The sequence below is a fragment of the Streptomyces sp. TAA040 genome, from assembly GCF_000424845.1.
On sequence record NZ_AUKR01000016.1, the window covers coordinates 1 to 111,321 of the forward strand.

Consider the following 111,321-nt stretch of genomic DNA (forward strand, 5'->3'; position numbering starts at 1 on the left):
CACGGCCGGGAGGTGAATCTCCTGGTCAGTGGGTCTTTCTCGTGTCTCGATCCACTGCTAGCGGACGACTCGGAGAGGCCGTGGGCGAGGCGGCTCTGGGACCAGTTTGGGACCAGGGGCGGTCTTGGACGACTTGAGGTGCTCGCTGAGCGCCGCGCCGGCACGAGCGATCGAACGAGGATCCGGGCGCAGGTAGCGTTGTGTCGTGCTGAGCGAGCCGTGACCGGCGATCTTCCGCAGCACATGCAACGGCACGCCGGCGTCAGCCATCCACGTCAGTCCCGTGTGCCTCAGGTCGTGCCGCCGCAGATGCTCGAACCCCAGCCGGACGACGACCTCGTCCCAGTGCGTGGCATCGCGCAGCACCGCGGTCGATATCCGCCCGCCGCGGGGCCCGGCAAAGAGGCGGGCCATGGGGTCGCCTCCCACGGCAGCAATGCGTTCGGCGACCAACGGTCGAATCTCCGGGATGATCGGGACAAACCGACGGCGCTTACCCTTCGTACCCTTGTCCACCAGACCGCCCGGCGAGGGAGTTGAGCTTGTTCCGCTTTGACGGACACCACCGGTGTGGTGGTCAGGCTGCGAGTGCGGTCTCGTATTCGGCGGGACTGCGATAGCCGAGGCTGCTGTGCAGACGGTGCAAGTTGTACCAGCCCTCGATGAAATCGAAGATCGCGGTGCGGGCAGCGGCCCGGCTGGGCCAGGAGATGGCGTCGAGCAACTCCCGCTTGATGGTGGCGAAGAACGACTCGGCGAGTGCGTTGTCCCAGCACTGTCCGGTGCGACCGACCGACAGACGCACCCCCAAGTGGTCTGCCAGCGCGGCGAACTGCTGGCTGGTGTACTGGCAGCCACGATCCGAGTGAAAGATCACCGGCCGGGTGGGACGGCGCTTCCGACAGGCGGCCGTGAGGGCATCGGCGACCAGATCGGTCCGCAGGTGGTCGGCCGTCGCCCAGCCGACCACGCGACGGGAGGCGATGTCGTTGACGGTGGCCAGATAGAGCCATCCCTCCTCCGTGGCGATGTAGGTGATGTCGCCGCACCAGCGGGCATCCAGGCCGGCGGGGTCAGGCTGGAAGTCCCGGACGACGAGATCGGGCCGCAGGGCAGCTCGTGGATCGGGGATCGTCGTCAGGTGCCGTCGTCTGCGGTGTCGGCCCTGCAGGCCGGCAGCCCGCATCAGCCGCGCGACACGTCGGCGGCCACATCCGGCGCCTGCCCGCTTGAGCACGGCATGGACGCGCGGGGCACCGCAGGTTCCCCGCGATCTCGCGTGGACGTCGGCGATCTGTTCCGTCAGCTGGGCATCACGGACCGTGCGGGGGCCAGGCTTGGCAGCGCGGCGGGCATAGAAGGCAGTCCGGGAGACCTTCAGCAGCTCACACGCTCGTTTGACGCTGTGACCTGCACGCTTCTCCGCCTCGATGAACGGGTGCACCGTCACCGGGTCTCCTTCGCGAAGAAAGCCGTGGCCCGCTTGAGGATGTCGACGTCCTCACGCAAACGGCGGTTCTCCCGCCGCAGTGCGGCCAGTTCCTCGCGTTCGCTGCTGGTCAGGCCGTCCCGCTCGCCCGCATCGACCTCGGTCTGCTTCACCCAGTCACGCACCGCGGTCTCGGTCAGATCGAAGTCCTTGGCGATCTGACCGACCGAGCGGTCACCGCGTCGGCACAGCTCGACGATCTCCGCCTTGAACTCCGGCGCGAACGAGCGACGAGGGCGAGGCTTCTTCTTCCCCATGCTCTCCATGATGAACATCCTCCCGGGGCCGAACCCCTGATCTCGGATGTCCGTCAGAGCGGATCAAGCCCACCCCGGCCTTCCCACCCGCTGCCGGTCAGTGGCGTGTCGGGACTCGCTCGGCGATCACAGTGGCGGGACCGCGCCGGATTCACACCGGCTTCCTCGTTCCGCCGTCGCCTTGTCGCCAGCCATCATCCCCGCTCCGGGACGCCGTGTCGGCCGTCAGTCCGTCTCCTGGGTGTGCGGGGCCGTAGCAGGCGGATGGGTCGGACGGTCCCGCCCGCCGTCGCGGCCGGACACCACCACGACGACCAGCCCGACAACAAGGGCTGCTGCGACGACACGTCCGCTCGCGCGCGCCCACCAGGCCGGACGGGCCGCATTCGCCCCTCCCCTCGGCGGGCCCAGCCGTTCGGCCCGCCGTGCCGGTCTCAGCAGACGGAGCAACAACAGCGCGGCAACGGGTATCTGCAACAGCCAGAGAACGGTGCGCGGCCACTCACCGAACCAGACGTTGGTTCCGTACAGCAGTGTGTGCCACACGCTCAGCACGTAGACGACGATCACGAACCGGTGCAGACGCCGCCAGGTGTTCGCGCCGATGCGATGCCGGACGTAGAACAGCAGGCCGAGCGGAACTGCCAGGTACAGGGCCCCCTGGCCCAGGGGGATGGCGATCTGGCCGGTACCGGAGTCGTACCAGCCGGGCACGAAGCTGTCGGCGAAACCCACCCACAGGCGCCTGGCCCAGCCCACCTCCGACTCGTAGCGCACCAGCTCCGCAGCGAACATCAGCGCGTGGGCGAACATCAGCGCCGTGGTCGTCAGGCTCGTGGTGCGGTGCCAACGTTCCAACGTCTGCCGAGAGACAGGCGGCCGGGCGGTGCGCGGCCCCGACAGCAGCAGACCGAGTACGACCGTGCCCCAGGCCCACAGCAGACCGGACCAGCCGAACGCCTGGCTGAGCAGGTACATCCAGTAAGTGCGGGCGTCGTCCATGAACGGCATGACCGCGACGGTGTCCGAAGTGCCCGACTCCATGCGCACCCACAGCAACACGAACACGAGCGCCGTGACCACCACCGCAGCGGTGGCGTCGGGCAGGGCGGACCGCAGGTCGCCGCGCAGCGCGACGCGGTCCCCGGGAGGCCGCCCGCCTCCGGGCGGGGCTACTGACCCGCCGTCCAACGTGGCGTCTGGTGTCATCAGGGGCCTTTCGGGCATGGGCCACCGCGGCAACGGTGTGCATGTGTCGTGAGGGAACGAGTCTGGCTGATGGGGCGGCTATCCCCAGAGGCGTTATCCGGCCAAAGCTCCACCACACGCGTACAGGGGTCGCCCACGTACACGCTCCCCTCCGGATTCAGGACAACCGCCGAAGCCCCACTGTCTCAGGAGTACGAGCGCCCGTACGCTGAGGCACGCAGTCGGTTCGCGCCTCCCGTCCGCCCGGACACCGGGGGCGCGACGCAAGAGGGAACCCGGTGCGAATCCGGGGCTGTCCCGCAGCGGTGAGTGGGAACGAACGCCGTCGATGTCACTGGGCCCGCGCCAGGGCCCGGGAAGAGACGGCCGATAGGTGTCCGCCCCTTCGGCTGACGCGCCCGCGAGTCCGAAGACCTGCCGCTGCGTCCGCGTCCCGCGCGGGCTGTGCACGTGACCTCGTGGACTGGGTCGGCGGTACGGGCGGACGTACGTCGTGCGTGTGACCGCGCCTCCTTCCCTGTCGGTGTTCAAGGGCCGGTACGGAGGAGGATGGTGTGCGGGACCCAGCCGCTGCGCGTCGGCCTTTCCGACCCCGGGTCGACGTGGCGTCCGACGGACCGGAACGGGCGATTCTCGCACCGGTCGCGGGCGGGCTCCAGGAATGGGAGAGGTCACGCGGCACGGTGTCCGGCGTCTGCCACGGAACTCTGGGCGAGCTGTACCAGGGCCCGTTGCAAGCAGGCAGCACTCCGGAGATCGCGGTGGTGTCCTTCCCTGTGGACCGTCACTCCTGGGTGTACTTCACACCGAGGTCGACGGCCGGACCGCGGCGCTCGCCGGCGCTGGGTGAGAAGTCGTCAACAGCCGCGCGGATCTTTCTGGACCACTACGGTCTCACCCTGCCCCCGGGTGACTGGCGGACCCACTCCGAACTGCCGGTGGGCGTGGGGATGGCCAGTTCGACGGCGGATGTCGTGGCGACGCTGCGCTGTCTGTTCCGTGCATTCTCCCTGCCGTACGAGGAGGGCGTGGTCCTCTGCATCCTGGCGGAGATCGAGCGCGCGGACAGCGTCTTCCTCGACGAGTTCGCCCTGTATCTCAGTGGGCGGCACCGGGTGGTGCGGCGGCTGGGACCGGACATCGGCTTCCACACCGCCTTCGTCACGGAACCCGGCACGGTGGACACCGCCGCCGTCACCCCCCTGCTGCTGGACCACTACCGACACCGCGGCGAGGAGTACCAGCGGTGCCTGACCGAACTGGTGAAGGGCTTCGGCTCGCGCGACGCCGTCGCCGTGGCCCGTGCTGCGACGATCAGCGCCGCGTTGTCCCAGGAGGTGCTGCCCAAGGCGAGCTTCGGCAGTCTGCAAGCACATCGTGAGCGGTTCGGAGCAGACGGGATCTTCGTCGCCCACACCGGGTGCCTGGCCGGCTATCTCTTCGCCTCACGCCCATGCGCCCACGTCAAGGCCGAGCTCTCCGCGTTCTTCCACTCGCTCGGCCACCAGTGCACCTTCGCCCAAGGAGGCTACGGGTGATCCACCCCCACATCGCCGATGCCCTGAAGGTCCCGGACCTCGTCCGGCTCACCGATGGACTGGTCCTGCTGCGGTTCGAGTCGATGAAGATCTACTCGGCCCTGGCCGCCGTCCGCCACCTGCTGGAGCGGGGCGCGGTCCGTCCGGGCCAGACCCTGATCGACAGCTCCAGTGGGATCTACGCCTACGCCCTCGCACTGGCCTGCCACCGGTACGGCATGCGGTGCCACATCGTCGCTTCCACCACCGTCGACGCCACCACCCTGGCCCAACTGGAGGTGCTCGGCTGCACCATGGAACAGGTGAGGCCGTCGCGGAACCTCGGGCTCGACCAGGAGCTCCGCGTGCGACGCGTGCGCGAGATACTCGACGAACGCCCTGACCACCACTGGATGCGCCAATACCACGACGGCATCCACTACCTCGGATACCAGGAGGTCGCCGACCGGATCGCCGCGCAGTTCCCCGCCGCGCCGCTGACGGTCGTCGGAGGGGTGGGTTCCGGAGCCTCGACCGGCGGCATCGTGCAACGTCTGCGCACCCGGGACTCCACCGTCCGTCTGGTCGGCGTCCAGCCTTTCGGCAGCGTCACCTTCGGCAGCCAGGAGCACCACGACCCGGATGCGATCATCGCCGGCATCGGCTCGTCGATCATCTTCGACAACGTCCGCCACCATCTCTACGACACCGTGCACTGGCTGGACTTCACCCATGCCATGTCCGGTGCCGTCGCCCTGCTGCGCCGACACGCGGTGTTCGCCGGACTGTCCACCGGCGCCGGCTACCTGACGGCGTCGTTCGAGGCCAGCCGCCACCCCGACCGACTGCACCTGGTGATAGGCGCGGACACCGGACACCGCTACGTGGAACGCGTGTTCGCCCGGCATGCCGAGGCCCTGGATCCGGCCACGCTCACCCCCCGCGAGGTCCGCAGTCCGGAGGAGATGACCATGCCCTGGTCGAGGATGCTGTGGCAGCGCACGCCCTGCCCGGCAGGCTGGAAGGAGAGTGCCGCATGACCGTGGCCTGCCTGGAGTCTCTGACCTTCGGCCTCGGCCACCTGGTCCGCGCGGCCGACCAGTTCGGCGAGCGTGTACTGCTCCTCACCCGGGACCCCGCCCACTACGCCTACGAGCTGAACCGGCTGCCCACCGACGCCCTTGATGTCGTCGTGACCGACACCTTCGACGTGGAGCGCGTGGCCGCTCTGCTGAGGCGCACCCCGGAGTTGCGGGGGCTGGTCAGTTCCACCGACACCTGGACCCTGGCCGGCGCCGCCCTCGCCGAACGCCTCGGACTGCCAGGCCTCGATCCAGCCGTCCAGCGGCTGACCCGGGACAAGGCCGCCGTACGCAACACGCTGCACGACGCGGGTCTCACTCGCGCAAGGGCCGTCGAGAGCACCGAACCGAACCACGGGGCACGCGACCTGTCGCTCGAGGAGGCAGGGCTGCCGCTCGTGCTCAAGGACACCGCGGGTACCGGGAGCCGTCACGTGTGGCTGGTCCGTGACGCGGGCGAACTGGAAGCGGCTCTGGCGGAGGCGTCCGGTCGGGACCTGAACGGACGGTTGTTCGCCGAGCCCTATTTCAGCGGCCCGGTGTACAGCGCCGAGACGCTCACCTGGAACGGCCGCACCAGGCTGCTGGGAGTTTCCAGCCGGCTCATGTCACCGGAGCCGTACTTCCGGGAGGAGGTCACCGCCTTCCCGGTGGCGTTCCCGAGTGCACAGCGAGCATCGCTCGCGTCGTGGCTCGACCGGGTACTCGCCTGTCTCGGCTACACCGACCGGTTCGCACATGTGGAGTTCGTGCTGACCGCCGACGGCCCGGAAGTGGTGGAGGTCAATCCCCGCATCGGAGGCGCACTGGTCGGAGAGGGCCTGTGTCGGGCGCTCGGCGTCAACGTGTACGAGGCGATGATCGAGGCAGCGCTCGGCCGCCGCCCCGGCCTCATGGACGCGGACCTCGCCGGCGGCCCGGCGGTGGCCTTCGTTCTCGGCTACCCGGCCGCAGCCGGCGTGTTCACCGGCGTCACCGGGCTCGACCGGCTCACCGACATGCCGGGCGTCCCCGCCTGGTATCCGACCAAACAGGTCGGCGAACTCATCGAGCACCTGGGCGACAGCCGTGGATACGCGGGCATCGTGTACGCGGAGGCGGAGACCGCCGAACTCGCCACCCATCGCGCGGTGTCCGCAGCCGGGTCCCTGCGGGTGCTCACCGACCCGTCCCCCGGCGCGGTCGGCCGGGAGACGCCCGGTGGCTGAGCCCACCCCCCGGGGGCCGGACCTGCGAGCGTCGCTCCTTCCGCTCACCGGTCCTCTGCGGTTCCTCCTGCTCAGCTCGTTCCTCATTCCGCTCGGCAGCTTCATGGTCCTGCCGTTCATGTCGGTGTTCCTCCACGAACGGCTCGGGATGGGACTCGGCACGGTCGGCGTCGTCCTGGCCGTGGCGTCACTCGTGCAGTTCTCCGGCGGCATCGTCGGCGGAGCCCTCGCGGACCGGGTCGGACTGCGCCGCACTATGCTGTGGGCACTCGTCGTCCGCACTGCCGGTTTCGCCGGGCTCCTGCTCGCCCTGCGCTGGCCGACCCTCGCGATCTGGGCGCTGGTCCTGACATGTTGCGGTGCCGCGCTCTACCTGCCCGCGAACAAGGCCTACCTGGTGCACGGCATCGAGGACGAGCGCCGTCCGGCGTTCCTCTCGGCAGGCAACGCGGCGCTCAACGCCGGTATGGCTGTCGGCCCGCTCGTCGCGGGACCGTTCGTCCTGTCGTCGCCCGGCTGGCTGTTCGCAGCCGCGACGGCGCTGTTCCTGGCAGTCACAGCGGGACACGCGCGGCTGCCCGGGACCGACGGGGGACACGCCACCGAATCGAGGGAAGCGGCTCCTGCACGTCTCCTGACCGGCGTGGCGCTCCTGCCGTTCGCCGCCAACGCACTGGCCTTCTACCTGTACTTCCACTTCCAGCACTTCCTGGCGGTGTACGCAGTCGAGCGTGCCTCCGGCTCGTTCTACAGCATGGTGTTGCTGCTCTGCTTCACGCTTGTCATCGTCGTGCAACCGCTCGCGTCCGGCCTGATCCGGCGCATGCCGTACGCTCTGGCCCTCGCGATCGGCTTCGCGGGCCTGGCCGCGGGCCTGGCCGCACTGGCGGCCGGTACCCGAGTGGCACTGCTGACGGGCGGCGCGCTGATCACTCTCGGGGACATCGTGCTGTTCCTCAAGAACGATCTGGAGGCGCTGCGTCGCAGCCCGCGCTCCGACGCCGTGGTCTTCGGCCAGCAGCGGCTGGCGGCGGGCCTGGGTGCCTGCGCGAGCGGCGTGCTGGGCGGGCAGTTGTACAGCATCGGCGAACGAGCCGGACACACCGGCTGGTTCTGGTCGCTGGCGGCCGCACAGTGTCTGCTGCTTCCTCCTCTCCTGCTCACGCTGCGTCGTCGCACGGCGCGGCCTCCTGTCCCGACGGCGACCATGAAGGAGCACTGACGCGCGATGACACGTACGGGCGGATTCCAGGACGATGACTTCTGGACCGAGTTCCATGACTTCCTCTTCTCCGAGCAGCGCTACGAGCAGGCGGAGCAACTGCTGGACAGCTCTCCCCTGCTGGCCTTCCCCCAGGGGGCGCGTGTGCTGGACCTGTGCTGCGGGCCTGGGGTGTTCACCGTGCCGCTCGCCCGCCGCGGTCACCACGTGACCGGAGTCGACCTGAGCCCGGCCATGCTGGACCGGGCACGCGAGCGGTCGGCGGACCTCGATGCCGACACGACGTACGTACGAGCCGACGCGCGTGCGTACGAGGATCCGGGCGGCTTCGACGTCGTCCTCAATGTGTTCACCTCCTTCGGATACTTCGAGGACCCCGCCGACAACGCGCGCGTGCTGCGCAGCATGCACACCTGCCTGGCGCCCGGCGGCACGCTCCTCCTTGATCTCGCCGGAAAGGAACTGCTGGCCCGCAGGGTGACCCCGCCCAAGGTGGTGCGGCGGGGCGACGACCTGATGGTGCAGAGCGACACCGTGCTGGACGGGTGGGCGCGGCTGCGCAGCGAGTGGGTACTGGTCCGGGGCGAACGGGTGACACGAGCAACCCTGACGTGGTTCGTGTACAGCGCCGTGGAGCTGCGGAGGATGGTCGAGGAGGCGGGCTTCACTCGCGTGGAGGTCTTCGGCGGGTTCGACGGGCGCCCTTACGACGAGAGCGCCGAGAGGCTCGTCCTTCGGGCTGTCCGCGAAGGGTGAGAGGAGCCAGGCTGCGGGTCGTCCGACGAGAACGGCGCGAGTGATGTGGTGAAAGAGCGGACAATCGGGTACCCACCCGGGCACCGAGTTGCCGGTCAGCGGAGGTAGCGGGATGTCGAGCAGTGTGGGTGCGGAGCGTCAGGGCGCGAGGGCGGGTGAGCGGCCCCGTAGTCTCCAGCTGCCGGGTATCACCCTCGGTGTGGGGCTGGGCGGCTTCGTGGACGGAATCCTGCTGCATCAGCTGTTGCAGTGGCATCACATGCTGACCAGCACCAATGACGACCGGATCGGGGTGAAGTACTACCCGGCGAACACGGTGTCCGGTATGGAGATGAACACGGTGTGGGACGGCATCTTCCACACGGTCTGCTGGGTGGCGGTCCTCGCCGGTCTGGGCGTCCTGTACGCCCGCGCGACGCATCACCGGCGCCGGGTGTGGACGTCTGCGGCGCTGTGGGGCTGGATCCTGGTCGGCTGGGGCCTGTTCAACCTGGTCGAGGGCGTCCTCGATCACCACATCCTGGGGATCCACCACGTGTACGCCGGTGACCAGCAGATCTGGTGGGACCTGGGCTTCCTGCTGCTGGGCGCCCTCCTGGTCGCGGCGGGCTGGCTGATCCAGCGCCGGGCCACGCCCTTCGATCCGGAGGCTGACGGGACGGTGCGGGAGGCCCGACGCGCATGAGCGGGCATGCCGTGGATCACCACCAGGACACCGGCGACCTGCCTCTGGAGGTTCTGCTGCCGGCCGTGGGCGTCCTGCTGCTGGCCGGCGGCTACGTGCTGCTGGCGGGCCGCGCTCGGCGGCGCAACCCACAGGCCGGGTGGAGCCGGTGGCGCAGCGGATGGTTCCTCGCCGGGTGCGCACTGCTGGCGGGCGGGCTCCTGCCCCCGATCGCACCGTGGGCCCACGGCGACTTCCGCGGCCACATGCTCCAGCACCTGCTGGTCGGCATGTACGCGCCGCTGGGCCTGGTGCTGGGCGCTCCCGTCACGCTGCTGCTGCGCAACCTTCCCGTCGGACAAGGGCGCCGCCTGACCGCTCTGGTCCAGAGCAGGCCGCTGCACGCCCTGGCCAACCCGGTCACCGCTCTGCTGCTCAGCGTCGGCACGCTGGGGCTGCTGTACTTCACGCCGCTCTCCACCATGATGTCGGCGCACACGGGGCTGCACTGGCTGCTGCACGCCCACTTCCTCTTCGCCGGGTGCCTGTTCGCCTACGTCATCGCCGGACCCGACCCGGCCCCCGCCCGCCCCGGTGTTCCGGTACGGATGGTGGTGCTGGGCGTCGCGATCGCCGCGCACGCGCTGATCTCACAGCTCATGTACGGCGGTTTCGGCATCGACATCCACGCCCCCGTCGACCAGGTACAGGGCGGCGCCCAGATCATGTACTACGGCGGCGACATCGCCGAGCTGCTCCTGGCCGTCGCACTGGTGGCGACCTGGCGCCCGGGGCCCGGCGCCCGCCGGGCCCCGCAGCCGACGCGCCGACCCGGGGCACGGCCCGCGGTGCCGTAAGCCGCTCACTCCTGAGCGATGGCTCCACGTGCCGGGTGCTCTCCCTTGCCGCCGGCGAGCGCGGTCAGGGCGTCGTCCAGGCGGCGGGTGGCTTCCTCGGCGACGGGCTTGAGGGCGTCCTGTCCGGTCAGGGTGACCATGGTGCCGGGGTCGAGGGCCTGGACGGCGATGCGCTCACCGTCGGTACGGACGACGACGTTGCAGGGCAGCAGCAGGCCGATGGAGCGATCGACTTCGATCGCCTGGTGGGCCAGGGGCGGGTTGCAGGCGCCGAGGATCAGGTAGTTCTCCATCTCGTGGCCCAGCTTCTCCTTCAGCGTGGTCCGCACATCGATCTCGGTGAGGATCCCGAAGCCCTGTTCGGCCAGTGCTTCGCGTACGGCGGTCACCGTCTGTGCGAAGTCGCCGTTCACATGCACGGTGCGGCTGTAGGTCATGGCCGTTCTCCTTGCTCGTCCGGTGCGCTGATGCGTCCGACCTGCGACGGGTACCCGGTCGCGAAGCCGCTGATCTCAAATATACCCCCAGGGGTAATGGTGTTACGGTGGAAACAGATACCCCCCCGGGTAATTTTCGATCGTGAGGAGTACCTCGTGTTCTTCGTTGACACCATTGAGCTGGAAGGTCTCGGCAACCGCAGCTACCTGGCCGGGGGCGAGAGCGCCGCCGTGGCGGTGGACCCGCCGCGTGACATCGACCAGGTCCTGGCGTCAGCCGCCCGGCGCGGTGTGCGGATCTCCCACGTGGTGGAGACCCACATCCACAACGACTACGTCACCGGCGGACTCGAACTCGCCCGGATCACCGGCGCCCGCTACCTCGTCCCGGCCGGCGCGCATGTCTCCTTCTCCCGTGTCCCCGTCGCCGACGGCGACAGCGTGGACATCGACCCCGGTAGCGGGGTGCGCCTGACCGCGCTCTCGACACCGGGCCACACCCCGCACCACACCTCCTACGCACTGCAGGAGGCGGGACGTGCGGTGGCCGTCTTCACCGGCGGGTCGCTGCTGATCGGCACGGTGGGCCGGCCGGACCTGGTCGAACCGCGGCTGACCGAGGAGCTGGCCCGTGCCCAGCACGCCTCCGCCCACCGCCTGGCCTCCGATCTGCCCGACGAGACGGCGGTGCTGCCCACTCACGGCTTCGGCAGCTTCTGCTCCTCGGCCCAGGCGGAGGGGGAGGGAACCACCATTGGCGAGGAGAAGAGCAGGAACAGCGCGCTGACCGTGGACGTGGAGATCTTCGTAGCGGACCTGCTGGCCGGGCTGGAGGACGTGCCCGCCTACTACACGCACATGGGCCCGGCCAACGCCGAAGGCCCCGCTCCGGTCGACCTGACACCACCCGCCCTCGCGGACGCCCAGCAGATCGCTGCCCGCCTCGCGGCCGGTGAGTGGGTCGTCGACCTGCGCCACCGCGTCGCGTTCGCCGAGAGGCACGTCTCCGGGTCGTTCAACTTCGAGGCCGACGGCAAGCTCGCCACCTACCTGGCCTGGCTGATCCCCTGGGGCAAACCGGTCACCCTGCTCGCCGAGTCCGCCGGGCAGCTCGCCGACGCCCAGCGCGAACTGGTACGGGTGGGCATCGACCGCCCGGCCGCCGCCGCCACCGGCTCCCCGGCCGACTGGCTGCCCACGGGACAGGCCCCGACGTCCTTCCCCCGCTCCACGTTCGCCGGGCTCGCCGCACACAACCATGCTGACCTGGTGGTGCTGGACGTGCGCCGTGACTCCGAGCGGTCCCAGGGGTGGATCACCGGGTCGGTGCACATCCCCCTCCACGAGCTCCACGGCCGCCTGGCGGAGGTGCCTTCGGGGACGGTGTGGGTGCACTGCGCCGGCGGCATGCGGGCCGCGATCGCCGCGTCCCTGCTGGACGCCTTCGGCCGCGATGTCGTCGCCGTCGACGACGGCTTCGACGCCGCCACCGACGCCGACCTGCCCCTGACCGCAGGCTGACACCCAGCTCCCATCACCACACGAGAAGGAGAGGGGAGAACTCTGATGTTCGTCTTCCGCCACAGCCGGCCCCGCGTCAGCGAAGACCAGGCCCACAGCCGCACCAGCAGCGCCACCCCGGACGCGATCCTGCTCGACGTCCGTGAAAAGCCGGAATGGCATGCGGGCCACGCCCCCGGCGCCGTCCACGCCCCCCTGTCGAGACACGGCGCCGGAGCCGGACTTCCGGTCGAGGCCCCAGGCCGGCCGCAGGTGGTGGTCTGCCGCGGCGGACACCGCTCCCGGCAGCCGGCAACACTCCTCACCCGGTGCGGAGCGCAGGCGGTCGACGTCAAGGGCGGCATGAACGCGTGGACCGGCACCGGCCCCCTGTCGCTCGACAAACGCGGGGACCAAGGCCGGACAGCGTGACCGCACTCGTTCTCGCCCTCATCGCCGGGGCCGTCGTCGGGATCGCCCTCGGCGCCCTGGGCGGCGGCGGCAGCGTCCTGGCCGTGCCCGCCCTGATCTACCTGCTCGGCTTCAGCCCGTCCGCGGCCACCACCGCCAGCCTGATCATCGTGGCCGCCACCTCCGCCGCCGCCCTGCACGTCCACGCCCGCGACGGCCACGTCACCTGGAAGGTCGGATCGCTCTTCGCCGCGGCGGGCATCATCCCCGCCTATCTCGCGGGAGCCGCCGCCGGCCGTGTGCCCGAAGTGGTGCTGACCCTCGCGTTCTCGGTGATCGCCGGACTTGCGGCTGTGCGGATGTTCCGCCCGTCCTCGTCCCGCCGACCGGAGCGGATTCGGGCCGGCAGGGCAGCCGGGGCCGGCGCTGGACTCGGTGCGGTGACCGGCTTCCTCGGCGTCGGCGGCGGCTTCCTGGCCGTCCCGGTCCTGGCGGGCGTCCTCGGCCTGCCCATGCGGCGGGCGGCGGGCACCAGCCTGCTCGTGATCACGGTCAACTCGCTCGCCGCCCTGGTCGCCCGTACCGGGACCGGCGGCAGTCTCGACTGGGCGCTGATCGGGCTGTTCACCGGAGCGGCCGTCCTCGGCGCCTGGGGCGGCAGACGTCTCAGTGTCGAAGTCTCCGGCGACAGTCTCCGGAGAGCCTTCGCCGGGGTGCTCCTGGCGGTGGCCTTGTTCATGCTGATCGACGTGATCGCATGAACCCTCCGGCCACCGCGCCCGTCAGGCCAGGGAGAGGAACAGCTTCTCCAGCCGGGCCCGCATCTGATCGCGGTCGCCGACCTCCTGACCGCCCTCGGCCATGCAGTGCTGCAGCCCGGTCGCGATGATCGCGAACCCGGCCCGGTCCAGCGCGCGGGAGACCGCCGCGAGCTGCGTGATCACGTCCTCGCAGTCCCGGCCCTCCTCAATCATCCTGATGATCCCCGCGATCTGGCCCTGAGCCCGCCGCAGCCGGTTCAGAACCGACTTCAGCTCGTCGGCCGCCATCTCCAGCTCCACCGTGCACCTCCATTGACTACATACCCCTAGGGGTATTATACCCGGGTGCGGACACTCCGCCCCCGGAACATTACGGAAGGACCACCCCGCACATGACCACCCCCACCGCTCCCCCCCCCGCCCAGGCAGCCGCCAGCCTCGACGACTACGCCGTCGTCGACGTGCGCACCCCCGGCGAATACGCCGCAGGCCACCTCCCCGGGTCCCACAACATCCCCCTCGACCACCTCCACACCGCCCTCCCCGCACTCAAGGCGGCAGCCGCCCGCAGCCCCCTCCTCATGGTCTGCGCCTCCGGCAACCGCTCCACCAGCGCCTGCACCGAGCTCGCCGCGGCCGATGTCCCCGCTTCCAGTCTCACCGGCGGCACCACCGCCTGGGTGGGCGAAGGCCGCCCTCTCCACCGGCCCGAGAACACCGAAGCCGTCTGGCCCATGGAGCGCCAGGTTCGCCTCGCCGCCGGATCCCTCGTCGTCCTCGGCCTCGCCGCCGGAACCCGCTGGCGCCCCGCCCGCTGGCTGTCCGCAGCCGTCGGTAGCGGCCTGATCTTCTCCGCCGCCACCAACACCTGCGGCATGGCCGCCGCTCTCGCCAAACTCCCCCACAATCAGCCCCGCACTACAGACCTCCACGCCACCCTGCAAGCCCTGCAGGGCTGATACGGACCGCGGACGAAGCGAGACGACTGATTCGCGGCGAGGGGTTGCACACCCACGAGCTGCGGCCAGTCGTCCTTCGAAGGCACCCTCGAAGGCACCGAGGGTGCCTTCCCGCGCATCATCCAGCGGCGGCCCTTGCCTGCATACAGGCTTGAGCCGCTTGGTGCTCTTGCCCCCGTCCGCTCGGGCCGCGTGCCGGAAGCCGTTCCCCCGCAGGTGGATGATGCGGGTCCGGACGAGCGTGCACGGCCACATGGTCTCGACCGGATCAGGCGGCCTCCTCGGCCCGTCGCAGATGAGCATCAGGACGTCCTCGACTCTGCGGTTCCTCAGCCCGGCGAAGAACCGCAGTCGGCACTCGGCACCCTCAGCGCTCAGGTGCAGCCCTTCCGTCGGAACCGGTCGACCAGCCGGTCGTCAGCCTCGCGCTCTCCCACGCCCGTCTCCGGCTCGGGCGTCGACTCGGTGGCAGCGGCCTCCCACTCGTTCGCGACGTCAGTCATCAGGTGTCACTCCAACATCGGTGCGTCTCGTGCATCCGGCGCCCGGATGACGACCGGCGCGACAGTCCGGAACCCGGGATGGAACACGGCCGGCGATCCCGAGGTGAGGCCGCCGGCGGACCCCTCCCGCCCCGAGGCGAGTGCGGCCCCACCACGGCAGCTCTGCCATCGGTTCCTGGCGGTGGTCCAGCACGACACCGGTCAGGTCCTGGCCACCGGCAGCGGAGCGGGCGTGATCAACTTCCCGGCCACCTCGGTGCGCAAGCTCAGCTTCGAGGTCACCAGTTCCCACGGCACCCCGCGGGTGGCGGAGTACGAGACCTTCGCGTAGCCCCTCGCGCGCGGTCGTCCACGGGCAGTCACCTCCGGGTGGCTGCCCGAGAGTGGCCCCACTCCGCGCGACACGCCCCGGCGTCGGGCCGACGGCTTTCCGTGCCACCGGCCCGGCGTTCCGCTGTGTGCGGCCGCGCCGGGGCGGGGTCGGAAGGCGAGGGCCACCCGATAGGCCGCACCGGGAGCGGACAGGGACGACGGACACCGCCGGCACGGACGTGGCGGAGGCAGTGACGCCCCGGCTCCCCCGGCCGCCACGACGTCAGCAGTGCCTGCCAGGACGCCTGCGTCGTTCCGCGTCGCCTCAGCCTTGGGCGTGGCTGCGACCGGTTCGCAGGATCTCGTCGGAGAGCTCGGGCTCGACGTGTCGTACGGCTCGGGCGAGCATCAGCGCACCGACCATTTCACTGAGCAGGCGCACGGCACGGTGGCGGGCCTCGCCCGGGTCGGACTCGCGCCCTTCCTCCTCGGCTTCACGCAGGAACTCGGCGGCGAAGCCGTTGAGATAGCCCTCGACCCCTTCGGCGTACGCGTGCTGTACGGGGTCGCCGTGCCGTCCGGCGTCGGCGACCAGCGAGGCGGAAGGGCAGCCGCCGTCCCGGGCGTCACGGTGTGCGGCGGACAGATACCCGGCCACAAGGCGCTCCAGCGGAGAGCCGCCCTGGTCCGGACCGTCCTCGATCATCCGAGCCAGACTCCCGTGCGAGGCGGCGAAGGAAGCCCCGCACACCTCCACGACCAGTTCGCTCTTGGAGGCGAGGTGCCGAACCGAGGGACGACCCCGCAAGCCCCGGCTCGGCGCGGACCACGGAACCGTCGCACGGGTACGGCCCGACCGGCCCCACCGGGCCGGCCTGCGGGGCAACCCGGAGTTCCGGGCGTTCGTGGAGCTCCACCAGGAGCGGTACCACGACTACGCCCGGGCGAGGCTGGCCGACGAGGCCTCGGCCACAGCCGCCGTACGGGCCACCCTCGACACGGTCGCGGACCGGTGGGAGGTACTGCTCAGGAGCCCGCGTCCGGCCGCCGGGGCCTGGTGCCACCTGCGCGACCGGGTCACGCCCCCCGGGGGCGCGGCAGGAACAACGGGGACCCGGTCGTCCGGCGGCTGCACGCCGCACTCCCGCCCGCGGCCGCAGACGCGGCACTGCTCAGGTTCCGGCTGCGGATGACGGTGCCGGATCTCGCGGCCCTGATGGGAGCGGACCCATCGGCGGCCACGGTGTGGCTGCTGACGGCCGGACGGCGACTCCCGGCCGGCGACATCGCCCAACTTGAGCATGGCCTGAGGCACTTGGTGGCAGAGTCCGCTCGGAGAGACTGAACTCTGCACCGACTCCCCCCCTGTGCAAAGCCCTTGGAGCACGATCTCCGCAGGTGGTGGTGCGGGCCGTCGCACCCTCCTACGATGGGGCCTTGGTCCCTGGGGAGATGCGGGACCCGAAGCGGGAGGGGTCCGTCCTTGACGAACAACAGACGTGTCGACTTAACGGTTCCGAGCGCGGCCAGGATGTACGACTGGCTGCTGGACGGGGACTACAACTACGAGGCCGACCAGAAGGCCTGCACGCAGTTGCTGGAGGCGGCTCCGACCACCAAGGAGCTGGCTCGGAACAACCGCTGGTTCCTCCAGCGCGTCGTGGAGGTCATGGCGGCCGAGCATGGGATCCGCCAGTTCATCGACTTCGGATCCGGCCTGCCGACGCAGAACAACGTGCACCAGATCGCGCAGGCGGTCGCCCCCGAGACCCGCGTGGTGTACCTGGACAACGACCCCGTCGTCCTGGCTCACGGCCGCTCGATCCTCGACGAGAACGACCGCACCGCCATCATCTCGGCGGACATGGCGGACACGGACCACATCCTCAAGCACCCCGAAGTGACCGCACTCGTCGACTTCACGGAACCGGTGGGCGTCCTGTTCAACTCGGTCCTGCACTGCGTGCCGGACGAGGCGGGGCCCAAGGAGCTGGTGCACCGGGTCGTGGACCGGCTCGTGCCGGGCAGTCTCGTCGTGGTCTGCCAACTCGTCAGCGACGACGAGGCACTCCGGCGCGAGGTCACCGAGATGATGCTGGAGCAGACCCACGGGTACTGGGGACGGGTGCGGGAACGCTCCGACGTCGACGGCTACTTCGAGAGGCTGGAAATCCAGCCGCCCGGCCTCGTGGACGTCACGGACTGGCGTCCGCAGTCCGAGCTCCAGCAGCGGCAGCGGAGCGTGGAGTGGACCGAGTACGGCGGATTGGCGAAGGTGCCGCAGCGCGACTAGGGCGCGTGTTCGAAGTTCTGGTCGCAGCCACTCGTTGATGGCTGCGACCAGCACCGTTGCCTTGTAGCGGACCGCGAGTCTGTCGTACCTCGTCGCCACGGCCCGGTGGCGTTTGAGGCGATTGATCCCGCGCTCCACCGCGTGACGCGCCTTGCCTTTGTCTCTCAGCCGGAGCAGGGCCGCCAGGGCGAGTGTGGCTCCCGCGAAGCTCCCGCCGCTCGCAAGTCGGGATGTTCCGAAGCGGGCATCGGCTTCTTCAGCGAGCCAGAGCGCCGCTGCTTCACAGTCTTCGGGTGCCGCGGGCCAGGGGCGCTCAGGGGCCAGCCGGTAGTCGACGCTGACAACAGCGAGGGGCAGGGCGTCTGCGAGCTCGCGGTTGCGTTTGCCTCCTCGCGCTGCGGAGTCCACGGAGAAGCCGCCGCCGTGTACGTCCAGGTAGACGCCCCGCGACGGACCGTCGACAGAAGTGAAGATCCTGACGGGGACGCGCGCTTCTGCGGCTTCGATCGTCTCTTCGACGGCAGACGGATCGGCGGCAGGAGGAGCAGGCCTCTTCGCTCGGGCCTCCTTCAGCTCCTTCAGCTCCTTCAGCGGGCTGGGGCCACGTCCTGCCGCCCTCGACTTGCAGAAGTCACGAGCTTCATCGACCTGCTCCGCGCGACATCAGCGAACAGTGCGTCCAGGGCGAACCGCACGCGCCCCCTTTTTCATCACTTGGTCTCAACCGGATGCCCAGGGGCCCGAACTCGTCGAACGCACCTACACGATCCGGAAAGCGCTCCAGCACCTCCTCGATGCGGCCCAGCTTGGCGTCGCGCTCGGGGTCAGGCGGCTCCTTCCTTGTCTCGGTCCGCTGAAAGGTGACACCGCGGCGGGCGAACAGGCACCGTAACGCCTCGTGGCCGATCCGGATGACGTGGCCGTGCACTCTCCGCGGCAGGCGGCGAGCTTGCGGAGGGACCAGGGGGTGAAGGGCACGCGGGGGCGGCACCGGAGCCGCCCCCGCGTGCCCTTCGATGCACGCAGGCCTCAGTCGGTGTACCGGTCGAGGGCGTCCAGCAGCATCGCCCTGCTGTCCCTCCACGAGGCGGCCGCCTCGTGGCTGAGCCGCAGCATCAGTTCGACGTGGCGTTCCACGTCGTCCGGCTTCGCGTAGTAGGTGGCGTCGTCGTTCCCCTCGACGTACACCATCGGGGGCGGTCCGCCCGGTCCGAAGACGAGATGCGTCATCGACCCGTGGTTGGAGACCACGGAACTGTCCAGAGGGACGAAGCGGAGCGTGACACCGGGGGTGCTGACGAGCCCGAGCAGCTTGCCGAGTTGCTCCCGCATCGTCTGCGGAGTGCCGACCCGGCGGAGCAGGACGGACTGGTCGAGCAGGAACGTCGCGCGCGACGGAGCCGCCTGCTCGAAGAAGCGCCGCTGACGCGCCTGGCGCAACGCGAGGCGCTGTTCCACCTCGCTGCCTTCGCGCACCCGGAGACCGTCGCTGATGATCCGCCGGGCGTACCCTTCGGACTGGAGCAGCCCGGGTACAATCTTCATCTCGTAGGTGGTGAGGCGGGCGCACTCCGACTCGAGCCCGATCAGCCGGTGCATCCACGCGGCCGTGAAGTCCGCGTGGGGCTGGAACCACTCCGGCTCCAGCGTGCGGCGGGCCAGTTGCTCCAGGTGGGCGCGCACCTCACTGGAGACCTGGTAGTGGGTTGCCAGCTCCGCCACGTCGCGCAGGTCCGGCGGGCTCTCCGCGCGTTCCAGCCGGCTCAGCTTGGAGACGGAGGCGTTGACCGCCTTGGCCGCGGCTGTGACCGTCGAGCCGTGGCGCTCCCGCAAGCGGCGGAGCTCCGTACCGAGCACGAGCCCTGCCGCGGTCGGGTTGAGTTCACGCTGCCGGGTGGGGGCGAAGAGCAGTGGTGAATCATCGGGTCGGGCGGACACACGGACTCCATTCACACAGGAGGACGACCCATCATGACATGACGGAAGCCCGAATGTCCGGCCGAAGTTACTTAATGCTGGGTTGAGTTGACCTAGAGTGCGTCGAACTCGCCTTGCTTGGCCCCATCCAGGAAGGCGTCGATCTCCGCCGCTTCGAAGACCAGGGCCGGCCCGCCGGGGTCGGTCGAGTTGCGCAGGGCGATTCGTCCCTCCGGCAGCGCGGCGAGCTCCACGCACTGCCCGTTCGCCGTGCTCCTGCGGCTCTTGACCCAGGTCGCTTCGATCGATCCCGCCGGAACTCCGTTGCGGTAGCTCCCCATACGCCACTCCCTGACTCGCTCTGCGGTTTTCCGGCTTCCCACCGCCTCCTCGACCCGTCGAGCGGGGGCACAAGCAGGCGCGAACCCCGTGCAATCCCGTGATGCAATTGCATGGACCCGGAACCCGCATACTAGCGCCGTTCGGGTGAACCGCACCGCCCCGGGGGCAGAGAGCCCCAAAATGTGACGGCACATCAGCCGATCACCCGCGCCTCCCGTCCCCGCCACGCACAGGGAGAGCGGGAGGCGCAGGTTCCGGGGACTGCGGAGTCGCCCACCGCGCAGTCGTGTCGCTCTACCCGGGCTGTCCGGGCGGAGCGACACGACTGTTCTGGCTCCGGGGCCACCGGAAGGACAGACGGGTCACCGGAGCACGTGCGTCTCCCGGCCGACGCCGGAGGCGCGGCGGGCACGGGCGTCCGGAGCCGCCGCGCCCACGTCATCCCTCCTGCTGCTCGTACTGCGCCAGCGCGAGACCGATACCGAGGAAGGTCGGCGCCCACTCCCCCACATAGATCCCCCAGCGGTCTGCCCGCGCCAGGTCTCCCGCGGACTCCCCCTTGAACGACCCCGCCCAGGCCGCCATCGACAGGCCCACCGATACGAGCGCCGCCGTGTACGCGTGTTCGCTGCGCAAACCCTTGTCGTGGAGCATCTTCATGATCATTTTTCCTCCTGGTGGTCTCCCGAGCGCCGCGCGGCAGCGTTCCGCCGCACGTCCTCCTCCACCATGAGCGCGGTCGCGGGGGCTCGCATCCTGTCGTCCGGGCTCCCCACGCGGACCGACCGCTCCGGCGCAGAGGTCCGGACGGGGCTGGCGACGGGCGCGGGCGGCGCTCCGCCGGCGGAGCGCAGGGGGAGCGGTCCTATACCCTGCGATGTCGGTCCGAACAGCTCGGACGGGGCGAACAGGCGGTTCGGAGGGCGACGGATACGGGTGAGGGACATGATCGAGCGGGCGAGGGGTACTTCAGACGTCATGAGAGTCGGTGTACTGGATGTCGGGTCCCAGGCCGCTTCTCTTCTGGTGGCGGATTCCTGCGGCGTCATGCTCGAACCGGTCGAGTCCACCCGCCGGAGGCTGCGGCTGGGGCAGCTCGCCGACGCGGACGGGCGGCTGGGCGTGAAGGCCGCGGACCGGATCGCGGGGGCGGTCGCCGAGTGCCGCGAGGTCGCGCGCGGGGCCGGTGCCGAGGAACTGCTCGTCTACGCGACCGCGGTGGTCCGCGAGGCGCCCGACCGGGCCCAGTTGCAGCGCTTCGTGCACGAGCAGACCGGCGTGCGGCTGCCGGCGCTCCCGCCCGGACGCAAGGCGGCCCTCGCCTTCCACGCCGCCCGCCAGTGGGCCGGCGACAGCCGGGGCCCGCTGGCGCTGCTGGACCTCGGAGGCGGCCGGCTGGAGATCGCGGTCGGCGACCGCAGCCCGGACTTCGTCACCAGTCTTCCGCTGGGCGCCCGTCGACTCACCCGCCAGTGGTTCGCCGACGACGATCCGCCCGACGCGGAACTGCTGGAGGAGATGCGGGCCCACATCAGGGCCGAGCTCGCCGGCACCGCGGAGCGCGTCCGGGAGGCCGGGGCCACCCTGACCGTGGCCACCTCCCGCACGTTCCAGCAGCTCGCCCGCCTCTGCGGAGCACCACCGCTGCGGGAGGGCCCGGAGGCGGAACGCCGGCTGGCCCGGGCGGACCTCAAAGGCGCGGTCACCACCCTGGCCGCCCTGCCCCCGGCCGAGCGGGCCTCGCTGCCGGGAATCTCCGCCGCGCGGGCCGGGCAGTCGCTCGCCGGGGCGGTCGTGGCGCAGCAGATCCTGCGGCAGCTGGGTCTGGACGAGGTCATGATCTGCCCGTGGGCGGTACGCGAAGGCGTGATCCTGCACCGCCTGGCGGCCGGTGCGACGGTCGACCCCGGCTGGCAGCGCCTCTCGGCAGCACCGGAGCGGGAGCGGACGCAACTGTCGAAGAAGCCTCCCGGGGCCGGGCCGCTGAGCGCCGGCTGGTCGCCGGTCGGGAACCGGGCATCCGCCCGGCGGGGTGGGCCGGGGTCGGCCGGACCCGGCGCGGCGCGGTCGACATGACCCGCACGGGCGTGGGGACCCGGGTCGGGCCCTCCACATTCGGACCGGAAGACCTGGGAGGACGGCCATGCCGTCTCGTTTCACCACCGCGCACGAAGCCCGGCAGTCGCAGGAGCTCGCCGTCTACCTCAACGACCATCTCGGCGGAGCGACCGCCGGGGTGGAGCTGGCCCACCGACTGTCCGAGGCGCAGGCGGGCACCGCGAGGGCGGGCGGTCTGGAGCAGGTTGCCGCCGAGGTCGGCGAGGACCGCGCCTCACTGCTGCGGATTATCCGGGTCCTGGAGGTGCCGGTCACCCGGTACAAGGTCGTGGGCGCCTGGGCGGGCGAGAAGCTCGGACGCTTCAAGCCGAACGGCCGGCTGCTGGGTGGTTCCCGTCTGCGGACGGTCGTCGAACTGGAGGCGATGTTGCTGGGGGCCCGGGGCAAGGCCCTGCTGTGGGACTCCCTGCTGATCCGGGCCGAGGACGACGACCGCTTGGACCCGGAGGCGTTGCGCTCCCTGATCGCGCGGGCCGACCGGCAGATCGAAGTACTGCGGGACCACCACGACCACGCGGTCCGCGAAGCGCTCGGCGGGGGCCGCCTCCAGGGGGACTGACGTCGGGCCGCGGGCGGGCCGCACGGTCGGGCGCCCCCGATCCGGGCGCGTCGCCCCGGAGTCCCCGGAGGGTGCGCCGGAGCGGCAGGAGCCCGACGCGCGCTCGGCCCGGGCCGGAGCGCACGCAGCACGGCGGCCCCGCGGGCCGGGCAACGGGGCCGCCGTGCTGCCAAAGGCGCGGCTCAGAGGTGGTCGCGCGGCACGCTGATGTTCCAGGTGCGGGAGAAGACGCGCTGTTCCCCCTCGAACCCGTCCAGTGTGGCGTCCACCAGGAACTCCTCCTCGGTGCAGCGCAGCACCGTGCGGGTCTCGGTCCTGACCTTCCAGTCCCCGCGGGTGAAGGTCATCGTCCAGGCGGACTCGCCGCGTGCCGAGTCGAACCGGTCGGCTACCCAGTCGTAGCGTTCGCAGGCCCGGCGGCCGACCTCCAGGTCGATCGCGTCGAAGCGGACGACGCCGCTGTCCTTGACGATGTCGAGCCGGGATCCGTAGTCGACCAGGTCCCGGGAGACCTGCCACTTCTGCTCGGGCATGGTGACCCGGGTGGCGGGCGGCGGCTCCGCGCCCTCCGGTTCGTCGAACCCCGGCGCCGGCGACTCGGAGGCGTCGATCGGCCGGATCGGCAGGCCGAGGCTGCTCGATCCGGTGCGGATGCCGAGGAGTACCGGCTTGGGCGGCGGCCAGGCGAGTGGCCAGTAGGACGTCGAGAGCGAGAGCCTGATCCGGTGCCCGGGCGGGAACGCCTGGGCGATCCCGTTGAGGCGCACGGTGGCCCGGTAGCGCTCCCCCGGCACGAGCGCCTCCGGTTCGGCGGCCTGCGGGTCGCGGCGGTTGAGGTTCAGCAACCCGTAGGTGACCCGGGTCGCGCTGCCGTCGGGCGCCACGTCGGACAGCCGTGCGGCGATCATGGCGACCGGCTCGCTCACCGTGAACTCGATCTCCACCGTGGGCTCGCCCAGCACCTCGACGCGCGTCTCCAGGGCCTCGGTGTCGAACACCATCGAGCCGCCGTCCTCCTCACGCTGGTCGTAAGGGAGGTCGGGCGGGGCGTTGTAGGAGGCCCACTTGCCGGCGAACTGACCGACGGAGAGTGGGGACTGGAGGGTCAGCTCCTCCGATGCGATCTGCTCCTCCGGCCGGGCGATGCGGTGCCGGTCGAGTGGGAAGGCGGTGCGGTCGATGCCGGGCGAGGGCCAGGCGTCCTCACCGACCCAGCGGCCCGGCCGGTCCTCGTAGGAGGTGGACGGCGGCACGCTCTCCTGCATCCACGCCTGGAGTGCGGGACCGTCCATCACGCCGTTGTCCCGGTCCTTCAGCCAGTGGTCCCACCAGCGCACCACTTCCTGGAGGTAGCCGATCGCGGGGCCGGGCTCGCCGAGGTGCGGGAACTTGTGCGACCAGGGGCCGATCAAGCCCTTGACCGGGGCCTTGACGTTCTCCAGCAGCCGGGTGACCGCGTTGGAGTACCCGTCGGCCCAGCCGCTGGAGGCGAGCACCGGTACCTGGAGCGCGTCGTAGTCCTCGCAGACCGAGGCGTGCCGCCAGTACGCGTCGCGGCGCTGGTGGCGCAGCCACTGCGCCACCCAGGGGCCGCTCCCCTCCAGCCGCTCGTGCCACATCTCCCGCCAGCGCTCGCCGACCAGGGCCGGGTCGGGCGGGCAGGTGGCGTAGGCGAACATCGTGCCGGCCTCGGCGAGGTTGTCCGACAGCAGGCAGCCGCCCATGTAGTGCATGTCATCGGCGTACCGGTCGTCGGTGAAGGACGCGGCGACGACGGCGCGCAGGCTCGGCGGCCTGCGCGCGGCGACCTGCAGCGCGCTGAAGGCGCCCCAGGAGATGCCCATCATCCCGGTGCGGCCGTCGCACCAGGGCTGCTCGCTGAGCCATGCCAGGACGTCCTCGGCGTCCTGCTGCTCGATCTCCAGGTACTCGTCCCGCAGCACTCCCTCGGAGTCCCCGGTGCCGCGGAGGTCCACCCGCACGCAGGCGTAGCCGTGCCCGGCGATGTAGGGGTGGTGAATAGCGTCCCGGCCGGAGGTGAGGTCCCGCTTGCGGTACGGGATGTACTCCAGCACGGCCGGCACCGGCTCGTCGTCGGAGCAGGTGGGACGCCAGATCCTGGCCGCGAGCCTGGTCCCGTCGGAAACTGGGATCCAGAGGTGTTCCTCTTCCTGCACGGAGTAGGGGAAATTGCTCACCACGCGCATCTGCTGCCACTCTCCCTGTGCTGACTGTGCTGTGCCGGGCCGTGCCCGACCCCGGCGGGCGGCCCGCACCCCTGGGGTGCGGGCCGCCCGCCGGGTACCCGGCTGCGTCGCTTCGATCGCGCGGAGCGCCCACGGGATCGGACGCGATCGCCCGGTCCTCCGCCGGGCCGCCGCTCAGGCCGTGTCCTGGTCCGACTCGTCGAACTCGAAGTGCAGGGCGCGGGTGCAGCGCTCGTACGTGGCGCACATCTCGTCCTCGGAGGCCGCGCCGATGTGCAGGAGGGCGAGTTCGAAGCTGTAGCTGTCCTGCCCGGGCATCGCGGAGAGCCGCTGCCCCTCCTCGGGCACGATGTCGATCTTCACTCCGGGCTCCTGCTCCAGCAGGGCGACGACCTCCTCCTCGGTGGGCACGCGGCGCACGACCGCGTCGCCGTACCGCCGGAAGTACCACTTGCCGGCCACCTCGTAGGGGCCCTCGCCCTGCGGCATCTTCGGGTCCCGGCCCAGCGCCAGGCTGATCATGCAGTGGTGGTTCGGCACTCCGTCGACGTACTCGAACATCTCGGCGTGCGACTGCGAGTGCCTCGGGTTGATCTCCAGGAGCGTGATCCTGCCCGTGCTCGGCTCGTGGAAGTACTCGATGCTGAAGGTCGCCGAGTTCATCCCGGTCTGCTCGATCACCCGGCGCGAGACGTCCCGCAGCCGTTCGGTGACCTCGTCGGGGAGGGTGGACGGGTACTGGTGCCGGAGGAAACAGGAGCTGTCCGGGTAGGTGTGCGAGTCGAGCACCCCGTACACGACGACCTCACCGTCGTGGACGTATCCCTCCACCGCGACCTGCTCGCCGGAGATGGCCTCTTCGGCGAGGCATGCCTCGCCACCCGCCTCGCTGACCTCCGGCGGCAGCTCCACCCGGTCCAGGACGTACTGGAACGGCCGACCGATCCGGCTGACGCCGTCCCGGATCTCGTCAACGGCCTGCTGGAACTCCTCCTCGTTCCTGACGCCGAAGGCCAGCTCCGAGGAGAAGGACTTGACCGGCTTCAGCCACATCGGGAAGTCCACGCCCTCCGGCGGCTTGGCCTCACCGACGAGGTCCACCAGCCCGAAGCGCGGTATCTCCTCGACCACCTTCCGCTGCTCCAGGCGGCTCCAGTACTTGTGCTCGCACCTGAGCACCGCCTCCAGGCTCGTGCTGGGCAGGCCGTAGCGCTCGCACAGCATGGGCACAAGGGTGCTGACCGGGAAGTCCCAGTAGCCGACGACGGCGTCCACGCTGCCGTCGAAGGCGTCGAGCTTCTTCGTCGCCTTCTCCCAGAGCTGCTCCAGGTCGATCTCACCGTGCTGGAGCTCCTCGATGCCCAGCAGGGAGTGGAAGCGGCATTCCCCGGCCTCGGGCACGTCGTGCAGTGACTCCACGTTCGCCTCGTCCAGGCCGATCACGAAAACGTTCGACTGGCGCATGTGTTCCTTCTCCTTGTTCCTCGCGAGCCCCCGAACAGGAACGCGCTAAGTGGTGGGTGAGCGGCCGCGCGACGGACGCTCCGGGAAAGACCGTGTGGCGCTTGCCGCGCAGCCGTGGGAGGGGAGAGGCGTCCATCGGGGTCCGGGCCCGTGCGACCGGCCCTGCCCCGGCCCGTCCACGGGCCGGGAGGCCGGAGCGCCTGCTCCGCGCCCCCGGGAGCGCCGCTCCCCCACGTGCCTGCCTCCCGAAGCACGAAGGCCTGGTATCCGCCACACCCGATACCAAACCGTTATCCCGGAGTGGGCTGGAACACCGCCGAGCCGAGCCGGCACGCGACCGGTCCGTCACGGACGCCGCGCCGTCACGCGCCGACCCACCACCCCCGAAACGGTGCATCCCCCACATTCGTCGGCATATCGGAGGGAGACCGTCGTGGGACCGTCACACACCGCACCCCCACCGGGAGACGCCATGACGCACACCCCTGCGCGCACCACCCGCCGCGCACCGCTCTCCGGGCGGTGGTTGGCCCGGACGGCCACGGGTACTCCGGGCGGCATGAACGAGACACCTTTGACGGCAATCGCCCTGGTCTGCACCCTGAGCCCCTCCCCCTCCGAGTCGAGCACCCAGGTCCTGACCGACCAGGTGCTGGCCGAGTTCTCGAGACTCGGCGTGCGCACCGAGACGGTCCGGGTGGTGGACCACGACGTCAAGCCCGGTATCGCGCAGGACATGGGCGACGGCGACGAGTGGCCGCGACTGCGGCAGAAAGTGCTGGACAGCGACATCCTGGTGCTGGCCTCGCCGGTCTGGCTGGGCCACCCGTCCAGCGTCATGCAGCGGGTGCTGGAGCGGCTCAACGCCGACATCTCCGAGACCGACGACCAGGGCCGCCCGCTGCTGGCCGGCCGGGTCGCCACCGTCGCCGCGGTCGGCAACGAGGACGGCGCCCACCACATCGCCGCGGAGGCCCTGCAGGGGCTCAGCGACCTGGGCTTCTCGACGGCCCCGAAAGCCTCGACCTACTGGGTCGGCGAGGCGATGACCGGCACGGACTACAAGGACCTGGACGAAACGCCGGAGGCCGTGGCCTCCACGACGGCGTCGCTGGCGCGGACGGCGACCCATCTCGCGGGTCTGCTGCGCGAGCGCCCCTACCCCGCTGCCGGCTGACCGGCGACCCGGCGGGGCGGCCCCCGACGACGGCCGCCCCGCCGGGTCGGCATCCGAGATGTGCAGAAGGAGAACGGTGAGCGGTACGGCACTGATCGTGATCGACATGATCAACACCTACGATCACCCGGACGCCGAGGCGCTGCGCCCGTCCGTCGCGCGGGCGCTGCCCGGCGTGCGCCGGCTGATTCGCGAGGCGCGGGAGGCCGGGGCCGAGATCATCTGGGTCAACGACAACTTCGGCCGCTGGCGTTCGCAGCACGACGAGCTCGTCGACACCGCCCTCGCCGGGCCGCATGCCGAGCTGGTCGAACCGGTACGCCCGACCGACGACGCGCTGTTCGTCATCAAGGCACGGCACTCCATCTTCTACCAGACGCCGCTGGAGCACCTGCTCGGCGAGCTGGGGGCCGGCCACCTCGTACTGTGCGGGCAGGTCACCGAGCAGTGCGTGCTGTACTCGGCGCTGGACGCGCACATCCGCCACCTCGCGGTGACCGTCGCGCGGGACGCGGTGGCCCACATCCACACCGACCTGGCCGAGGCCGCGCTGACCATGATGGAGCGCAACATGGGCGCGACGGTGTGCCCGGCGGAGGACGTCTCCTTCGGCGAGTGACCCGTCCGGAGCGCCCCTCTTGCCGGGCCCGGCGAAGATGACCCGGCCGTTGACCAGCACGGAGGCGCGCGGAGTGATCGCCGGCACGGGTTTCACCGCGGCCGTTGCGGCTACTCGCCGCGCGTGATGCTCCTCAGACCTCCCGGTGTCTATCGCGCTCAGGACGACACCGACCTGCTGCTCACCGCGCTGCGGAACGAGCCTGTCGACCCGCACCGCCGGGTCCTGGACGTGGGAACCGGCACCGGCGCAGTGGCGATGGCCGCGGCTCGGCACGGCGGGCGGGTGACGGCGGTCGACGCCGCGCTGCGGGCGGTGCTCACCACCCGCTGCAACGCCCGGCTCCATCACTTGCCGATCCGGGTGCTCCACGGCGACCTGCTGGGGGCGGTCGACGGCGACCGGTTCGACCTGGTGCTGGCCAACCCGCCGTACGTCCCGGCCCCGTCCGAACACCTGCCGCGCCGCGGCGCGGCACGGGCCTGGGACGCGGGGCCGGACGGACGGGCCGTCGTGGACCGGATCTGCCGGGACGCCCCCTCGGCCCTGGCGCCGCGCGGAACCCTGCTGATGGTGCACTCCGCGCTGTGCGGAACGGCCCGCACCCTGGAACTGCTCGGCGCAGCCGGCCTGACGGCCTCCGTGGCCGAACGGCGCTGGGTTCCGTTCGGGCCGGTGATGCGGGCCCGGGCGGCCTGGTTGGAGGCGGTCGGACTGATCGGTCCGGGCGAGGAGAAGGAGGAACTGGTGGTGTTCCGTGCGATCGCGCGAAACTGACACGTCGCCGGAGAGCGGCGGTGAACGTGCCCCGGCACCGCATCCGGAAGGCACCGGTGCCGCTGCCGTGCGGGAGCCGGAGCTGCGCGAGGGCCCGGTCGAGATCGAGTTGGCGGACGGGACCGTCGCCCGCTCGGACCGGTTCGTGGTGGCGGTGTGCACCTGCCGGCGCAGCCGCTGCTATCCGTGGTGCGACACCAGCCACCGACGCCGCTCCCGCAGCAGTCCACCGGCGCCCGGTGGGAGCGGGCGCCCGGCGGGCGGGCAGCGGGACGAGGAGCGGGACCGGCCGCAGCGGGGCGGCGACGACGGCCCACGGGACCGGGAGCGGACGTCAGGCGTCGAGCGGGACGCGGACTGAGGAGCGACCCGCCCGCCAGTCGGCCAGCAACCGGTCGGCGAAGCGGTCCTCGACGAACACCGTGGCGTCGGCGCCGAAGGCGAGGTCGGCGGCGAGACGGGGTTCCTGGGCCAGGAGGTCGGCGACCACGTCCCGGCGGACGACCTGCTCGTGCACGGCGTCGGCCTCCACGTGCTCGCGGTAGAAGTGCTCGGCCGCGGAGCCGGCGCCCAGCCTCCTCATCGCCTCCGCCAGCCGCCGCGAGGACGGCGAGGAGGTGATCTCGACTGCGGCGAAGTGCCCGACGAGCGAGCCGCGCCGGGCGCGGTGCAGACCGAACAGCGACATCAGGTTCACCGTCGCGAGCATCTCGGCCGACCCCGCGTCCAGGTACCGCCCGGGGGCGGGGTCCAGCCCGAGGTCGACCATGAGCTTCGCGAAGAGTTCCGCGTGCACCCGGTCGCCGTGACCCGCGCCGAACTCGTCGTACGCGACGGCGACCATGCCGGCCTTCGCGCGGCCCCGCAGCCGCGGTATCACCCAGACGTGCGGGTCGGCCTCCTTCAGGTGGTAGAGCGAGCGGTGCGCGGCGTACTCGCGCATCTGCCGCAGCTCGCCCTCCCTCCGCAGGAAGTGCGAGACGCCATCCCCGTCGACCGGCTCCACCAGCAACTCGTCCAGGGCCTCGTCGGCGTCCGAGCGGGGCGGGACGTCCGCCCGCAGGGCGGTCAGGAAGCACTGCTCCAGGGCGACGCGCAGCCGCAGCAGGTCAGGGTTCCACTCCCAACCGTCGTCCACCCCGGGAAAACCGGCGTAGTGCAGTTCGTAACACGTGTTGAGCGCCAGTTGCAGGTCCTCGCCGTAGGGGTCGGCCCGCCCGGTCTCCGATTCCCCTGGCAGCGGCAGGGACCGCACGGGGGCGCTCAGCGCGTCCAGTACGGCGGCGGAGAGTTCTCCCCTGGCCTGCGGCAGCGGCATGTCCGGCTCCTTCTGCTTCGCGTGCGCGTCCCCGCCCGCCGGCGCCAGGAGTGCGGAGGGGCGGAAGACGAGCGGCACCCGTGACGGGGCCGCGACCGGCGGCGGGTGCCCGCCTCACGTACGGGCAAACCTCCCGGTGGAGCCGGTGCGGAAAGGTGCCCTCGGTTGCCGGGGCGGCGGAAGCGGCACGGCGCGCGCCCGCTCCCGGATGCCGGACCGGCGTCCCGGTACGCGTGCCGGGGCGGCCCCCGCGAAGCTGCTCTTTCGCACTCCGCACTCCGCGCCCCGAGGCTCACTGCCGAACCTTCCCTCCGTGCTTCGGACCGCACGCACCCGTGGATGCCCCGGAGCGCCCGCCTCACCCGGTCGGGTGCGTCCCCGCGGTCGGCCCTCCCGCTCGCCCGATCCGGCCCGGCAGCCCCCGGGGCCCGGGCCCGGACCCGAGCCCGGACGCCGACGATCACCCGCTCCCGTGAAGCATGAGGTCGCCGAGCCGGGGCACCCGGGCGAACCTGGCCCAACGGTCCCTGCCGGCAGCACCCCCAACGGAGCGGGGCGACGGCCACGGGCGCGAGCCCGTGCCCGCGCGCCACACCTGCGGCCCGTACGGACCGCGGACCGCAGCCCCCTACCGCCGCAGGAGTGACGTGCTGATCCTCATCGCCGCTCACGCAGCCGCCGCGGCCCTGCTTCCCGGCCTGCACGGGCGGCTCGGCCGGTGGGTCTGGGCCCTCGCCGTGCTGCCCCCGCTGGCGACTCTGGTCTGGGCCCTGGCGGGTGCGGCGTCGGTGCTCGACGGCGAGGCTCTCGGCGAGCGGGTCTCCTGGGTCCCGGCGCTCGGGCTGGGAGTGGACCTGCGGCTGGACGCGCTGGCGCTGCTGATGACGGTGGTGGTCAGCGGTGTCGGGGTACTCGTACTGACGTACAGCACGGGCTACTTCGCCGAGGACGCCGGCCGGCAGGCGGCACTGCTGGTGGCCTTCGCCGGCAGCATGCTGGGCCTGGTCACCGCGGACAACCTGCTGCTGCTCTACGTCTTCTGGGAACTGACCACCGTGGTCTCCTTCCTGCTGATCGCGGGGCGCGGACGCAGCGGGGAGCACCGGCGCGCCGCCCAGCAGGCGCTGCTCACCACGACCGGCGGCGGACTGACGATGCTGCTCGGCTTCGTGCTGCTCGGCGAGGCGGGCGGCACCTACCGGATCTCCGAACTGCTGGCCGACCCCCCGCGCGGCGGTTACGTGACGGCCGCCGTGGTCCTGGTACTCGTCGGCGCGTTCGCCAAGGCCGCGATGATGCCGCTGCACGGATGGCTGCCGGCCGCGATGGTGGCGCCGACACCGGTGAGCGCGTACCTGCACGCGGCCGCGATGGTGAAGGCCGGTGTCTACCTGATCGCCCGGCTGGCGCCCGGCTTCGCCGACGTGCCGCCCTGGCGGGCGACGGTGCTGGCGGTGGGCGCGTTCTCGCTGGTGGTCGGCGCGTGGCGGGGGTTGTTCGAGCACGATCTCAAGCGGATCCTGGCGTACGGGACGATCAGCGAGCTGGGTCTGCTGGTGATGCTGCTGGGGTACGGCACCAGGACGGCGGCGCTGGCCGGCGCGGTGATGCTGCTCGCGCACGCGACGTTCAAGTCCGCGCTGTTCCTGTTCAGCGGCACCGTCGAGAAGGCCACCGGGACCCGGGACATCAGAAAGCTCGCGGGACTCGGGCGGCGGCACCGGTGGCTGTGGGCCACCGTCCTGGCCGCCGCCTCCATGGCCGGACTGCCGCCGCTGATCGGATTCCTCGGGCACGAGGCGGCGTTCAAGGCCTTCATGCTGCCCGCGGGCCCGGTGCCGGCCCTGGGCGGCGAGGCGCGGTTCGCGCCCTGGGCCCTCGGGGCACTGGTGCTGGGCGCCGTGCTGACCGTGGCCTACAGCGCCCGGCTGGTGCACGGCGTGTTCGCCGGCCCGCCGAGCGATCCCGTCCGCAGGTCGAGGCCGCCCGGCCTCTGGCTGACCGCTCCCGGCGTCGTGCTGTCCGTGACGTGCCTGGCGCTGGGACTGGCCTACCCCCTCACCTCGGCGGTGACCGCACCGTACGCGGACGGCCTGCCCTCGGTCGACAAGCCGTACCACCTGGCGCTGTGGCACGGGTTCACCCCGGTACTGGGGATCTCCGCGCTGTCGGTGGCGGTCGGGCTGGTCCTGCTGCCGGTGGCCGGCGACCGGTTGCGGCGGCTGCGGGCCGCGGTGCCCGGGCCGCCCGAGGCGCAGAAGTCCTATCTGCGGACCATCGCCGGCCTCAACTCGGCCGCCGTACGGATCACCCGCCGCACCCAGGTCGGCTCACTCCCCGCGTACCTGACGGTGGTGCTGGGCGTGGTGCTGGTGCTCCCCGGTGGCGCGGCACTCCTGCACGCCGGTGCGCTGCCGCTGCCGGACGACTTCCGGCTCTGGCGGGAAGGGCTGCAACTACCCCTCGCGGCTGTCGTGCTCACCGCCGCCGCGGGCCTGGTGAGCGCCCGCCACCGGTTGACGGCCGTGCTGCTGGCCGGTGCCGTCGGTTACGGAGTGGCCGGCGTCTTCCTGCTGCACGGCGCCCCCGACGTGGCGCTGGCGCAGTTCCTGATCGAGTCCCTGACACTGGTCATCTTCGTACTGGCGCTGCGCGGTCTGCCGTCCGACATGGGACCGCGCCGGGTGCCCGCCCGGGTTCTGGCCGTCCGGGCCGCCGTGTCGGTGGCGGCCGGCCTCTTCGTGGCCCTGTTCGCCGTGGTCGTCAGTGCGATCCGGCGGGACCCGGAGGTCGCGGCGGAGCTGATCGGACGGGTGAAGGAGGCCGGCTCGCACAACGTCGTCAACGCGATCCTGATCGACTTCCGTGCCCTGGACACGCTCGGGGAGATCTCGGTGCTGCTGGTGGCGGCCATCGGCGCGACCGCGCTGTTCGGCCACCACGGGCCGGGCCCGTACCGCGAGTCCGCCAGGCCGAAAGTGTCGCTGCCCGAGCACGAGCGCTCGGTGGCGCTGGAGATCGTGGTCCGTCTGCTCTTCCCGTCGATCCTGGTGCTCTCCGTGTACCTGCTTTTCTCCGGCCACCTGCGTCCCGGCGGCGGATTCGCCGGCGGACTGGTGGCCGTCCAGGCCTTCGCCCTGCGCTATCTGGTGGGCGGCCGTTCCGACCTGGGCTTCTCGGGTCCGCTGGACTCGCGGGTGCTCGCGGGCGGCGGGCTTGCCCTCGCCGGTCTCAGCGGACTCGTCCCGTTCCTGTTCGGGGGGCCGCCGCTCGCCACGCACGTGGTGGAGGCCGACGTCCCCGTGCTGGGCCACCTGGAGTTCGCCACCAGCATCGTCTTCGACGTGGGGGTGTTCGCCGTGGTGCTCGGCGTCGGTCTGCTGCTGCTGTCCGCCGTGGGCCCGTCCCAGGAGCCCGTCCCCTCGGGCCGGGGCCATCCGGCCGGTGGCGGCACGGCGGCCGAGGGGACGGCCGGCGCCCCCGGGGACACCGAACCGGCCGGGCCGGCCGGAACAGCCGCCGGAGCGGACGCCGGGGGAACGGGCGAACGGACGGCGGCAGCCGACGGGAGGGCCGGCCGATGAGAGAGCTGGACCTCACCACCGCTCTGGTACTGGCCGGGCTGTTCGCCTCGGGCTTCTTCCTGGTGCTCCAGCGCACCCTGATGCGGTTGCTGTTCGGCTTCCTGATGCTGGGCCACGCCACGAACCTGCTGCTGCTCGCCACCGGGCCCGCCGGAGCACCGCCCATCACCGGGGAGGTCCGCGCCGGTCAGGAGACGGACTCGGATCCGCTCCCCCAGGCGATGGCGCTGACGGCCATCGTCATCACCTTCGCGCTGACCGTCTTCCTGCTCGCACTGGTGCACCGCGCCTGGCGGCTCAACGGCCACGACGAGGTCCGCGACGACGCCGAGGACCGGCGGCTGGAGAAGGCCGGTGACGGCCAGCACGGGACGTCCCCCGAACCGGCGACCACCCAGCCGGGACCGGGAGCCGGCCCGCCCGAGCGCGAGGAGGGGAACGACCGGTGAACGCACTGCTCGTCTCCGCTCCCGTCCTGCTGCCGCTGTTCGCGGCCGGCCTGTCGCTGGCCGTCCGCCGCAGCGCCCTGCTGCAACGGGTGCTGGGACTCGTGGTGCTCCTCGCGACCCTGGTGGACGCCGTCGCACTGCTCGTCATGACCGACCGCGAGGGGCCGATGGTGGTCGCGGTCGGCGGCTGGTCGGCGCCGGTGGGGATTTCGCTCGTCGCCGACCGCACCTCGGCGCTGCTGCTGACCATCGCGCTGGCGGTCGCACTGGCCATCCTGGTGTTCGCCGTGGGCCAGGGCTCTGCGGAGTCCTGGGCGTCCCGGCCCGCCTTCCATCCGGCCTACCTGGTACTGCTCGCGGGCGTCGGGCTCGCGTTCCTCACCGGAGACCTGTTCAACCTGTTCGTCGCGTTCGAGGCGATGCTCGCCGCTTCCTACGTGCTGATCAACCTCGGTGCCGACGAGAGGCGCATCCACGCCGGGATGACGTACACGGTCACCAGCCTGCTCTCCTCGATGCTCTTCCTGACCGCGGTGGCACTGGTCTACTCCGCCACCGGCACCGTCAACCTCGCCGACCTCAGCCAACGGGTGCCGGAGCTCCCCGACGGCGTGCAGAGCGTGCTCGGACTGCTCCTCCTGGTCGTCTTCGGCATCAAGGCGGCGATGGTGCCGCTGCACTTCTGGCTGCCGGACAGCTATCCGACCGCGCCGGCCCCCATCACCGCGGTGCTCGCCGCGCTGCTGACGAAGGTGGGCCTCTACGCGATGGTGCGCACCCAGACCCTGCTCTTCCCGCGCACCGAGACCTGGACGCTGCTGCTCTGGCTGGCCGCCGCGACCCTGCTCCTGGGCGTGCTGGGCGCGGTCGCGCAGCAGGACCTCAACCGGATGCTGTCCTTCGTCCTGGTCGCCCACATCGGCTACCTGCTCTTCGGCCTCGCCCTGTCCACCGCGGACGGCCTGAGCGGCACCCTGCTGTACGCCGTGCACCACATCGCGGTGCAGGCGGCCCTGTTCCTGATCGCCGGCATGATCGCGTCCTGGAGCGGGACGGCGGCACTGAGCCGGCTCAACCGCGCGCCCGCTCCCCCCACACTGCTGGCCGGGCTCTTCCTGGTCTCCGCGATGAGCCTCGCCGGGCTGCCGCCGTTCTCCGGGTTCGTGGCGAAACTGGCCCTGCTGCGGGCGGGTGCCGCCACCGGTGGCCCGCTGGTGATCGCCGTGATGGCCGCGGCGCTGCTCACCAGCCTGCTCACGCTGTACGCGATGGCCCGCGTCTGGCGGGCCGCGTTCGCCCAGGGGGAACCCGACCCCGACGCCGGCGAGTCCCGCCGCGCCCCCGCCGACCCGGCGCATCCGGCCGAGGGGCACGGCCGCGTACGCGGCATCCGCGCGATGGCCGCCTCGACGACCGGCATCGTGCTGGTGGGAGTGGCGCTCGCCGCCGGGGCCGGACCGCTCGCGGCCGTGACCGAGCGCGCGGGCGAGGACCTGCGGCAGCCGGAGGTCTACCGGCAGGCGGTCCTCCCCGGCGACGGCGCGGGAAGCGCGGACGGCAAGGGTGCGGGGCCTGCGCAGGGCTCTGCGTCCGGCCACAGGCGGGACCGGGACCGGGAGGTGGCGCGATGAGCGGCGGAACGCGGACGGACGGGGCCGGGAACGGGAACGGGACGCAGGCCGGGCGGGTGCCCTCCCACCCGCGGGTGGGAAGGGTCGGCTCGATGGGGCAGCGGCGCCGGCTCATGGCGGTCTGCGGGCTGTGGGCCCTGTGGGTGCTGCTCTGGGGGTCGGTCAGCGCGATCGTGCTGCTGTCCGGGGGGCTGGTGGCCCTCGCCGTCACCCTGATCTACCCGGCACCGACCAGCGCGGCACGGCTCAGGGTTCGTCCCTGGCCCCTGCTCGTGCTGCTCGCCCACACCGGGGCGGACCTGGTGGTCTCCGGGGCCACCGTCGCCTGGGCCGCCCTCCGGCAGGGCCCGGCCGTCCGGTCCGCGGTGGTGGAGGTTCCGCTGCGGACGGACGTCGACCTGCTGGTGGACGGAGTCGTCCAACTGACCAGCCTGACGCCCGGGTCGCTCGTGCTGGAGATCGACCGCGAGACCCGGCGGGTGTACGTCCACGTACTGCCGGTCACCGGCCCCGAGGACGCCGACCGCCGCCGCGAGAAGGTGACGGCCACCGAGCGCCGGGTGCTGCGGGCGTTCGACTCTGTGCCCGCCGTGCCGCACGACGCGGACGCGGGCGGACGCGGGGACGAGGACCCCGGGACGGGCGGAATCCCCGGCGGGAGCGGGAAGACTCCCGGAGACGGGAGACAGGAAGCGGCGGGCAGCGACGCACTGCGTCGCGACCGCCGGGACGGCGGTGCCGCACCGCACCGCGGAGAGGACCCCTCATGAACGTCGTCGCCGTCGTCGCGCTGAGCGTGCTCGCGGTCGCCGCACTGCTGGTGCTCGCCCGGCTGCTCCGCGGGCCGCACGCACTGGACCGGATCAACGCCGTGGACGTACTGGTGACCCAGGTCGTCGCAGGGGCGGCCGTCGCCGCGGCGGTGTGGGAGTACACCACCGTCCTGCCGGTACTCATCGCGCTCGCGCTGCTCGGCTTCACAGGATCGGTGGTCGCCGCGCGCCTGGTGGAGGAACGGGAGGACATGCGGTGAACCTCGTCGTCGACGCCCTGACCGCTCTGCTGCTGGTGTCCGGAGCGCTGTTCTCTCTCTCCGCCTCGATCGGCCTGCTGCGGTTCCCCGACTCGCTCGCACGTCTGCAGGCCTCGTCGAAGGCGCAGTCGCTGGGCCTGGTGCTGATCCTGGTGGGGGCCGCGGTGCGCACCCCGGCCCCCTACACGGGCCCGCTGCTGCTCATCGCGGTGTTCCACCTGATCACCTCGCCAGTGACCGCGCAGATCATCGGGCGGGTCGCCTACCGGACCGACGCGATCGACGGCGAGCGACTCGCCGTCGACCAGTTGGCCGGTACCCCCGCGGCCGGACGCCGACGGGACCGGGCGCGCCGCGACGGCTGATCCTGGCAGGGAACGGCTCCCGGACGGCACACGTGGCGCGCCGTGCGGGAGCGGAAAGGGGACGCTTCGGCAGGAGGGCGCGTCAGCTTTCGCCAGTGCCCCACTGCGGGGTACCGGCGGGCGTGCCGCCGGAGGCGACGGTGGTGGACAGCCCAGCAAGCGTCGAGGACAGCCAGGTCCGCGCGACGGTCAGCGCCTCGGCCACCTCCCGGGTGCCGGTGGTCACGCAGAGCGTGTAGCAGACGTCGTCGAAAGCGCGCTGCACGGTCGCCGTCCCGCCTGTGCCGTGGCTCTGGGCCCGGTACCTCTCGTAGCGTTCCAGCAACTCGGACAGCACTGCCGGGTGAGCCACCAACATGGTCCCTCCTGGGGCGGGAGAAAGAGCGGTATTCAGGGACGGCCGGGGAGAGGAACACTTCGCGTTCCGCCGTGCGGACAGCCGCGGGCACGGCACCCTCAGGTTTCCGGAAATACCGGGGCCGAAACCCCGGGCCGGAAGTTTCCACCCCGCCGGCGCAGACCGGCTCAGGGGCGCGCGGCTCCCCCTTGCGCCTGCGCGGGCCCGAACGGCGCGGGGGCGGACGGTGAAATCGGCGATCGCCCGGTTTGGAACGGACCTCGTGGTGTTACGCGTGTGCTGGGCGTCGGCCGACGGCGCCCGTGCGACCCCGTCCCCCGCTGCTGCGGGCACCACCCGCCCCGCGCGGGGCGGCGGTCCCGAGGGGCGAGAGGAGCCGAGGACAGTGGGCTCGACGAAACACGCGGTGCACGGCGCTCCGTGCTGGGTCAACCTCGCCACCCGGCGGTTGGACCGGGCGGCGGACTTCTACGGCACGGTGCTGGGCTGGGAGTACACCCGCGAGCGCGGGGCTCCGGGCAGCGACCTGGTCGCTCTCCAGGACGGGATCCCGGTCGCCGGGATCCGGCAGGTCACCCCTGCCACGGCATTCGCCACCGCCTGGGTCCCCTACTTCGCGGTGGACGACGCGGACGAGGCGGCCGAGCGGGTGCGGGAGCGGGGAGCGACGGTCGGCGTGGGTCCAATGAAGTTCCGCTCCGGACGCGCGGCCTGGGCGGGCGATCCGGCGGAGGCGGTGTTCGCCCTGTGGGAGGGCGAGGTCTCGGCCGACTGGCAGGTCTCGCACGGCCGGACCGCCGGCTGGCTGGAGCTGCGCACCCGCGACCCGTTCGCCTCCGCGATGTTCTACGGCGGCGTCTTCGACTGGAACCGGTCGGCACGGGACGGTTTGCAGGTCGGCTACGAGGACGCCGGGATCGTGCTGCGGATCGCCGGCCGGCAGGTCGCGCTGCTCTCCGCGGTCGGCGGGGCCTCCCAGGAGGACGCGGACCCCGAACGCACACGGGCGTCCGACACGCCCGCGCAGTGGCGGGTGCACTTCCACGTGGTCGACATCGACGCGGTCGTCGGGGCTGTGGCCGCGGCGGGCGGAGAGGTCGTCGAGCCACCGCACCCGGCGGTCGACGAGTGGGCGGCGACGCTGCGCGACCCCGAGGGCGCCTCGTTCCACGTCGCGCAGACCCACGAGGGGCTGACCGGCTCCGGCACCCCCGAGCGGGCCTCCCTGCGATAGCCCGTCCCGCAGAGCCCGGAGGGCGGGCCCGTCGGGGACCGGGCGGGAGGAGCGGCAGCGGTCTCGGCGAAGACGGCTGTTTGGCCGGGCACCGCCCGGGAACCCGGCGATTCTCGCTTACCGGGCGAACCGAGCACATCCGTTGAAACAATTCCTCATGGAGGGGTTTTGCCTCCCACCGATGACGAGATCCAGGACCCCGCGGAGCGCCACCCGAAGCCGCCCTTCCCCCAGCAGGACGAGGAGCCTCCCGGCAACACGGGGGACATGGAACCGCGACCGGACCACGGCGAGGACTCCTACCGCGGCAGCGGCCGCCTGCAGGACCGGAAGACGCTGGTGACCGGGGGCGACTCCGGGATCGGCCGGGCAGTCGCGCTCGCCTTCGCTCGCGAAGGAGCCGACGTGGCGCTGACGTACCTCCCCGAGGAGGAGGACGAGGCACGCGAGACGGCGGCCCTGGTGGAAGCGGCAGGCCGGAAGGCACTGCCCGTCCCGTGCGACATCCGGGAGGAGGGCGAGTGCCGGCGGCTGATCGACGTCACGGCCGGCGAGTTCGGCCGGATCGACGTGCTGGTGAACAACGCCGCCTACCAGATGTCGCAGCCCGAGGGCATCGAGGACATCACCACCGAGCAGTTCGACCGGGTCGTGCGCACCAACCTCTACGGAATGTTCTGGCTGAGCAAGATGGCGCTCCCGCACATCCCGCGGGGCGGCAGCATCATCAACACCACTTCGGTGCAGGCCTACAAGCCGAGCGGTCACCTGCTCGACTACGCGATGACGAAGGGCGGGATCGCGACCTTCACCCAGGGGCTGGCCGGGTTGCTCGTCGAGCGCGGTGTCCGGGTGAACGCGGTCGCCCCGGGACCCGTGTGGACGCCGCTGATCCCCTCCACCCTCCCCGACACCTCGAAGTTCGGTGAACAGAGCCCGATCGGGCGGGCGGCCCAGCCCGCCGAGATGGCCCCGGCCTACGTCTTCCTCGCCTCGCCGGAGGCGAGCTACATCACCGCCGAGATCGTCAACGCCACGGGCGGCACGCCGCTGCCCTGACGGTCCGGGCCGGCACCGCACACCCCTCGGGCCCCGGGCCCGGTGAGAAGGAGAAAGACGCCATGGGACACGGCGGAACAGTCGTCGACGAACTCACCACAGACCACCGCGAGGTCGGGGAGATCTTCAGCCGCATCGAGAGCCTGCCGCCCGGCGACGCCCGCCGCGGGGAGGCCGTCGACGAGGTGACGATCGAACTCGTCCGCCACTCGGTCGCCGAGGAGGCCCACCTCTACCCGGCGGTCCGCAGGTACCTGCCCGACGGCGACGCGGTCGCCGACCGGGAGATCGAGGACCACGCCACAGCCGAGAAGCTGATGAAGGACCTCGAGGGCATGGACGCGGACGGACCCGAGTTCGACCGGACCGTCGGCGCCCTGATGGAGGACGTCCGCGCGCACCTGGCGGAGGAGGAACAGGACCTGTTCCCCCGCTTGCGGGCGGTGGTCGGCGAGGACAGGCTGATGGAGCTGGGCGACCAGGTGCGCAAGGCCAAGCGCACCGCGCCGACCCGTCCGCACCCCGGCGCGCCGGACACCCCGCCCGCCAACAGACTGCTCGCCCCGGGCCTCGGCCTCGTGGATCGCGTCCGTGACGCGGTCTCCGGCCGGGGCTCCCCGGACTGACGAGCGGCAGGGCGGGGACCGACTCCGGACCCCGCCCGAGGCACCGCCCCCGCATCCCCCGTGCACCCGTCCGGACACCCGGAGCAGGCGCCTGCCGGGGGCCCCGACCCCGTCGCACCAGCAGAAGGAGCCCGTCATGGCCGAGGACCGCAAGCAGGCCCAGCGCGAACGGCACCGCGCCGAGGACCCGGAGTCCGGACCGCTCACCACCGATCAGGGGGTGACGGTCGACCACACCGACGACTCGCTCACCGCGGGCGAGCGCGGGCCCACCCTGATGGAGGACTTCCACTTCAGGGAGAAGCTCACCCACTTCGACCACGAGCGCATCCCGGAACGGGTGGTGCACGCGCGCGGCGCTGGCGCCTACGGCTGGTTCGAGCCGTACGAGTCGTGCGCCGAGTTCACCCGCGCGGCCTTCCTCTCCGACCCCTCCGTCCGTACCCCTGTCTTCGTCCGGTTCTCCACCGTCCAGGGACCGCGCGGTTCCGCCGACACGGTCCGGGACGTGCGCGGGTTCGCGACGAAGTTCTACACCTCCGAGGGCAACTTCGACCTGGTCGGCAACAACATGCCGGTGTTCTTCATCCAGGACGGGATCAAGTTCCCGGACTTCGTGCACGCGGTGAAGCCGGAGCCGCACCACGACATGCCGACCGGCGCGTCTGCGCACGACACGCTGTGGGACTTCGTGTCGCTCCAGCCCGAGACGATGCACATGATGATGTGGCTGATGTCGGACCGGGCGATCCCCCGCAGCTACCGGATGATGCAGGGCTTCGGCGTGCACACCTTCCGGTTCGTCGACGCCGAGGGCCGGGGCACGTTCGTCAAGTTCCACTGGACCCCGAAGCTGGGCGCCCACTCGCTGGTCTGGGACGAGGCCCAGGAGTGCATGGGCCGCGACCCCGACTTCAACCGGCGCGACCTGTGGCAGGCGATCGAGGCCGGCGAGTTCCCCGAGTGGGAACTCGGAGTCCAGCTGGTCTCCGAAGAGGACGAGTTCGCCTTCGACTTCGACCTGCTCGACGCGACCAAGATCATTCCGGAGGAGCAGGTGCCGGTCCGGCCCATCGGGCGGCTGGTGCTGGACCGGAACCCGGACAACTTCTTCGCCGAGACCGAACAGGTCGCCTTCCACACCGCCAACGTGGTTCCCGGCATCGACTTCACCAACGACCCGCTGCTCCAGGCCCGGCTCTTCTCCTACCTGGACACCCAGCTGATCCGGCTCGGAGGTCCCAACTTCGCCCAGTTGCCGGTGAACCGGCCGGTCGCGCCGGTGCGCACCAACCAGCGGGACGGATACCATCAGTCGGCGATCCACCGGGGCACGAACTACTCCCCCAACTCGCTGGGCGGCGGCTGCCCCGTCGTCGCCGGCGCCGGGGGCTCCGCGTTCAGCCACTACACCGAGCGCGTCGACGGGCAGAAGATCCGCAAGCGCAGCGCGAGCTTCGAGGACCACTACAGCCAGGCCGCGTTGTTCTGGCACAGCATGAGCGGCTGGGAGCAGCAGCACATCATCGAGGCGTTCCGGTTCGAGCTCGGCAAGGTGGAGGCGATGCCGGTGCGCGAGCGCACCGTGCGCGAACTCACCCGCGTCGACGGGCGGCTGGCCGCCGAGGTCGCCAAGGGCATCGGCGTGGCCCCGCCCGCCGAGCAGGAGGGTGCGCCGCCGCACCCGACCGCGTCCCCCGCTCTGAGCCTGGAGTCGCTGCCGGGGGACGGTTCCATCCGCACCCGGCAGATCGCGGTGCTGGTCACGGACGGGGTGGACGCCGCGCAGGTGCGGGCACTCCGGGCCGCACTGGAACCGCAGGGCGCCGTCGTCGAGGCGCTGGCCCCGCAGGACGGCGCCGTCCAGGGGGCCGGTGGCGAGACGCTCCCGGTGGACCGCGCGCTGCCCACGGTGGCCTCGGTGCTCTACGACGCGGTGCTCCTGCCGGACGGGCCCGCCCAGGCCCTGGCCTCCGCCGCCGGTGGAGCGGTGACGCGTTTCGTCGGGGACGCCTTCCGGCACGGCAAGGCCGTGGGGGCGCTCGGTGCGGCGGTGGAGGTGCTGGACGGGCTGCCGCCGGTCCGCGACCACACCGCTCCGGTGGGCGCCGGCGGGCTCGTGGAGAACGCCGGAGTCGTCACCGACCGCTCCGGCGACCCGGCGCTGGAGGACTTCCTCCGGATGTTCACCACCTGCGTGGCCGCCCACCGCAACCGCAGCCGGCCGGCGGCCTGACCCGCCACCCGGCCGAGTACCGAGGAGGACGACCATGAGCAGCGAGAACGCACTTCCGCTCGCCGACTGGGACGAGCTGCCGGTGAACGCCGTGGAGCACCGGATCCGCAGCCTGGAGGAGGCGGAGCTGGAGGAACTGCTCGCCCATGAGCGGGCCCACGCCGACCGGGCCGGGGTGAAGCTGCTGCTGGAGAGCCGTGTCCGGCAGTTGCGGGAGGGCGGAACGCCCTCCCCTGGCGGCTCGTCCGAGGGCACCGGAGCGCCGGCAGGGCGCCGTACGGGGTCACCGGTGACACCGGCCACCTCGCCCGAGCCCGGTCACGGTCCGCCGCACGGTTCGCCCCACCAGATGGGCAAGGGCGACCGCCAGGGGCCCTGAGCGGGCCGGCCCCGTGCGGCCCCGGCCCCGCCGGGGCCGCACGGCGCAGGCGGGCCCGACGGGAGCCGCATGCGCGGGAAGGCGCGGGGTAACTCCGCACGAGTCGGGCGCCCGCACAGCCGGCGGCCGGGAAAAGGGGACGGACATGGCGCACGCATCGAAACGGCCGGGCACCGGGGTCCGGGTGGTGGTGACCGGAGCCAGCGGCAACGTCGGCACCGGGGTGCTGCGGGCCCTCGCCGCGGACCCGGAGGTCGCCTCCGTGACCGCTGTCGCGCGCAGGCCGCCGCGGTGGCAGCCGGAGGGAACGCACTGGCTGAGCACCGACATCGGCAGGGAGCGTGCCTCGGAGGCGCTCACCGAGGCCTTTCGCGGCGCGGACGCGGTCATCCACCTGGCCTGGCTGATGCAGCCGAGTCACGCGCCCGCGATCACCTGGCGCACCAACGTGCTGGGCACCGAGCGGGTGCTCCGCGCCGTCGCGGCGGCGGGGGTGCCGGCCGTGGCCGTCGCGTCGTCGGTCGCCGCGTACTCCCCCAGGGACGCCGCCGACCCGGACCGGCCGGTGGACGAGTCGTGGCCGACGCACGGCTGGCCGACCGCCGCCTACTCCCGGGAGAAGGCCTACGTGGAGCGGCTCCTCGACATCTTCGAGGAGGCGCACCCGGCAGTTCGGGTGGTACGGATGCGGTCGGCCTTCGTCTTCCAGCAGCAGGCCGCGATGGAGCAGCGCCGGCTGTTCGCGGGACCGCTGCTGCCCAACCGGCTGCTCCGTCCGGGAGTGGTCCCCTTCGTGCCCGACGTGCCGGGGCTGCGCTTCCAGGCCGTCCACACCGACGACGTCGCCGACGCCTTCGCCCGGGCGGTGCACCGTCCGGTGCGCGGTGCCTTCAACCTCGCGGGCGAGCAGCCGCTCGACGCAGCGGAGCTGGCGAAGCTCCTGGAGGCCCGCACGGTGCGGGTGCCCGAACTGCCGGTGCGGTCGCTGCTCGCGGCCGCGTGGCGGCTGCGGATGGTCCCCGCCTCCCCGCAACTCTTCGACACGCTGCTGCGGCTGCCGCTGCTGGCGACCGGCCGGGCCCGCGAGGAACTCGACTGGCAGCCCCACCGCACCGGCCCGCAAGCAGTGGCCGCGCTGCTGTGCGGCCTGCGGCACGGCTCCGGCGGGCCCACCCCCACGCTCCGCAGCGGCAGCGCCGCCGACCGGCTGGACGAGGCCGCCACCGGAGTGGGCGGCCGGCCCTGACGGGCGCGGGTTCGACAGACCGCGGCCTGTGGCGAACCCGCGCCACCACCCGCCCACGCCCCACCGAGAAGGAGAATCAATCATGCCCAGTGGTTCCTCCCCCAAGCGGGAACGGCAGTACGAGCACGTCAAGGAAGGCGCCGAGGAGCGCGGCACCAGCACCTCACGGGCCAAGGAGATCGCCGCCCGCACGGTCAACAAGGAACGTGCCCAGTCGGGTGAGAGCGCGACCGCCAGCCGCACCTCGACCAAGGACAAGCCGGCGCCGGTGCGCGGCGGCGAGCGCTCCCACAAGGGCTCCGGCGGGCCCACGTACGACCAGCTCTATGCCGAGGCGCAGCGCCGCAACGTCAGGGGCCGGTCGCAGATGAGGAAGGCCGACCTGGAGCGGGCACTCGACAAGTAACCCAACCCTCCCGTGCTACCCGGCCGCTCCGTCCGTCCCACCCGTCCCGGCTTCCGCGGCATCTCGTCGATCGGGAGCCGGGACGGATCGTTCCGGAGGAGCAGGGCCGGGGCGCGGGATCGACGGGCGCGGCCGGGACAGAGATCGGAGTGCTGCCGCGACATTCGTGCCGCCCGCGGGCGGACTGTACGGGGCGGGGGCAGCGGACTGTACGGGGCGGGGGCCCAGCGCCCGGGCGGGGCTTCAGCCGGAGCGGCCCCGAGTACCCATGCGTCCCCCGCAGCGCTGGGAGAGGCCTTCGGCGAGGAGCTGAGCCAGCCGGGGGTCGATGCTGCCGCTTCTGGCCCAGTCGGTGACCTGGCGGGCGACGAGGCGCAGTTTGGTGTTGCTGCGCTGTGAGGCGTCGCGCAGCACCAGGAAGGCCCGCTCCTGTTCGCAGCCCGCCACGGTCATCACCACGCCGATGGCCTGGTCGATCACGGCGTGCGACTCCACCGCCTGCTCCAGTTGGGCGATCCGCTCGGCCAGTTCCGCCGGGTCCCGGAGATCGGCGCAGGGCTCCCGAAGGTCGGTGCGGTCAGCTTTCCGCATGAACGGCACCCTTTCTGGTCCTGTGGATGTCCGACGCCCTCGGGCAAGGAACGGGGCGGACCCCGGCATGCCGCGGGACTGCGGTGCCGGGAACACCCGCCGCCTGCCGGCGGCCACCAAGCACTTTCCCGACCACCGTAGCGGCGATCGGGAGGCCCCGCGCGCCGTGCGCCCGGCGTGCCCCGGGCGCAGCGTCCGGCAGGCCGGGCAGCCCTCCGGAGCACGCACGTCGGAGCCCGGGAGGGCCACCCACCCAACCGTCCGCCGGCTGTTCACGGGCACTCCGGAGGCGGCCACCGGAACGGGGCAGGGCCGCGCCCGGCGGCGCTCCGACGTGGTGCCCCTTCACCCGATGGCCGCGCAGAGGGACGGGCCGGGGCCGCCGCTCCTCGCGGGCGGCGGCCCCGGCCCACGGCGGCCCGGTCCTGCACCGGCCTCAGCGGCCCGGCGGTTCCGTCCCGTCCTCCGCCTCCGACCCGGACGGCGCGGGGGACGCCGCCGCGGCTTCCCGCTCGGCGCGGCGCGCCCGCTGCGGGCCGACGGTGTAGCGGGGGTCCTCCGCGGAGGCGATGCCCGCGGCGAAGACGCCGAAGCGGGTGCAGGCGGAACCGGCGAGCAGCGCGGCACCGCCCAGGCCCGCGGCGACCCGGTGCTGCCCGGCGAGCGCCGCGACGCCTGCGCCGGCCGCGTTGAGCACCCGGGCCGCGCGCATCAGCCGCCCGGCCCGCCCGGTGCGGAGGGTCTCGGCGACCTCGCCCAGCCGCCGCTCCACGGCCCGGTCGGCCGCCGCGTCGGCGGCCGCCGCGATCACCGCCGCGGCGCGAGCCGGTCCGGCCTCCCGGCTCGGGCCCACCAGCAGGGCCATGCCGGAGGCGGCCGCGGTGGCCGAGGCGGCGAACAGGTAGGGCAGCTCACGGTGCGCGTCGTGCCACGCCGGGACGGCCGTGTCGGCCGCCAGTACGGCGGTGTAGGTGGCGACGGCGGGGCCGAGCGCGGCGGCCGCCGCGGTGGCGCCCGCGCCGATCCGCGGCAGGCGGCCGGTGGCGGCCGTGACCGCCGCCGCCCCGGCGGCCGGGCCGTAGGCCGCGAGAAGCCAGGACCCGACGCTCATCGGCGAGGTGGGCTTGAACACCCGGAGCATATTGGCGAACCGCGCCGGGCGCCCGAGGTCGTGGATGAGGGCCGCGGTGGCAAGCGAGACCGCGCCGAGCGAGGAGACTTTCAGGCCGGTGGCGGTACGGGTGCGGCCGGTGCGGTGGGCCCCCGCCGCGAGGACCGATCCGGCTCCGGCGAGGCCGCCGAGGAAGAAGTACCCGGCGATGTCGCGCGCCTCCCAGGCGGGTGCCTTGATCACCGGCTTTCCGTAGTAGCTGCGGAACTCGGCCCGCGGCACCATGGCCTGTTCGCCCCGCCTGCCCCCGCGACGCCTGCGCCGGCCGCCCGAGGACTCCGGGGCCGGTCCGCCCTCCGCGGTGGCCGCGGCTGCCGGGCCGGAGCCCCCGCACAGCGACTCGGGCGCGGCTTCCCGGCCCGACACGTCACGGTGCGCGGGCAGGTGGCCCTCCGCGTGGGAGGGCGACTGCTCGTGGGAGGAGAGCCGTTCGTGGCGGTCGTCGGTCATCGTCCCGTCCCCCTCCGCAGCGCTCCGGCCGCGCCGAAGGCGGCCAGCAGACCGCCCACCAGCGACAGGCCGGCGAGTCCGGCGTGCTTCCACATCGCGGGCAGGTCCCGGGTGGTGACCACCGGGTCCGGCGGAAGGCCGTAGACCTCGGGTTCGTCCAGCAGGAGGAAGAACGCGCCGTCGCCGCCGACGCCGTCCCCGGGGTCGTGGCCGTAGAGCCGGGCGTCGGACACCCCGGCCTCCTGCAACTGGTCGACCCGGGCCGCGGCCCGCTCCCGCAGTTCGTCCAGTGGCCCGAACTGGATGGACTCGGTGGGGCAGGCCTTGGCGCAGGCGGGCTCCTGTCCGGCACCGAGCCGGTCGTAGCACATGGTGCACTTGAACGCCCGGCCGTCGTGGGGCCGCTGCTCGATCACGCCGTAGGGGCAGGCGGGTACGCAGTAGCCGCAGCCGTTGCAGATGTCCTCCTGCACGACCACGGTGCCGAACTCGGTGCGGAACAGCGAACCGGTGGGGCACACGTCCAGGCAGGCGGCGTGCGTGCAGTGCTTGCAGACGTCGGAGGACATCAGCCACCGCATGTCGCCCGAGCCGGGGTCCGCGACGGCGCCGGAAGCGCTCGCCCCGTCTGACGAGCAGGCGCAGCCGGCGCCCTCGGCGGAGGAACCGCAGCCGCCCCCGCCCGCCGGCTCCTCGGCCGTCAGCGGCAGCCGGGTGCGGCCCTCGGGGGCGGGCGGCTCGGGCGAGGCGGTCGCCGGCTGCTCGATGAACGCGACGTGACGCCAGGTCGAGGCGCCCAGTTCCTGGGTGTTGTCGTAGGACATGCCGCTGAGCGAGAGGCCGTCCTCGGGAATCGCGTTCCACTCCTTGCAGGCCACCTCGCAGGCCTTGCAGCCGATGCAGACCGAGGTGTCGGTGAAGAAGCCCACCCGGGGCGGGGCGTCGGGGTACCCGGAGTCGCCGGCGGGGTCGGACTCGGGGCCGCTGAAGAGGTGGTCGCTCACGTCGTGCCTTCCTTGCCGCTGGCAGCTGGGCCGTCGGGCGCGTCGGGACGGCCGGGAACGTCCGGGTCCCGGCCGGTCGTCGTGGTGACGCCCGCGCGGCGTCGGTGCTCCGCGACGAAGTCACGCAGGGCGGGGCCGCGCGGGCGGCGGCCGGGCCGGATGTCCGCAGTCAGCGCCTTGTCCTCCTGGATGTGGGCGTTGGGGTCGAGGGAGATGGCGACGAGCTCGTTCGCCGCGTCCCCGGTGACGAGGCCGTTCGCGCCCCAGTGGAAGGGCAGGCCGATCTGGTGCACGGCCCGGCCGTGCACCGTCAGCGGCCTGATCCGCCGGGTGACCATCACCCGGGCCTCCACGGCGCTGCGCGCGGTGATGATCGTCGCCCAGCCGTTGTGCTCCAGCCCCCGTTCCTCGGCGAGTTCCGGCGACAGCTCGCAGAAGAACTCCGGCTGGAGCTCGCTGAGGAACGGCGTCCACCGGCTCATCCCGCCGGCAGTGAAGTGCTCGGTCAGCCGGTGGGTGGTCACGACGTACGGGTAGACGCCCGCACCCGGCTCGTCGCCGCTGGGGTGGTACTCGTTGCCCTCCCGGGAGTAGAGCTGCCGCACCGGTGACCGCGCGTGCCGTGGGTACAGCGCGTTGGGGAACGGCGAGTCCTGGGGCTCGTAGTGGGTGGGCATCGGCCCGTCGACGAGCCCGGCGGGCGTGTACAGCCAGCCCTTGCCGTCGGCCTGCATGACGAACGGGTCGTCGCCGCGCAGGGCCGCGGAGCCCTGGGCGCCTTCCGGGGGCACGTAGTCGGGCGGTCGGCCCGGAACGAAGTCGGCGTTGTCGTGGCCGGTCCACTCACCCGCCTCCGCGTCCCACCAGACGTAGGCCTTCCGTTCGCTCCACGGCGTGCCGTCCGGGGCGGCGGACGCTCGGTTGTACAGGACACGGCGGTTGGCGGGCCAGGCCCACGCCCACTCCCGGGCGGTCCACTCCTGCTCGGTGTGCGGCTTGCGGCGCGCGGCCTGGTTGACCCCGTCGGCGTACACCCCGCAGTAGATCCAGCAGCCGCAGCGGGTGGAGCCGTCGTCCTTCAGCTCGGTGTAGGCGCTGAGCGGTGCGCCGTCCGGCCCGTAGCCGTTGATCTCGGCCAGCACCGCCGCGGCGTCCGGCTCCTCCAGCGGTCCCTCCACCGGGTAGTCCCAGGTGAGGTCCTGCACCGGGCGGTCCATCGGATCGTCCGAGTCGGCCAGCTTCGCCTTGATGCGGCGGCCGAGGTGGTACATGAACCACAGGTCGCTGCGGGCGTCGCCCTGCGGCTCGACGGCCGCGTCGTGCCACTGGAGCCAGCGGTTGGTGTTGGTGAAGGTGCCGGACTTCTCGGTGTGCGAGGCGGCGGGGAAGAAGAACACCTCGGTGCCCACATCCTCGGTCCGCAGCTCGCCGGTGTCGATCTCCGGCCCGTCCTGCCACCAGGTCGCCGACTCGATGAGGGAGAAGTCCCGCACCACCAGCCAGTCCAGTTCGGCCATGCCCAGGCGCTGCAGCCGCGCGTTGGCGGATCCCACGGCCGGGTTCTCCCCCATCAGGAAGTAGCCCTTGCAGGTGCCGTCGAGCTGGGCGAGCACGGTGGAGTAGTGGTTGTGGTCACCGGTGAGCCGGGGCAGGTGGTCGAAGCAGAAGTCGTTCTCCGCGGTGGCCGCGTCCCCGTAGTAGGACTTGAGCAGGCTGACGAAGTACGCCCGCATCTCGCCCCAGTAGCCCTTGCCGGTGCGGCTGGAGGTGACGAAGGCCTCCAGGTCCTGGTGGGCGTGCGCGTGGGGCATCGGCAGGTAGCCCGGCAGCAGGTTGTACAGCGTCGGGATGTCGCTGGAGCCCTGGATGGAGGCGTGGCCGCGCAGCGCCTGGATGCCGCCGCCCGGGCGCCCGATGTTGCCGAGCAGCAGTTGGAGGACGCTCGCGGCCCTGATGTACTGCGCGCCGACGGTGTGCTGCGTCCAGCCCACCGCGTAGACGAAGGCGCTGGTGCGGTCGGGCCCGGAGTTCTCCGTGAGGGCCTCGCAGACCGACAGGAACGCGTCCTGCGGCACGCCGCACACCTGCTCCACCATCTCGGGGGTGTAGCGGGCGTAGTGCCGCTTGAGCAGTTGGTAGACGCAGCGCGGGTCGGTCAGCGTGTCGTCCCGCTCGGGATCGGCGGCGGCGACCGCTCCGCCGGAGCCGTGACTCTCCGCGCCTCCCGCCGCGTGCTCCTCCTTCTGGTCCGCGTCGTTCTCGATCCGCTCCTGGAAGAGGCTGTCCCGGTCGCCCGCCGAGGCCTGCACGGTGGAGCCGGCGTACTGCCAGGACCGCTGGTCGTAGTCGTGCTTCTCCGGGTCGTAACCGGAGAAGACGCCGTCCAGGTCCTCGGTGTCCAGGAATTCCTCGCTCACGAGGTGGGAGGCGTTCGTGTACGCCTTCACGTACTCCCGGAAGTCCTTCTCACGGCTCAGCACGTAGTGGATGACGCCGCCGAGGAAGGCGATGTCCGTGCCCGCCCGGATCGGCACGTGCCGGTCGGCGAGAGCACTCGTGCGGGTGAAGCGCGGATCGACGTGGATGACGCGGGCTCCGCGCGCCTTGGCCTCCATCACCCACTGGAAGCCGACGGGGTGCGCTTCGGCGTAGTTCGAGCCCTGGATGACGATGCAGTCCGAGTTCTGGAGGTCCTGCATGAACGTCGTCGCGCCGCCGCGGCCGAAGGAGGTGCCGAGGCCTGCGACGGTGGAGCTGTGGCAGACCCGCGCCTGGTTCTCCACCTGCACCACGCCGAGTCCCGTCAGCAGCTTCTTGATGAGGTAGTTCTCCTCGTTGTCCAGGGTGGCCCCGCCCAGGCTCGCCACTCCCATCGTGCGGGCCACCCGGGTCCCGTCCTGCTCCCACTCCCAGCCCTCCCGTCGGGACGCGATCACCCGGTCGGCCACCATGTCCATCGCGGTGTCCAGGTCGAGCGGCTCCCACCCGGTGCCGTGCGGCCGCCGGTAGAGCACCTGGTGCCGCCGGGAGGAGCCGGTGGTCAGCTGGAGGGTCGCGGAGCCCTTGGGACAGAGCCGGCCCCGGCTCACCGGCGAGTCGGGATCGCCCTCGATCTGCACCACCTTCTCGTCCTTGACGTAGACCTGCTGGCCGCAGCCGACGGCGCAGTACGGGCAGATCGACTTCACGACCCGGTCGGCGGTCCCGGTCCGGGGGCGGAGCGACTCGGTGTACTCGGAGGTCACCGCGCTCCCCCGGCCGAGGAAGTCCGTCCCGGTGAGCTGCCGGTACGCCGGCCATTTACGGAGGAGCCTGCGAACGCCCACGACTCGACCTCCTGCTGTGACGTGGTTCCGTGCAAAGGTCCGGTTCCCAGTGCCCGGAATGCGGCCGTCCAATCCGCCGCCCTCCCCCGATGCGTTCCGCCGAGGCGGGCGACTGCGCCGGCTCAGCCCGGGGCGGGCTGCGGTTCGGGGCCCGGCCCGGGCCCGGGCCCCGGGGGCGCGGGCGGGACCGGTCCCGGGCCCGGCTGCGGTCCCGGAGAGGGGCCCGGTTCGGGCGCCGGCGGCCCCGGGGACGGGCCCGGGTCCGGGGGCACGGGGTCGGGGTCAGTGGGGCCGGGGCCTCCCGGCGGTCGCGGACTGGTCACGCTGCACCTCCTCTTCCGCCGCGCGGGGCGGCTCGGAAATCCGTCGCGGCCGGTACGGCCGGCGGGCCGGGTAGCCCGGTGCGGGTGTCTCGAAACCGGCGGCGTGGCTCCGGCTGCCGGGCGGCCGCCCGCACGGGTCGGCGGCGAGGCGGGAGGGCGGTACGGGAGGGGCCCTCGCGGGCGGCGGACGACCGAAAAGCACCGTTCTACGGCGTATGCCAGGCGGGAGAACGTCACAGCATGATCACTTTCCGTGTCCCGGCGGTCCGGCTGCGCCACCCTGACCGCCATGAACCGCCGCCACGCTCTCACCGCCGCTGCCCTCCTCGCCTGTCTCACCGCTTGCGGAACCGCCCAGCCCGACGACTCGCCGCCTCCGGAGGAGGAGCGGTCCGCGACGCAGGAGCCCGCGGCCACCCGCGAGGTGACGGCGGAGGAGGTCGACCCGTGGCCCTTCACCGTGGAGAAGGGCACTCTGGGGTGCCGGGGCGGCAAGGTCACGTTCGCCACTGACGGGGCCGAGTACGGCCTCACGGGCGACGCGCAGACGGACCACCCCGCCCCGGACCCGGTCTGGGCCACCGATCCGGAGTCCGACGGCACCCGGCTCAGCCTCGGGGCAGCCATCGAGGCCGGGATGGCGCTCTGCGAGTGAGCGGCCCGTCCCCGTCTCCGGCGGCACTTCCGACTGCCAGAGGCGCGGACGACCGTCGGACCCGCACCCTCGTACGGTTCCGGCAACCCGCCGCTTCGGGGCGGGGTTACGGTCCGGCCGGTGCCGCCTCCCGGGCGAACCAGCGGCCGTCACGCTGCTGGATCAGCCGGTGGCCGACGAGTTGGTCGATGTGCTTGGCGATGGTGGGCGGCTGGTACCCGACCGCCGCGCTGAGGTCGGCCACCGTGGCACCGGCCTCCCCGCATTCCCGGAGCTGCCGCCAGGTGCGGGACGCGGTGCGGCTCAGCGGCACGGCGGTCGCCTCCGGACGGGGCTCCTCCGCCGGCTCCGGCACCGCCGGCACGTCGGCGACAGAGACGGGGACGGCGGGGACGGCGGGGACGGCGGGGACGGCGGGGACGGCGGGGACGGCGGGGACGGCGGGGACGGCGACGGGGGTGCCGGCCGGGTCCGGCGACCCGGCGGCGGCCGGGGCACCGGTCGGCGACCGGAGTTCCTCGGCGCCCGCCGCCTGCGACGGCCGGGCGCGGGTCACGGGGCGCGGTGTGCGGTTGACCCGGCGGTGCCGGCGCCCCTTCTGCGTGCGGTTTCTACTCATCAGCTCACGGGCTCCGTACAGAGTCGACTGTGGTGATCATCTCTGCGCGGTGCAACGGAGCCCGGGGGTGATGGTTACGTTCGGCTACTCCGAACGGCCCCGACGGCGCTCACGGGCCTGCCACGGGACGCGGGAGAGCCCTTAGGGTGAGCGCGCCCGCAGTGCGAGGAGGTCCCTTTGACGCCGTCCACCGCCCGCACCGACGATTTGGAGGGGCCGGAGGCGGCGCCCGGTTCGTACCGCGCGCTGCTCGACGGCGTCTACCGGCGGTTCGGCGCGGCGTCCCCGCTGGTACGCCTCGCGGTCGGCCCACCGCCCGCGGAGGCCACGCTCACCGGGGGCGGGCTCGCCGCGGACCCGGCGCTCCTCGACGCGCTGGTGCGCCTCCAGACCGCGCGGATGGCGGCCGCCTTCGGCAGGGTGCCGCGACGCGACGTGGCTGCCACCGAACTCCTCCACCAGTACGCCTTCGTGGCCGTCCCCGCCATGAGCGGTCCGTGGTATCTGGAGCACGGGGTCCCGTGGCCGGCCCCGGAGGAGAGCGCGTACGACGAGCTGGGCGGCACACTCTCCGTGCTGCCCGCGCGGATGAGCTGCCTGGCCGGCGATCCGGCCACGAGGCTTCCCGGCGTGCGGGCCGTGCCGGACGAGGAGGCCCTGCGGGCCGAACTCCGCGCCGCGGTCGCCGCACATCTGGGCCCGGTGCTTGCGGGGTTCGCGCCGCTGGTGCGCCGCCGCGGGCACGGGTTGTGGGCTCCCGCCACCGACGAACCGGCCGAGGGACTGGCCTTCCTCGGCGGTCTGCTGGGTGACCGGGACGCCGCCGCACGGGAGGCCGGGCTCCTGCTGCCGGGCGGCACGCCCCCCTTCCCCGGCCGGGCCGGCTACCGGATTCCGCCGCGCCCGCCGGCACCTGGGCCGGTGGGCGGTGGGCGGCGGGCGGCGACGGACCGGACGGCCCGCCGCCGGTTCGCCGGCGGACCGGGTGCTGCTTCCGCTACACGCTGGGGGCGGAGCACCTGTGCGCCGAGTGCCCCCGCACGGCCCGGCCCGTGTCCGGCGGTCAGGAGCGGGCGGCGTCCACCCCGTAGGTGTCGGCCACGTCGTCGAGAACCTCGTGGGCGCCGTAGAGCCCGACGGCGATCATCCAGGTGATGTCGTCGACCTCGTGCACCTCGCCCTTCAGCTGCTTCCAGAGCGGGTTGGAGGTGTACTTGTCCCGGCTTTTCTCGGAGGCGCCCTGCGGGTCCGGGTAGGCGGTGACGAAGATGTCGTCTGCGTCGACCTTCTTGATCTGCTCCTCGGAGACGTCCGCGTTGAAGCCGGTGCCCTGCGCGTCCGCCGGCTTGTCGAAACCGAGGTCATTGACGAGGACACCGATGTAGGTGTCCTCCTTGTAGAGCCGCGTCGGCCCGTCGACGAACCGGACCACGGAGACCTCCGGGTTGCCGCCGTCCTTCTCACGGACCGCGTCACCGATCGCCTGCGCGCGCTCCTCGAAGGCTCCGACCTTCTCCTCGGCGAGTTCCTCCTGGCCGAGGGCCTCGCCCACCAGGCCGAGGTTCTCCTTCCAGGTGGCGCCGGTGTCCTCGGTGAAGAGAGTGGGGGCGATGGCGCTCAACTGGTCGTAGAGCTTCTCGTGCCGCACCTTGGCGGAGAGGATGAGGTCGGGCTCCAGGGCCGTGATCTTCTCCAGGTCCGGCTCCGCCAGCATGCCGACCGGTGTCGCCTCCTTGCCGTACTCCTCCGCGTCCTCGCCGAAGTAGGCGGGCAGCTCCTCGTCCGGGGAGGCGAAGGTGGTGTAGCCCACCACGGGCGTCTCCAGGGCCAGGGTGGCGTCGACGAAGGTCATGTCGAGAGCGACGACCCGCTGCGGCCGTTCCTTGATCTCCGCCTCGCCCATGGCGTGTTCGACCGTGCGTGGGAACGCGGAGTCGGAGGCGGCGGAGGAGGAGCCGGTGTCGTCCGTATCCTTGTCCGAGCCGCCTCCACAGGCGGCGGTGGCGAGCAGTCCAGCGGTTACGGCAGCGGCTCCGGCGGTGCGGCCGAATCGAGTGAGCCAGCGGGCTCTCATCGAGGGTCCCTTCTCTCATGAGTGAGTGCGCTGTAAGGATAGGCTCACCTAATCAGCCATGCGGTACCGCGGAGGGGATCGTGACAGAAGCGCTACCTGCGCCGACCCGGGTCCGGGTCCGGCGACAGAGCGCGTCGCCGCGCGCGGGCAGGCGCTGGACGGGACTTCTGTTCCTGCTCGGCCTGCTCGCGCTGACCGTGCTGCTCAGCCTCGCCTTCGGGTCCCGGCAGTTGGGATGGGGCGAGGTCTGGCACGGCCTCTGGTCGCCGTCCGGAACCGAGGGCGACATCATCGTCCGCTCACTGCGGGCCCCGCGCACCGCACTCGCCGCGGTGGCCGGCATCGCCCTGGGCGTGGCGGGCGCGCTGATGCAGGGTCACACCCGGAACCCGATCGCCGACCCCGTCGTACTGGGCATCAGCGCGGGCGCCGGGATGTGCGTGGTCGCGGCGATCTTCCTGCTGGGGGTGAACGGTCTCTACGGCTACGTCTGGTTCGCCTTCCTCGGCGCGCTGCTCGCCACCGCGCTCGTCCACCTGGTCGGGACGATGGCACGCGACGGGGCCACCCCGGTGACACTGGCTCTTGCCGGGGCCGCGGCGCACGCCCTGTTCACCGCCCTGACCGCGGGCATGGTCATCCTCGACCGGCAGGCGCTGGACACCTACCGCTTCTGGACCGTCGGCTCGGTCAGCGGCAGGCCACTGGACCTCACGCTCCAGATCCTGCCGTTCGTCGTGCTCGGCCTGCTGCTGGCCGCAGCGAACACGCCCGGGCTCAACGCCCTCTCGCTCGGGGAGGACGTCGCCAAGGCGCTCGGCGTGCGGCTGGGCTCGACCAGGGTCCTGGGCATGGCCGCCATCACCCTGCTCACCGGCGCCGCGGTCGCCGTCTGCGGTCCGATCGGCTTCGTCGGGCTGATCGCCACGCACCTCTCACGCCACTTCACCGGGCCCGACTACCGGTGGGTGCTGGCCTACGCGGGGCTGCTGGGCGGAGCGCTGATGCTGGCCGCCGACACGCTCGGCCGCCTGGTGGCCAGGCCCGGGGAACTCCAGGTCGGAATCATGCTCGCGCTGATCGGTGGTCCGGTGTTCGTGTACCTCGTCCGTCGCCGTCGGCCGGTGCGGCTGTGAGCGCCGCGGGGCCCGGTGCGGCACGCGCCCGGGCGAAGGAGCGGGCCGCCCGCGGCGGCACGGACCCGGGCGGGTCCGGACCGCGCGGGCGGCGGCACGGGCCGGCGGTCCCGGGGCGGGTGCCGGTGCGACTCGGCGCGGTCTCCGGTGTCTGGCGTCCGCGCACCCTCGCCGTGCCGCTGCTCATCGCCCTCGTGCTGTTCGCCGGCGTCGTGGTGAACAGCGGGCGGGGCAGCTACGGGCTGTCGGTGGCCGAGGTGGTCGAGGTGCTGTTCGGCGGCGGCGAGCAGGCCGCGCGCCTCGTGGTGCTGGAGCTGCGGTTGCCGCGCTCCGTCGTGGGGGCACTCGTCGGTGCCTCCCTGGGGCTGGCCGGGGCACTCATCCAGGGCATCGCCCGCAATCCGCTGGCCAGCCCCGACATCCTGGGCATCACCACGGGCGCGGGCGTCGGCGCGGTGGCCGTGATCGTGCTGGGCGGGGCGAACGGCAGCGTCAGCGGCCCCGCCGCCGATCTCGGCGTGCCGGCCGCGGCGATCGGCGGCGGTCTGGCGACCGCGGTGGTCATCTACTTGCTCGCCGTCCGGCAGGGCATCACCGGCTACCGGGTGCTGCTGATCGGTGTCGGGGTCAACGCCGTGCTCTCCAGCATGCTCTCCTGGTTCCTGGTGAAGGCGGACATCGTTGACGCCGGGCGGGCCTTCGTCTGGCTCAACGGCAGTCTCAACGCCACCGGTTGGGACACCGTCCGGCCCACCGCGTGGGCGCTGGCGGTTCTGCTGCCCGCGGCGCTGCTGCTCTCCCTCCAGTTCGGGGCGATGGCGTTCGACGAGGACACCGCCCGCGGCCTGGGGGTACGGATGACCTCCGCCCGGACCGCACTGCTGCTCACGGCCGTACTGCTCACCGCGACGGCCACCGCCGCCGCCGGGCCGGTGGCCTTCGTGGCGCTGGCGGTTCCGCAACTGGCCCTGCGGCTGCTGCGTACCGGGACTCCCCCGCTGCTGGCCTCGGCGCTCCTCGGCGCCGCCGTGACGGTCTGGGCGGACGTGCTCGGACGGACGGCGTTCGGCAGCACCGAACTCCCGGTGGGCATCCTCACCGCCGCGCTCGGGGCTCCCTACCTGCTGTACTTGCTCGTCCGGAGCGGAAAGGCCCGCAGCTCGTGACCGACACCACCCGGAACCGCCCCGCCCCGTCCCGCGACCACCCGGCGCCGGGAGCCGTCCAGCCCTCCGCATCCACCGGGTCCGTACGGCTGCGCGCCGAGCGGCTGACCCTCTCGTACGGCGGCGAGCCGGTCGTGCACGCGCTCGACATGGACGTCCCGGACAACTCGGTGACCGCGGTGATCGGGCCGAACGGCTGCGGCAAGTCCACCCTGCTCCGGGCGTTCGGCCGTCTGATGACGCCGGTGAGCGGGCAGGTGCTGCTGGACGGCGAGCCGGTGCACCGGATGCCCACCCGCCGGGTGGCCTCGCTGGTGGGCCTGCTCCCGCAGTCGCCGGCGGCACCCGAGGGGCTGACCGTGGCAGACCTCGTCGCCCGCGGCAGGCACCCGCACCAGACCTGGTACCGGCGCTGGTCGAGCACCGACGAGGCGGTGGTCGAGAGGGCGTTGCGGGCCACCGGTACCCACGATCTGGCCGAGCGGACACTGGACGAGCTCTCCGGCGGCCAGCGGCAGCGGGCCTGGATCGCCATGGCGCTGGCGCAGGAGACGGAACTGCTGCTGCTGGACGAACCGACGAACCACCTCGACCTGGCGCACCAGGTCGAGGTGCTCGACCTGGTGCGCCGTCTGCACCGGGACACCGGGCGGACAGTGGTGCTCGTCCTGCACGACCTGGCACTGGCCGCCCGGTACGCGGACCGGCTGATCGCGATGAAGGACGGCCACATCGTGGCCTCGGGCGCCCCGGAGGAGGTGCTCACCGAGACGTTGCTCCGGGAGGTGTTCGGGCTGCGGGCCCGCGTGCGGCACGACGAGGAGACCGGCAACCTGCTGGTGATCCCCCTCAGCAGGGAGTGACCCGGCGCGGGTTCCCGCGCTGGGCACCGGCGTGTGCGTGCCCGGCGCGCAGTCGTGCCCGGATTTCGCGCGCCCCGGTGTCGCCCTGCGCCCGCCGTGCGCCGATGCGCCCCACACTTCGACGGACGAGAGCGGAGTATAAGGTTAGGCTTACCTAACGTTGTTGTGGGTGCGTCGGGTGTTCTCCGAGGGGTTCACCCGGCGCACCCGTGTGCTGGATCTGCGCCCCCGACCGTCACCGAAGGAAACCGCGCATGCTGCGTGCCCCCCGCCCCCACGCCGCACCGCGGTACGGGCGGCCCGTGATCGGCGCTTCCGCCGGAGGCCCGGATGCCCGGAGGGAGCCGGCCGGCCGCACCGCGCGCCTCTGCTGCCGCCGTCGCTCCGCCGCGACGTCCGTCCGGTCCGGTCCGCGGGCGCACACCGCCCCGCACCGCCCCGACGCCCCGACCGATGTGGAGCGTGCCGCATGACCGAACCCCAGGACACCGCCGCCGCGATGGACGACGTGCGGGCCCTGCGCGCACTGACCGCCGTCACGCTGAACGCCCTCGCCGACGGTGCCGCGGCACGCGGCGGTCCGCTCCCCGCGGGCGGCCCCGACACGGTCGCCGCACGCACCCGGGAGCTGTGCGCACCGGTACTGCCGGAGGTAGGCATCGGGGGCCGGGACGCGCTGTACGACATGGTGCGCGCGGCCGCCCAGGGGGCGGCGGACCCTTCGGACCCGCACTGCGTCGCCCATCTGCACTGCCCGCCGCTGGCGCTGGCCGCCGCGGCGGACCTGGCCGCCTCCGCGCTGAACCCGTCGATGGACTCCTGGGACCAGGCCCCGGCCTCCGCCGTGATCGAGGAGGAGGTCACCCGCGCGCTGTCCGCCCTCACCTATCCGGGGCACCCGGCACCGGACGCGCTGATCACCAGCGGCGGCACCGAGTCCAACCTGGTCGCCCTGCTGCTCGCCAGGGAGCGCGCCCAGGCACGTGGGGCGGGACCGCTGCGGGTACTGGCAGGAACGAACGCGCACCACAGCGTGGGCCGCGCCTGCTGGCTGCTCGGCCTGCCCGCTCCCCTGCCGGTCGCCTGCACCGGCGGCCGCATCGACCCCGGCGCCGTCGACCGACGGCTCGCCGCCCTCGACGGCGCACCCGCCCTCCTCGTCGCCACCGCCGGCACGACGGACGAGGGCCTGATCGACCCGCTGCCCGAACTGGCCGCGGTGGTCGAGCGGTACGGTGCCGAACTGCACGTGGACGCCGCCTACGGCGGGCCGTTGCTGTTCAGCGAGACGCTCGCCCCGCAACTGCGCGGTATCGAGCGGGCCGTGTCGATCACCTGGGATCTGCACAAGCTGGGCTGGCAGCCGGTAGCAGCCGGCCTGATCGCCGTCGCCGACGGCCGGACGCTGGAGGCTCTCTCGCTGCGCGCGGAGTACCTGAACGCCGACGACGACACCGAGGCCGGACTGCCCGACCTGCTCGGCCGCTCGCTGCGCACCTCCCGCCGCCCGGACGTCCTGAAGATCGCCACCACTCTGCGAGCACTGGGGCGTTCGGGCGTGGCCGGGCTCGTCGAACACTGCGTGGACACCGCGCGGCGGTTCGCCGACCTGGTCGACGCCCACCCCGCGCTGCGGCGCCCCCCGGGCGGGGTGGGGATCAGCACCGTACTCTTCCGTCCGACGGCGGCCGACGGGATGCCGGACGAGGAGGGGGACGCGCTGGTGGCCGAGATCCGGCGGCGGCTGCTCACCGACGGCCGCGCGGTGCTCGGCCGGGCCCGGACGACGGACGGCGACGGAGTGCCGCGGCTGTGGCTGAAGGCGACCCTGCTCCATCCGCGCACCACCGCCGAGGACCTGTGCCCGCTGCTCAAACTCGTGACCGAGCAGGCGGCGCGGATCGTGGAGGACTCGGCGGAGCGCGTCCCCGCCTCCCGTCGCCCTGCGGACACCCCGCCGGCGCACCCGGAGGGTCCGGCAGCCGGAGCGGCCCCTCCGGCCTCCTGCCGGCCGGCCGGCGCACACGCCGGACACGCCGACCCGGGCGGCGCGGCCCCCTCCTCCCCGTGACCCCGGCCCCCCGGACCGCACCCCGTCCTCGCACGACACGCCCGAAGCCGCACCCGCACCGCACCCGCACGCCGACGCAGCCACGAGGAGAACCGTGACCACCAGATCCACCGGATCCGCCGTGCAGGCCCCGACGAGCCTGCGCACCGAGCACCACGACGGCGCCTCGGTGGCACGCGATCCCGAACGCTGGGCCCGCGCCTACGTACAGGTGCACGCCGAGGACCTCGGGCTGCCCGACCACTGCGACCCGCCGATAGCCGACCGGCTGGCCCGGCACGCGGCCCGTCCCGGTTTCCTGCTGGTCGCCGCACTGGACGGACAGGAGGTCGCCGGCTATCTCTACGGCTACACCCTGCCCCCGGACACCCTGTGGTGGGAGGGCCTGGCGCCGGCCCCCGACCCGGAGTTCGTCCGGGAGCACCCCGGACGGACGGTCGCCCTCTGCGAGCTACTCGTACGGGGGTCCTGGCAGCGCCTGGGGACCGGCGTCCTCCTCGTCCAGGAGTTCCTCTCCCCACGGACCGAGCAGCGGGCCGCCGCCCTCGTCGCCGAGGGCAACCGCGTCGTGCTCGACCGGTACGACCGCTACGGCTTCACACGGGTCGGCACCACCGAGCCGTACCCCGGCTGGCGTCCGCACCACATGGTGGTGCGCGAGCTGCGCCCCTGACCCGCCGCAGCACTCCGCGACGGCGACCGCGGGCACATTCCGCCCGCACGCCGGCCCCGACCGAGTCCGTGCGGCCGCACGGCCCCCACCCCCGAACGAGGCAGCTTCCGTGTCCATCCAGCTCCCGCCCTCCGCCGCACCGCGCGTCGCACACCCCACCGCCTCCCTGCCGCAACACCTGAGGGACCGGCTGACCGAACTGAGCCGCGGCCCCGAGCCGGTGTCCGCCTACCTCTACGACGCGGACACCGCCGCGGGGCGGGCCAGGAGCCTGCGGGAGGCGCTCCCCGACTGGGCATCCGTGTTCTACGCGGTCAAGGCGAACTCCTTCCCCGGCGTGTTGCGCGGCCTCGCGAGCGACGTCGACGGCTTCGAGGTCGCCTCGCAGGCCGAACTCGCCCTCGCCCTGGAGGTACTGCCGCAGGGCACGGGCCCCCTGCCGGTGGTGGCCGCCGGGCCGGCGAAGTCGGTGCCGGTGCTGACCGACCTGGTGCGGGCGGAAGTGGCGGCGATCAACGCCGAGAGCCTGCTGGAACTGCACCGGATCAGCCGGATCGCCGTCGACGAGGACACCACGGCCCGGGTGGCGCTGCGGGTGAACCCGGAACGAATCCCGGTCATCGGCTCCCTCCAGATGGGCGGGGAGCCCTCCCAGTTCGGCGTGGCCGAGCCCGAGGTGCCCGAGGTACTGGAAGCGGTGCGCAAGCTTCCGGGACTCGACCTCGTGGGCTTCCACATCCACGCCGCCTCGAACAACCTCGACGCCGTGTCCCAGGCCGCCTACCTGCGCTGGTGCGTGGAGTGGAGCGCTGCCACCGCCACGGCCCACGGGGTGGACCTGCGGCACATCGACGTCGGTGGCGGCATCGGGGTCGCCTTCGAGGGAGAGGAGCCGTTCGACGTGGCGGCGTTCGGCGCGGCCGTCGCCGAGGTCACCCCGCCGGAGGGGGTCACGGTCGTGCTGGAGCCGGGACGCTACCTGGTGGCCGACTGCGGCTGGTACGCGGCCGAGGTCACCGACCTGAAGTCCTCCTACGGGCACTGGTTCGCGATGCTGCGCGGCGGCATCAACCACTTCCAGCTCCCGACGTCGTGGGAGATCGTGCACAACATCGCGGTCCTGCCGGTCGACCACTGGGCCGAGGAGTGCCCGCGGCCGAGCGCCGAGGACGTCCGGGTGACGGTGGTCGGCGAGCTGTGCACGCCCGAGGACACCCTGCTGCGGGACGTGCGGGTGGACCGCATCCGGGCCGGCGACCTGGTGGTGTTCCCCTACGCGGGCTCCTACGGCTGGGAGTTCGCCATGCACGCCTTCCTCGGCCACCCGGTCGCCCAGCGGCTGATGCTCTGAAGGCAGCCCCCGAGACCACCGGAGAGACCGTTGACCGAGACACCCGAAACCGCCCTCGGCGCTGTGCCGCCGAGGCCCGTCGGGCCGCCCTCGCCCGGCGCGGGGCCCGCGCCCGGCGGGCCCGACCCGCTGGACCTGCCCGACCCGCTGCGGGCGGCCGACGCCGCCGCGGCGGAGGCCCTGCTGCGTGCCTTCGTGCGCGAGACCGGCACCGACGTGCCGGCGGCCGGTGCCGACCTGCTGCTCGACCTCCCGCACAGCGGTCTGCGCGTCCGCGTACCCGTGCGGCACCGGTCGGCCACCGGCTGGCACCGGTTCGGGCCCGCCGTGCTGGACGGCGGGCCCGCCGCGGACGGCGCCGCAGCCGCCGCGGACATCGCGCTGCTGGCCGCCGCGGCCGTGCGGGAGACCACCGCGGGGCGCGGCCGTCCCCCGCACACGGGCGCCGACGCGGTCGGCCGGGTACTCGGCTCCGCCCAGCGCACGGCGGTCCACCTCACCGCGCGGCGCACCGAGTCGGCCGCTCCCGAGGACGCCTGGCGACAGCCGTTTCGCCAGGGCGAGCAGGCACTCCTGCTCGGCCACCCCTTTCATCCGGCCCCCAAGAGCCGCGAAGAGGCCTCGGAGGCCGAACTCCGCGCCTACTCCCCCGAGCTGGGCGGTTCGTTCGCACTGCACTGGTTCGCCGTGCACCCGGACTCCGCGGTCGGCGAGTCCGCCGACGGCAGGAGCACCGCCGAGCTGCTCCACGCGATCGCGACGGACGCCGAGCTGCCCGCGCTCCCCGCGGGTATGCTGCCGATGCCGGCACACCCCTGGCAGGCCCGCGACATCCTGGAGCGGCCCGCCGCCGCAGAGCTGCTGGCACGCGGACTGCTCAGACCGCTGGGGCCCGCGGGCCCGGCCTGGTGGCCCACCTCCTCGCTGCGCACCGTGCACCGGCCGGACGCGCCCGCGATGCTCAAGCTCTCGCTCGGGATGCGGATCACCAACTCCCGGCGCAACAACCTGCGCGGCGAGATGCGCCTCGGAGTGCGGGCCGCCCGGCTGCTGGCCACCGGCCCGTCGGGCTGGCTCGCCGCCGAGCACCCGGAGTTCGGCATCCTGCGGGACCACTCCTGGGTCTCGGCCGGTCCCGGTGCGGCCGAGACCGGGCTGGAGACCGCGCTGCGGGACAATCCCTTCACCGGCGGGGCGCGGGACGCGGTGTGCGTGGCCGGGCTGGTCGCCGAGCGCACCGGCCCCGGGGACGGCAGCCCTCCGCCGTACCGCGCCCTGCTCGCCGAGGCGGTGGCGCGCACCGCCGCGGCGCACGGGCTGGACGGCCGGGAGGCCGCCGCCCTCTGGCTGACCCGCTACCTGCGCGTGCTCGCCGTCCCGCTCGTCCGGCTCCGGGCGCGGTACGGGATCGCGCTCGAACCCCACCACCAGAACACTCTGGTGGCGCTCGGCACGGACGGACTCCCCCGGGTCGGCTGGTACCGCGACAGCCAGGGCTACTACCTCGCCGCCTCCCGGGCGGAGGAGCTGGAGCGCCTGCTCCCGGGCGCGACCGAGGGCGTGGACCTGGTCTTCGAGGACGCCTTCGTCGACGAACGCGTCGGCTACTACCTCGGCATCAACAACCTCCTCGGCCTGGTCGGCGCCTTCGGCGCGCTGGGACTGGCCGACGAGCGGGAGCTGCTGCGGGTCCTGCGGACCGAACTCGCCGCACTGCGGGCCGCCGAGCCGGGCGCCCGCGGGCTCCTCGACCTGCTGCTCGACGCGCCGACCCTGCGCTGCAAGGCCAACCACCTCACCTGCGTGGACGGCCTGGACGAGCTGCTCGGTGACGTGCACACCCAGTCCGTCTACATCGACCTCCCCAACCCCCTAGCGCAGGAGGAGCGTTGACCGCACCGACCGCACCAAGGCCGTACGACCTGCTCGGCGTCGGCATCGGGCCGTTCAACCTCTCCCTTGCGGCGCTCGCCGACCGGGCGGACGGCCTGCGCACCCTCTTCCTCGACGCCAGACCCGCGTTCAGCTGGCACCCGGGACTGCTCGTGGAGGGCACCGTGCTCCAAGTGCCCTTCCTGGCGGACCTTGTGACCATGGCCGACCCGACGAGCCCCTGGTCGTACCTGAACTACCTGCGGGAGCACGACCGGATGTTCCCGTTCTTCTTCTCCGAGCGGTTCCACATCCCCCGTCGCGAGTACGACCACTACTGCCGCTGGGTCGCCGAGCGGCTGCCCTCCTGCCGTTTCGACGCCGAGGTGGTCGCCCTCGACTGGGACGAGACGGAGCGGGCCTTCGCCGTCACCCATCGCGCCACGGACGGTAGGGCGTCCCGGGTGCTGGCGCGCCAGGTGGTGCTGGGTGTCGGGACCCGGCCGCAGGTGCCCGCGCCCCTGCGCGCGCTGCTCGGGGAGCACGGCGCCCACCCGGGCGGCGCGGTGCTGCACAGCGCCGACTACCGCGCCCACCGGGCCCTGCTCGCCGATGCGGAGGACGTCACGGTGATCGGTGCCGGGCAGTCGGGCGCCGAGGTGGCACTCGACCTGATCCGGCAGCAGGACGGCACAGGAGCGGGAGGACCGTACGTCCGCTGGCTGGCCCGCACCCAGGCGTTCGCGCCGATGGAGTACTCGAAGATCGGCCTGGAGCAGTTCACCCCGGACTACGTCCGCTACTTCCGCACGCTGCGCGCGAAGGACCGCGCGGACCTCGTACGGGAGCAGTGGCAGCTCTACAAGGGGGTCAGCGAGGAGACGCTGGGCGACATCCACGACGAGCTGTACGAACGCACCATCGGCGGCGGACCGCCCCGTGCGGCGCTGCACCCGGGGGTGGAGGTCACGGCAGCCGAACGCGCCCCGGACGGCTACCTGCTGACCTGCCGGCACCGACGGCAGGGCCGCGAGTTCACCGTCCGCACCTCGGCCGTCGTCGCCGCCACCGGCTACGCGCCGGAGCGCCCGGCATTCCTCGACGGCGCGCACCGACTCGTCGACTGGGACGAGCACGGCCGCTACCGGGTGGACGGCGCGTACCGGGTCGCCCTCGACCCGAGGGTGGGCGGCACCCTCTTCGTGCAGAACGCGGAGATGCACACGCACGGCGTCGGCGCGCCGGACCTCACGCTGGGTGCCTGGCGGGCCGCGACGATCCTGAACGCCGCCGCGGGCCGCACCGTGCTCCGCGTGCCGTCCCGCGCGGCCTGGACGACCTTCGGCGCGCCCGATCCGGCGGCCGGGCCCGGCGCCGGGCCCGCGGGCGGGACGCGGTGGTGACGGCCGGGACGGCGGCCGCCGGAGGCCCTGCAGCCGGGACGGTGCGGTCGCGCGGTGTGCTGATCGCCGTCATCGGGCTGTACCTGGTGTCGGAGACCGCGCTGACCCCCTTCCTCCCCCAGCTCTTCGACACGCTGTACGGCGTCACGAGCCCGGAGGCGACCGGCGTCTACCTGTGGATCTGCCGCCTGGTGGGGCTGGCGGCCCTGCCGCTGTGGGGGCTGGCCGCCGGCCGCTGGCCGCTGCACCGGCTGGTGCTGACCGGACTGTGCGCCGGTGCGCTGCTCGACCTCGCCCTGGGACTGGCCCCGGGGTACGCGGCCTTCACCGCGCTCTCGGCCGCCTCCGTCGCGACCAACGCGGCTCTGCTGCTCTCCTACCCGGCCTTCATCGCCGAGCACTCCCGAGCGGCCGCGACGGCCGGGACCGACCCGGACCACGCCCGGCTGGCCGGCATCTGCTCCATCGTCGTCGTCTTCCACCTGGCGACGGTCGCGGCCACCGTCACCGGCGCGGGCGTCCTGGCGCTGCCCGAGCCGCGGCTGGGCATCTCCGCCTTCGCCCTGCTCGACCTCGCGCTGGCCTGGCTGGTCTGGCGGGCCTTGGACGGCCTGGCCGCTCCGCCGCCCACCGCGGGCGACCACGAGGACTCCCCCGTCCCCGAGGCGGCGGGCCGGCCGGCCGGGCGCGGTGCCCTCCGCCGCCTGCTCCCGCTGCTCGCCGGAGCGGCGCTTCTCGGGATGGCCTTCGACTTCGCCAGCAGCGTCGTGCGGCCCTTCTTCACCGCGTACGCCGACCCCCTGGGAGGCGGAGCGACCGGCGCCGCGGTGCTGTTCTTCCTGCCCAGCGTCTCGGCGCTGGCGGTGCTCCCCCTCGTCCGCCGCGGCCACGACCGGCTGGGCCGGTGGCTGCTGCCGCTCGCCCTGGCGGTCTCCGCCGCCGGACTGCTCTGGCAGGCCGCCGTCGATACCGTGGCGGAGCTGGCCGCCGCGCGGGTGCTGTTCGGCGTGGGCCTCGGTTTCGGCCAGGCCGCTGTGGAACTGCGGATGTTCCGGGCCACCGGCACGCGCGGCCCGGCCTTCACCGTGGTGGAGACCGTGCGCTCCGCCTCCATGCTCGTCGCGCCGCTGGCAGCCGCCGCCGCCGTCGCCCGCGACCCGGCGCTGCCCCTGGCACTGGCCGGGGCGGTGCTGCTGGCCGCGGCCCTGCTCTCGCTGCCCCGTCCGTCCCGCCCCCGGGACCCGGCCCGGACCACCGGCGGCCCGGTCGGCGTTCCCGCGCCCGCGGCCGGCGGCTTCGCCGCCGCGGGCGCCCCGGCCGCCGCGCCCGATCCCGTACCGGCCCACGTGACCCGCGAACACCCCGTCGAGGAGACCCGATGACCCGCCCCACCCGTGCCGCCTGGCAGACCGCAGGGCGTCGCCTGCTCATCAAGGCGATCGAGGAGTTCGCCTACGAGGAGCTGCTCGTCCCGCTTGCGGAGCCCCGTCCCGGCGGCACCGTCGGGGGCGGCGGCGACGCGGGCTCCTACCGGCTGGAGTTCGACGGCGGGGTCCGCTGGACCTTCCGGGCCGTGCGCGGCACCTTCGGCAGTTGGCGGCTGGACCCGGACACCCTGCGCCGCACACCGGAGCCCGCGGCGGGAGAGGGGGAGGCGGGCCCGGAGCGGCTGCTGCTGGACGCACGGCCCGGCCTCGGCTGGGACGGCCCCACCACCGCCGAGGTGCTGCGCGAGCTGACGGCCACCCGCCGGGCCGACGCCCTCGCGCTCGACCGGCCGGTCACGGCCGCCGCGCTGGCCGACCTCGACCACCTCGCGCTGGAGGCGCACCAGAACGGCCATCCGTGCATGCTGCTCAACAAGGGCCGGCTCGGTTTCGCCGCCTCGGACGCCGCGGCGTACGCCCCGGAGGCCGCCGGCGACGTACGGCTGGTGTGGGCCGCGGTCCACCACGATCTGGCCCGGTGGTCCGGCGTGCCCGGCCTGGACGAGGCCGTGCTGCTGGACGAGGAGCTGGACCCCGGGACCCGTGCCGGGTTCGGCGCCGCGCTGGCTGCGTCCTGCGCGGGCAGCGGGCACGCGCCCGAGGACTACCACTGGCTGCCGGTCCACCCCTTCCACTGGGACGAGGCCGTCGAGACGCTGTTCCCGGCCGATCTGGCCGACGGGCGGCTCGTCCGGCTCGGGGAGAGCGCGGACCGGTACCGCCCCCTGCAGTCGATACGCACCCTGGCGAACGTGGACCGGCCCGACCGGCGCAACGTCAAGGTGCCGCTGTGGATACGCAACACCCTGGTGTGGCGCGGCCTCTCGACCGATCCCACGCACGCGGCGCCGGACATCAGTGCCTGGCTGCACCGGCTCCGTGCCGAGGACCCCTACCTCGGCGCGGAGTTGCGCTTCCACCCCCTGGGCGAGGTGGCCGCCGTCGCGGTACGGCATCCGCTCTACGAGTCCGTCGGGGACGCCCCCTACCGCTACCACGAGCTGCTCGGCGCCGTGTGGCGGGAGACGGTCGCGGCACTGCTCGCCGAGGGCGAGCGGGCGCGCACCATGGCGGCGCTGCTGAAGGTCGGCTCCGACGGGCGGGCGCTGGCCGCCGAGCTGGTGGCACGGTCGGGACTGAGCGCGCGGGAGTGGCTGGAGCGCTTCCTGCACGCGCTGCTGCCGGGGCTGCTGCACCATCTCTACCGCTACGGAGTCGCGTTCTGCCCGCACGGGGAGAACACCGTGGTCCTCTACGACGCCCGGGAGACACCCGTCGGCATCGCGGTGAAGGACTTCGCGGAGGACGTGAACCTGCTGCCCGGCGAGCGGCCGGAGTACGCCTCGCTCAGCGAGCGGGCCGAGCGGGTGCTGCTGCGCTGGCCTGCCGGGGAGCTGGCCCACTCGCTGCTGAGCGCGGTGTTCGCAGGCCACTTCCGCTTCTTCGCACCCATGGTGGCCGAACACCTCGCGGTCCCGGAGGGCGAGTTCTGGACGATGGTGCGGGAGGAGATCCTCTCCTATCACCGCCGCTTCCCGGAACTCGCTGATCGGGCGGAGGACTTCGGGCTCTTCGCGGAGGAGTTCGACCGGGTGGCGCTCAACCGCGAGCAGTTGCTCGGCGGCGCCTTCCACGACCGGTCCGAGCGGGACGAGGGATTCGACCTGGTCCACGGCACGGTCCGCAATCCGCTCGCCGCGGCCGGGGAGCGGCGGTCGTGACCGCCGCGGACCGCTACGCGAAGCTACGGGCCGACGCCGAGACCGGCCTGGTGGAGGAGGTGCTGGTGGCGGTGCCCGACCTCCAGGGCCGTCTCCAGGGCAGCCGGCTGTCCGTGGCGCACTTCCTGGACGAGGCGGCCGAACAGGGTTTCGGCGCCTGCGTCTACCTGCTGGCCACCGACGTGGAGATGGAGACCGGTCCGGGGTACTCCATCGACGCGTGGAACACCGGCTTCGGCGACTTCGTGCTGCACGCCGACCCGCAGACCCTGCGCACGCTGCCCTGGGACCCGGGCACCGCACTGGTGCTCGCGGACACCCGCTGGCCCGGCGGGGAATCCGTCGCGGTGGCGCCGCGCCAGGTGCTGCGCGGCCAGCTCGACAGACTGGCCGAGCGGGGGCTGGCCGCGTTCACCGGCACCGAACTGGAGTTCCTGGTGTTCCGGGAGGACTACCGGCAGGCCTGGGACGCCCGCTACCAGGGCCTGCGCACCGGAACCCGGTACAACGTCGACTACGCCCTCCAGGGCATGTCCGAGATCGAGCCGCTGACCCGCCGGATCCGCCGGGAGATGGTCCGCGCGGGACTGCGGATGGAGACCGCCAGGGGCGAGGTGCACCCGGGCCAGTACGAAATCGTCTTCCGCTACGACGAGGCCCTGCGGACCTGCGACAACCACGTGGTGTTCAAGAACGGCGCGAAGGAGATCGCGGCGCAGGAGGGCCGGGCGCTGACCTTCATGCCCAAGTTCGACGACGGGGAGGGCAACTCCTGCCATCTGCACCTGTCGCTGCGGGGGGCGGACGGCTCGGCCGTCTTCGCCGAGCCGTCCGCGCCGGAGCGGATGTCCGGGCTCATGCGGCACTTCGTGGCGGGCCAGCTCGCCTGCATGCCCGACTTCGCCCTGCTGATGGCCCCCAACGTGAACTCCTGGAAGCGGCTGCGCCCCGGCGCCTTCGCCCCCACGGGGATCGGATGGGGCCGGGACAACCGGACCTGCCCGGTGCGGGTGGTCGGTGCCGGTCACTCGCTGCGTATCGAGCACCGGGTCCCGGGCGGGGACGCCAACCCGTACCTGGCGGTGGCCGCGGCGCTGGCCGCCGGGCTGCACGGCATCGACCGGCAACTGCCGCTGCCGGAACCGCACACCGCCAACGCCCTCGCCGACCCGTCGGTGCCTCGGCTGCCCACCACTCTCACCGAGGCCCTGCACCGGTGGGAGAGCAGCGCGACGGCCGCGGAGGTGTTCGGCAGTGAGGTGGTGCGGCACTACGCCCAGGCCGCACGTGCGGAGTTGGAGTCCTTCGAGTCCACGACCACCGATTGGGAGCGGATGCGCGGCTTCGAGCGGATGTGACGGGCCCGGCGTCCGCCGCGTCCCGCCCGGCCCCGGCCCACGGACGAGAGGAGGCGGTCCGGCGCACCCCTTGATGTGCCTCCCCGACTGTGCCATATATGTCTAGACCAATCCGGTCGCACACCGTCGGACGGAAGGCCCCACCGTGGTACGGACCCGCCCACGCACCGCGCTGTTCACCGCAGGACTCCTGCTGCTCACCGCCTGCGGCGCCGGTGGCCCGGAGGCCGCCCCTCCCGAACCGCCGGCCGGTCTCACGGTGCACGCGAGCAGCTCCACCGCGGTGCACGTCATGTGGAACCGCGTCGACGAGGAGGCGGAGATAGCCGGGTACGAGGTGTACCGGCAGGGCGAGAAGGTCGAGGAGGTCGAGGGCGGCCGCTACATGGTGGACGTCACCGGCCTCGAACCGGAGACGGAGTACACCTTCGCCGTCAAGGCCCGGGGCAAGGACGGCAGCCTCTCCCGCGGCAGCCGGGCCGCCTCCGTCACCACCCTGGACGCCGCGAGTGAGGACGCCGAAGCGCCCACCCGCCCGACCGGGCTCCGGGGCGAGGCAGCCGGGGCACGAGCGGCCCGGCTGACCTGGCAGGCGGCGGGCGACAACCACGAGGTGACGTCCTACGACGTCTACCAGGGCGACGCCCGCGTGCACAGCGTCGGCGGCGGGGAGACGTCCACCCTGGTGACGGGCCTGCGCCCGGGAACCGACTACGCCTTCACGGTGAAGGCCAGGGACGGCGCCGACAACTCCTCCGAGGCGAGCGGGACCGTGCACCTCACCACCTCGGACGGCGCCTCGGACGACGCCGCCACCGCACCCGCGGACTTCGCGGTGCGCAGCGAGAAGGGGGACCGGGGGCACTACCTGGAGCTCTCGTGGACCCCGCCCGACACCGGCGGAACGGTGCCCGAGTACCAGATCCACCTGGACGGCGAGTTCGCCACCACCCTGGCCTGGGGCGCGGACGCCCCGGAGGGGAAGGCCGAGTACCGCTTCTTCGTCACCGAGGAGACGGGCACCCGCTACCGGGTGAAGCTCAGGGCCCGGCTCCCCGACGGAACCTGGGGCAGCTTCTCCACCGAACGCAGCGTCACCACTGGCGGCTGGGAGGACTGAGCGGGCGCGAGGAGGCCGGACGTCCGGGCCGCGGGTGACGGGCCCTCCGGCGGCGCGGAGGCGGGCCGCGACGCGCGGGGACGGAGAGGGGGCCGCGGCGCATCGGGAGGACAGTACGGCCGTAATGGTTTAAGCTTCAACTTACTGGGTGCGGTCCTCTGCGCGCGTCGCGTCGGAAGAACGCGCGGCGTTCACGCATGCTCGCGCCTCGTACGTGTACCCGTTCCTCGGTGGGCGGCCCCGCCCCGGGCCCGCCCACCGAGGACCACCTCCAGGAGGCATCGCACCATGACCGCATCCGTCAAGCTCGCCGTCATCTACTACTCCTCGACCGGCACCATCGCCACCATCGCCAAGGAGATCACCGCGGCGGCGGAGAAGGCCGGGGCCGAGGTCCGCCTGCTGAAGGCCACCGAGCTGGCGCCGCGGGCGGCCATCGAGTCGAACCCCGCGTGGGCGGAGCACGCCGCCGCCACCGCGGACCTTCCGGAAGCCACCCCCGACGACATGCTCTGGGCCGATGCCGTGATCTTCGGCACCCCCACCCGCTACGGCAACGTCGCGGCCCAGCTGAAGCAGTTCATCGACACGCTGGGCGGCCTGTGGGCCCAGGGACTGCTGGCCGACAAGGTCTACAGCGGCTTCACCTCCTCCGCCACCGCGCACGGCGGCCAGGAGTCCACCCTGCTCGCCCTCTACAACACCGTGCACCACTTCGGCGGCATCCTCGTCGCCCCCGGTTACACCGACGCGTCGAAGTTCGCCGACGGCAACCCGTACGGCACCTCGCATGTGGACGCGCAGGGCACCAACCCGGTGGACGACACCACCCGGCTCGCCGCGCGGGTCCAGGCCGAGCGCGTCGTGAAGTTCACCGCGGCCATCAAGGCGGGCCTCGCGGGCTGAGCGAACGCCCGTCGTGCGTGAGCGGTGCGGGGGCTGCACGGCCGGTGCCTCCGTACCGCCTCCGCCGCGGGGGCGCCCCCGCGGGCCGCCGCCGGGGCGGGGCGGCTCAGCGCAGCGCCCGCAGTTCCTCCTCGGTGGGGAACGAATCCTGCGCACCGGCCCGGGTGACCGCGAACGCCCCGGCCCGGACCGCCCTCCGGACAGCCTCGCGCAACGCATCGCCGACGGCCAGCCGCCAGGCCAGCGCGCCGGTGAACGCGTCCCCGGCACCGGTCGTGTCCACCACGTCCACCCGGGGCGCGGGCACCCGGGACGGCCCGCGGTCGTCGAGCACCAGCGCGCCGCGGGGCCCGAGCGTCACCACGACCGACCGCGGACCGGAGGCCAGCAGCAGAGCCGCCCGGCTCGCCGGATCGTCGTCGGCCGCGCCACCGGGCGTCCCGGCGCAGAGCATCCGGGCCTCGTGCTCGTTGACCACCAGCGGATCCGCCGCCGCGAGCACACCGGGGGCGAGTTCCGACGGAGGCGAGGGGTTGAGCACCACCCGCGCCCCGGCCCGGCGTGCCGCCCCGGCTGCAGCTGCCACCGTCCGCGGCGGAATCTCCCACTGGAGCGAGACGACCGCGGCCCCCGCCAGCAGGTCACGGGCCGCGTGCACGTCGGCGGGCAGCAGACGGGAGTTGGCTCCGGGCGACACCACGATGCTGTTGTCGCCCGACGCGTCGACCGTGATCATCGCCACCCCTGTCGGCGCGTCTGAGGTGAGCACGGCCGACAGGTCGACCCCGTCCGCGGCGAGCGAACCGCTCAGCAGCCTGCCGTGATCGTCGTCCCCCAGCCGGGCCAGCAGGGCGGTACGCGCGCCCAGCCGGGCCGCTGCCACCGCCTGGTTCGCCCCCTTGCCGCCGGGGTGCACGGCGAGGTCGCCGCCCAGGACCGTCTCCCCGGCCCCCGGGCGCCGCTCCACCCCGACCACCAGGTCGACATTCGCCGATCCCACCACGACCAGCTCGTGTCCTGCCCGCATCCCCACTCCCTCACTCGCGCGGCCATCTGCCGCTCCACACCGGCGCCGCGGGCCCCTCGCACCTGCCGCCCCCGCACCCCTCGCCGGAAGCGCCGCGGCGGGGAGGAACGACGGGCCGTCTGCTCAGTCGAGCACGGTGCCGTCGCGGTAGACCCAGGCGCCCTCGTGCCGGACGAACCGGCTCTTCTCGTGGAGTTCCCCAGGCCCGCCGACAGCCGCGTAGCGCGCCCGGAACTCGACCGTCCCCTCGGTGTGGAATGGGCTTCCGCCGCCGCTCGCCAGAACCTCCAGGCCCCGCCAGTGCAGGCCGGCGTCGAAGTCGATCCTGGCGGGGCGGGTGCCGGGATGCCAGCTGCGGAGGAGGTACGCCTCGTCCCGCAGCACGAAGGCGCTGTATCGCGCCCGCATCAGCTCCTCCGGGGTGTCCGCTCCGCGCGTGCCGCGGTGCAGCCGGCCGCAGCAGTCCCGGTGGGCCTCCGGACGACCGCACGGGCAGGAGCGGGGCTCCGCGCGGCGCGGCGCGGTACGGGCGGCGGGGCGCGAGGCGTGTCGTGGCATACCCGCATTGTCACCGATCGGCGGGGCGCCCCGCACGCCGCGCCACGGAAAGGGCCCGGAGCACCAGCGGGATCTGGAGCGGCAGCCGCCCGTACGCCACCGCCCGCAGCGGCGCCGACCGGTGCCGCCAGTCGTACGCCATCCGCACGTTCGCGGGCAGCACGGCCACGAAGAAGGCGGCGGCACCGAGCGCGGCGACCCTGCGGGTCGCCGGTGCCGCGATACCGGCGGCCAGCACCAGTTCCGCCGCTCCGCTGACACGGGTCCAGCCCCGGGGCCCGCCCGGGAGGGCCCGCGGAACGATGCTGTCGAACGGCCGCGGGACGAGGAAGTGCGCGGTCCCCGACACGGCCAGCAGCTTGGCCAGCCCCAGCGCGCCGCGGTCGGGCGCGGGAGCACCGCGGTCGGTGTCGGGCATGGGAGGCTCCCTCGGATCGGCACGGCGGGTGCGGCTTCCCCATCCTGCCGCCGACGACTCGGCGGCGGGCCGCCGTGCTCCCGCGAGTCGAGAGGTGCCCGGCTTGCCGGGGTCTGTGAAGTCGGGTGAGGCAGAAGAGGTGAGGAGAGGGCTGGAGTATCCGCCTCCCTCCCGCCAAGGTCAAGTCACTGCGTTCGCACTGCTCCGTGAGGCGCCTTCCTCGGAATGCGGCTTCACAGCCCCCCTCCGCCCACGCGTACGGTCCATCTCGCACCACTCCGGCCGAAGTCCGGCCAGGTTCGTGGAAGTACGCGGCGCCGCAGGCGAGCAGCACGGGCGCGAGTCCGACCGCGGTCACCGCCACTCCGGCGAGCAGCCACCGAGGGGAACACCGGCCCAGGCCAGCGAGTCACCGAGGGCGTTGACCCGACCCAGCATCCGGCGCGGCACCCGCTCGACGAGGACGGCCCCCAGCACTGGGTTGACGAAGCCGACCCCGAATCCACTGACCGCGAAGACGACCAGTACCGCGCCAAACGGGGCATCGAAGGCGAGGAGATCAGGACCCTCGGCCGTACTTCCGCAGCAGTCCCACCAGCGGCACCCGCACGGGATGCGCCATGGCGCGCAGCCCCTTGGCGTCCAGGACAACGGATTCCTCTTCACGGTTCGGGCCGTCCGGCCCCTTCATCGCGTCAGTCACACCGCACAGACCCAACCGCGAAGACTTCTTCGCGAAAGTCTCTTTGCGCTCTTGCGGTTCTTCGCTTCCCGGCCGGAGCAAGCGCGGCAGCGCCGGAGTGCTGCCGCGGCGGCGCTGACGCCCCGGCGCTCGCCGCCGGTACCACCTTCGGGCCCGCCTACCGGCGATTCGCGGCGCGGTACGGCGTAAGGGTCCACCGCACGCTCGTGCTCGACGACGCGCAGTGGGCCCGCGAACGTGCCGCGATGCTGTGCCACGGCTCGCAGCTGGCCGCGCTGGGGGTGGGCCACGGCCGCTTCCTCAACCGCGGCGACCCGCGGCGCGCCGAACGGGTGTGGGCGCTGCGCCCGCGGGAGCGAGCCCGACAACGCCGTGCCGGGGCAACAGGGCGCCCAGCCGATGGGCGGCGTCCCGGAGCCCCGTCCGGGCTCGCGGGTCGGCCTCGGCGGCACGGGCCGCACGGGCGAGCGCGCGCACCGCCCGCACGGAGCCGACCCGCGCCGCGGCCGGGTGGAGGGAGCAGGCGAGCGACTCCGCCTCGCGCCGGGCCCCGGCCCCTACCAGCACGGCCAGGAGGTCCGCCGCGAACACCGCCCGGTAGGCCGCCCCGGCGGCCTCCGCCACCACCGGCGCCAGTCGGTCGGCGGCCGCGCCGGCCACCCCCTGGCGGCCCGTTCCCGGTGCTGTCCCGGCCAGCCGGGCGAGGACGGCACCGTGGTGACCGTCCAGCTCGGAGCGGTCGATCCACCAGGTCCACGCGGGGTCGCGGTCGTCCGGGCCCTCCTCGAAGAGGTGCCGGGCCCGGGCCAGTTCGCCGAGCGCGCCGGAGCGGCGGCCGACGGCGGCGTGGCAGCGGGCCAGCCGCAGGTGGCAGACCGACCGCACCCTGCTGGTGGGACGGCCCAGCGTGGCGGCGCTCTCAGCCGCGGCGGCCGCCGGCGCGGGACGGCCGAGGTGCTCCCGCTGCATGCTCAGCGTGGTCAGCACGAGCTGGGCCGTCCGCGGCTCACCACAGTCCAGGGCCAGCCGCAGGGCCGCCCGGTTCACCGCGTCGGCCCGGGCATGGTCCTCGGCGTCGAACAGCACCCAGCCCGCGGCGGCCAGCAGCTCGGACCGGTCCGCGGCGGCGCCGTCCGGTCGGCGCGCGGGGTGCCTCCCGCACCGCCCGCCGAGGTGCCGGGCCACCCGTACCTCCCGGACGGCGTGCCGCGCGTACGGCGCGGCCGTGGCCGCGCCGTACGCGGCGTCCAGCGCCAGCAGGCGGCGCGTCAACGGCGCCGGCGTGCAGCGGCAGCCGGCGGGCGGTCCGGCTGCCCCACCGCCGGCACGTCCCTCGCGCCGGACCACCGCGCCGGCTTCGGTTCCTGGCACTTGCCGCGTCCCCCTTCCCGGGCGATCCCGCCTCCCCCGCCGTGCCGGGCGCGGCGGGGCGTGACTCCGCGCCGGGCCGGGCCGTTGGACAGCATGTGACCGTTGAGCAGAGCGCCACGACCGAGTCCGCCGCACCGCCCGACCCTCCGGCACCCCCCGGGCCCCCGGGGCCCGGGGAAACGGTTCCCCGGGCCACCGCCACCCCGATCTACACCGCCCTCGTCCGACAGTGGGCCGCCGAGCAGCGCACCGTCCCCGGCAGCACGGACGCGGAGTGGTCGGAGCCGACCCGGGACCGCGCCGTGAGGCCGCCGGACTGAGGCGGCCGCTCACGACGCTCCCCGTTCCGGCGCGGGTCGGCGCGTCTGGTGGAGCGGTGGCGCCGCGGCCTCTGCGGCGCACCACGGGAGCGCGCGGTCAGCCGCGCAAGCGGGGCGCGAGCTCCGCTGCGGACGGCGGCGCGGAGCGGGCGGGCAACTCGTCCGCGACGTCACCGGCCCATGCGCACAGACCTGCGAGGTCGATCCCGTACGGCGGATCCCCGGCCCGTTCGGCGATACTCGCGGCCCCCCGGCGCAGCAGGGACCCCGCACCACGGCTGTTGCCGCGGGCCGCGTGGGTGAGCCCCACCGCCAACTGGGCCAGACCCCGCCACAGGGCGCGGTCCTCCTCGGAGCCGGACTTCCAGGCGTCCTCGAACACCTCGTGGGCGTGGAAGGGCATCCCGCCGTCCAGCAGTTCCTGAGCCTCCCGCAGCGTCTCCTCCGGCGAGCGAGGCACGCCCTCCGGCTGCCGTGGGACGCCCGGCGCCCCGTACGGCAGCGGACGGCCGAGGCCGTCCCGGGGTCGCGCGTTGCGGGCCCGCCCCGTCTCGTCGCGGTCGCGGGCCGCCTCCTCACGCTCGCTCATCGTTTCCTCCCTTTTCGATCAGTGCGCCGACGCCGTCGAGCACCCGTTCCAGGCCGGACCGGAAGTCCTCGTCCGGTGCTCCGGACTGTGCGAGCACACCCGAGTGGAGCACCGCGGCGACCGCCGGGAAGTGCCCAGGGTCGGCGAGCCGCACGAGCAGTTCCCCGTAGGCCGCGGTGGCCTCGGGCACGGTGGTCACGTTGGCACGGGCCGAGGCCTCCAGGTCGGCCATCAGCGCGGCTTCGCTGCGCACGTACCCGTCCACCAGCATCACGACGCCCAGTTTGGCCCCCTCGTCCAGAGGTGTGTCCGCCAGCGAGCGGAGCGCCTGCTCCATCCAGTGCACACCGCTGGGTGTGACCGGCGGGCCGGTGACCGGGACGCGCAGCACCCACAGATGCCGGTGCAGCACCGCCCGGTAGGCGCCGGCCCAGTGGGCAAGGCCCGCCCGCCGCCCGGTGACGTGCTCCGGAACCGGCGGCGGCACGCCGACGGCGACGTCCCGCAGCAGGACGAGCAGCTCGTCCTTGGACGAGACGTAGCGGTACAGGGCCATCGTGGACACCCCGAGATCGGCGGCACCGACATGATCATGGTCTCGCTGGTGCTGCCGGTGATGCTGATGCTGGTCCTCGTCTACCTGTTCGGGGGCGCGATCCGCACCGGAACGGCCTACCTGTCCTACGTCGTCCCCGGCGTGCTCGTGCTCTGCGCGGAGTACGGCGCCTCGCTGACCGCGGTGGGTCTCGGGTGGGCGTCCCGGCCGACCGGCCGGGGCGCCCGGCGCGGCCGGGTCCCGGGCCCCGTGGCCGGGGCGACCTGCGGGACCGGCCGCCCCGGGCGAGGATGGGGGGCATGCTGCTGGCCGAACTCGCCCGGACGTCCGCCGCGGTGACCGCCGCCTCCGCCCGCTCGGAGAAGGTCGCCCTCCTCGCCTCACTGTTCCGCGCCGCCGACACCGGGGAGGCGGCCCTGGTCACCACCTACCTCGCGGGCCGGCTGCCGCAGCGCCGGACGGGGATCGTCCGGCGCACCCTCACCGAGTCCCGGCAGCCCGCGGCGAACCCCGAGCTCACCGTCCCGGAGACCGACGCGCTACTGGAACGGATCGCCGCGGTGTCCGGGAAGGGCGCCCAGCGGCAGCGGACGGAGCTGCTCGACACGCTGCTGGGGAGCGCCACCGAGGAGGAGCAGCGGTTCCTGATCCGGCTGCTCGGCGGCGAACTGCGCCAGGGGGCACTGGACGCCCTGGCCGCCGAGGGGCTGGCCGCCGCGACCGGGGCGGAGCCCGAGGCGGTCCGGCACGCGGTGATGCTCGCGGGTTCGCTGGGCGCGGTGGCCGGGGCACTGCTGGCCGACGGCCCCGAGGCGCTGGCCGTGTTCCGGCTCACGGTCAACCGGCCGGTGCAGCCGATGCTGGCGCAGTCCGCTCCCGACCTGGACGCGGCGATCGACCGGGTCGGGCCCTGCGCGGTCGAGGAGAAACTGGACGGCATCCGCGTCCAGGCGCACCTCGACCGCGGGGAGGTCCGGATCTGGACGCGGACTTCGGACGAGATCACCGACCGGCTTCCCGAGGTCGTCGAGGCCGCCCGCGGCTTCCGCGCCGACCGGGCTGTGCTGGACGGGGAGGTGCTCGCCCTGGACCCGGAAGGGCGTCCACGCCCCTTCCAGGAGGTGGCCGGACGCGTCGGGTCCCGCCTGGACGTGGGTGCCGCCCGGGCCTCCCTGCCGCTGGCCGCGAGGTTCTTCGACCTGCTCGCCCTCGACGGCGAGGACCTGCTCGCGTCCTCCACCGCCGAGCGGCACCGCCGACTCGCGCAGGTGGTACCGGACGAGTGGCGGGTGGAGCGGCGGACCGTGCCCGATCCTGCAGACGACGCCGCGCGCGAGGCGGCCCGTTCCTTCGCCGCCCGGGTCCTCTCCCGCGGCCACGAGGGGGTGGTGGTCAAGGGCCTGGACGCCGGTTACCGGGCCGGTCGGCGCGGTGCGTCCTGGGTGAAGGTGAAGCCGGTGCACACCCTGGACCTAGTGGTCCTCGGTGCCGAGTGGGGGCACGGCCGCCGCACCGGCACACTCTCCAACCTGCACCTCGGTGCGCGCCGCCCGGACGGCTCGTTCGCGATGCTCGGCAAGACCTTCAAGGGCCTGACGGACGTCCTGCTGAGCGAGCAGACCGCGCGGCTCCAGGAGATCGCGGTGGAGCGGGAGTCCTGGGGGGTGCGAGTGCCGCCGGAGCTGGTGGTGGAGATCGCGTTCGACGGGGTGCAGCACTCCACCCGCTATCCCGCGGGCGTCACACTCCGCTTCGCGCGGGTGCTCCGCTACCGCACGGACAAGCCCGCCGCCGAGGCCGACACCGTGGCGACGGTGCTCGCCATGCTGGGCTGACGCCGTCGCCCCGGGCGCCACGGTCCGGGACCGCCCGGCGCTGCTCGGGGCGGCCCTGCGCTCAGCCCTCGCCCAGTGCCTCCCTCAGCCGCGCGGCCGTGTCGGCGGCGTGTGCCTCGTCCCGGTACCGGGTGCGCGGCCAGAAGAACCCGCGCAGCCCGTCACCGCGGTTGCGCGGCACGGCGTGCACGTGCAGGTGCGGAACGGACTGGCTGACCCGGTTGTTGGCGGCCACGAACGAACCGGTCGCCCCGGTGCCGTGCTCCACCGCCCGCACCACCCGCTGGACGCGGTCGAAGAACGGGCCGACGTCCGGGGCCGCGAGGTCCGTGAGGGTTTCCGCGTGCCGCTGCGGAACCACCAGCGTGTGTCCGGGGAAGAGCGGCCGGACGTCCAGGAACGCGCTGGCGACGTCGTCCTCGAGGACCCGGTGGGCGGGCTCCTGCCCGGCGGCTATGGCGCAGAAGAGGCAGTCCATCCCCCCAGTGAAACCCCGGGCCCGCCCCTCGGCACGGCACCGCCCGCGGCGGGAGCCGCCCCGGCCCGCGGCGGGGAGCGGAGGACGGCCACGGGCTGACTGGGCCGGGCGGGTGGGTGGGCGCGCGCCCGGTCGTCGGGTGCCGCCCCGGTACGGCGCGGATCGCGGGCCCATGCTGGCGGCCGAACCGGGGGCCGTCGGCCCGGGGCCCGGCCTTCGCGACGCAGTGGTACGAGGACTGAGCAGGCATGGCCGTGTGCGAGGTATGCAGCAACGACTACGCGATGTCTTTCGAGGTGCACGCGCCGGGGGCGGTGCACGTCTTCGACAGCCTGGAGTGCGCCACCCAGCGGATGGCGCCGGTCTGCCAGAACTGCGGCTGCCGCGTCCTGGGGCACGGCGTGGAGGCGGTCGGCCGGTTCTTCTGCTGTGCGCACTGCGCCCGGGTGCAGGGGCACGCCGCGCTGGTCGACCACGGCTGACGCGGCGCCGGCGGGCGGCGTCCTCGCGCGGTGTGCCGGCCGGTGCGCGGCGGGCGGTCTCATCGCTGTGAACGGGCGGTGGGACGCTGGGAGCATGACGGGATCGGACGAGGGCAGCGGCTTCTTCGCGCTGCGGACGGGTACGGCGCCGGCCGGCGCCGTACCGCTGGCGCGGGTGTACGCGGGCGATCCGGAGGCCGTGCGCCGCCGGGTCGAGCTGGTGGCGGCCCGGACCGGGGCGTCCGAGCTCCGCGTCGCCGCCTCCCTGGCGCACCTGGGGCTGGCCGCCCGTCTGTGGTCAATCGGGCTCGCCCCGGCGGTCCTCGGCGCCCCGGCGCCGGATCTGGACCCCGGGAGGCTGCACTGGGACCCGGAGGCGAGCGCACCGGAGGACCTCTGGCTCCCCGGCGGCGACCGGCCGCCTCCCGGCCGGCCGGGGCGATGCTCGCCGGGACCGGACGGGTGGCGGCCGCCCGCGGAGCGGGACGTCGCCGACGGGCTGTCCGAACGGATCGTCCGGTGCCACCTCGGACCGCTGGCGGGGGCGGTGCGCGGGGCGGCCCCGGTGGCCGAAAGGCTGCTGTGGGGCAACGCCGCCTCCGCCCTCGGCGGTGCCGTGCAGCAGTTCGCCGCCCGCTGCCTGCGGGAGGGACGGCCGGAGGCCGCCGCCCGGGCCGGGCGGCTCGCGGCGGCACTGCTCGCCCGGCCGCCGCTGCGGGGTACCGGCACCCTGGAGGGCCGCGGGTTCCGGCGGACCACCTGCTGCCTCTACTACCGGGTGCCCGGGGGCGGCGTCTGCGGCGACTGCGTGTTCCTCCGGCCGCCCGGGCGCTGACGGCCGCGGAGCCGGCGGCCGAGGGCACCGGCCCCGCGGTGCGTACGGATGCCCGCGGCGTGCGGGAACCGGCAGGCCGGCGGCGTACCGTCGAGCAATGTGCCGAAGCATCAGGACCCTGCGTCCCCCCTTCGCCGAGTCGGTGACCGAGGAGGACGTGCACGCCGCGGCCCTCCAGTACGTACGGAAGGTCTCCGGCTTCCGTACTCCGGCCGCCCACAACGCCGCCGCCTTCGAGAAGGCGGTCGCGGACGTCGCCACGGCCACCGAACGGCTGCTCGACACGCTGACCGTGCGGGGCCGCTGAGCATCCGCCCCCGTCGCCGGGCGCACGGGACACCGGCAGAGGTGCCTCGCGTCGCCGGTGCGCGCCGGTGCGAGAGGACGGGCGAGGACAGGCCGCCGAAGCCTCCCCATATTCATCACTCTGAGTAACAACGCCTCCGACGTGGCGCACGACACCAAGGAGCAGCTCACAGCGGGAATACGGGGCGGGAACTCAGCCAATCTCACTTTTCGTGCACGGTTTCCGGCTACTTTGGGTATTCAGAAGGGAGAGGACCGGCGAGAGGTTGGGAGGTGCCCGATGCAGAACGCCCCACAGAGAGCGGGCAGCGCGGTGCCGGCCGAGCACCTGGAGCGGCTGCTTGGCCGGGCGCACAATCCGTTCGAGATCAGCGACGCACTGGCCGTCAGGCTCACGGCCGCCGTCGCCTTCTCCGTCCAGTTGCGTTCCTGGCGGCAGCACAACGCCCCGCCACCGCGCACCCACTGCCGGTCCTACCGCCACACCTTCACCCTGCGCGACGGCAGCGTCCGGACCCTGTGGGAGCTCCAGCACGACACCGAGGGGGACGGCAGGCTCACCTTCGAGCTCTACCCCGAGCAGGCGGCACTGCGCGCCGCCGAACTGCGGGTGCACATGCGGATGGGCGGGGAGCCGGCGCCGCTCCGGTTGCCGTCCGCCCCGGACACCTTCCGCAAGCAGTTCGAGGAGCCGGGCTCGCGCACCAGCGCGGCAGCCGGGCCGCGCGTCTTCGAGGAGCGGGGCTCCGCGGAGCACGCCCGACGGCTGCTGCGGCGCGCCAGCAATCCGAACCGCCCGGGTGAGGAGGTGCTCCGGCTGCTCTCGACCGCCCGCCGCCACCAGATCACCCGGGCTCCCCAGCCGTTGGGCAGCGCCGCACACCGCGCCTTCTGCTCGGTGTACGAGCACGCCTTCCTGCTCGCCGACGGCAGGGAGATCCGGTTGTTCGAGTTGGAGCACGACTTCACCCCGGGCAGACGCCTGACCTGCGAGGTGTATGCGGACGAGGCTTCCGCCGACCGCGCGGCCGAACTCCGCGCACTCACCCAGGACATCGAGCTTCCTGGCCCTGAGTGAGCGAGTGACCGCGAACCGCTTGCCCTGCCGGGCCCACCGCAATACCTTTGATGCGCTTGCCAACTTCCCTGTGGCGGGCATTTGTTGACCGAATGCCGGATGCACCGGGAAATGGGGGAGGCCGCCATGGCAGGCCGAGGACGACACCGCCGCTACAAGCCCAGCCCGGTCTCACGCGCCTCGCTGACCGTGACGGCCGGTGGCGCGGGCATCGCGCTGCCGCTGGTCGGTATCGGCCATGCCCAGGCGACCCCGGTGGAGACCTGGGACAAGGTCGCCGCATGCGAGAGCAGCGGCAATTGGAACACCGACACGGGCAACGGGTACTACGGCGGGCTCCAGTTCACGCAGTCCACCTGGCAGGAGTTCGGCGGCACCGCGCACGCCCCACGGGCCGACCGGGCCACCAAGGCGCAGCAGATCGCGGTCGCGGAGAAGGTACTCAACAGCCAGGGGCCCGGCGCCTGGCCCGACTGCTCGGTCCGCGCCGGACTGACGCGGGGCGACAGCGGGGAGAACACCGCGGGAACCTCCACGCAGACCCGCACGGCCACCGCCCGGCCGGCGAAGCCGCAGGCCGAAGCCGAGCGGGACGAGCCCGCCGTCCAGGAGCACGCGCGGGGCAGCAGCTACCGGGTGGCCCGTGGGGACACGCTCTTCGGGATCGCTCAGGCCGAGGAGCTGGACGGCGGTTGGCGGGCCCTCTACGACCGCAACCGGACGTCCATCGGGAACGATCCCGACCTCATCCTCCCGGGCCAGCGCCTGAGCCTGCGCGGCGCGGGGGCCGACTCCGGTGCGCAACCCTCCCGGTCGGCACCGGAGATGGCCGCGCCCGAGAAGGAGAAGACGGAGCAGAAGAAGCCGGCCGAGAAGCCGACGCCCGACAAGGAGCAGCACAAGGCCACCACGGAGCAGGCCAAGCCCGCCACCGCCGAGTTCACCGCACCGGTCAGCGGCGTCTCGCCGAGCACCGCGTACCGGGCGTCGGGGGCGAGCTGGGCGTCCGGCTACCACACCGGGGTGGACTTCCCCGTGGCGACGGGAACCGCCGTCAGGGCGGTCACCCGCGCGCGGGTGGAATCCGCGGGCTGGGCCGACGCCTACGGCTACCAGGTGGTGTTGAAGCACCACGACGGCCGGTACAGCCAGTACGCGCACCTCTCGGCGATCTCGGTGCGGCCGGGACAGCAGGTCGACCCCGGGCAGGCCGTCGGCCGCTCGGGCAGTACCGGCAACAGCTCCGGCCCGCACCTGCACTTCGAGCTGCGCACGGGGGCCGGCTACGGCTCGGACATCGACCCACTGGCCTACCTGCGGCAGCGCGGCGTGTCGCTCTGACCACCGGACCGCGGCGACCTTGCGGGCGGAACCGCAGGGTCGCCGCGCACCGTCCGCGCCCGGCGGTGCCACGCGACGGCGCACGGGCCGCACCGGTGCTGCGGGAGGCGGCTCAGACCGCGCCGCGCCAACCGCCGGTCTCGGCTCCGCGGTCCTCGATGAACTCCTTGAAGCGGCCCAGGTCGCCCTTGGCCTTGCGACGGACGAGGCCGAGCGCGTCGGCCACGCCCTCGGCAAACACCTCGGGGGCGTAGTCCAGTTGGAGCATCACCTTGCAGCGGCTGTCGTCGAGGCGGTGGAAGGTGACCACGCCTGCCTGCTTGGGCCCCCCACCGACGCTGGTCCACGCCACGCGTTCGTCCGGGATCTGCTCCGTGATGTCGGCGTCGAACTCCCGCTCGGCACCGGCGATCTTCGTGACCCAGTGGGTGCGGGTGTCGGAGACCTGGTCGATCCGCTCGACGCCCTCCATGAACCGCGGGAACTCCTCGAACTGCGTCCACTGGTTGTACGCGGTGGTCACCGGGACGTCGACCTCAATGGATTCCTCTGTGTGCGACATGGCGCCTCCTGCCTCGACGACGGGCCCGGCGACCGTGCGCCGGGCGGTGGCCTACGGGCGGCCACTGCGCCGCCGCCCGCGCCGGCCCGGGGGCCGGCCGTTCCGGAGTACCCGGGCGTGCGCGGCTCACTCCCAGCAGCCCCCGCCGCGCTCCGCGACATGCCGGAGCGGTCAGTGCCCGCCGTCGCGCCGCAGCCGCCGCAGCACGATCAGCAGGTCCACGAGCGCGAAGACCGCCAGACCGGTGCAGATCCAGGCCAGGGTACGCAGCGAATCGGGAGCCGGGGTCTCGGAGGCGGTCGCGCTCCCGGACCACGTCCAGAAGAGAACGGCGCCCGCGGCGAAGAGCGGAGTGAAGCACAGGGCCAGCAGCAGCCGCAGCCGCAGGGGGCTGCGGGCCGTGACGGGTTCAGTGCCGGTACGCGGCAAAATGCGGCCCAGCAGTCCGGAGCGGTCCTGTTCCGGTGGACGCTCACTCATCGCAGCTCACCCTCTCCCTGTCGGGACGCGGTCGGTCGGGACGCGGCGCGGAGGGCACCGGGTCGGTGGCGGGGCGAGGGCCCGTGGGCCGTGCGCAGCGGCGAGATATCCCGGGAGGGCCGGCTCGCGGGGCCGACGTCCGGTTCCGGGACCTCGGGGATGTCCAGTGACTGCTCCAGGTCCCGGATTCGCGCGTGCAGCGCCTCGGACCGCCGGGCGCGCTCGTACCCGGTGCGCGGGGGTCTCGCGGTGATCGTCAGCGCCACAGCGCGGTAGCCGAGGTAGACCGGCACCACCACGGGCCAGCACAGTCCGTAGACGAAGGCCTGGACCGCCGCAACGTTCTTGCCGACCTCCTGGAAGCGCTCCAGCGGGTCGTCGCCCGGATGGTGGCGGCCCTCTTCCCTGATGATGCGGCTGCGCTCGACCCCGTAGCCGAGGCGGGCGGTCAACAGGGCGATCAGGAGGTACCCCAGCAGGCCGGCCAGAAGGTGGCCCAGCATCGGCATCGTCCCCTCTCGGTGCGGTTCGTGCGGTGCGCTGCTGGACTCCGGGCCGCCGGAGCGGCCGGGAGCGGGACGGAGCGGCGGTGCCGGCGCCGGGCCTGCGGTGGCACGGGCGCCGCACAGGCGGTGATCCCGCTCCGGCGTATGCCCGGCACGTCGATCGCGCCGGTCGGGCATGTCGGTCACCTCCGGTGTCCGACCCCCGGGTATCCCGGCAAGGTACGGAGGAAACCGGCCGGTCGCGCTCCGGACGCCGACGGAGTCCCGGGAGAGGCTCGACGCCGGGCGGCCTCCCGGTTCCGGCCCGCGCCCGGGCGCGGGTGATCGCGGGTGGTCGCGGGGCGCGCGGGCGGGCGGGCGCGCAGCGGCGGTCGGCGCCGCGCGGAAGACCCGGCTCCCCCGCCTGCGATTCTGCCCCGGCGAAACGGGCATATAGCTCAACACTGGGACAGGATCGGGGGGTTGGGTCTCCGTGTACTTACTCCCACCCACTTCGGGTCAGTAGCCTCATCCCCCGAACGTCAATGCGCAGACGACCGCGATGAGGAGCACGCCACATGGAACGTCCGGCATGGGCCCCCGAGGGCATCGACCTGTCCAAGCCGAGTGTGTCGCGGATATACGACTACTACCTGGGCGGCTCCCACAACTTCGAGGTCGACCGGGACACCGCACGGCAGGCCATCAAGGCGTTCCCGGGGCTACCGAAGATCATGCAGGCCAACCGGGCCTTCATGCGCCGGGCGGTGCGCCACGCGGTGCAGGAGGGCGTCACCCAGTTCCTCGACATCGGCTCCGGCATCCCGACGTTCGGCAACGTGCACGAGGTCGCCCTGGCGGCCAGCCCGGAGTCCCTGGTCGTCTACGTGGACAACGACCCGGTCGCCGTCGCCCACAGCAGGGCGGTCCTGGAGGGCACCGACCGGGCCACGGTGCTCGCCGCCGACTTCCGGTCGCCCGGGGACATCCTGGACAGCCCGGAGACCCGCCGGCTGTTGGACCTGGACCGGCCGGTCGCGCTGCTCCTGGTGGCGCTGCTGCACTTCGTCGCCGACGAGGAGGACCCCTGGAAGGCGATCGGGACCATCCGGGACCGGCTGGCCCCGGGCAGCATGCTCATCCTCACGCACGCGTCCACCGACAGCGGCCCCCGGACCGACGAGCAGGGCAGGGACATCTCGGGGGTGTACCGCAAGGTCGGCTCCCGGTTGCTGATGCGCTCCAAGGCCGACATCACCCGCTTCTTCGAGGGTTTCGAGATGGTCGAGCCGGGCCTGGTGTCGATGCCCAACTGGCGTCCCGACGGCTCCAACGAGCAGGAGGACCCGGTGGTCTTCACCGGCTTCGCCGGGGTGGGGCGCACGGCGTGAGAGCACCCGCGCAGGGCCCCGCCGGCGCGGACGGCCCCGGCCCGGCGGACGCCCCGCACCCTCGGCACAGCGACGGCCTGCGGAGGTTCGCGACGATCTGGAGCAGGGCGGTGTACCCGACCACAGCCACCTGCATGACCCGCTCGGAGTTCGAGGAGCACCTGCGGCCGCTGGCCGGGCAGCTCGGCTCCGCCCTGCACGCCCGCCCGTTCGACCCCGGACCCGGCCGCGCGGTGGGGTCGGCCCTGGTCGCGGCGCACTGCACGTCGCCGGAAGCGCTGCCGCAGATCCTGGGGGTGGTGGACGCGTACCTGCTGCTGTACTGCTCCGACCCGGCGGAGTTGCCGCCGGAGGAGGGCAGGGCCCGCTGCGCCCGGCTCCAGCACGCGATCGCGGCCGGGTTCTCCCGTGCCCTCCAGGAGCGCACCAGGGCGGAGCAGGAAGCACTGTCCCGGGCGGCTCTGACCGCGCAGGCCGAGATCGAGCGGGCGCTGCACGAGAGCCAGACGCGGTTCCGCGCGGTCTTCGAGGGCGCGACGATCGGCATCGGGATCGCCCTGCTGGACGGCACGGTCGTCAACGTCAACTCGGCGCTCACCCGGATGTTCGGCGGGTCGGAGCAGATACTGCGCACCCGCAAGGTCACCTCCTGGGTGCACCCCGACGACGGGCCCACCGTCTGGCGCCAGTACCGCGACCTGGTGAGCGGGAAGCGGGAGCACTTCCAGGCGGAGAAGCCCTACCACCGTCCTGACGGAACGGTTCTGTGGACCAACCTGACGGTGTCGCTGCTGCGCGATCCGGACGGCGCACCGCGCTACATGCTCGCCCTGATGGAGGACATCACCGAGCGGCGGCTGCTCAACCTGCGGCTGCGGTACGAAGCCACCCACGACGCGCTCACCGAACTGCCCAACCGCACGTACTTCTTCGAGCGGCTGGAGCAGACGCTGGCCCGGGACGGCGACGGCGCCCGCTTCGGACTGTGCTACCTCGACCTCGACGGCTTCAAGACCGTCAACGACAGCCTCGGGCACGCGGTGGGTGATCAGTTGCTGGTGGCCGTGGCGGAGCGGCTCCAGGTCTGCGTCAACGCGCCGGGCGAGCTGGTCGCCCGGATCGGCGGGGACGAGTTCGTCGCCCTGGTCAGCGATCCGGAGTCGCCGGACGCGGTCCTCGACCTGGCCGCGCGGGCCCTGGAAGCTCTCTCCACCCCGGTGCTGGTGGACGGCCGGGAGCTGTCGGTGCGGGCCAGCATCGGCGTGCTGGAGGGACCGACCGCGGACCGCACAGCCGCCGAGGTGCTGCGCAGCGCGGACATCACCATGTACCGGGCCAAGGCACGGGGCGGAAACCGTTTCGAGGTGGCCGATCCGGACTCGGACGCCCGGGCGATCAGCCGGCACAGCCTCACCAACCGGCTGCCCGCCGCGCTGGAGGGCTGCGAGTTCTTCATCGAGTACCAGCCGCTGGTGCGGATGTCGGACGGCTCCGTAGAGGGGGCGGAGGCCCTCGTGCGCTGGGAGCACCCCCGCCACGGAGTGCTCGGACCGGACCGCTTCATCCCGCTGGCCGAGCACACCGGCCTCATCGTGCCGCTCGGCCGCTGGGTGCTGGAGGAGTCCGTGCGGCAGGCCTGCGAGTGGCAGGTTCGCGGCATCGGCGGCACCCGGCCGCTGCGGGTGAATGTCAACCTCTCGCCTCGGCAACTGCACGATCCGGACCTGGTCTCGGACACGCTGCGGGTGCTGCGGAACGCCGGGCTGCCGCCGGACTCTCTGTGCCTGGAGGTCACCGAGAGCGCCATGATCGAGGCGGACGAGGACCAGTTGAAGCCGCTGCGCCAGCTCGCCGAGATCGGGGTGGGGATCGCGCTGGACGACTTCGGCACCGGCTACTCCAATCTGGCCAGCCTGCGCCGGCTGCCCGCCAGCACGCTCAAGCTGGACCGCTCCTTCACCCAGGGCCTGCAGCACCACCCGGCCGATCCGGTGGACCTGAAGATCGTGGAGGGCATCGTCTCCCTCGCCCATGTGCTGGACCTCTCGGTGACCGTCGAGGGAGTGGAGACCGCCGAGCAGGCCGAGCACCTGCGCGCGCTGGGCTGCGACGCGGCTCAGGGGTGGTTCTACGCACGCCCCGGACCACCGGACCTGTTCTCCGCGGGGCTGCCGCTCGCCGCCGGCCAGTAGGCCTCCTGCCGCCCGGGCGCCCGCCGGCGTCCGGGCGGCAGGAGGCCTACCGGTCGCCCCTGGCCGCCCTTTGACTTGAAGTCTGGTTGAAGTATCAGGCTGGTCGCATGACGACGACGCGGCGACCTCCGCCCTCCCCCGCGGACCCCACGAACTCCCCCGGCTACGCCCGGCTGCCGGGCCTGATGGCGCTGATGACCGGTGCCGAGAAGCACGGCCCCGCGGCCACCTCCACCCTGGACGCGCTCTGGGTCCTCTACGACCGGGTGCTGCGCGTCTCGCCGGACACCGCGGACGATCCCGACCGGGACCGGTTCCTGCTCTCCGAGGGGCACGGCCCGATGGCCCACTACGCGGTGCTGGCGGAGAAGGGCTTCTTCCCCGGCGAGTGGCTGGCCGGCTTCGGGGCCTACGACTCGCCGCTGGGCCACCACCCGGACCGGACCCTGGTCCCGGGGGTCGAGATCAGCAGCGGCTCGCTGGGCCACGGGTTGCCCCTCGGGGTCGGCACAGCCCTCGGTCTGCGCGCCCAGGGGCGGCACCGACCCCGGGTCTGGGTGTTGACCGGCGACGCGGAGCTCGACGAGGGCAGCAACCACGAGGCCGTCGACTACGCCGGCGGTACCGGCCTGGAGTCGCTGCACGTCCTGGTGGTGGACAACGCCTCCGCCCGGCACACCGACGGCCACCGGATCGCCGAGCGGTTCCGGGCCGCGCGCTGGACCACCCGGACGGTGGACGGCCGCGACCACGCCGCGCTGCACACCGCCGCCACCGCGCCCCACCCCGGACGGCCGCTGGCCGTCGTCGCACACGTCGAACCCCGGGACGGGACCGTCCGGTCCGCGCCCACGAACTGAAGGGAGCCACCCCGTGGACACCATGCGAGAGCGCTTCACCCGGGTGGCCTCCCGGCTGCTGGACGGAAACGAACGACTGGCCCTGGTACTCGCGGAGATCGGCGCCGACGGCTTCGCCGACGCGGCCCGCAGGCACCCGGGCCGGGTGATCAACGTCGGCATCAGGGAGCAGTTGCTGATCGGAACGGGCGGTGGGCTCGCCCTCACCGGAATGCGCCCCCTGATGCACACCTTCGCGAGCTTCCTCGTCGAGCGCCCCTTCGAGCAGCTGAAACTGGACTTCGGCCACCAGGGCACGTCCGGGGTGCTGGTGAGCGCGGCGGCGTCCCACGACTGGCCCGCCGGCGGGTACACCCACATGTCACCGGGCGACGTGGCCCTGCTCGACACCCTCGACGGCTGGACGGTGCACGTCCCCGGCCACCCCGACGAGGCGGAGGCGCTGCTGGAACGGGCCGCCGCGGCCGACGGCGAGCGGGTCCACGTGCGCCTGTCGGAGCAGTCCAACGCGGTGGCCCGCCCGGTGGGCGGCGGGTTGCACCCGGTCAGGACCGGCTCGCCGACGGCGGCCGTGGTGCTCGCCGTCGGGCCGGTGCTGGACGCCGTCCTGGACGCCACGGCCGGGCTGGACGTCACCGTGCTGTACGTCGCCACGGCCCGTCCGCTGGATACCCGGGCCCTGCGGGTGGCCGCCGGCGACCGTCCCCGGGTGGTGCTCGTCGAACCCCTGCTGGCCGGGACGTCGGCCGCGGTGGTCTCCCAGGCACTGGCCGACGTGCCCCACCGGCTGCTGAGCCTGGGAGTGGGGCGGCGGGAGCTGCGGCGCTACGGGGAGGTGGCGGAGCACCTCGCCGCGCACGGGCTCGACCCGGCGTCGCTGCGCCACCGGATCGGAGGGTTCCTGCGCTAGTGCTGTGGCCGCACGGGTTCACCGGTTCGGTCAGGCTGCCGCGGTGGGTGGTCGTCCGCCCCGACGGGTGCCTCTCCCGCTGCGGATGCGGACGTTCGCCGGCACCCGAACACACCCCCACGTCAGCCCCGCCGGGGTTGACGAAACAGACAGGAGCACCCCCGGGGCAGCAGTGCAGACCCTGCACCCTCGGCCGCCCCACTCCCCGGAACCGGGAGCGCGCCCCCGTGCGGCCACCTAGCGCCGGTGTCCGTGGTCCGAGGCCCTGAGTGGCTGCTGTCACCGCGCCGCTCAGATACCATCCTGGTATCACTGTCGCATGGCGATGACACTGCGACTCCCCGACGACCTCGACGCGAAGCTCACCGAGCGTGCTCGCCGTGAGCGCCGCAGCAAGCAGGAACTCGCCATCGAGGCCATCCGGGATGCCGAGAATCGGGCCGCCCTCAAGGTCGATGACGTCCTGGCCGAGCTCATGGACAGTGACGCGGAGATCCTGGACTACCTGAAATGACCGAGGTGCGCTACCTCCAGATCGACGAGATCCTGGCCGTCGCCCGCGTGGTCAACGGTACCGAGCACAGCGTGCGTGACATGGGACTCCTGGCATCGGCAATCGAACGGCCCCGGACCCACGTGTTCGGGGCCGAGTTGTATCCCGCCCTCCACGAGAAGGCAGCCGCGCTACTGCACTCCGTTGCCCGGAATCATGCGCTGGTCGACGGCAACAAACGCACCGCCTGGCTCGCCATGCGCGTCTTCCTGCGACTCGACGGCGTCGGCGCCGGTACCGTCCCGCCGCCTGCCTCCACCGCCGGCCCCTCTGTGGAGGACGTCGCGCAGGACCACGTCGACGTCCGGGTCGTCGCCGAGCGCCTCTCGGCCTGGTTCCCCGTTTCCTGACGGGCGATGACGTACCGCAGCAGTCTGACCGAACCGGTGGACTCATACGGCCGCAGCACCGGGCCGGGCGCCCGGCGAGCCGCCCGCCGGCGGGGGCGCGCGGCCGGGCCCCGCCCTCTCCGTCAGGCGAACCGCTGATCCAGCCAGGCCACGAGGTCGGCGGTCACCTCGTCCCGGTTGGTCTCGTTGAGGATCTCGTGCCGGGCGCCCGGATACGCCGCCCAGGTCAGGTCGCGCACCCCTCGGTACCGGAAGTCCTCCAGCAGTTCGTGCACCAGCGTCATCCCCTGGTGGCACGGATCGCGGTCGCCCACGGCCACGTGGACCGGCAGGTCCCGCGGGTGCCGCCCGAGCGACTCCGGCACGTTGATCTTCCGCGCGCCCCGCACCCAGTCCAGGGCGAGTCCGGCACTGAACGGGAAGCCGCAGGCGGGGTCGGCGACGTAGCGGTCGACCTCGGCGGTGTCGCGGGAGAGCCACGCGAAGCCGGTCCGGTGCGGGTAGGGGTCGTTGAAGGAGCCGAACAGCTCGGGCACGAAGTCGGAGCGCACCGCGCGGTCGGCCGCCTCGATCTCCGCGGCGAGCCGCCGCTCGGCCGCCTCGGGGTCGCAGCCCGGCAGCGAGCGGAAGGTGCCGGAGAGGATCAGGCCGTCGAGGGTGTCGCCGTGCTCCTGGGCGCAGTCGCGGGCCAGTTGCGCACCCATGCTGTGCCCGAACAGGATCAGCGGGATGCCCGGCAGTTCGGCCCGGGCGTGCGCACCCACCCTCCGCAGGTCCTCCACCACGGCCCGCCAGCCGTCGGGGCCGACCACCCCGAGCCCGCCGGTGTGCCGGGCCGTGTCACCGTGCCCCCGGTGGTCGGAGGCCACCACGGCATAGCCGGCCGCGGTCAGCGCGCGGGCGAAGCGCGTGTAGCGGCGGGCGTGCTCAGCCGCTCCGTGCGCGATCTGGACCCAGGCGCGCGCCGGGCGGTCAGGGGGCAGCCAGGTGTGGGTGGCCACCGTTCCGGCGATCTCGGTGGAATTCTCGATCACGACGCACGACCTCCTGTGGATGTGCCGTTCCCGGGTACCACAGTGGCCCCGCGGGAAAGAAATGCGCCACATTCCGCGCGGCGCGCGCGCCGGGTACGCGAGCCCCTTCCTGCGCCAGGTCCGACCACCCCGGAGCACACCTCGGGATGAATGGACTGTGCCGTTGGGTAATGCTGCGGAAATACCGCCGCGTCCCGCGGACGGCGGATTCCCTTCCGCGTCCGTCCGTATTCCGATCCGGGACCTGCAGAGAGGATTTCGGTCAACCTCCCGGATCGGACCGGGAAGCACCGGTCCGGCATGGACGATGTCGAGGTCGGTCGTTCCGGGACGGGTCCGCTGCCGATGCACGGACCCGCCTGGCAGGCAAGCGGGAAGCGCCACTCGGAAGGGCACGTCATGGACAGTTGTTTCACCGACCCGCGCCACCACGAACTGCGCATGCAGGTGCGGGACTTCGCGGAACGTGAGATCGCCCCCCAGGTCCCCGCCATGGAGGCGGGACGGGCGGTCGCGCACGAGGTCTCCCGGCTGATAGCCCGGCAGGGCTGGATCGGGGTCACCGTCCCCGCCGGGTACGGGGGCATGGGTGCCGGACACGTGGCCAAGACCCTCGTGATCGAGGAACTCTCCCGGGTGAGCGCCGCCATGGGCGCGATGGCCCAGGCCTCCCAGCTCGGCGTCGCGAAGATCCTGCACTTCGGGAGCGAGGAACAGAAGAAGCACTGGCTGCCCGCCGTCGCCGCCGGCGACTGCCTGCCGACGATCGCGGTGACCGAGCCGGATTCGGGCGGACACGTGCTCGGCATGACCGGCACCGCCCACCGGGACGGCACCGGCTGGCTCCTGAACGGACGCAAGGTCTTCGTCGGCAACAGCCAGGTGGGGGATCTGCACGGGGTGGTGCTGCGCACCGGGCCGGGGTCGGACGGCCTGTCGGCGTTCCTGGTGGAGGCCGACCGTCCGGGCCTGTCGACGGGCCCTCAGGTGGAGGCCATGGGGCTGCACGGCTTCGGTTTCGGCGAACTGCGCTTCGAGGACTGCCGGGTGCCCGCGGCGAACCTCCTGGGCCGGGAGGGCGACGGACTCGCGGTCGCCTACTCCTCCAGCGTGCTCTACGGCCGGGCGAACCTCACCGCCGTCTCCCTGGGCATCCATCAGGCCCTGCTGGAGGAGACCAGCACCTTCTGCCGGGAGCGCCGCCGCTACGGCGCGCCGCTGGCGGAGCTGGGCTCGATCAGGATGAAGCTGGGCCAGATGCAGTCCCGGTTGATGACGGCCCGGCTGACCGCCTACCACGCGGTGCACCTGCTGGACCGCGGCGCCCGCTGCGACGCAGAGCTGATGAACGCCAAGCTCGTCAACACCGAGTACGCCCTGGACTCGGCGCGGGACGCCATGGAGATCCACGCCGCCGCGGGCCTGCTCACCGACCGACCGGTGGAACGCTGCCTGCGCGACGCCCACCACATCTTCGCCCCGGCGGGGACCTCGGACGTGCAACGGCTGCGGCTGGGTGAGGTGGCGCTGGGCGGCGGCCTGCGCGACTGGTCGTCCCAGCTGTCGGAGCTGGTGTGCCGCGCCCCGGAGCCGGTCGGCTGACCGGCCCGGGCGTCCCGGACGGCCCGGTACCGCCGGGCCGGGTGGCACTGCCGGGTCGGGCGCGGAAGGCCGGAGCCCTCTCTCTGTCTGAGCCCGCCCGCGGGCGGGCTCAGACTCCGGTCTCCCGGCGGTGGATCTGCTCGACCAGCCCCTCGGCCATCGCCTTGATGGTCTCCAGTCCCTGGCGGCCCCAGGGGCGCGGCTCCTGGTCCACCACGCAGATCGTGCCCAGCGCGGTGCCCGTCCGGTCGATGAGCGGTGCTCCCAGGTAGGACCGGATGCCGATCTCGTCCACCACCGGATTGCCGGCGAAGCGCGGGTAGTCGCAGACGTCCTCCAGCACCAGCGCCTTGCGGCGCACGACGACGTACGGGCAGTAGCCGTGGTCCCGGGCCATCACCCGGCCGGGCTGCCCCGAGGCGGGAGCGGCGGGGCCCAGCTCCACACCCGGGGCGGGACCGGGCGTGTAGAGGCCGGCGAAGTACTGCCGGTACTCGTCGATGAAGTTGACCATCGCGTAGGGCGAGCCGGTGACTTCGGCCAGGTTCCGGGCGAACTCGTCGAACTCGGCGACGGGGGCGTCCCCGATGCCCAGCTCCCGCAGCCGGAGCACCCGGGTGGGTGCCTCGGCGTCCTCGGGGGTGAGCAGCAGGTGGCTGGTGGGGTCATACGGCATGGGCGGCACGGGCACTCCCGGTCTCGATCAGGTGCTGGACGAGGGCGACGAGGGCCCCGGTGGCCGACACGGCGTTCCGCGCGTCGCACGGCACCACCGGCACCTCGGGGCTGAGGTCCGCGGCGGCGCGCACCTCGGCCGCGGTGTAGCGGTGCGCGCCCTCGAACTCGTTCACCGCGAGCACGAAGGGCACTCCGCGCCGTTCGAAGAAGTCCACCGCGGAGAAGCTCTGCTCCAGCCGACGGGTGTCGGCGAGCACCACGGCTCCCAGCGCCCCGGCGCAGAGCTCGTTCCAGAGGAACCAGAAGCGCTCCTGCCCGGGCGTGCCGAACAGGTACAGCAGGTGTCGGTCACCGAGGGTGAGCCGGCCGAAGTCCATGGCCACGGTGGTGGTGCTCTTGTCCTCCACGCCGTGCAGGGAGTCCGTGCCCACGCTCACCCGGGTCAGCAGTTCCTCCGTGCTGAGCGGGTCGATCTCGCTGACCGCGCCGACGAAGGTGGTCTTCCCGGCCCCGAAGCCGCCGGCGACCAGGATCTTGAGCGCGATCGGGAACGGGTCACAGTCGGGTCCGGAGTCCATCCAGCACCGCCTCCAGCAGGTCCAGGTCGGTTGGTTCGGGGCCCAGTCGGCGGGGAGCGCGGGCGGTCACCGCGCCACAGGCGACCAGGTCGGAGAGCAGCACCTTGGTGACGACCACCGGTTGCCGGATGTGCGCAGCGATCTCCGCGACCGAGACAGGGCCGCGGCACAGGCCCAGCACCTGGGCGTGGTCCGGACCGAGACCGGCTCCGGAGCGCGAGCCGGTGGCCCGCACCAGCGTGAGCATGTCCAGGGCCGCCGCAGGACGGGTCCGACCGCCGCACACGGTGTAGGGGCGCACCAGCCGACCGGCCGCGTCGTCCAGCCACGGTTCACGTTCCCGTCCGGGCACCGGTTCAGTACCCCGCGGGTGTCCGGGCCGGGGTCGCCAGATACGGCCGGACGCTCTTGACCAGCATCGCCATCTCGTATCCGAGCACCGCCGCGTCGGCGGCCGGGTCGGCGAGCACGGCGAGGCAGGCGCCCTGGCCGGCGGTCGAGACGAAGAGCAGCACGCTGTCCAGTTCCACGACCACCTGCCTGACCTCGCCGCCGTCGGCGAACCGGACTCCGGCGCTCCGGGCCAGGGAGTGCAGGCCGGAGGCGAGCGCGGCCAAGTGGTCGGCGGTGTCGGTGTCCAGACCGTCCACCGCCTTCACCAGACCGTCGGAGGAGAGCAGGAGCGCGCTGCGGGTATGCGGCACGCGCTGGACAAGGCCGGACAGCAGCCAGGACAGGTCCGTGCTGTGGCCGATGGGCGCTTCGCTCACCATGATCGCGTTCTTCTCCTTCGGGAGGGCGTCCGCACTCCCCTTCCGGGGTGGCCACGGACGGCGGGGCTAGTAGGGACTGCGACTCATCGGGCCCCCGGCGGGGCCGGGAGGCGCCGGGTCGGCGGCCGGGCCGGGGGACGCGGGGTCCTCCGCCAGGTCGGCACCGCGGCGGAAAGCCGCCATGAGGTTCGGATCGTGCTCCTGGTGGGTGCCGTCCGCAGGACCCGGCGCCTGCGGCGGCTCGCGGAGTCCGGCCGCCAGGTGCTCCTGCCTGCGCCGGCGGGGCAGTCGGGGACGGTCGCCGGAGGGCCGCTCGCGCGCCGGGGGCGCCGGTTCCACCCCCGCTCGGAGCCCGGCCGGCTCCGGGATCGGCAGCGGAGCCGCAGGTTCCGGCCGTGCGAGGGGCGTCCCGCCCGGTGCCGGGGCGCGGGGCGGAGCGGTGGCGAGGGGCGCCACCTCCCGGGCGGGCGCCGCCGTCCCCTCCGCGGCGCGCGGCGGCTCTCCCAGCAGGGCGTGCGGCAGCACCAGCACCGCCTGGACACCGCCGTAGATGTTGCTCTGAAGTTGGACGACGATCCCGTGGCGCCGGGCGAGCTGGGAGACCACGAACAGGCCGATGCGGCCGTCGTGGAGCAGTTCGTGGACGTCGGTCTGCTCCGGGTCGGCCAGGAGCGCGTTCATCCGGTCCTGCTCGCCGGCCGGCATCCCCAGCCCGCGGTCCTCCACCTCCACCGCGAGGCCCGCCGTCACGTGCTGGGCCCGCAGCAGCACCTGCGTCTGGGGAGCCGAGTAGTGGGTGGCGTTCTCGACGAGCTCGGCCAGCAGGTGGATCACGTCGGCGACGGCGTGGCCGCGCAGGGTGCCCTCGGTGGGCGGGACGAGCTTGACGCGCGGGTACTGCTCGACCTCCGCGATCGAGGAGCGCAGCACCTCGGTCATGGTCACCGGGCGGGTCCACTGCCGCCGCGAGACGGCCCCGCCCAGGACGGCGAGGTTCTCGGCGTGCCGGCGGATACGGGTCGCCAGGTGGTCGACGTGGAAGAGGCCCTTGAGGAGTTCCGGGTCCTCCACCTCGTTCTCCAGTTCGTCCAGCAGCTGGATCTCGCGGTGCACGAGGGACTGCAGGCGCCGTGCGAGGCTGACGAAGACCTCGACCCTCTCCTCGCTGCTGCCTCCGCCGCTGCCCCGTACCAGCGCCGCGGCCTCCACCACCGCCGACTCGGCGGTGCGCTGGGCGAGCGTCACCTCGTGGGCGAGGAGGCCGAGCGCGTCCTCGGCGGCCTGCGGCATCGGGCCGTGGACCGGCCTGCGGAGCCGTTCTCCCTGATCCAGGCCGCTGAGCAGGGCGTGGATTCCAGCGTTGCTGCGGGCCGAGTTGCGCCGCAGCGCGGCGTAGCGCTCCAGCGTGGACCGGGCCTCCGAGGACGCCCGGAGGGCGGCGCCGACGACGACGGCGCAGCTGAGCAGCAGCGCACCGCCCAGCACGCCCCAGGCCCGGGCCGGGCCGCCGTCCACGAGGGCGTCCAGGCCGCCGGTGACCCGTAGCAGGCAGCCGACCACGACGGCGGCGCACACCGCGACCAGCCCCGCGGGCAGCACCGCCAGACATACCAGCCGCCGCCGGACCGCGGCGTCGGCGGCGGACTCCGGTACCGGACCGCGGCCGTGCCGGCCGCTACTCCGGCCGCCTCCGTCGCCGCCCGGCCGGCGGCGCGGACGGCCGCCGCTGGGCGGCGCCTCGGGTCCGGCGGGCCCGCCGGCCGGCGCAGGGGCCCCGGGCGAGGGAGCTCCGGGTGACGGGGCTCCCCGTCCCTGGTGCGCCGCGTGGCTCGGGGATTCAGGCATCGCAGTCCCTGGAAGTGTCGTGGGGGTGTTTCCGGTGCGGCTCGAAGCGGCACGCCGATTCACGGCATGCCGGTCACGCTACGGGCCAGGAGAGGGGCACGCGGGCGCAGTTGAGATATTCGCCACCATTCGCCAGCTCCCAACGGGTGATTCCTCCGGTCATCCGTTTGCACTACCGGCAGGTCAACCGACCGCGACGGGCCATGACGGCATTATCGTTTCCGCACAGTGATGTTGAGCCGACCGTTCAGATCGAGCCAGGAAGGCGAGCTGCGGGGCCGCACACGTGGCACTCCGTGAAAGGCGAATCGCGCCGGACCGCCGAAGACGAAACCGTCCCCGCTGATCAATTCGGTGTCCGCCCAGGGCCGTCCGCGCCCCGCGCTGTTGCCGAAACGGAACACGCAGGTGTCGCCGAGACTGAAGGAGACGACCGGCTCGTCGGCGTGTTCGTCGCGGTCCTGGTGCATGCCCATCCGGGCATCCGGACCGTAGAAGTTGACCAGCGCGACGTCGAAGGCGACCCCGCCCGGCTCCCGGCTCCCGCCCGGCGGGCGGGGTGTTCCGCTGCCGAACCGGCCGGACACCTCGTCCGCACACGCCACGGCACGCCGCGCCCAGCGGCCGAGCCAGTCGGGGAAGGGCTTCACCGGCGCCCCGTCGCCGTCCACGGCGGTGTCCGCGTAGCCGTAGGGGTACCAGTGCGCGCCCAGGCCGAGCTGCCGCACCGACATCGCACCACCGTGCGGCATCCGCACCGTGCGCAGTCCGGCGGGGGGCAGCGCCCACGCACGGCAGGCCGCGAGGAGCTCGCGCTGCGCGGCCGTGTCCAGCAGCTCCGGCAGGAGCACGGCCCCCGGGGCGACCTCCCGCGCCGGGCGCGGCAGCCCGGGGAGGGCTCCGTCGGTCATGCCCCCGACTCTCCGTCCCTCATGCCCCCAGGGTAGAGGGGAGGCCCGAAAGGGGCGGACCCGAAGCGGAAAGGGTGACCGGAGGCACCGTGGTCCAGCTGGCCTGAGGGCAGGAGAATGTCCGGAAGGTCTGGGCACGCCGTTGTGCACCGGTCGGCGTGCCCTCCGGACCCCTCGATTCCGGCAGGACCGATTACTCTTCCGCCGGACGCCGGTCTCCACTGTCGGCAGCACACCCCACAAGGTGATCTGGCAGCACGCCCCACAAGGTGATCTGAGGGAAGCGATGTCTTCAACCCGTGAGACCGCAGCCACGGTGGAATCGACGACGGTATCGGCCGACGGCACCAAGATCGCCTTCGACACGTCGGGCGACGGGCCGGCGGTGATCCTGGTGGCCTCCGCCCTGGCCGACCGCTCCGACGCCAAGAGGCTCGCTGGTCTCCTCGCCGAGCACTTCACGGTCGTCAACTACGACCGCCGGGGCCGCGGCGCCAGCACCGACGGTTCAGCGTACGCGGTCGAGCGCGAGATCGAGGACATCGCGGCACTGATCGACCAGGTCGGCGGGTCCGCCTCCCTGTTCGGCAGCTCGTCCGGCGCGGTGCTCGCCCTGCGAGCCGCTACCGCCGGCCTGAACGTCAACAGGCTCGCGGTCTACGAGCCGCCGTTCTCCGTCACCTCGGACGGCTTCGGCCCGCCCGCCGGCTTCGGCGAACAGATCGACACCCTCCTGGCGGAGGACCGGCGCAGCGACGCGGTCAAGGCGTTCATGGTCAAGGCGCAGGGCATGCCCTCGTTCATGGTCGGCGCCATGCGCCTGATGCCCGGTGTCTGGTCCGACCTCAAGAGTCTGGCCAACACGCTCCCCTACGACATCGCGGTGATGGGCGACACCCAGCAGGGCAAGCCGCTCCCCGCCGAGCCGTGGTCGGCGGCGACGGCCCCGACCCTGGTACTGACCGGTTCCAAGAGCCCCGACGGATTCCAGCGTGCCGCGAAGGAACTCACCGGAGTGCTCCCCGACGCGAGCCACCGCACCCTGAACGGACTCAACCACGGCGCCGTCGCCATGGCGCCCAAGAAGCTCGCCCCCGAGCTCATCGGCTTCCTGCGCGGCTGAGCCTCCGCTCCCGACGGCGCGCTGCGGCCCCCGGACGCGATGTCCGGGGGCCGCAGTGCGCCTACCGCCCGCCGACCCGGAGGTACCTCTCCAGGTAGGGGCCGGTCTCGGGGCCTACACTGCCGAGGTCGTCCGCACGGAGCGCCGCTTCCTGGAGGCGGGGGAAGTTCATCGTTCCCATCCCGGAGCCCGGAATCGTCTCCGCCCAGTCGGCGAAGGAGCTCGTCTGATGGAGTACGGCCCCGAACACGCGAAGTTCTACGACCTCGTGTTCCGCAGTCGTGGCAAGGACTTCGAGCAGGAGGCCCGCGGGCCCACCGAGCTGATCCTCGCCGAAAGCGATTCGGGCGCATGCTGAACATTCACGGGGGAATGGCCCAATGATTGTCGTATCGTCGGAGGCCAGCCACCCCGCCGAGCCAGGGAGCGCCTGTGACGTCCGAAACCGCTGAGCCCGTGCTCGCCGGTGTCCGCAACTTCCGCGACGTCGGCGGGCTGCCCGCCGCCGGCGGCCGACGGGTACGGCACGGCGTGCTCTTCCGCAGCGGACACCTCGCGCACGCCACCGAGGAGGACGCGGAGTTCCTCGCCGGTCTCGGCCTGCACACCGTCTTCGACTTCCGCAACGCCGCCGACCAGGCCCTGGAGGGCCCGGACGTGGAGCTGCCGGGGGTGCGCAACCTCAGCATCCCCCTCAGCGATCCGGCGGACGGAGCGGAGTTCTGGCAGATGGTGCGGGACGGCAACGTCACGGAACTGCGCGCCGCGCTCTCCGAGGGCCGCGCGGCCGACCGGATGACCAGCGCCTACCGGGAGATCGTCAAGGGCAGGACCGCGGAGCACAGCAGAGTCCTGCACACCCTCGCCGACGACCACGTGCCCGCCCTGATGCACTGCGCGGCGGGCAAGGACCGGGCCGGACTGACCATGGCGGTGACCCTGCTGGCCCTCGGGGTGGAGCGGGCGGCCATCGAGGCCGACTACCTGCTCTCCAACGACCCGCACCGCAGGTACCGGGTGCACCGCGGCAACTCCGCCGGCCGCGACCGGCTCGATCCCGAGGTGCGCGAGCTGCTCTCGCCGCTCTTCGACGCGCGGCCCGCGTACCTCGCGGCCGCGTACGAGACCGTCACCGAGACCTGGGGCTCTGTCGAGCGCTACCTCACCGAGGGGCTCGGAGTCGGCGGCGACACCCGTGAGCGGCTCCGCGCGCGACTGCTGGAGTGAGAGCCTTCCGGGGCCCGGCGGTGCGAGGCCCCGGAAGCCCGCGTGCGGTGGTCAGCCGCGGCGCTGGACCACGAAGTCCGCCAGGGCGACCAACTGCGCGCGCACTCGCGGCGGCATGTCCGCCACCCCGTCCAGGGCCTCGATCGCGGTGGTGTGCTGCCGCTTGGCCTCCGCGTCCGTCCAGGCCCGCCCGCCGGCCTCCTCGATCAGCGCGGCCCGGGCGGCGAACTCGGCCTCGTCGAAGTCGGACTCGGCGCCTTCCCGCCGTTCGGTGTCCGCGTCGCCGCGGCCGGGGTCGGCCTGACGCTTGGCGTCGGTGGTGAGCAGCTCGCCCAGCCGGTCCGCGGCCTCGCCGCCCGCCGCCAGCGCCGCCACCACGGGCAGCGACTTCTTGCGCTGGCGCAGATCGCTCCAGGTCTGCTTGCCGGTGGCCGCGGGATCGCCCCAGATGCCCAGCAGGTCGTCCACCGCCTGGAAAGCCAGCCCGAGGTGGCGCCCGTAGGACTCCAGGGCGTCGGCCGTGCGGTCGTCGGCCCCGCCGAGGACCGCGCCGATGGAGACGGCGCAGGCCAGCAGGGCGCCGGTCTTGTTGCCCTCCATCTCCAGGCACTCCTCGACCGTCACCCGCTCCCGGTGCTCGAACGAGATGTCCTGCGCCTGCCCGTCGATCAGTTTGCGACTGGCCACCGCCAGCCGGCGAGCGGCCCGCCCGGCCTCCGGAGTGCCCAGTTCGAGCAGTATCTCGTTCGCCAGGGCGAACAGTGCATCCCCGACCAGGATCGCCTGTGCCGGACCGTGCACCTTCCAGACGGTGTCGCGGTGACGGCGCTGCTCGTCGCCGTCCATCAGGTCGTCGTGCAGCAGCGAGAAGTTGTGCACCAGCTCCACCGCGACGGCGCCGGGAACACCGGCGCGCGCCTCGGCGCCTGCCGCCTCGGCGGACAGCAGCGCCAGGGCCGGGCGCACCGCTTTGCCGCCGTCGCTCTCGGCCGAGCGGCCGTCCGCGTCGATCCAGCCGAAGTGGTAGGCCGCGACCGTGTCCATCGGTGCCGCGAGGCGACCGACGGCGGCGCGCAGCTCCGGCATGGCCAGGGTCCGTCCGCGTTCGAGCAGCGCGGCCACACCGGCCCCGTCGATGCCGGCGTTCGCCGGTTCCACCGGGTTCACAAGGTCTCCTCTGCGTTCAGGGGTCAAGCTCACGGCGTCTCCTGAAGATCGTCGTGCTGAGGACGCCCGTCCGTTGCCGGCGTCTCCCGGGCGGCAGCCAGTCCGCTGCGCACCGCGCCCTCCATGGTCGCGGGCCAGCCGGTGGCGGTCCACGCGCCTGCGAGAGCGACACCCGGCGCACGCGTGCACGATTCCGGCCTGAACCGCCCGACACCCGGTGCGGGTGCAAAGGTGGCGGTGCGCTCCCGGGTGACGAAGAAGTCCCGTACCCCTGCTCCGGCGGCCGCGGGCAGCAGTCTGGCGAGCTCCGGCAGGTACCGCGCACGCAGCTCCGCCACGGGCAGGTCGATCTCCTCCTCGGCGGCCGACTGAGAGAGTGCCAGGTACTGGCTGCCGCTCCCGCCGGGCAGCGCGTGCAGGCCGGAGGCCCGGGTGCGGTCGAAGACCCACTGCACCGGACTGCCGAGCGCGGCGAGGAAGGGAGCCCGTAGCACCCGCCGGTCGTAGACGACGTGGATGTTGAGGATCGGTGAGGTGCCGATCCTCAACAGGTCCTCCGGGGCGGCGAGGGCGCCGTCCGGCAGGAGCCGGGCCGCCGCCTCCTGGGGCACGGCCAGCACCACGCGGTCGGCCGTCAGGGTCTCGTCGCCGGACACGGCGACCTCCCACCGGCCGTCCGGCCGCGCCCCCACGGACCGGACCCGGGCGCCGGTGCGCACCTCCGCGCCCGCACCGCTCAGCGCCTCGCGGGCGAGGGTGTCGTGGACGGTGCCCAGGGGCACCCGGGCCCAGCCGATGTCGGCGGCCCCGGGGGCGCTCAGCAGTCCGGTCCGGAAGACCTTCGCGGCCAGGCCGAGCGAGACGTCGGCGGCACGCGCATTGAGCGTGGCGACGCCGACCAGGTCCCACAGCGCCTCCACGGCCCGGGGCGACTGGCCGGTCGCGGCGAGCCAGCTCGCGAAGTCCCGGTCGTCGAGGCGGGGATCGTCCGGGTCGAGCCGGCCGAGCGCCAGCGCGGCACGGCCGGCCCGCAGACGCTCGGCCCAGGACAGGTGCGGATAGCGCAGGAGGCCCCCGGCGAGGTGGAACGGCACCGGGGCGGCGTTGCGGCGCAGCCGGCCGGCCCGGCCGGTCGCCGCGTCCAGCACGGGTACGTCCAGCCGGCGCTGCAGGGGGACCAGGTGGCTCGCGCCGATCCGGTCGAGGAACCACTGGTAGGCGGTGCAGCACCGCAGGTGGACGTGCTGGCCGTTGTCGACGGTGAGGCGCCCGACGGGTGAGGCGCGGGAGAAGGAGAAGGCGAGGCCGCCCAGCCGGGGCCGCGACTCCAGCAGTGTGGTGCGCAGTCCCGAGTCGGCGAGCCGCAGGGCCGCCGCCGTCCCGGCGAGTCCGCCGCCGATCACCACGGCACGGCGGGCACCGCTCATCGCCGCGTCCGGCGGACGGCGCGGGTCTGCGCTCCGGAGAGCGCCCGGCCCGCGACCAGCGCCTTCTGCCGGGCGGGCAGTGCGACCCTGCCGCCGAGCACCGCGTGCGGGTCGGCGGCGATGCGGTCCAGCAGCCGGTGGTAGATGCCGGCCATCGCCGCCACGCAGGCGCCGGAACGGCGGTCGAGGAGCGGCAGGAGGCGCAGGCCGTCGGCGAACAGGCGCCGCGCCCGCGCCACCTCGTGCTGCACGAGGCCGGCGAAGTCGGCGTCCGCGGACAGCACGGGCGAGGCGAACCCGCCCGTGCAGTTGAACTTCTCCAGGTCCTCACGGGGCAGGTAGCTGCGGCCGACCTCGGCGTCCTCCCGTACGTCGCGCAGGATGTTCGTCAGCTGGAGTGCGAGGCCGAGAGTGTCGGCCATCCGCGGCGCCTCCGCCGTGCCCCGGGCGCCGGACGCGGTGCCGAAGATCCCCAGGGACAGCCGTCCGACGGCTCCGGCCACGCAACGGCAGTAGTCGGCGAGGTCGTCCCAGGTGCGGTAGGTGCGGCCGCGCACGTCCATCAGCACGCCGTCGATGATCTCGTCCAGGGCGTCGAGCGGCACCGGGTAGCGGCGGACGGTGTCGGCCAGGGCCACCTCGACGGGGTCTATCGCGTCCTCCGCCGTCTCGCCGGTCCGGATCCGCTCCAGCACCGCGCGGGCACCGGCGAGGCGCGACTCCTTGGTGGCCGTGTCCAGTTCACCGTCGCCGATGTCGTCCACCCGGCGGGAGAAGGCGTACAGCGCCGACATCGCCCGGCGCTCCGGCGGCGCCAGCAGCCGGATGCCGTAGGAGAAGTTGCGCGCCTGCTGCCCGGTGACGGACTCGCAGTAGCCGTAGGCGGCTCGTACCGGCGGGTTCATGGACGGTGCACGGACCACTGGTCGGTCATCCCTTTCCTGGAGAGTGTCGCTCCCACCGCCCGCAGGCGGCCGAGCCGAGGAGCACGGGGCGGGCCCGCCAGTACGTCGAAACCCGCCGCGGTGATGGCGTCGGCGGCCGCACGCCCGCCGCCGACGAAGCCGGCGAGGAGCAGCCGCAGCCGTCCGTCGACGCTGTGCACGAGCGCGTCGCCCTCGGCCAGCAGGGCCCGCGTCCGGTCGGTCTCGAAGGCCACGAGGGCCCGTACCGAGGCGTTGGCGGTGGGAGCGGCCAGGTCGGACTCGGTGACCAGGAAGCGGTCCAGGTCGGCCTCGGGCAGGTAGATCCGGTCGCGTGCCAGGTCCTCGGCGACGTCCTGGAGGTGCTCGACGACCTGCAGCGCGGTGCACACCGCGTCGGAGCGGCGTTCGCGCTCCGCGGTCGCGGTACCGGTGACGGCGAGCACGAGGCGTCCGACCGGGTTGGCGGACAGGGCGCAGTAGCCCAGGAGCGCGTCCCAGTCGGCGTAGCGGCTCACCCGCTGGTCCTGCCGGTTGGCGGCGATCAGGTCGAGGAAGGGCCGCGGGGTGAGCGCGTGCCTGCGGACCACCGGGATCAACGCGGCGAGCAGCGGATGGCCGGGCGGCGGCGCGGACGGATCGTCCGCGGCGGCGAAGGCGCGGTGCAGGTCGGCCTCCAGCGCGTCCAGCATCGCGAGCCGGTCCCCCGCGCGTTCCGGCGCCACGCCGAGCAGCCGGGCGTCCGCGCCACCGGGGGCGAGGTCGCCGTCACCGGTGTCATCGATCAGCCGGGCGCAGCCGTAGACCGCCATGAGCCCGTCGCGCCAGGCGCGGGGCAGGAAGCCGGGAGCGACGGGGAAGTTCTCCCGTCCGGCCTGCTCCAGCACCGCCCGGCCCGCCCGGGCCGGGTCGTCCGTCTCCGCGGTCACCGCCGACTGCCCGAAGCCATCGCTGCCATATCTCCGTTTCTACACCGGGAGCCCGAACCGTCAGATAAGTGACACACCGTGACTAATCAGACACACGTCCATTCTACGCGGCGGGGCGCTCGCGGGGGGTGGGGCAGGGTGTGGCCTGCCACACACGCGCCGAGGCCCCCGCACACGGCGGAGGCCTCGGTGACCCTTCACAACCGGATCGGTCGCGCCGCGCTCGACTGCGCGGCGCGGCCGGTCACTTACCGGTGAACTTCTCGTACTCCTTGAGCACGTCCGCGGTGGGGCCGTCCATCCGCAGCGCCCCGTGCTCCAGCCACAGCACCCGTTCGCAGGTGTCGCGGATCGACTTGTTGTTGTGGCTGACCAGGAAGACGGTGCCGGCCTGCTCCCTCAACTCCCGGATCCTGCCCTCGGAGCGGCGCTGGAACTTCTTGTCGCCGGTGGCCAGCGCCTCGTCGATCATCAGGACGTCGTGGTCCTTGGCCGCCGCGATGGAGAAGCGGAGCCGGGCCGACATCCCGGACGAGTAGGTGCGCATCGGCAGCGTGATGAAGTCGCCCTTCTCGTTGATCCCGGAGAAGTCGACGATGTCCTGGTAGCGCTCGCGGATCTGCAGCGGCGACATGCCCATCGCCAGGGCACCGAGCACGATGTTCCGCTCGCCGGTGAGGTCGTTCATCAGGGCGGCGTTCACCCCGAGCAGCGAGGGCTGCCCGTTGGTGTAGACCTTGCCCCGCTCGGGCGGCAGCAGACCGGCGATCGCCCGCAGCAGGGTCGACTTGCCGGAGCCGTTCGAGCCGATCAGGCCGATCGCCTCGCCCCGGTGGGAGGTGAAGCTGACGCCCTTGACCGCGTGCACCTCGCGCACCCGGTTGCCGGGGCGGCGGCGCAGCATCCGGCTCATCGCCGAGACCGCGCTGCCCTTGCCGCGGTTGCCGCCGTAGACGCGGTAGACGATGTGCACGTCGTCGGCGATCACGGTGGGGACGCGGTCGGCCTGCGTCGCGGTGCCGGCGATGCTGGGGGTCTCAGCCACGGCCATAACGCTCCTCCGCCTTCCAGAAGTACACGAAGCCGAACAGTCCGGCCAGCAGGGCCCAGCCGCAGGCCAGCGCCCAGACGTAGGGGGGCAGGTCGGCCATGGAGTAGTCCTCGATGAGCGCCAAGCGCATCAGGTCCATGTAGACCGCGGCCGGGTTCATGGCGATCAGGTCGGCGAGCCACTCGGGAGCACCGGCCCGGGTCGTCATCATGTAGTGCAGCGGGAACATCACGCCGGAGGCGTACATCCAGGTGCGCAGCACGAAGGGCATCAGCTGCGCGAGGTCCGGTGTCTTGCTGCCGAGCCGGGCCATCACCAGGGCGAGCCCGGTGTTGAACACGAACTGGAGCGTGAGCACCGGGAGCACCAGCAGCCAGGACCAGTGGGGGATCTGCCGGAACCCGAGCAGGATCACCAGCAGCACGATCATCGAGTACAGCAGCTGCTGGAGCTGCTGGAGCGAGAAGGAGATGGGCAGCGAGGCCCGGGGGAAGTGCAGTGCCCGCACCAGGCCCAGGTTCCCGGAGATCGACCGGACGCCGGAGAGGACCGACTGCTGGGTGAAGGTGAAGACGAAGACCCCGATCACCAGGAACGGGATGTAGTTGTGCTCGCCTCCGGGGACTCCGCCCCTGGCCCCGAGGATGAGGCCGAAGATCAGGAAGTAGACGAAGGCGTTCAGCAGCGGCGTGGCGACCTGCCACACCTGCCCGAGCTTCGCCTGGCTGTACTGGGCGTGCAGCTTGGCTCGGGAGAACGTCAGGATGAAGTGCCGCCGGCTCCACAACTGCCGCACGTAGGCGGGCAGGGAGGGCCGGGCTCCGCTCACCGTCAGGCCGTGTGCGGCCGCGAGTTCGGCCGGGGACGGGCCGTCGTCGGGAGAGGGGCGGGGGTTCAAGGCGACCGCACCGTCGTGCGTGGACTCGCTCACGTGGAAACTTTCGTCCTCACTCTGCAGGGGCTCGGATGCTGATTTTCTCAGACCCGGCGTGTCAGACGACCGGAGGGCGACCCAACCTGGTCATGCGCCACACCGTACGCCACTTCATGGGCCGGCGTGGACCGCAGGGGGTGGCCCAGCCCTCGCGGAACCCGCCCATCCACGCGCGCAGCGCGGCCCGGGACGGGCGGCGGGCGAGCGTGAGCAGCAGCCAGGTGGCCAGGTAGACGGGCACCAGCAGTGCGGGCAGCCGGCGGCGCGCCAGCCACACCCGGTTCCGGGCGACCATCCGGTGGTAGACCGCGTGCCGGGAGGGTGCGGTGGTGGGGTGGTGCAGCACCATGTCGGCCCGGTAGTCGATGCCCCAGCCGGCGTCCAGCGCCCGCCAGGCGAGGTCGGTCTCCTCGTGGGCGTAGAAGAACTCCCCCGGCAGCCCTCCCACCTCGGCGAGCACCGCGGTGCGGACCGCGTTGGCACCGCCGAGGAAGGTGGTCACCGGGGAGGAGCGCAGCGGGTCGGCGGCCCGCAGCCTGGGCACGTGCCGGCGCTGGGTCTCCCCCGTGTCCGGGTCGGCGATGCGGAAGCTGATGATGCCCAGCTCCGGATCGGCGGCGAAGGCCTGCCGGCACAGCTCCGCGGTGTCGGTGGCCGGCAGCAGCCCGTCGTCGTCGAGGAAGAGGAGCACGTCCACCTCGGTGCCGCCCGGCCCGAACGCCTCGATGCCGACGTTCCGGCCGCCCGGGATGCCGAGGTTCTCCGGCAGTTCGACCGTGCGAAGCCCCCCGGGCGGCTTCGGCAGCTCGGGCAGCGGCGCACCGTTGCCGACCACGACCACCTCGACGGGGTCGCCGTCCTGCCCGGCGACCGAGTCGAGCAGGGCCCGCAGTTCCTCGGGCCGGTTGCCCATGGTCAGCACGACCGCACCGACCCGCACCGGGGGGGCGGTCACCGCAGCCTGCTGGAGGCCAGGACGGACACCAGGTGGAGCACCGTCTGGAGGACGGCGATGGCGGCGAGCACCGCCACGCCCAGCCGGGTGAAGAACAGTCCGCCGGCGACCATGTCCGCGACCGCGACGACCAGGATGAGCAGCGAGGCCTCGACCCCGCCGACCAAACGGTGGAACTTCAGGGCCGCCGCCGCCCGCCGGGCCACCGCGAGGCCCGAGGAGCGCGGAGTCGCGGCCTCGTCCCGCACGGCGGGGAGCCCGCTGCGGGCCCGTGCCACGTCCACGAGGTCCGTCTCGGCCTTGATCAGGATGGCGCCGAGCGCGGCCACCGTGCCGAGGAACGCCCACTGCCACTGGGTGCCGTCGCTCTCCCGGTGGAAGAGGTCGGCGGCCCGGAGGCCGAAGCCGACCAGCAGCACCGCCTCGCAGAGGTAGTGCCCCACCCGGTCCAGGTAGACGCCGGTGATGGACGTCTGCTTCCGCCACCGCGCGATCTCGCCGTCGACGCAGTCCAGCAGCAGGTAGAGCTGGATCAGCAGGACGCCGAGCAGGGCGCCGGCCAGTCCCGGCACCAACAGGGCCGCGCCGGCCGCCGCGCCGGCCACGATCATCAGGTGGGTGAGCTGGTTGGGGCTGATCCTGGTGTTCACCAGGTACCGGTCACAGCGCAGCGAGATCTCGCGCATGTAGAGACGGCCGGCCCAGTGCTCGCCGCTGCGCCGGTCCTTGACCCCGTCGGGGTGCACGACCGGCCGGAGTTCAGCTACTGACGGTTTTTGCATAGTCGGCGTACGCGTCCCTGATCTGGTCGGTGGACAGGTCCAGGTGCTCGAGGATGGTGTAGCGGCCGGGGCGGGTCTCCGGGGCGTAGGCCAGCGCGCGGACGAACTCCTCGTCGCTGAAACCGATCTGGCCGGGCAGCACCGGCAGGCTGTGCCGCTGGAGCACCCGCGTCATCAGCGCGGACTCGGCGTGCGCCCCGCGCAGGTGCATCGCGAAGGCCGCGCCGAGGCCGCACTGTTCACCGTGCAGGGCCGAACGCTTGGGGTAGAGGAGGTCGAGCGCGTGGCAGATCTCGTGGCAGGCGCCCGAGGCCGGCCGGCTGTCACCGGCGATGGACATCGAGATCCCGGTGAGCACCAGCGCCTCGGCGAGGATGACGAGGAAATCGTCGTCCTCGATGCTGCCGGGATGGCGCAGCACCGAGTCACCGGCACTGCGGGCCATGGCGGCCGCCAGGCCCTCGAAGGCCTCCCCGGTCTCGCGGTGGGAGAGCTCCCAGTCCGCGACGGCGGAGAGGTTGCTCATCGCGTCGCCGATCCCGGCCCGCACGTACCGCACCGGGGCCCGGCGGATCACGTCGAGGTCGATCACGATGGCGATCGGGTTGGGCACCCCGTACGAACCGCGGCCGGCGTCGTTGTCGAGCGTGGAGACGGGCGAGCAGAGGCCGTCGTTGGCCAGGTTGGTCGCCACGGCGACCATCGGCAGCCCGACCCGGGCCGCCGCGTACTTGGCCGAGTCGATCACCTTGCCGCCACCGAGGCCCACCACCGCGTCGTAGCGGCCGGAGCGCTTGATCTCGTCCGCCAGCCGGACGGCGCCGTCGATGGTGCCGTCGGCCGCGTCGAACCACTGGGCTCCGGGCAGCGCCGGCGCGAGCCGCTCGCGCAGCGCCTGCCCGGAACCGCCGCTGATCGCCACCGCGAGCCGCCCCCCGGGGGAGATCCGCTGGTCGGCGAGCAGCCCGGCCAGATCGTCCAGGGCCCCGCGCCTGATGTCGACCGTCAGCGGCGACGGGATCAGCCGGGTCAGTACTGGCACGCGATTCCCCGGCCCTTCTCGAGGTCGTCGTGGTTGTCGATCTCGACCCACTTGACGTCGCCGATCGGCGCGACGTCGATGGTGAAGCCGCGGTTGACCAGCTCCTGGTAGCCGTCCTCGTAGTAGAGGTCGGGGTCGCGCTCGAAGGTGGCCCGGAGCGCGTCGGCGAGGTCGCCGGCGGCGGAGCCCTCGATCAGCGTGACGCCGATGTACTCGCCGGTGGCCTCGGCGGGGTCCATCAGCTTGGTGATCCGGCGCACGCCCTTCTCGGGGTCCGCCACGACCTTCATCTCCTCGTCGGCCAGCGGCTTGACCGTGTCGAGGGCGAGGATGATCTTCCGTCCCTCGCCGCGGGCGTCCAGCAGCGTCCGCTCCACGGAGACGGGGTGCACGGTGTCGCCGTTGGCGAGGATGACGCCATCCGCGACGGCGTCCCGCGCGCACCACAGGGAGTAGGCGTTGTTCCACTCCTCGGCCTTGTCGTTGTCGATCAGGGTGAGCGTGAGGCCGTAGGTGCGCTCCAGCTCCTCCTTGCGCGCGTAGACGGCCTCCTTGCGGTAGCCCACCACCACCGCGACCTCGGTGAGGCCGACCTCACGGAAGTTGGCCAGGGTCAGGTCCAGGACGGTGGTGTCCCCGTCGACCGGCACCAGTGCCTTGGGCAGGGTGTCGGTGTAGGGGCGCAGACGCCGTCCGGCGCCGGCGGCGAGCACGAGGCCGATCATGCGGGTTCTCCTGTTTCGTCGTGTACGGCGGGTGCTTGTGAGGACACCCAGAAG

113 protein-coding genes, 5 pseudogenes and 2 riboswitches (1 of these 120 only partly in view) are annotated in these 111,321 nt (G+C 73.1%); of the genes and pseudogenes, 64 read left to right on the forward strand and 54 right to left on the reverse strand.

All coding sequences use genetic code 11. From position 1 onward, the window contains the following. Positions 1-57 precede the first annotated feature (57 nt). The 4 genes from H300_RS27095 to H300_RS0115360 all read right to left on the reverse strand — a co-directional run bounded on the left by H300_RS27095 (position 58) and on the right by H300_RS0115360 (position 2,955). The gene (locus tag H300_RS27095; RefSeq protein ID WP_486583892.1) at positions 58-516 is read right to left on the reverse strand and encodes a tyrosine-type recombinase/integrase; all 459 of its coding nucleotides are present in this window, start codon (positions 514-516) and stop codon (positions 58-60) included. A 61-nt stretch (positions 517-577) separates the two neighbouring features. Continuing rightward, positions 578-1,450 carry an IS3 family transposase gene (locus H300_RS0115350; protein ID WP_028428140.1) on the reverse strand — a complete coding sequence of 291 codons (873 nt, stop codon included), beginning with the start codon at positions 1,448-1,450 and terminating at the stop codon, positions 578-580. Next, on the reverse strand, positions 1,447-1,746 hold the full coding sequence (locus H300_RS0115355; RefSeq protein ID WP_158678372.1) for a transposase: 300 nt from the start codon (positions 1,744-1,746) through the stop codon (positions 1,447-1,449). The genes H300_RS0115350 and H300_RS0115355 overlap by 4 nt, the downstream gene beginning before the upstream one ends. 47 nt (positions 1,747-1,793) lie before the next feature. Continuing rightward, positions 1,794-1,910, reverse strand: a riboswitch (cobalamin riboswitch). A gap of 61 nt (positions 1,911-1,971) precedes the next feature. Next, positions 1,972-2,955: a ferric reductase-like transmembrane domain-containing protein gene (locus H300_RS0115360; protein ID WP_028428142.1), complete on the reverse strand. Its 984-nt coding sequence runs from the start codon at positions 2,953-2,955 to the stop codon at positions 1,972-1,974. Between the two features lie 205 nt (positions 2,956-3,160). Continuing rightward, positions 3,161-3,390: riboswitch (cobalamin riboswitch) on the forward strand. Between the two features lie 167 nt (positions 3,391-3,557). Between H300_RS0115360 and H300_RS0115365 the strand changes: the two genes are divergently transcribed. From H300_RS0115365 to H300_RS0115395, 7 genes are all read left to right on the forward strand, one after another. After that, positions 3,558-4,493, forward strand: a complete 936-nt coding sequence (locus H300_RS0115365) for a GHMP family kinase ATP-binding protein (protein ID WP_486583894.1) — start codon at positions 3,558-3,560, stop codon at positions 4,491-4,493. After that, positions 4,490-5,512 (forward strand): pyridoxal-phosphate dependent enzyme, encoded by a 1,023-nt coding sequence (locus H300_RS0115370; protein ID WP_028428144.1) that lies wholly within the window; start codon positions 4,490-4,492, stop codon positions 5,510-5,512. The genes H300_RS0115365 and H300_RS0115370 overlap by 4 nt, the downstream gene beginning before the upstream one ends. Continuing rightward, the gene (locus H300_RS0115375; RefSeq protein WP_028428145.1) at positions 5,509-6,762 is read left to right on the forward strand and encodes an ATP-grasp domain-containing protein; all 1,254 of its coding nucleotides are present in this window, start codon (positions 5,509-5,511) and stop codon (positions 6,760-6,762) included. Before H300_RS0115370 ends, H300_RS0115375 begins: the two co-directional genes overlap by 4 nt. Beyond that, on the forward strand, positions 6,755-7,984 hold the full coding sequence (locus H300_RS27100) for an MFS transporter (RefSeq protein WP_051270074.1): 1,230 nt from the start codon (positions 6,755-6,757) through the stop codon (positions 7,982-7,984). Before H300_RS0115375 ends, H300_RS27100 begins: the two co-directional genes overlap by 8 nt. A 6-nt stretch (positions 7,985-7,990) precedes the next feature. Beyond that, a complete protein-coding gene (locus H300_RS0115385; RefSeq protein ID WP_028428146.1) occupies positions 7,991-8,740 on the forward strand; it encodes a class I SAM-dependent methyltransferase in 750 nt (249 codons plus the stop codon). A 112-nt stretch (positions 8,741-8,852) separates the two neighbouring features. Continuing rightward, complete coding sequence (locus tag H300_RS0115390; protein ID WP_028428147.1) at positions 8,853-9,425, forward strand: DUF2243 domain-containing protein; 573 nt, start codon at positions 8,853-8,855, stop codon at positions 9,423-9,425. Further along, positions 9,422-10,261: a cytochrome c oxidase assembly protein gene (locus H300_RS0115395; protein ID WP_051270075.1), complete on the forward strand. Its 840-nt coding sequence runs from the start codon at positions 9,422-9,424 to the stop codon at positions 10,259-10,261. The genes H300_RS0115390 and H300_RS0115395 overlap by 4 nt, the downstream gene beginning before the upstream one ends. A gap of 5 nt (positions 10,262-10,266) precedes the next feature. Here the strand turns inward: H300_RS0115395 and H300_RS27105 are convergent, their stop codons facing one another. Continuing rightward, the gene (locus H300_RS27105) at positions 10,267-10,698 is read right to left on the reverse strand and encodes a DUF302 domain-containing protein (RefSeq protein ID WP_051270076.1); all 432 of its coding nucleotides are present in this window, start codon (positions 10,696-10,698) and stop codon (positions 10,267-10,269) included. Between the two features lie 156 nt (positions 10,699-10,854). Between H300_RS27105 and H300_RS0115405 the strand changes: the two genes are divergently transcribed. From H300_RS0115405 to H300_RS0115415, 3 genes are read left to right on the forward strand one after another with little or no spacing between them, the layout of a single operon-like run. Next, positions 10,855-12,219 (forward strand): MBL fold metallo-hydrolase, encoded by a 1,365-nt coding sequence (locus H300_RS0115405; protein ID WP_028428149.1) that lies wholly within the window; start codon positions 10,855-10,857, stop codon positions 12,217-12,219. Positions 12,220-12,264: 45 nt separating this feature from the next. Then, complete coding sequence (locus tag H300_RS0115410; protein ID WP_028428150.1) at positions 12,265-12,630, forward strand: rhodanese-like domain-containing protein; 366 nt, start codon at positions 12,265-12,267, stop codon at positions 12,628-12,630. Continuing rightward, positions 12,627-13,370, forward strand: a complete 744-nt coding sequence (locus H300_RS0115415; protein WP_028428151.1) for a sulfite exporter TauE/SafE family protein — start codon at positions 12,627-12,629, stop codon at positions 13,368-13,370. Before H300_RS0115410 ends, H300_RS0115415 begins: the two co-directional genes overlap by 4 nt. A 21-nt stretch (positions 13,371-13,391) precedes the next feature. Here the strand turns inward: H300_RS0115415 and H300_RS0115420 are convergent, their stop codons facing one another. Then, positions 13,392-13,670 carry a metal-sensitive transcriptional regulator gene (locus H300_RS0115420; RefSeq protein ID WP_028428152.1) on the reverse strand — a complete coding sequence of 93 codons (279 nt, stop codon included), beginning with the start codon at positions 13,668-13,670 and terminating at the stop codon, positions 13,392-13,394. 92 nt (positions 13,671-13,762) lie between these two features. On the opposite strand from H300_RS0115420, the gene H300_RS0115425 reads away from it, so the two are divergent. Continuing rightward, positions 13,763-14,329: a rhodanese-like domain-containing protein gene (locus tag H300_RS0115425; protein WP_028428153.1), complete on the forward strand. Its 567-nt coding sequence runs from the start codon at positions 13,763-13,765 to the stop codon at positions 14,327-14,329. Between the two features lie 147 nt (positions 14,330-14,476). Here H300_RS0115425 and H300_RS32455 read toward each other — a convergent pair. Both H300_RS32455 and H300_RS32460 read right to left on the reverse strand, forming a co-directional pair. Continuing rightward, a pseudogene (locus tag H300_RS32455) lies at positions 14,477-14,713 on the reverse strand (transposase); the annotation flags it as partial. Next, positions 14,704-14,832, reverse strand: coding sequence for a hypothetical protein (locus H300_RS32460; protein ID WP_486583899.1), 129 nt, complete (start codon positions 14,830-14,832; stop codon positions 14,704-14,706). The pseudogene H300_RS32455 and the gene H300_RS32460, both read right to left, overlap by 10 nt. Before the next feature lie 181 nt (positions 14,833-15,013). Here H300_RS32460 and H300_RS31105 point away from each other — a divergent pair, with 181 nt between their 5' ends. Continuing rightward, positions 15,014-15,163 carry a hypothetical protein gene (locus tag H300_RS31105; RefSeq protein WP_199779196.1) on the forward strand — a complete coding sequence of 50 codons (150 nt, stop codon included), beginning with the start codon at positions 15,014-15,016 and terminating at the stop codon, positions 15,161-15,163. 306 nt (positions 15,164-15,469) lie between these two features. On the opposite strand, the gene H300_RS0115440 is transcribed toward H300_RS31105, so the two are convergent. Next, positions 15,470-15,850: a TetR family transcriptional regulator C-terminal domain-containing protein gene (locus H300_RS0115440; RefSeq protein WP_051270077.1), complete on the reverse strand. Its 381-nt coding sequence runs from the start codon at positions 15,848-15,850 to the stop codon at positions 15,470-15,472. Between the two features lie 777 nt (positions 15,851-16,627). On the opposite strand from H300_RS0115440, the gene H300_RS0115450 reads away from it, so the two are divergent. Further along, on the forward strand, positions 16,628-17,437 hold the full coding sequence (locus tag H300_RS0115450) for an SAM-dependent methyltransferase (RefSeq protein ID WP_028428156.1): 810 nt from the start codon (positions 16,628-16,630) through the stop codon (positions 17,435-17,437). Between the two features lie 153 nt (positions 17,438-17,590). Here the strand turns inward: H300_RS0115450 and H300_RS30285 are convergent. The 5 genes and pseudogenes from H300_RS30285 to H300_RS0115465 all read right to left on the reverse strand — a co-directional run. Then, positions 17,591-18,132, reverse strand: a pseudogene (locus H300_RS30285) (alpha/beta hydrolase); the annotation flags it as partial. Between the two features lie 29 nt (positions 18,133-18,161). Beyond that, a pseudogene (locus H300_RS32465) lies at positions 18,162-18,412 on the reverse strand (IS630 family transposase); the annotation flags it as partial. A 54-nt stretch (positions 18,413-18,466) separates the two neighbouring features. Beyond that, complete coding sequence (locus tag H300_RS27115) at positions 18,467-19,375, reverse strand: Scr1 family TA system antitoxin-like transcriptional regulator (RefSeq protein WP_051270079.1); 909 nt, start codon at positions 19,373-19,375, stop codon at positions 18,467-18,469. Positions 19,376-19,467: 92 nt separating this feature from the next. Next, positions 19,468-19,695, reverse strand: a complete 228-nt coding sequence (locus H300_RS0115460) for a DUF397 domain-containing protein (RefSeq protein ID WP_028428157.1) — start codon at positions 19,693-19,695, stop codon at positions 19,468-19,470. 439 nt (positions 19,696-20,134) lie between these two features. Next, positions 20,135-20,362: a hypothetical protein gene (locus tag H300_RS0115465; protein WP_028428158.1), complete on the reverse strand. Its 228-nt coding sequence runs from the start codon at positions 20,360-20,362 to the stop codon at positions 20,135-20,137. Positions 20,363-20,674: 312 nt separating this feature from the next. Between H300_RS0115465 and H300_RS27120 the strand changes: the two genes are divergently transcribed. Next, on the forward strand, positions 20,675-21,772 hold the full coding sequence (locus H300_RS27120; RefSeq protein ID WP_078516031.1) for a Ppx/GppA phosphatase family protein: 1,098 nt from the start codon (positions 20,675-20,677) through the stop codon (positions 21,770-21,772). Positions 21,773-21,839: 67 nt separating this feature from the next. Next, a complete protein-coding gene (locus H300_RS27125; protein WP_051270081.1) occupies positions 21,840-22,373 on the forward strand; it encodes a hypothetical protein in 534 nt (177 codons plus the stop codon). Positions 22,374-22,555: 182 nt separating this feature from the next. On the opposite strand, the gene H300_RS0115485 is transcribed toward H300_RS27125, so the two are convergent. After that, positions 22,556-24,580 carry a CocE/NonD family hydrolase gene (locus tag H300_RS0115485; protein WP_028428159.1) on the reverse strand — a complete coding sequence of 675 codons (2,025 nt, stop codon included), beginning with the start codon at positions 24,578-24,580 and terminating at the stop codon, positions 22,556-22,558. Between the two features lie 174 nt (positions 24,581-24,754). Continuing rightward, positions 24,755-26,044: an ATP-grasp domain-containing protein gene (locus H300_RS0115490; protein ID WP_028428160.1), complete on the reverse strand. Its 1,290-nt coding sequence runs from the start codon at positions 26,042-26,044 to the stop codon at positions 24,755-24,757. A 559-nt stretch (positions 26,045-26,603) separates the two neighbouring features. On the opposite strand from H300_RS0115490, the gene H300_RS0115495 reads away from it, so the two are divergent. The 4 genes from H300_RS0115495 (at position 26,604) to H300_RS27130 (ending at position 28,978) form a co-directional block, all read left to right on the forward strand. Next, the gene (locus tag H300_RS0115495) at positions 26,604-27,221 is read left to right on the forward strand and encodes an NAD(P)H-dependent oxidoreductase (protein WP_037980594.1); all 618 of its coding nucleotides are present in this window, start codon (positions 26,604-26,606) and stop codon (positions 27,219-27,221) included. Positions 27,222-27,297: 76 nt separating this feature from the next. Further along, positions 27,298-27,840 (forward strand): cysteine hydrolase family protein, encoded by a 543-nt coding sequence (locus tag H300_RS0115500; RefSeq protein WP_028428162.1) that lies wholly within the window; start codon positions 27,298-27,300, stop codon positions 27,838-27,840. 126 nt (positions 27,841-27,966) lie between these two features. Then, on the forward strand, positions 27,967-28,617 hold the full coding sequence (locus tag H300_RS0115505) for a HemK2/MTQ2 family protein methyltransferase (protein WP_037980546.1): 651 nt from the start codon (positions 27,967-27,969) through the stop codon (positions 28,615-28,617). Between the two features lie 67 nt (positions 28,618-28,684). After that, complete coding sequence (locus H300_RS27130) at positions 28,685-28,978, forward strand: CDGSH iron-sulfur domain-containing protein (protein WP_037980549.1); 294 nt, start codon at positions 28,685-28,687, stop codon at positions 28,976-28,978. On the opposite strand, the gene H300_RS0115515 is transcribed toward H300_RS27130, so the two are convergent. Beyond that, positions 28,952-29,935 (reverse strand): iron-containing redox enzyme family protein, encoded by a 984-nt coding sequence (locus tag H300_RS0115515; RefSeq protein WP_028428164.1) that lies wholly within the window; start codon positions 29,933-29,935, stop codon positions 28,952-28,954. The two genes, H300_RS27130 and H300_RS0115515, sit on opposite strands and share 27 nt — an antisense overlap. Positions 29,936-30,582: 647 nt before the next feature. On the opposite strand from H300_RS0115515, the gene mbhE reads away from it, so the two are divergent. From mbhE to mnhG, 6 genes are read left to right on the forward strand one after another with little or no spacing between them, the layout of a single operon-like run. Continuing rightward, entirely contained in the window at positions 30,583-33,519 is a 2,937-nt protein-coding gene (gene mbhE, locus H300_RS27135; protein WP_051270082.1) for a hydrogen gas-evolving membrane-bound hydrogenase subunit E, read from the forward strand. Beyond that, on the forward strand, positions 33,516-33,968 hold the full coding sequence (locus H300_RS0115525) for an NADH-quinone oxidoreductase subunit K (protein WP_028428165.1): 453 nt from the start codon (positions 33,516-33,518) through the stop codon (positions 33,966-33,968). The genes mbhE and H300_RS0115525 overlap by 4 nt, the downstream gene beginning before the upstream one ends. Next, positions 33,965-35,599 carry a Na+/H+ antiporter subunit D gene (locus tag H300_RS27140; protein WP_078516034.1) on the forward strand — a complete coding sequence of 545 codons (1,635 nt, stop codon included), beginning with the start codon at positions 33,965-33,967 and terminating at the stop codon, positions 35,597-35,599. The genes H300_RS0115525 and H300_RS27140 overlap by 4 nt, the downstream gene beginning before the upstream one ends. Then, on the forward strand, positions 35,596-36,369 hold the full coding sequence (locus H300_RS29345; RefSeq protein ID WP_051270083.1) for a Na+/H+ antiporter subunit E: 774 nt from the start codon (positions 35,596-35,598) through the stop codon (positions 36,367-36,369). Before H300_RS27140 ends, H300_RS29345 begins: the two co-directional genes overlap by 4 nt. Further along, the gene (locus tag H300_RS0115540) at positions 36,366-36,632 is read left to right on the forward strand and encodes a monovalent cation/H+ antiporter complex subunit F (protein ID WP_028428166.1); all 267 of its coding nucleotides are present in this window, start codon (positions 36,366-36,368) and stop codon (positions 36,630-36,632) included. Before H300_RS29345 ends, H300_RS0115540 begins: the two co-directional genes overlap by 4 nt. Further along, the gene (gene mnhG / locus H300_RS0115545) at positions 36,629-36,997 is read left to right on the forward strand and encodes a monovalent cation/H(+) antiporter subunit G (RefSeq protein ID WP_028428167.1); all 369 of its coding nucleotides are present in this window, start codon (positions 36,629-36,631) and stop codon (positions 36,995-36,997) included. Before H300_RS0115540 ends, mnhG begins: the two co-directional genes overlap by 4 nt. An 82-nt stretch (positions 36,998-37,079) precedes the next feature. Here the strand turns inward: mnhG and H300_RS27150 are convergent, their stop codons facing one another. Then, positions 37,080-37,355, reverse strand: coding sequence for a DUF5133 domain-containing protein (locus H300_RS27150; protein ID WP_051270084.1), 276 nt, complete (start codon positions 37,353-37,355; stop codon positions 37,080-37,082). A 385-nt stretch (positions 37,356-37,740) separates the two neighbouring features. On the opposite strand from H300_RS27150, the gene H300_RS0115555 reads away from it, so the two are divergent. The 7 genes from H300_RS0115555 to H300_RS0115585 all read left to right on the forward strand — a co-directional run bounded on the left by H300_RS0115555 (position 37,741) and on the right by H300_RS0115585 (position 44,541). Beyond that, positions 37,741-38,589, forward strand: coding sequence for a VOC family protein (locus H300_RS0115555; RefSeq protein ID WP_051270085.1), 849 nt, complete (start codon positions 37,741-37,743; stop codon positions 38,587-38,589). A 168-nt stretch (positions 38,590-38,757) separates the two neighbouring features. Beyond that, the gene (locus tag H300_RS0115560) at positions 38,758-39,648 is read left to right on the forward strand and encodes an SDR family oxidoreductase (protein ID WP_028428169.1); all 891 of its coding nucleotides are present in this window, start codon (positions 38,758-38,760) and stop codon (positions 39,646-39,648) included. Positions 39,649-39,710: 62 nt separating this feature from the next. Beyond that, complete coding sequence (locus H300_RS0115565; protein WP_028428170.1) at positions 39,711-40,274, forward strand: hemerythrin domain-containing protein; 564 nt, start codon at positions 39,711-39,713, stop codon at positions 40,272-40,274. A 136-nt stretch (positions 40,275-40,410) separates the two neighbouring features. Next, a complete protein-coding gene (locus H300_RS0115570; protein WP_028428171.1) occupies positions 40,411-42,510 on the forward strand; it encodes a catalase in 2,100 nt (699 codons plus the stop codon). A 34-nt stretch (positions 42,511-42,544) separates the two neighbouring features. Continuing rightward, entirely contained in the window at positions 42,545-42,889 is a 345-nt protein-coding gene (locus H300_RS0115575; protein WP_028428172.1) for a DUF8129 domain-containing protein, read from the forward strand. 145 nt (positions 42,890-43,034) lie between these two features. Beyond that, a complete protein-coding gene (locus H300_RS0115580; protein ID WP_028428173.1) occupies positions 43,035-44,135 on the forward strand; it encodes an NAD-dependent epimerase/dehydratase family protein in 1,101 nt (366 codons plus the stop codon). 82 nt (positions 44,136-44,217) lie between these two features. Beyond that, positions 44,218-44,541 (forward strand): hypothetical protein, encoded by a 324-nt coding sequence (locus H300_RS0115585; RefSeq protein WP_028428174.1) that lies wholly within the window; start codon positions 44,218-44,220, stop codon positions 44,539-44,541. 243 nt (positions 44,542-44,784) lie between these two features. On the opposite strand, the gene H300_RS29350 is transcribed toward H300_RS0115585, so the two are convergent. The 4 genes from H300_RS29350 to fdh form a co-directional block, all read right to left on the reverse strand. Then, positions 44,785-45,132: an ANTAR domain-containing protein gene (locus H300_RS29350; RefSeq protein WP_106966853.1), complete on the reverse strand. Its 348-nt coding sequence runs from the start codon at positions 45,130-45,132 to the stop codon at positions 44,785-44,787. A gap of 436 nt (positions 45,133-45,568) precedes the next feature. Beyond that, the gene (gene nrfD / locus H300_RS27160) at positions 45,569-46,528 is read right to left on the reverse strand and encodes an NrfD/PsrC family molybdoenzyme membrane anchor subunit (RefSeq protein WP_051270100.1); all 960 of its coding nucleotides are present in this window, start codon (positions 46,526-46,528) and stop codon (positions 45,569-45,571) included. A 221-nt stretch (positions 46,529-46,749) separates the two neighbouring features. After that, the gene (locus tag H300_RS0115600) at positions 46,750-47,757 is read right to left on the reverse strand and encodes a 4Fe-4S dicluster domain-containing protein (RefSeq protein ID WP_028428175.1); all 1,008 of its coding nucleotides are present in this window, start codon (positions 47,755-47,757) and stop codon (positions 46,750-46,752) included. After that, complete coding sequence (fdh, locus tag H300_RS27165) at positions 47,754-51,083, reverse strand: formate dehydrogenase (RefSeq protein ID WP_051270087.1); 3,330 nt, start codon at positions 51,081-51,083, stop codon at positions 47,754-47,756. Before fdh ends, H300_RS0115600 begins: the two co-directional genes overlap by 4 nt. A gap of 612 nt (positions 51,084-51,695) precedes the next feature. On the opposite strand from fdh, the gene H300_RS29355 reads away from it, so the two are divergent. Then, positions 51,696-52,061 (forward strand): DUF2511 domain-containing protein, encoded by a 366-nt coding sequence (locus tag H300_RS29355; protein WP_158678373.1) that lies wholly within the window; start codon positions 51,696-51,698, stop codon positions 52,059-52,061. 106 nt (positions 52,062-52,167) lie between these two features. On the opposite strand, the gene H300_RS31530 is transcribed toward H300_RS29355, so the two are convergent. Continuing rightward, positions 52,168-52,680: a helix-turn-helix domain-containing protein gene (locus tag H300_RS31530; protein ID WP_028428176.1), complete on the reverse strand. Its 513-nt coding sequence runs from the start codon at positions 52,678-52,680 to the stop codon at positions 52,168-52,170. Positions 52,681-52,857: 177 nt separating this feature from the next. Here H300_RS31530 and H300_RS32470 point away from each other — a divergent pair, with 177 nt between their 5' ends. Then, complete coding sequence (locus tag H300_RS32470; protein WP_028428177.1) at positions 52,858-53,835, forward strand: hypothetical protein; 978 nt, start codon at positions 52,858-52,860, stop codon at positions 53,833-53,835. Here the strand turns inward: H300_RS32470 and H300_RS0115625 are convergent. After that, positions 53,744-54,754, reverse strand: a complete 1,011-nt coding sequence (locus H300_RS0115625; RefSeq protein ID WP_028428178.1) for an iron-siderophore ABC transporter substrate-binding protein — start codon at positions 54,752-54,754, stop codon at positions 53,744-53,746. The genes H300_RS32470 and H300_RS0115625 overlap by 92 nt on opposite strands. An 80-nt stretch (positions 54,755-54,834) precedes the next feature. Here H300_RS0115625 and H300_RS0115630 point away from each other — a divergent pair, with 80 nt between their 5' ends. The 13 genes from H300_RS0115630 (at position 54,835) to wrbA (ending at position 71,881) form a co-directional block, all read left to right on the forward strand. Further along, on the forward strand, positions 54,835-55,890 hold the full coding sequence (locus H300_RS0115630; RefSeq protein WP_486583902.1) for a FecCD family ABC transporter permease: 1,056 nt from the start codon (positions 54,835-54,837) through the stop codon (positions 55,888-55,890). A gap of 125 nt (positions 55,891-56,015) precedes the next feature. Then, positions 56,016-57,056 (forward strand): FecCD family ABC transporter permease, encoded by a 1,041-nt coding sequence (locus H300_RS27175; RefSeq protein ID WP_486583903.1) that lies wholly within the window; start codon positions 56,016-56,018, stop codon positions 57,054-57,056. Between the two features lie 89 nt (positions 57,057-57,145). Beyond that, the gene (locus H300_RS0115640) at positions 57,146-57,919 is read left to right on the forward strand and encodes an ABC transporter ATP-binding protein (protein ID WP_028428180.1); all 774 of its coding nucleotides are present in this window, start codon (positions 57,146-57,148) and stop codon (positions 57,917-57,919) included. Positions 57,920-58,388: 469 nt separating this feature from the next. After that, positions 58,389-59,990 (forward strand): pyridoxal-dependent decarboxylase, encoded by a 1,602-nt coding sequence (locus H300_RS27180; RefSeq protein WP_078516039.1) that lies wholly within the window; start codon positions 58,389-58,391, stop codon positions 59,988-59,990. A gap of 94 nt (positions 59,991-60,084) precedes the next feature. Further along, positions 60,085-60,663, forward strand: a complete 579-nt coding sequence (locus H300_RS0115655; RefSeq protein WP_051270089.1) for a GNAT family N-acetyltransferase — start codon at positions 60,085-60,087, stop codon at positions 60,661-60,663. A 109-nt stretch (positions 60,664-60,772) separates the two neighbouring features. Continuing rightward, positions 60,773-62,014: an alanine racemase gene (locus H300_RS0115660; RefSeq protein ID WP_199779197.1), complete on the forward strand. Its 1,242-nt coding sequence runs from the start codon at positions 60,773-60,775 to the stop codon at positions 62,012-62,014. Positions 62,015-62,044: 30 nt separating this feature from the next. Further along, complete coding sequence (locus H300_RS27185) at positions 62,045-63,907, forward strand: IucA/IucC family siderophore biosynthesis protein (protein WP_051270090.1); 1,863 nt, start codon at positions 62,045-62,047, stop codon at positions 63,905-63,907. After that, complete coding sequence (locus H300_RS0115670) at positions 63,904-65,289, forward strand: SidA/IucD/PvdA family monooxygenase (protein ID WP_028428184.1); 1,386 nt, start codon at positions 63,904-63,906, stop codon at positions 65,287-65,289. The genes H300_RS27185 and H300_RS0115670 overlap by 4 nt, the downstream gene beginning before the upstream one ends. A 56-nt stretch (positions 65,290-65,345) precedes the next feature. Then, positions 65,346-66,671: a hypothetical protein gene (locus tag H300_RS0115675; protein WP_028428185.1), complete on the forward strand. Its 1,326-nt coding sequence runs from the start codon at positions 65,346-65,348 to the stop codon at positions 66,669-66,671. After that, positions 66,668-68,497: an IucA/IucC family siderophore biosynthesis protein gene (locus tag H300_RS0115680; RefSeq protein ID WP_028428186.1), complete on the forward strand. Its 1,830-nt coding sequence runs from the start codon at positions 66,668-66,670 to the stop codon at positions 68,495-68,497. The genes H300_RS0115675 and H300_RS0115680 overlap by 4 nt, the downstream gene beginning before the upstream one ends. Beyond that, a complete protein-coding gene (locus H300_RS0115685) occupies positions 68,494-69,855 on the forward strand; it encodes a glutamine synthetase family protein (RefSeq protein ID WP_028428187.1) in 1,362 nt (453 codons plus the stop codon). Before H300_RS0115680 ends, H300_RS0115685 begins: the two co-directional genes overlap by 4 nt. A 145-nt stretch (positions 69,856-70,000) precedes the next feature. After that, positions 70,001-70,975, forward strand: a complete 975-nt coding sequence (locus H300_RS27190; RefSeq protein WP_051270091.1) for a fibronectin type III domain-containing protein — start codon at positions 70,001-70,003, stop codon at positions 70,973-70,975. A gap of 288 nt (positions 70,976-71,263) precedes the next feature. Next, positions 71,264-71,881: an NAD(P)H:quinone oxidoreductase gene (gene wrbA / locus H300_RS0115695; protein ID WP_028428188.1), complete on the forward strand. Its 618-nt coding sequence runs from the start codon at positions 71,264-71,266 to the stop codon at positions 71,879-71,881. Between the two features lie 106 nt (positions 71,882-71,987). On the opposite strand, the gene H300_RS0115700 is transcribed toward wrbA, so the two are convergent. The 8 genes and pseudogenes from H300_RS0115700 to H300_RS27205 all read right to left on the reverse strand — a co-directional run bounded on the left by H300_RS0115700 (position 71,988) and on the right by H300_RS27205 (position 77,423). Beyond that, the gene (locus tag H300_RS0115700) at positions 71,988-72,908 is read right to left on the reverse strand and encodes a ribokinase (protein ID WP_028428189.1); all 921 of its coding nucleotides are present in this window, start codon (positions 72,906-72,908) and stop codon (positions 71,988-71,990) included. Positions 72,909-73,031: 123 nt separating this feature from the next. Then, positions 73,032-73,466 (reverse strand): YchJ family metal-binding protein, encoded by a 435-nt coding sequence (locus tag H300_RS0115705; protein WP_028428190.1) that lies wholly within the window; start codon positions 73,464-73,466, stop codon positions 73,032-73,034. Positions 73,467-73,476: 10 nt separating this feature from the next. Further along, on the reverse strand, positions 73,477-73,884 hold the full coding sequence (locus H300_RS0115710; RefSeq protein ID WP_037980554.1) for a DoxX family protein: 408 nt from the start codon (positions 73,882-73,884) through the stop codon (positions 73,477-73,479). Positions 73,885-74,064: 180 nt separating this feature from the next. After that, a pseudogene (locus tag H300_RS30310) lies at positions 74,065-74,442 on the reverse strand (MFS transporter); the annotation flags it as partial. Positions 74,443-74,455: 13 nt separating this feature from the next. Continuing rightward, positions 74,456-74,575: pseudogene (locus H300_RS30315) on the reverse strand (ArsR family transcriptional regulator); the annotation flags it as partial. Positions 74,576-74,887: 312 nt separating this feature from the next. Next, a complete protein-coding gene (locus H300_RS27195) occupies positions 74,888-75,859 on the reverse strand; it encodes an NsdA family TPR-like regulatory protein (RefSeq protein WP_158678374.1) in 972 nt (323 codons plus the stop codon). Between the two features lie 516 nt (positions 75,860-76,375). Next, positions 76,376-76,867 (reverse strand): DUF309 domain-containing protein, encoded by a 492-nt coding sequence (locus tag H300_RS0115735; RefSeq protein WP_028428192.1) that lies wholly within the window; start codon positions 76,865-76,867, stop codon positions 76,376-76,378. Beyond that, a complete protein-coding gene (locus H300_RS27205) occupies positions 76,854-77,423 on the reverse strand; it encodes a TetR/AcrR family transcriptional regulator C-terminal domain-containing protein (RefSeq protein WP_051270093.1) in 570 nt (189 codons plus the stop codon). The genes H300_RS0115735 and H300_RS27205 overlap by 14 nt, the downstream gene beginning before the upstream one ends. Before the next feature lie 30 nt (positions 77,424-77,453). Here H300_RS27205 and H300_RS31890 point away from each other — a divergent pair, with 30 nt between their 5' ends. After that, the gene (locus H300_RS31890) at positions 77,454-77,762 is read left to right on the forward strand and encodes a hypothetical protein (protein ID WP_051270094.1); all 309 of its coding nucleotides are present in this window, start codon (positions 77,454-77,456) and stop codon (positions 77,760-77,762) included. After that, a complete protein-coding gene (locus H300_RS0115745) occupies positions 77,723-79,258 on the forward strand; it encodes an ATP-dependent DNA ligase (protein ID WP_028428193.1) in 1,536 nt (511 codons plus the stop codon). Before H300_RS31890 ends, H300_RS0115745 begins: the two co-directional genes overlap by 40 nt. Before the next feature lie 61 nt (positions 79,259-79,319). Here the strand turns inward: H300_RS0115745 and H300_RS0115750 are convergent, their stop codons facing one another. After that, a complete protein-coding gene (locus H300_RS0115750; protein ID WP_028428194.1) occupies positions 79,320-79,736 on the reverse strand; it encodes an HIT family protein in 417 nt (138 codons plus the stop codon). A 248-nt stretch (positions 79,737-79,984) separates the two neighbouring features. Between H300_RS0115750 and H300_RS0115755 the strand changes: the two genes are divergently transcribed. The 5 genes from H300_RS0115755 to H300_RS0115775 all read left to right on the forward strand — a co-directional run bounded on the left by H300_RS0115755 (position 79,985) and on the right by H300_RS0115775 (position 83,778). Continuing rightward, on the forward strand, positions 79,985-80,218 hold the full coding sequence (locus H300_RS0115755) for a hypothetical protein (RefSeq protein WP_028428195.1): 234 nt from the start codon (positions 79,985-79,987) through the stop codon (positions 80,216-80,218). Positions 80,219-80,312: 94 nt separating this feature from the next. Continuing rightward, positions 80,313-81,053, forward strand: a complete 741-nt coding sequence (locus tag H300_RS0115760) for a (2Fe-2S)-binding protein (RefSeq protein WP_028428196.1) — start codon at positions 80,313-80,315, stop codon at positions 81,051-81,053. A gap of 97 nt (positions 81,054-81,150) precedes the next feature. Beyond that, the gene (locus H300_RS0115765) at positions 81,151-81,360 is read left to right on the forward strand and encodes a DUF2277 domain-containing protein (RefSeq protein WP_028428197.1); all 210 of its coding nucleotides are present in this window, start codon (positions 81,151-81,153) and stop codon (positions 81,358-81,360) included. A 279-nt stretch (positions 81,361-81,639) separates the two neighbouring features. Beyond that, the gene (locus H300_RS0115770) at positions 81,640-82,437 is read left to right on the forward strand and encodes a DUF6227 family protein (protein ID WP_051270095.1); all 798 of its coding nucleotides are present in this window, start codon (positions 81,640-81,642) and stop codon (positions 82,435-82,437) included. Between the two features lie 126 nt (positions 82,438-82,563). Further along, a complete protein-coding gene (locus H300_RS0115775) occupies positions 82,564-83,778 on the forward strand; it encodes a transglycosylase family protein (protein WP_028428199.1) in 1,215 nt (404 codons plus the stop codon). A 112-nt stretch (positions 83,779-83,890) separates the two neighbouring features. Here the strand turns inward: H300_RS0115775 and H300_RS0115780 are convergent, their stop codons facing one another. From H300_RS0115780 to H300_RS0115790, 3 genes are all read right to left on the reverse strand, one after another. Next, on the reverse strand, positions 83,891-84,340 hold the full coding sequence (locus H300_RS0115780) for an SRPBCC family protein (RefSeq protein ID WP_028428200.1): 450 nt from the start codon (positions 84,338-84,340) through the stop codon (positions 83,891-83,893). A gap of 171 nt (positions 84,341-84,511) precedes the next feature. Then, positions 84,512-84,820 carry a DUF6343 family protein gene (locus tag H300_RS0115785; protein ID WP_028428201.1) on the reverse strand — a complete coding sequence of 103 codons (309 nt, stop codon included), beginning with the start codon at positions 84,818-84,820 and terminating at the stop codon, positions 84,512-84,514. After that, positions 84,817-85,323 carry a hypothetical protein gene (locus H300_RS0115790; RefSeq protein WP_158678375.1) on the reverse strand — a complete coding sequence of 169 codons (507 nt, stop codon included), beginning with the start codon at positions 85,321-85,323 and terminating at the stop codon, positions 84,817-84,819. The genes H300_RS0115785 and H300_RS0115790 overlap by 4 nt, the downstream gene beginning before the upstream one ends. Positions 85,324-85,883: 560 nt before the next feature. Between H300_RS0115790 and H300_RS32475 the strand changes: the two genes are divergently transcribed. The 6 genes from H300_RS32475 (at position 85,884) to H300_RS0115820 (ending at position 91,561) form a co-directional block, all read left to right on the forward strand. Next, positions 85,884-86,696 (forward strand): SAM-dependent methyltransferase, encoded by an 813-nt coding sequence (locus H300_RS32475; RefSeq protein ID WP_028428203.1) that lies wholly within the window; start codon positions 85,884-85,886, stop codon positions 86,694-86,696. Further along, positions 86,693-88,888 (forward strand): EAL domain-containing protein, encoded by a 2,196-nt coding sequence (locus H300_RS0115800; protein WP_028428204.1) that lies wholly within the window; start codon positions 86,693-86,695, stop codon positions 88,886-88,888. The genes H300_RS32475 and H300_RS0115800 overlap by 4 nt, the downstream gene beginning before the upstream one ends. A gap of 107 nt (positions 88,889-88,995) precedes the next feature. Continuing rightward, a complete protein-coding gene (locus H300_RS0115805) occupies positions 88,996-89,748 on the forward strand; it encodes a transketolase (protein WP_028428205.1) in 753 nt (250 codons plus the stop codon). A 13-nt stretch (positions 89,749-89,761) separates the two neighbouring features. Continuing rightward, a complete protein-coding gene (locus tag H300_RS0115810) occupies positions 89,762-90,658 on the forward strand; it encodes a transketolase (RefSeq protein WP_028428206.1) in 897 nt (298 codons plus the stop codon). A 319-nt stretch (positions 90,659-90,977) separates the two neighbouring features. Next, on the forward strand, positions 90,978-91,172 hold the full coding sequence (locus H300_RS0115815) for a ribbon-helix-helix protein, CopG family (protein WP_028428207.1): 195 nt from the start codon (positions 90,978-90,980) through the stop codon (positions 91,170-91,172). Then, positions 91,169-91,561: a Fic family protein gene (locus tag H300_RS0115820; RefSeq protein ID WP_028428208.1), complete on the forward strand. Its 393-nt coding sequence runs from the start codon at positions 91,169-91,171 to the stop codon at positions 91,559-91,561. The genes H300_RS0115815 and H300_RS0115820 overlap by 4 nt, the downstream gene beginning before the upstream one ends. 122 nt (positions 91,562-91,683) lie before the next feature. Here the strand turns inward: H300_RS0115820 and H300_RS0115825 are convergent, their stop codons facing one another. Further along, the gene (locus H300_RS0115825; RefSeq protein ID WP_028428209.1) at positions 91,684-92,595 is read right to left on the reverse strand and encodes an alpha/beta hydrolase; all 912 of its coding nucleotides are present in this window, start codon (positions 92,593-92,595) and stop codon (positions 91,684-91,686) included. A 399-nt stretch (positions 92,596-92,994) separates the two neighbouring features. Between H300_RS0115825 and H300_RS0115830 the strand changes: the two genes are divergently transcribed. Beyond that, positions 92,995-94,197 carry an acyl-CoA dehydrogenase family protein gene (locus H300_RS0115830; RefSeq protein ID WP_028428210.1) on the forward strand — a complete coding sequence of 401 codons (1,203 nt, stop codon included), beginning with the start codon at positions 92,995-92,997 and terminating at the stop codon, positions 94,195-94,197. A gap of 109 nt (positions 94,198-94,306) precedes the next feature. On the opposite strand, the gene H300_RS0115835 is transcribed toward H300_RS0115830, so the two are convergent. From H300_RS0115835 to H300_RS0115860, 6 genes are all read right to left on the reverse strand, one after another. Further along, a complete protein-coding gene (locus H300_RS0115835) occupies positions 94,307-94,873 on the reverse strand; it encodes a GAF domain-containing protein (protein WP_028428211.1) in 567 nt (188 codons plus the stop codon). Beyond that, positions 94,863-95,453: an ATP/GTP-binding protein gene (locus tag H300_RS0115840; RefSeq protein ID WP_028428212.1), complete on the reverse strand. Its 591-nt coding sequence runs from the start codon at positions 95,451-95,453 to the stop codon at positions 94,863-94,865. The genes H300_RS0115835 and H300_RS0115840 overlap by 11 nt, the downstream gene beginning before the upstream one ends. Then, positions 95,431-95,805, reverse strand: a complete 375-nt coding sequence (locus H300_RS0115845) for a DUF742 domain-containing protein (RefSeq protein ID WP_028428213.1) — start codon at positions 95,803-95,805, stop codon at positions 95,431-95,433. The genes H300_RS0115840 and H300_RS0115845 overlap by 23 nt, the downstream gene beginning before the upstream one ends. A gap of 4 nt (positions 95,806-95,809) precedes the next feature. Continuing rightward, entirely contained in the window at positions 95,810-96,226 is a 417-nt protein-coding gene (locus tag H300_RS0115850; protein ID WP_028428214.1) for a roadblock/LC7 domain-containing protein, read from the reverse strand. Between the two features lie 66 nt (positions 96,227-96,292). After that, positions 96,293-98,071 carry an ATP-binding protein gene (locus H300_RS27210; protein WP_078516042.1) on the reverse strand — a complete coding sequence of 593 codons (1,779 nt, stop codon included), beginning with the start codon at positions 98,069-98,071 and terminating at the stop codon, positions 96,293-96,295. A gap of 212 nt (positions 98,072-98,283) precedes the next feature. After that, entirely contained in the window at positions 98,284-98,982 is a 699-nt protein-coding gene (locus H300_RS0115860; protein WP_051270096.1) for an alpha-ketoglutarate-dependent dioxygenase AlkB, read from the reverse strand. A gap of 286 nt (positions 98,983-99,268) precedes the next feature. Between H300_RS0115860 and H300_RS0115865 the strand changes: the two genes are divergently transcribed. The 3 genes from H300_RS0115865 (at position 99,269) to H300_RS0115880 (ending at position 101,332) form a co-directional block, all read left to right on the forward strand. Beyond that, positions 99,269-100,105: an alpha/beta hydrolase gene (locus H300_RS0115865; RefSeq protein ID WP_028428216.1), complete on the forward strand. Its 837-nt coding sequence runs from the start codon at positions 99,269-99,271 to the stop codon at positions 100,103-100,105. Positions 100,106-100,334: 229 nt separating this feature from the next. Beyond that, positions 100,335-100,463, forward strand: coding sequence for a hypothetical protein (locus tag H300_RS32480; protein ID WP_486583904.1), 129 nt, complete (start codon positions 100,335-100,337; stop codon positions 100,461-100,463). 74 nt (positions 100,464-100,537) lie between these two features. Then, positions 100,538-101,332 carry a tyrosine-protein phosphatase gene (locus H300_RS0115880; protein WP_028428218.1) on the forward strand — a complete coding sequence of 265 codons (795 nt, stop codon included), beginning with the start codon at positions 100,538-100,540 and terminating at the stop codon, positions 101,330-101,332. Between the two features lie 51 nt (positions 101,333-101,383). On the opposite strand, the gene H300_RS0115885 is transcribed toward H300_RS0115880, so the two are convergent. From H300_RS0115885 to H300_RS0115935, 11 genes are all read right to left on the reverse strand, one after another. Continuing rightward, positions 101,384-102,499, reverse strand: a complete 1,116-nt coding sequence (locus tag H300_RS0115885) for a polyprenyl synthetase family protein (protein WP_486583907.1) — start codon at positions 102,497-102,499, stop codon at positions 101,384-101,386. 29 nt (positions 102,500-102,528) lie between these two features. Continuing rightward, on the reverse strand, positions 102,529-103,926 hold the full coding sequence (gene hpnE / locus H300_RS0115890) for a hydroxysqualene dehydroxylase HpnE (protein ID WP_028428220.1): 1,398 nt from the start codon (positions 103,924-103,926) through the stop codon (positions 102,529-102,531). After that, positions 103,923-104,831, reverse strand: a complete 909-nt coding sequence (gene hpnD / locus H300_RS0115895; protein ID WP_037980565.1) for a presqualene diphosphate synthase HpnD — start codon at positions 104,829-104,831, stop codon at positions 103,923-103,925. Before hpnD ends, hpnE begins: the two co-directional genes overlap by 4 nt. After that, complete coding sequence (hpnC, locus tag H300_RS0115900; RefSeq protein ID WP_028428222.1) at positions 104,828-105,778, reverse strand: squalene synthase HpnC; 951 nt, start codon at positions 105,776-105,778, stop codon at positions 104,828-104,830. The genes hpnD and hpnC overlap by 4 nt, the downstream gene beginning before the upstream one ends. Positions 105,779-106,022: 244 nt before the next feature. Continuing rightward, the gene (locus tag H300_RS0115905; RefSeq protein WP_051270097.1) at positions 106,023-106,829 is read right to left on the reverse strand and encodes an ABC transporter ATP-binding protein; all 807 of its coding nucleotides are present in this window, start codon (positions 106,827-106,829) and stop codon (positions 106,023-106,025) included. Continuing rightward, the gene (locus H300_RS0115910) at positions 106,816-107,760 is read right to left on the reverse strand and encodes an ABC transporter permease (RefSeq protein ID WP_028428224.1); all 945 of its coding nucleotides are present in this window, start codon (positions 107,758-107,760) and stop codon (positions 106,816-106,818) included. The genes H300_RS0115905 and H300_RS0115910 overlap by 14 nt, the downstream gene beginning before the upstream one ends. 61 nt (positions 107,761-107,821) lie before the next feature. After that, positions 107,822-108,703, reverse strand: a complete 882-nt coding sequence (locus H300_RS0115915; protein WP_028428225.1) for a glycosyltransferase — start codon at positions 108,701-108,703, stop codon at positions 107,822-107,824. Between the two features lie 11 nt (positions 108,704-108,714). Beyond that, entirely contained in the window at positions 108,715-109,500 is a 786-nt protein-coding gene (locus tag H300_RS0115920; RefSeq protein ID WP_078516044.1) for a CDP-alcohol phosphatidyltransferase family protein, read from the reverse strand. Next, on the reverse strand, positions 109,478-110,542 hold the full coding sequence (locus H300_RS0115925) for an iron-containing alcohol dehydrogenase family protein (protein WP_028428227.1): 1,065 nt from the start codon (positions 110,540-110,542) through the stop codon (positions 109,478-109,480). The genes H300_RS0115920 and H300_RS0115925 overlap by 23 nt, the downstream gene beginning before the upstream one ends. Further along, entirely contained in the window at positions 110,530-111,267 is a 738-nt protein-coding gene (locus tag H300_RS0115930) for a phosphocholine cytidylyltransferase family protein (protein ID WP_028428228.1), read from the reverse strand. The genes H300_RS0115925 and H300_RS0115930 overlap by 13 nt, the downstream gene beginning before the upstream one ends. Continuing rightward, positions 111,264-111,321, reverse strand: partial view of a CDP-alcohol phosphatidyltransferase family protein gene (locus tag H300_RS0115935; protein WP_078516045.1) — the end only. The gene runs 1,796 nt beyond the window's last position; 58 of the gene's 1,854 nt are visible here — the last part of the coding sequence; its start codon lies off the right edge, out of view; the stop codon is at positions 111,264-111,266. Before H300_RS0115935 ends, H300_RS0115930 begins: the two co-directional genes overlap by 4 nt.

Bases quoted from the DNA above. Each gene is read 5' to 3' on its own strand.
- H300_RS0115355 (WP_158678372.1), bottom strand. From the start codon at position 1,746: ATGGGGAAGAAGAAGCCTCGCCCTCGTCGCTCGTTCGCGCCGGAGTTC.
- H300_RS0115360 (WP_028428142.1), bottom strand. From the start codon at position 2,955: ATGACACCAGACGCCACGTTGGACGGCGGGTCAGTAGCCCCGCCCGGA.
- H300_RS0115375 (WP_028428145.1), top strand. From the start codon at position 5,509: ATGACCGTGGCCTGCCTGGAGTCTCTGACCTTCGGCCTCGGCCACCTG.
- H300_RS0115385 (WP_028428146.1), top strand. From the start codon at position 7,991: ATGACACGTACGGGCGGATTCCAGGACGATGACTTCTGGACCGAGTTC.
- H300_RS0115390 (WP_028428147.1), top strand. From the start codon at position 8,853: ATGTCGAGCAGTGTGGGTGCGGAGCGTCAGGGCGCGAGGGCGGGTGAG.
- H300_RS0115395 (WP_051270075.1), top strand. From the start codon at position 9,422: ATGAGCGGGCATGCCGTGGATCACCACCAGGACACCGGCGACCTGCCT.
- H300_RS27105 (WP_051270076.1), bottom strand. From the start codon at position 10,698: ATGACCTACAGCCGCACCGTGCATGTGAACGGCGACTTCGCACAGACG.
- H300_RS0115410 (WP_028428150.1), top strand. From the start codon at position 12,265: ATGTTCGTCTTCCGCCACAGCCGGCCCCGCGTCAGCGAAGACCAGGCC.
- H300_RS0115425 (WP_028428153.1), top strand. From the start codon at position 13,763: ATGACCACCCCCACCGCTCCCCCCCCCGCCCAGGCAGCCGCCAGCCTC.
- H300_RS32460 (WP_486583899.1), bottom strand. From the start codon at position 14,832: ATGACTGACGTCGCGAACGAGTGGGAGGCCGCTGCCACCGAGTCGACG.
- H300_RS0115440 (WP_051270077.1), bottom strand. From the start codon at position 15,850: ATGATCGAGGACGGTCCGGACCAGGGCGGCTCTCCGCTGGAGCGCCTT.
- H300_RS0115460 (WP_028428157.1), bottom strand. From the start codon at position 19,695: ATGGGGAGCTACCGCAACGGAGTTCCGGCGGGATCGATCGAAGCGACC.
- H300_RS0115465 (WP_028428158.1), bottom strand. From the start codon at position 20,362: ATGATCATGAAGATGCTCCACGACAAGGGTTTGCGCAGCGAACACGCG.
- H300_RS27120 (WP_078516031.1), top strand. From the start codon at position 20,675: ATGAGAGTCGGTGTACTGGATGTCGGGTCCCAGGCCGCTTCTCTTCTG.
- H300_RS27125 (WP_051270081.1), top strand. From the start codon at position 21,840: ATGCCGTCTCGTTTCACCACCGCGCACGAAGCCCGGCAGTCGCAGGAG.
- H300_RS0115485 (WP_028428159.1), bottom strand. From the start codon at position 24,580: ATGCGCGTGGTGAGCAATTTCCCCTACTCCGTGCAGGAAGAGGAACAC.
- H300_RS0115490 (WP_028428160.1), bottom strand. From the start codon at position 26,044: ATGCGCCAGTCGAACGTTTTCGTGATCGGCCTGGACGAGGCGAACGTG.
- H300_RS0115495 (WP_037980594.1), top strand. From the start codon at position 26,604: ATGAACGAGACACCTTTGACGGCAATCGCCCTGGTCTGCACCCTGAGC.
- H300_RS0115505 (WP_037980546.1), top strand. From the start codon at position 27,967: ATGCTCCTCAGACCTCCCGGTGTCTATCGCGCTCAGGACGACACCGAC.
- H300_RS0115515 (WP_028428164.1), bottom strand. From the start codon at position 29,935: ATGCCGCTGCCGCAGGCCAGGGGAGAACTCTCCGCCGCCGTACTGGAC.
- H300_RS0115525 (WP_028428165.1), top strand. From the start codon at position 33,516: ATGAGAGAGCTGGACCTCACCACCGCTCTGGTACTGGCCGGGCTGTTC.
- H300_RS29345 (WP_051270083.1), top strand. From the start codon at position 35,596: ATGAGCGGCGGAACGCGGACGGACGGGGCCGGGAACGGGAACGGGACG.
- H300_RS0115540 (WP_028428166.1), top strand. From the start codon at position 36,366: ATGAACGTCGTCGCCGTCGTCGCGCTGAGCGTGCTCGCGGTCGCCGCA.
- H300_RS27150 (WP_051270084.1), bottom strand. From the start codon at position 37,355: ATGTTGGTGGCTCACCCGGCAGTGCTGTCCGAGTTGCTGGAACGCTAC.
- H300_RS0115565 (WP_028428170.1), top strand. From the start codon at position 39,711: ATGGGACACGGCGGAACAGTCGTCGACGAACTCACCACAGACCACCGC.
- H300_RS0115570 (WP_028428171.1), top strand. From the start codon at position 40,411: ATGGCCGAGGACCGCAAGCAGGCCCAGCGCGAACGGCACCGCGCCGAG.
- H300_RS0115575 (WP_028428172.1), top strand. From the start codon at position 42,545: ATGAGCAGCGAGAACGCACTTCCGCTCGCCGACTGGGACGAGCTGCCG.
- H300_RS0115580 (WP_028428173.1), top strand. From the start codon at position 43,035: ATGGCGCACGCATCGAAACGGCCGGGCACCGGGGTCCGGGTGGTGGTG.
- H300_RS0115585 (WP_028428174.1), top strand. From the start codon at position 44,218: ATGCCCAGTGGTTCCTCCCCCAAGCGGGAACGGCAGTACGAGCACGTC.
- H300_RS29350 (WP_106966853.1), bottom strand. From the start codon at position 45,132: ATGCGGAAAGCTGACCGCACCGACCTTCGGGAGCCCTGCGCCGATCTC.
- nrfD (WP_051270100.1), bottom strand. From the start codon at position 46,528: ATGGTGCCGCGGGCCGAGTTCCGCAGCTACTACGGAAAGCCGGTGATC.
- H300_RS29355 (WP_158678373.1), top strand. From the start codon at position 51,696: ATGAACCGCCGCCACGCTCTCACCGCCGCTGCCCTCCTCGCCTGTCTC.
- H300_RS31530 (WP_028428176.1), bottom strand. From the start codon at position 52,680: ATGAGTAGAAACCGCACGCAGAAGGGGCGCCGGCACCGCCGGGTCAAC.
- H300_RS0115625 (WP_028428178.1), bottom strand. From the start codon at position 54,754: ATGAGAGCCCGCTGGCTCACTCGATTCGGCCGCACCGCCGGAGCCGCT.
- H300_RS27180 (WP_078516039.1), top strand. From the start codon at position 58,389: ATGACCGAACCCCAGGACACCGCCGCCGCGATGGACGACGTGCGGGCC.
- H300_RS0115680 (WP_028428186.1), top strand. From the start codon at position 66,668: ATGACCCGCCCCACCCGTGCCGCCTGGCAGACCGCAGGGCGTCGCCTG.
- wrbA (WP_028428188.1), top strand. From the start codon at position 71,264: ATGACCGCATCCGTCAAGCTCGCCGTCATCTACTACTCCTCGACCGGC.
- H300_RS0115700 (WP_028428189.1), bottom strand. From the start codon at position 72,908: ATGCGGGCAGGACACGAGCTGGTCGTGGTGGGATCGGCGAATGTCGAC.
- H300_RS0115705 (WP_028428190.1), bottom strand. From the start codon at position 73,466: ATGCCACGACACGCCTCGCGCCCCGCCGCCCGTACCGCGCCGCGCCGC.
- H300_RS0115710 (WP_037980554.1), bottom strand. From the start codon at position 73,884: ATGCCCGACACCGACCGCGGTGCTCCCGCGCCCGACCGCGGCGCGCTG.
- H300_RS0115735 (WP_028428192.1), bottom strand. From the start codon at position 76,867: ATGAGCGAGCGTGAGGAGGCGGCCCGCGACCGCGACGAGACGGGGCGG.
- H300_RS27205 (WP_051270093.1), bottom strand. From the start codon at position 77,423: ATGGCCCTGTACCGCTACGTCTCGTCCAAGGACGAGCTGCTCGTCCTG.
- H300_RS31890 (WP_051270094.1), top strand. From the start codon at position 77,454: ATGATCATGGTCTCGCTGGTGCTGCCGGTGATGCTGATGCTGGTCCTC.
- H300_RS0115745 (WP_028428193.1), top strand. From the start codon at position 77,723: ATGCTGCTGGCCGAACTCGCCCGGACGTCCGCCGCGGTGACCGCCGCC.
- H300_RS0115750 (WP_028428194.1), bottom strand. From the start codon at position 79,736: ATGGACTGCCTCTTCTGCGCCATAGCCGCCGGGCAGGAGCCCGCCCAC.
- H300_RS0115755 (WP_028428195.1), top strand. From the start codon at position 79,985: ATGGCCGTGTGCGAGGTATGCAGCAACGACTACGCGATGTCTTTCGAG.
- H300_RS0115760 (WP_028428196.1), top strand. From the start codon at position 80,313: ATGACGGGATCGGACGAGGGCAGCGGCTTCTTCGCGCTGCGGACGGGT.
- H300_RS0115765 (WP_028428197.1), top strand. From the start codon at position 81,151: ATGTGCCGAAGCATCAGGACCCTGCGTCCCCCCTTCGCCGAGTCGGTG.
- H300_RS0115770 (WP_051270095.1), top strand. From the start codon at position 81,640: ATGCAGAACGCCCCACAGAGAGCGGGCAGCGCGGTGCCGGCCGAGCAC.
- H300_RS0115775 (WP_028428199.1), top strand. From the start codon at position 82,564: ATGGCAGGCCGAGGACGACACCGCCGCTACAAGCCCAGCCCGGTCTCA.
- H300_RS0115780 (WP_028428200.1), bottom strand. From the start codon at position 84,340: ATGTCGCACACAGAGGAATCCATTGAGGTCGACGTCCCGGTGACCACC.
- H300_RS0115785 (WP_028428201.1), bottom strand. From the start codon at position 84,820: ATGAGTGAGCGTCCACCGGAACAGGACCGCTCCGGACTGCTGGGCCGC.
- H300_RS0115790 (WP_158678375.1), bottom strand. From the start codon at position 85,323: ATGCTGGGCCACCTTCTGGCCGGCCTGCTGGGGTACCTCCTGATCGCC.
- H300_RS32475 (WP_028428203.1), top strand. From the start codon at position 85,884: ATGGAACGTCCGGCATGGGCCCCCGAGGGCATCGACCTGTCCAAGCCG.
- H300_RS0115805 (WP_028428205.1), top strand. From the start codon at position 88,996: ATGACGACGACGCGGCGACCTCCGCCCTCCCCCGCGGACCCCACGAAC.
- H300_RS0115815 (WP_028428207.1), top strand. From the start codon at position 90,978: ATGGCGATGACACTGCGACTCCCCGACGACCTCGACGCGAAGCTCACC.
- H300_RS0115820 (WP_028428208.1), top strand. From the start codon at position 91,169: ATGACCGAGGTGCGCTACCTCCAGATCGACGAGATCCTGGCCGTCGCC.
- H300_RS0115830 (WP_028428210.1), top strand. From the start codon at position 92,995: ATGGACAGTTGTTTCACCGACCCGCGCCACCACGAACTGCGCATGCAG.
- H300_RS0115835 (WP_028428211.1), bottom strand. From the start codon at position 94,873: ATGCCGTATGACCCCACCAGCCACCTGCTGCTCACCCCCGAGGACGCC.
- H300_RS0115840 (WP_028428212.1), bottom strand. From the start codon at position 95,453: ATGGACTCCGGACCCGACTGTGACCCGTTCCCGATCGCGCTCAAGATC.
- H300_RS0115850 (WP_028428214.1), bottom strand. From the start codon at position 96,226: ATGGTGAGCGAAGCGCCCATCGGCCACAGCACGGACCTGTCCTGGCTG.
- H300_RS27210 (WP_078516042.1), bottom strand. From the start codon at position 98,071: ATGCCTGAATCCCCGAGCCACGCGGCGCACCAGGGACGGGGAGCCCCG.
- H300_RS0115860 (WP_051270096.1), bottom strand. From the start codon at position 98,982: ATGACCGACGGAGCCCTCCCCGGGCTGCCGCGCCCGGCGCGGGAGGTC.
- H300_RS0115865 (WP_028428216.1), top strand. From the start codon at position 99,269: ATGTCTTCAACCCGTGAGACCGCAGCCACGGTGGAATCGACGACGGTA.
- H300_RS32480 (WP_486583904.1), top strand. From the start codon at position 100,335: ATGGAGTACGGCCCCGAACACGCGAAGTTCTACGACCTCGTGTTCCGC.
- hpnE (WP_028428220.1), bottom strand. From the start codon at position 103,926: ATGAGCGGTGCCCGCCGTGCCGTGGTGATCGGCGGCGGACTCGCCGGG.
- hpnD (WP_037980565.1), bottom strand. From the start codon at position 104,831: ATGAACCCGCCGGTACGAGCCGCCTACGGCTACTGCGAGTCCGTCACC.
- H300_RS0115905 (WP_051270097.1), bottom strand. From the start codon at position 106,829: ATGGCCGTGGCTGAGACCCCCAGCATCGCCGGCACCGCGACGCAGGCC.
- H300_RS0115920 (WP_078516044.1), bottom strand. From the start codon at position 109,500: ATGCAAAAACCGTCAGTAGCTGAACTCCGGCCGGTCGTGCACCCCGAC.
- H300_RS0115930 (WP_028428228.1), bottom strand. From the start codon at position 111,267: ATGATCGGCCTCGTGCTCGCCGCCGGCGCCGGACGGCGTCTGCGCCCC.